This window comes from Pseudomonas fluorescens (assembly GCF_001648775.1).
In the GTDB taxonomy this organism is placed as follows: domain Bacteria; phylum Pseudomonadota; class Gammaproteobacteria; order Pseudomonadales; family Pseudomonadaceae; genus Aquipseudomonas; species Aquipseudomonas fluorescens_M.
Map to the genome: position 1 here is coordinate 115,343 of NZ_LVEJ01000019.1, position 88,268 is coordinate 203,610.

The 88,268-nt window shown below is 59.4% G+C and carries 76 protein-coding genes and 1 tRNA gene (1 of these 77 cut by a window edge); 37 read left to right on the plus strand and 40 right to left on the minus strand.

Annotated features, from left to right (window positions below; all coding sequences use genetic code 11):
- The 10 genes from bioF to A8O26_RS18420 form a co-directional block, all read left to right on the plus strand.
- On the plus strand, window positions 1-267 hold the final stretch of the coding sequence (bioF, locus tag A8O26_RS18375) for an 8-amino-7-oxononanoate synthase (protein WP_064119299.1). The gene continues 912 nt to the left of window position 1, outside the view; 267 of the gene's 1,179 nt are visible here — the last part of the coding sequence; its start codon lies off the left edge, out of view; it ends in the stop codon at window positions 265-267.
- Complete coding sequence (locus tag A8O26_RS18380; protein WP_064119239.1) at window positions 260-991, plus strand: alpha/beta fold hydrolase; 732 nt, start codon at window positions 260-262, stop codon at window positions 989-991. The genes bioF and A8O26_RS18380 overlap by 8 nt, the downstream gene beginning before the upstream one ends.
- Complete coding sequence (bioC, locus tag A8O26_RS18385; protein ID WP_064119240.1) at window positions 984-1,796, plus strand: malonyl-ACP O-methyltransferase BioC; 813 nt, start codon at window positions 984-986, stop codon at window positions 1,794-1,796. Before A8O26_RS18380 ends, bioC begins: the two co-directional genes overlap by 8 nt.
- A complete protein-coding gene (gene bioD / locus A8O26_RS18390; RefSeq protein WP_064119241.1) occupies window positions 1,793-2,473 on the plus strand; it encodes a dethiobiotin synthase in 681 nt (226 codons plus the stop codon). Before bioC ends, bioD begins: the two co-directional genes overlap by 4 nt.
- Window positions 2,474-2,580: 107 nt before the next feature.
- Entirely contained in the window at window positions 2,581-2,877 is a 297-nt protein-coding gene (locus tag A8O26_RS18395; protein WP_064119242.1) for a hypothetical protein, read from the plus strand.
- A gap of 275 nt (window positions 2,878-3,152) precedes the next feature.
- Window positions 3,153-4,958 (plus strand): phenylacyl-CoA dehydrogenase, encoded by a 1,806-nt coding sequence (locus A8O26_RS18400; RefSeq protein WP_064119243.1) that lies wholly within the window; start codon window positions 3,153-3,155, stop codon window positions 4,956-4,958.
- Window positions 4,959-5,231: 273 nt separating this feature from the next.
- Window positions 5,232-7,334: a cytochrome-c peroxidase gene (locus A8O26_RS18405; protein WP_064119244.1), complete on the plus strand. Its 2,103-nt coding sequence runs from the start codon at window positions 5,232-5,234 to the stop codon at window positions 7,332-7,334.
- A gap of 198 nt (window positions 7,335-7,532) precedes the next feature.
- Entirely contained in the window at window positions 7,533-8,822 is a 1,290-nt protein-coding gene (locus A8O26_RS18410; protein ID WP_064119245.1) for a GGDEF domain-containing protein, read from the plus strand.
- Window positions 8,823-8,912: 90 nt separating this feature from the next.
- Complete coding sequence (locus A8O26_RS18415; RefSeq protein ID WP_064119246.1) at window positions 8,913-10,709, plus strand: acyl-CoA dehydrogenase C-terminal domain-containing protein; 1,797 nt, start codon at window positions 8,913-8,915, stop codon at window positions 10,707-10,709.
- Window positions 10,710-10,970: 261 nt separating this feature from the next.
- Window positions 10,971-12,749 (plus strand): acyl-CoA dehydrogenase C-terminal domain-containing protein, encoded by a 1,779-nt coding sequence (locus A8O26_RS18420; RefSeq protein WP_064119247.1) that lies wholly within the window; start codon window positions 10,971-10,973, stop codon window positions 12,747-12,749.
- A gap of 227 nt (window positions 12,750-12,976) precedes the next feature.
- On the opposite strand, the gene A8O26_RS18425 is transcribed toward A8O26_RS18420, so the two are convergent.
- The gene (locus A8O26_RS18425) at window positions 12,977-13,891 is read right to left on the minus strand and encodes a LysR family transcriptional regulator (protein ID WP_064119248.1); all 915 of its coding nucleotides are present in this window, start codon (window positions 13,889-13,891) and stop codon (window positions 12,977-12,979) included.
- Between the two features lie 169 nt (window positions 13,892-14,060).
- Between A8O26_RS18425 and A8O26_RS18430 the strand changes: the two genes are divergently transcribed.
- Together A8O26_RS18430 and A8O26_RS29200 are read left to right on the plus strand one after the other, a co-directional pair.
- Complete coding sequence (locus A8O26_RS18430) at window positions 14,061-15,344, plus strand: aspartate aminotransferase family protein (protein WP_064119249.1); 1,284 nt, start codon at window positions 14,061-14,063, stop codon at window positions 15,342-15,344.
- A 194-nt stretch (window positions 15,345-15,538) separates the two neighbouring features.
- A complete protein-coding gene (locus tag A8O26_RS29200) occupies window positions 15,539-15,697 on the plus strand; it encodes a YqaE/Pmp3 family membrane protein (protein WP_003228885.1) in 159 nt (52 codons plus the stop codon).
- A gap of 118 nt (window positions 15,698-15,815) precedes the next feature.
- On the opposite strand, the gene A8O26_RS18435 is transcribed toward A8O26_RS29200, so the two are convergent.
- From A8O26_RS18435 to rpsU, 16 genes are all read right to left on the minus strand, one after another.
- Window positions 15,816-17,627 carry a S9 family peptidase gene (locus tag A8O26_RS18435; protein ID WP_064119250.1) on the minus strand — a complete coding sequence of 604 codons (1,812 nt, stop codon included), beginning with the start codon at window positions 17,625-17,627 and terminating at the stop codon, window positions 15,816-15,818.
- Window positions 17,593-18,732, minus strand: coding sequence for a pyrroloquinoline quinone biosynthesis protein PqqE (gene pqqE / locus A8O26_RS18440; RefSeq protein ID WP_172828180.1), 1,140 nt, complete (start codon window positions 18,730-18,732; stop codon window positions 17,593-17,595). Before pqqE ends, A8O26_RS18435 begins: the two co-directional genes overlap by 35 nt.
- Window positions 18,725-19,000, minus strand: a complete 276-nt coding sequence (gene pqqD / locus A8O26_RS18445) for a pyrroloquinoline quinone biosynthesis peptide chaperone PqqD (protein WP_064119252.1) — start codon at window positions 18,998-19,000, stop codon at window positions 18,725-18,727. Before pqqD ends, pqqE begins: the two co-directional genes overlap by 8 nt.
- Window positions 18,997-19,749: a pyrroloquinoline-quinone synthase PqqC gene (pqqC, locus tag A8O26_RS18450; RefSeq protein WP_064119253.1), complete on the minus strand. Its 753-nt coding sequence runs from the start codon at window positions 19,747-19,749 to the stop codon at window positions 18,997-18,999. The genes pqqD and pqqC overlap by 4 nt, the downstream gene beginning before the upstream one ends.
- A 136-nt stretch (window positions 19,750-19,885) precedes the next feature.
- Window positions 19,886-20,797: a pyrroloquinoline quinone biosynthesis protein PqqB gene (gene pqqB, locus A8O26_RS18455; RefSeq protein WP_064119254.1), complete on the minus strand. Its 912-nt coding sequence runs from the start codon at window positions 20,795-20,797 to the stop codon at window positions 19,886-19,888.
- Between the two features lie 81 nt (window positions 20,798-20,878).
- A complete protein-coding gene (gene pqqA / locus A8O26_RS29465; RefSeq protein ID WP_003422658.1) occupies window positions 20,879-20,953 on the minus strand; it encodes a pyrroloquinoline quinone precursor peptide PqqA in 75 nt (24 codons plus the stop codon).
- Between the two features lie 156 nt (window positions 20,954-21,109).
- The gene (gene pqqF / locus A8O26_RS18460; RefSeq protein WP_064119255.1) at window positions 21,110-23,524 is read right to left on the minus strand and encodes a pyrroloquinoline quinone biosynthesis protein PqqF; all 2,415 of its coding nucleotides are present in this window, start codon (window positions 23,522-23,524) and stop codon (window positions 21,110-21,112) included.
- Window positions 23,525-23,562: 38 nt separating this feature from the next.
- Window positions 23,563-24,357: a carbon-nitrogen hydrolase family protein gene (locus A8O26_RS18465; RefSeq protein ID WP_064119256.1), complete on the minus strand. Its 795-nt coding sequence runs from the start codon at window positions 24,355-24,357 to the stop codon at window positions 23,563-23,565.
- A 12-nt stretch (window positions 24,358-24,369) separates the two neighbouring features.
- Window positions 24,370-26,052, minus strand: coding sequence for a flavin monoamine oxidase family protein (locus A8O26_RS18470; protein WP_008085177.1), 1,683 nt, complete (start codon window positions 26,050-26,052; stop codon window positions 24,370-24,372).
- Window positions 26,053-26,275: 223 nt separating this feature from the next.
- Window positions 26,276-26,737, minus strand: coding sequence for an Lrp/AsnC family transcriptional regulator (locus tag A8O26_RS18475; protein WP_064119257.1), 462 nt, complete (start codon window positions 26,735-26,737; stop codon window positions 26,276-26,278).
- 282 nt (window positions 26,738-27,019) lie between these two features.
- Window positions 27,020-27,559, minus strand: a complete 540-nt coding sequence (locus A8O26_RS18480) for a PBECR2 nuclease fold domain-containing protein (RefSeq protein ID WP_064119258.1) — start codon at window positions 27,557-27,559, stop codon at window positions 27,020-27,022.
- 204 nt (window positions 27,560-27,763) lie between these two features.
- Window positions 27,764-27,840: transfer RNA gene (locus A8O26_RS18485), tRNA-Ile, on the minus strand.
- Between the two features lie 15 nt (window positions 27,841-27,855).
- Entirely contained in the window at window positions 27,856-31,602 is a 3,747-nt protein-coding gene (locus A8O26_RS18490) for a bifunctional diguanylate cyclase/phosphodiesterase (protein WP_064119259.1), read from the minus strand.
- A 126-nt stretch (window positions 31,603-31,728) separates the two neighbouring features.
- Window positions 31,729-33,573 (minus strand): RNA polymerase sigma factor RpoD, encoded by a 1,845-nt coding sequence (gene rpoD, locus A8O26_RS18495; RefSeq protein ID WP_064119260.1) that lies wholly within the window; start codon window positions 33,571-33,573, stop codon window positions 31,729-31,731.
- Window positions 33,574-33,640: 67 nt separating this feature from the next.
- Window positions 33,641-35,605, minus strand: a complete 1,965-nt coding sequence (dnaG, locus tag A8O26_RS18500) for a DNA primase (protein WP_064119261.1) — start codon at window positions 35,603-35,605, stop codon at window positions 33,641-33,643.
- Window positions 35,606-36,089: 484 nt separating this feature from the next.
- Window positions 36,090-36,305 (minus strand): 30S ribosomal protein S21, encoded by a 216-nt coding sequence (gene rpsU / locus A8O26_RS18505; protein WP_002551877.1) that lies wholly within the window; start codon window positions 36,303-36,305, stop codon window positions 36,090-36,092.
- Window positions 36,306-36,504: 199 nt separating this feature from the next.
- On the opposite strand from rpsU, the gene tsaD reads away from it, so the two are divergent.
- Window positions 36,505-37,530: a tRNA (adenosine(37)-N6)-threonylcarbamoyltransferase complex transferase subunit TsaD gene (gene tsaD / locus A8O26_RS18510; RefSeq protein ID WP_034155077.1), complete on the plus strand. Its 1,026-nt coding sequence runs from the start codon at window positions 36,505-36,507 to the stop codon at window positions 37,528-37,530.
- A 23-nt stretch (window positions 37,531-37,553) separates the two neighbouring features.
- On the opposite strand, the gene plsY is transcribed toward tsaD, so the two are convergent.
- A complete protein-coding gene (plsY, locus tag A8O26_RS18515; RefSeq protein ID WP_064119262.1) occupies window positions 37,554-38,123 on the minus strand; it encodes a glycerol-3-phosphate 1-O-acyltransferase PlsY in 570 nt (189 codons plus the stop codon).
- Window positions 38,124-38,197: 74 nt separating this feature from the next.
- Between plsY and folB the strand changes: the two genes are divergently transcribed.
- Together folB and folK are read left to right on the plus strand one after the other, a co-directional pair.
- Window positions 38,198-38,554: a dihydroneopterin aldolase gene (folB, locus tag A8O26_RS18520; protein ID WP_064119263.1), complete on the plus strand. Its 357-nt coding sequence runs from the start codon at window positions 38,198-38,200 to the stop codon at window positions 38,552-38,554.
- The gene (folK, locus tag A8O26_RS18525) at window positions 38,545-39,063 is read left to right on the plus strand and encodes a 2-amino-4-hydroxy-6-hydroxymethyldihydropteridine diphosphokinase (RefSeq protein WP_064119264.1); all 519 of its coding nucleotides are present in this window, start codon (window positions 38,545-38,547) and stop codon (window positions 39,061-39,063) included. The genes folB and folK overlap by 10 nt, the downstream gene beginning before the upstream one ends.
- Before the next feature lie 82 nt (window positions 39,064-39,145).
- On the opposite strand, the gene A8O26_RS18530 is transcribed toward folK, so the two are convergent.
- The 11 genes from A8O26_RS18530 to A8O26_RS18580 form a co-directional block, all read right to left on the minus strand.
- Window positions 39,146-40,375: a multifunctional CCA addition/repair protein gene (locus tag A8O26_RS18530; protein ID WP_064119265.1), complete on the minus strand. Its 1,230-nt coding sequence runs from the start codon at window positions 40,373-40,375 to the stop codon at window positions 39,146-39,148.
- Between the two features lie 63 nt (window positions 40,376-40,438).
- The gene (locus A8O26_RS18535; RefSeq protein WP_064119266.1) at window positions 40,439-42,001 is read right to left on the minus strand and encodes a SpoVR family protein; all 1,563 of its coding nucleotides are present in this window, start codon (window positions 41,999-42,001) and stop codon (window positions 40,439-40,441) included.
- The gene (locus A8O26_RS18540) at window positions 41,998-43,269 is read right to left on the minus strand and encodes a YeaH/YhbH family protein (RefSeq protein WP_034155083.1); all 1,272 of its coding nucleotides are present in this window, start codon (window positions 43,267-43,269) and stop codon (window positions 41,998-42,000) included. The genes A8O26_RS18535 and A8O26_RS18540 overlap by 4 nt, the downstream gene beginning before the upstream one ends.
- A 117-nt stretch (window positions 43,270-43,386) precedes the next feature.
- The gene (locus tag A8O26_RS18545; protein WP_007910115.1) at window positions 43,387-45,309 is read right to left on the minus strand and encodes a PrkA family serine protein kinase; all 1,923 of its coding nucleotides are present in this window, start codon (window positions 45,307-45,309) and stop codon (window positions 43,387-43,389) included.
- 297 nt (window positions 45,310-45,606) lie between these two features.
- A complete protein-coding gene (glpE, locus tag A8O26_RS18550) occupies window positions 45,607-45,936 on the minus strand; it encodes a thiosulfate sulfurtransferase GlpE (RefSeq protein ID WP_016983139.1) in 330 nt (109 codons plus the stop codon).
- A 33-nt stretch (window positions 45,937-45,969) separates the two neighbouring features.
- The gene (locus tag A8O26_RS18555; RefSeq protein WP_064119267.1) at window positions 45,970-46,851 is read right to left on the minus strand and encodes a symmetrical bis(5'-nucleosyl)-tetraphosphatase; all 882 of its coding nucleotides are present in this window, start codon (window positions 46,849-46,851) and stop codon (window positions 45,970-45,972) included.
- A complete protein-coding gene (gene apaG / locus A8O26_RS18560) occupies window positions 46,851-47,231 on the minus strand; it encodes a Co2+/Mg2+ efflux protein ApaG (protein ID WP_064119268.1) in 381 nt (126 codons plus the stop codon). Before apaG ends, A8O26_RS18555 begins: the two co-directional genes overlap by 1 nt.
- Window positions 47,232-47,344: 113 nt before the next feature.
- A complete protein-coding gene (gene rsmA, locus A8O26_RS18565; protein WP_064119269.1) occupies window positions 47,345-48,163 on the minus strand; it encodes a 16S rRNA (adenine(1518)-N(6)/adenine(1519)-N(6))-dimethyltransferase RsmA in 819 nt (272 codons plus the stop codon).
- Window positions 48,160-49,149 (minus strand): 4-hydroxythreonine-4-phosphate dehydrogenase PdxA, encoded by a 990-nt coding sequence (gene pdxA, locus A8O26_RS18570; RefSeq protein WP_064119270.1) that lies wholly within the window; start codon window positions 49,147-49,149, stop codon window positions 48,160-48,162. Before pdxA ends, rsmA begins: the two co-directional genes overlap by 4 nt.
- Window positions 49,146-50,468 carry a peptidylprolyl isomerase SurA gene (gene surA / locus A8O26_RS18575; protein WP_172828181.1) on the minus strand — a complete coding sequence of 441 codons (1,323 nt, stop codon included), beginning with the start codon at window positions 50,466-50,468 and terminating at the stop codon, window positions 49,146-49,148. The genes pdxA and surA overlap by 4 nt, the downstream gene beginning before the upstream one ends.
- Window positions 50,443-53,244 (minus strand): LPS-assembly protein LptD, encoded by a 2,802-nt coding sequence (locus A8O26_RS18580; RefSeq protein WP_064119271.1) that lies wholly within the window; start codon window positions 53,242-53,244, stop codon window positions 50,443-50,445. The genes surA and A8O26_RS18580 overlap by 26 nt, the downstream gene beginning before the upstream one ends.
- A gap of 130 nt (window positions 53,245-53,374) precedes the next feature.
- Here A8O26_RS18580 and A8O26_RS18585 point away from each other — a divergent pair, with 130 nt between their 5' ends.
- Genes A8O26_RS18585 through A8O26_RS18595 form a run of 3 tightly spaced genes read left to right on the plus strand, consistent with a single transcriptional unit; the run spans window position 53,375 to window position 55,831 of the window.
- Window positions 53,375-54,394, plus strand: coding sequence for an aminoglycoside phosphotransferase family protein (locus A8O26_RS18585; RefSeq protein ID WP_064119272.1), 1,020 nt, complete (start codon window positions 53,375-53,377; stop codon window positions 54,392-54,394).
- Window positions 54,391-55,062 carry an N-acetylmuramate alpha-1-phosphate uridylyltransferase MurU gene (gene murU, locus A8O26_RS18590; RefSeq protein ID WP_064119273.1) on the plus strand — a complete coding sequence of 224 codons (672 nt, stop codon included), beginning with the start codon at window positions 54,391-54,393 and terminating at the stop codon, window positions 55,060-55,062. The genes A8O26_RS18585 and murU overlap by 4 nt, the downstream gene beginning before the upstream one ends.
- Before the next feature lies 1 nt (window position 55,063).
- Complete coding sequence (locus tag A8O26_RS18595) at window positions 55,064-55,831, plus strand: TerB family tellurite resistance protein (protein WP_064119274.1); 768 nt, start codon at window positions 55,064-55,066, stop codon at window positions 55,829-55,831.
- Window positions 55,832-55,957: 126 nt separating this feature from the next.
- Here A8O26_RS18595 and A8O26_RS18600 read toward each other — a convergent pair whose 3' ends face one another.
- The gene (locus A8O26_RS18600) at window positions 55,958-56,941 is read right to left on the minus strand and encodes an alpha/beta hydrolase family protein (RefSeq protein WP_064119275.1); all 984 of its coding nucleotides are present in this window, start codon (window positions 56,939-56,941) and stop codon (window positions 55,958-55,960) included.
- Window positions 56,942-57,014: 73 nt separating this feature from the next.
- On the opposite strand from A8O26_RS18600, the gene A8O26_RS18605 reads away from it, so the two are divergent.
- The 10 genes from A8O26_RS18605 (at window position 57,015) to trpE (ending at window position 69,695) form a co-directional block, all read left to right on the plus strand.
- Window positions 57,015-59,411, plus strand: coding sequence for a PAS domain-containing sensor histidine kinase (locus A8O26_RS18605; RefSeq protein WP_064119276.1), 2,397 nt, complete (start codon window positions 57,015-57,017; stop codon window positions 59,409-59,411).
- A 115-nt stretch (window positions 59,412-59,526) separates the two neighbouring features.
- Window positions 59,527-60,168: a response regulator gene (locus tag A8O26_RS18610; RefSeq protein ID WP_172828182.1), complete on the plus strand. Its 642-nt coding sequence runs from the start codon at window positions 59,527-59,529 to the stop codon at window positions 60,166-60,168.
- A gap of 352 nt (window positions 60,169-60,520) precedes the next feature.
- A complete protein-coding gene (locus A8O26_RS18615) occupies window positions 60,521-61,645 on the plus strand; it encodes an ABC transporter ATP-binding protein (protein WP_064119277.1) in 1,125 nt (374 codons plus the stop codon).
- Between the two features lie 48 nt (window positions 61,646-61,693).
- Window positions 61,694-62,737: an ABC transporter substrate-binding protein gene (locus A8O26_RS18620; RefSeq protein ID WP_016983607.1), complete on the plus strand. Its 1,044-nt coding sequence runs from the start codon at window positions 61,694-61,696 to the stop codon at window positions 62,735-62,737.
- 181 nt (window positions 62,738-62,918) lie between these two features.
- Window positions 62,919-64,166: an ABC transporter permease gene (locus A8O26_RS18625; RefSeq protein ID WP_064119278.1), complete on the plus strand. Its 1,248-nt coding sequence runs from the start codon at window positions 62,919-62,921 to the stop codon at window positions 64,164-64,166.
- Window positions 64,167-64,178: 12 nt separating this feature from the next.
- A complete protein-coding gene (locus tag A8O26_RS18630; RefSeq protein ID WP_064119279.1) occupies window positions 64,179-65,003 on the plus strand; it encodes an ABC transporter permease in 825 nt (274 codons plus the stop codon).
- 389 nt (window positions 65,004-65,392) lie between these two features.
- Window positions 65,393-66,541, plus strand: a complete 1,149-nt coding sequence (locus A8O26_RS18635) for an iron-containing alcohol dehydrogenase (protein ID WP_064119280.1) — start codon at window positions 65,393-65,395, stop codon at window positions 66,539-66,541.
- 114 nt (window positions 66,542-66,655) lie between these two features.
- Window positions 66,656-67,330 (plus strand): ribulose-phosphate 3-epimerase, encoded by a 675-nt coding sequence (gene rpe, locus A8O26_RS18640; RefSeq protein ID WP_007918813.1) that lies wholly within the window; start codon window positions 66,656-66,658, stop codon window positions 67,328-67,330.
- Complete coding sequence (locus tag A8O26_RS18645) at window positions 67,327-68,145, plus strand: phosphoglycolate phosphatase (RefSeq protein ID WP_064119281.1); 819 nt, start codon at window positions 67,327-67,329, stop codon at window positions 68,143-68,145. The genes rpe and A8O26_RS18645 overlap by 4 nt, the downstream gene beginning before the upstream one ends.
- Window positions 68,146-68,216: 71 nt before the next feature.
- On the plus strand, window positions 68,217-69,695 hold the full coding sequence (gene trpE, locus A8O26_RS18650; protein ID WP_064119282.1) for an anthranilate synthase component I: 1,479 nt from the start codon (window positions 68,217-68,219) through the stop codon (window positions 69,693-69,695).
- Between the two features lie 170 nt (window positions 69,696-69,865).
- Here trpE and estP read toward each other — a convergent pair whose 3' ends face one another.
- Window positions 69,866-71,773 carry an esterase EstP gene (gene estP / locus A8O26_RS18655; RefSeq protein WP_064119283.1) on the minus strand — a complete coding sequence of 636 codons (1,908 nt, stop codon included), beginning with the start codon at window positions 71,771-71,773 and terminating at the stop codon, window positions 69,866-69,868.
- 408 nt (window positions 71,774-72,181) lie between these two features.
- Here estP and A8O26_RS18660 point away from each other — a divergent pair, with 408 nt between their 5' ends.
- From A8O26_RS18660 to A8O26_RS18675, 4 genes are all read left to right on the plus strand, one after another.
- Window positions 72,182-72,775 carry an aminodeoxychorismate/anthranilate synthase component II gene (locus A8O26_RS18660; RefSeq protein ID WP_064119284.1) on the plus strand — a complete coding sequence of 198 codons (594 nt, stop codon included), beginning with the start codon at window positions 72,182-72,184 and terminating at the stop codon, window positions 72,773-72,775.
- A 9-nt stretch (window positions 72,776-72,784) separates the two neighbouring features.
- Window positions 72,785-73,834, plus strand: a complete 1,050-nt coding sequence (gene trpD, locus A8O26_RS18665) for an anthranilate phosphoribosyltransferase (protein WP_064119285.1) — start codon at window positions 72,785-72,787, stop codon at window positions 73,832-73,834.
- Window positions 73,831-74,667 carry an indole-3-glycerol phosphate synthase TrpC gene (gene trpC / locus A8O26_RS18670; RefSeq protein WP_064119286.1) on the plus strand — a complete coding sequence of 279 codons (837 nt, stop codon included), beginning with the start codon at window positions 73,831-73,833 and terminating at the stop codon, window positions 74,665-74,667. Before trpD ends, trpC begins: the two co-directional genes overlap by 4 nt.
- A gap of 137 nt (window positions 74,668-74,804) precedes the next feature.
- Window positions 74,805-75,503 (plus strand): lipoate--protein ligase family protein, encoded by a 699-nt coding sequence (locus tag A8O26_RS18675; RefSeq protein WP_064119287.1) that lies wholly within the window; start codon window positions 74,805-74,807, stop codon window positions 75,501-75,503.
- Here A8O26_RS18675 and crp read toward each other — a convergent pair.
- Window positions 75,500-76,144, minus strand: coding sequence for a cAMP-activated global transcriptional regulator CRP (crp, locus tag A8O26_RS18680; protein ID WP_008088598.1), 645 nt, complete (start codon window positions 76,142-76,144; stop codon window positions 75,500-75,502). The two genes, A8O26_RS18675 and crp, sit on opposite strands and share 4 nt — an antisense overlap.
- Before the next feature lie 237 nt (window positions 76,145-76,381).
- On the opposite strand from crp, the gene A8O26_RS18685 reads away from it, so the two are divergent.
- On the plus strand, window positions 76,382-76,804 hold the full coding sequence (locus A8O26_RS18685) for an OsmC family protein (protein WP_064119288.1): 423 nt from the start codon (window positions 76,382-76,384) through the stop codon (window positions 76,802-76,804).
- A gap of 237 nt (window positions 76,805-77,041) precedes the next feature.
- Window positions 77,042-77,836: an adenosylmethionine decarboxylase gene (gene speD / locus A8O26_RS18690; protein ID WP_016983471.1), complete on the plus strand. Its 795-nt coding sequence runs from the start codon at window positions 77,042-77,044 to the stop codon at window positions 77,834-77,836.
- Window positions 77,837-77,946: 110 nt separating this feature from the next.
- Here the strand turns inward: speD and coq7 are convergent, their stop codons facing one another.
- The 6 genes from coq7 to hemJ all read right to left on the minus strand — a co-directional run bounded on the left by coq7 (window position 77,947) and on the right by hemJ (window position 82,517).
- Window positions 77,947-78,594, minus strand: a complete 648-nt coding sequence (gene coq7 / locus A8O26_RS18695) for a 2-polyprenyl-3-methyl-6-methoxy-1,4-benzoquinone monooxygenase (RefSeq protein ID WP_064119289.1) — start codon at window positions 78,592-78,594, stop codon at window positions 77,947-77,949.
- Between the two features lie 192 nt (window positions 78,595-78,786).
- Entirely contained in the window at window positions 78,787-79,125 is a 339-nt protein-coding gene (locus A8O26_RS18700) for a histidine triad nucleotide-binding protein (protein ID WP_003228789.1), read from the minus strand.
- Window positions 79,126-79,206: 81 nt separating this feature from the next.
- Window positions 79,207-79,995 (minus strand): SDR family NAD(P)-dependent oxidoreductase, encoded by a 789-nt coding sequence (locus A8O26_RS18705; RefSeq protein WP_064119290.1) that lies wholly within the window; start codon window positions 79,993-79,995, stop codon window positions 79,207-79,209.
- A gap of 61 nt (window positions 79,996-80,056) precedes the next feature.
- Window positions 80,057-81,007: a DUF805 domain-containing protein gene (locus A8O26_RS18710; protein WP_064119291.1), complete on the minus strand. Its 951-nt coding sequence runs from the start codon at window positions 81,005-81,007 to the stop codon at window positions 80,057-80,059.
- Between the two features lie 77 nt (window positions 81,008-81,084).
- Window positions 81,085-82,056, minus strand: coding sequence for an NAD(P)H-dependent flavin oxidoreductase (locus A8O26_RS18715; RefSeq protein ID WP_064119292.1), 972 nt, complete (start codon window positions 82,054-82,056; stop codon window positions 81,085-81,087).
- A gap of 32 nt (window positions 82,057-82,088) precedes the next feature.
- A complete protein-coding gene (gene hemJ, locus A8O26_RS18720) occupies window positions 82,089-82,517 on the minus strand; it encodes a protoporphyrinogen oxidase HemJ (protein WP_064119293.1) in 429 nt (142 codons plus the stop codon).
- Between the two features lie 134 nt (window positions 82,518-82,651).
- Here hemJ and argC point away from each other — a divergent pair, with 134 nt between their 5' ends.
- On the plus strand, window positions 82,652-83,686 hold the full coding sequence (gene argC / locus A8O26_RS18725; RefSeq protein WP_034155112.1) for an N-acetyl-gamma-glutamyl-phosphate reductase: 1,035 nt from the start codon (window positions 82,652-82,654) through the stop codon (window positions 83,684-83,686).
- A 168-nt stretch (window positions 83,687-83,854) separates the two neighbouring features.
- A complete protein-coding gene (gene erpA / locus A8O26_RS18730) occupies window positions 83,855-84,205 on the plus strand; it encodes an iron-sulfur cluster insertion protein ErpA (RefSeq protein WP_003176443.1) in 351 nt (116 codons plus the stop codon).
- Between the two features lie 75 nt (window positions 84,206-84,280).
- On the opposite strand, the gene A8O26_RS18735 is transcribed toward erpA, so the two are convergent.
- Window positions 84,281-85,372 (minus strand): anhydro-N-acetylmuramic acid kinase, encoded by a 1,092-nt coding sequence (locus tag A8O26_RS18735; RefSeq protein WP_064119294.1) that lies wholly within the window; start codon window positions 85,370-85,372, stop codon window positions 84,281-84,283.
- A gap of 3 nt (window positions 85,373-85,375) precedes the next feature.
- Complete coding sequence (locus tag A8O26_RS18740; protein ID WP_064119295.1) at window positions 85,376-86,800, minus strand: peptidoglycan DD-metalloendopeptidase family protein; 1,425 nt, start codon at window positions 86,798-86,800, stop codon at window positions 85,376-85,378.
- A gap of 212 nt (window positions 86,801-87,012) precedes the next feature.
- Between A8O26_RS18740 and tyrS the strand changes: the two genes are divergently transcribed.
- The gene (gene tyrS, locus A8O26_RS18745; RefSeq protein WP_064119296.1) at window positions 87,013-88,212 is read left to right on the plus strand and encodes a tyrosine--tRNA ligase; all 1,200 of its coding nucleotides are present in this window, start codon (window positions 87,013-87,015) and stop codon (window positions 88,210-88,212) included.
- The last annotated feature ends 56 nt before the right edge of the window (window positions 88,213-88,268 follow it).

Sequence of the window (88,268 nt, forward strand, 5' to 3'; positions counted from 1 at the left end):
GAGCAGATCGGCCTGGAGTTGATGGACAGCTTCACGCCGATCCAGCCGATCCTGATTGGCGACGCCGGCCGTGCGGTGCGTCTGTCGCAGATGTTGCGCGAGCGCGGGCTGATGGTCACCGCGATCCGCCCGCCGACCGTGCCCGCTGGCAGCGCACGACTGCGCGTGACCCTGACCGCCGCGCACAGCGAAGCTCAGGTGCAGCTATTGTTAGAAGGACTGGCCGATTGCTTTGCCCAACTGACGTCGGAGCCAAGCCATGCGTAATCGCCTGATTCTGCTGCCCGGCTGGGGCCTCGGCGTGTCGCCGATGGAGCCTCTGGCCGCCGCATTGCAGGGACTCGACGAACACCTGAAGGTCGAAATCGAGCCGTTGCCGGAGCTGGACTCCAGCGATCTGCAAACGTGGCTCGACGAACTCGATGAAAACATTCCCCAGGATGTCTGGCTCGGTGGCTGGTCGTTGGGCGGCATGCTCGCCTCCGAGCTGGCGGCACGTCGCGGCGAGCGCTGCTGCGGTTTGCTGACGCTGGCGAGCAACCCGTGCTTTGTCGCCGATGAGCAGTGGCCGAGTGCGATGCCGGGTGAGACCTTCGACGCGTTTCTCGCCGGTTGCCAAAGCAATCCGCGGATGACCCTCAAGCGTTTCTCTTTGCTGTGTGCCCAAGGCGCGCAAGACGCGCGCGGTTTGTCGCGGTTGATGCAGGGCGGCGCACCGAATGGCACGCCGACAGCGTTGATGGCCGGGCTGGAACTGCTCGCGCAACTGGATACTCGCCAAGCGCTGCAAGCGTTTCGTGGCCCGCAGTTTCATCTGTTCGCCGGACAGGACGCGCTGGTGCCGGCGGAAGCGGCAGGGGCGTTGTTCACCCTGTTGCCGGATATTGAAATGGGTCTGATCGAACAGGCCAGCCATGCGTTTCTTCTGGAGGATCCCCACGGAGTGGCCGGTGCGATCCAGGCTTTCTTACATGAGTGCGCTGATGACTGATTTGTCTCTTGTTGCGCTGCCTGGCGGCTTGCCTGACAAGCGTCAGGTCGCGGCTTCTTTTTCTCGCGCGGCGGCCAGTTACGACAGCGTCGCCGAGTTGCAACGTGATGTCGGTACACAGTTGCTGCAGCGCTTGCCGGTGGCTTTCACACCCGCGCGTTGGCTGGATCTGGGGTGCGGCACCGGTTATTTCACCCGAGCACTGGGCTCGCGTTTTACTCCGGGCCACGGTTTGGCGCTGGACATTGCCGAGGGCATGCTCAATCACGCGCGGCCATTGGGCGGTGCCGAGCATTTCATTGCAGGCGATGCAGAACGGCTGCCATTGCAGGATTCGACCTGCGATCTGATCTTCTCCAGCCTCGCGGTGCAGTGGTGTGCGGATTTCGACGCGGTGCTCAGCGAAGCCTTTCGCGTGCTGAAACCAGGTGGGATTTTCGCGTTTGCTAGTCTTTGTGTAGGGACGCTGTTTGAGTTGCGTGATAGCTGGCGACAGGTCGATGGGCTGGTGCACGTCAATCGCTTCCGTGAGTTCGCCCGCTATGAGCAGCTGTGTGCGTCCAGCGGTTTGCGGGCGTTGAGTCTGGAACAACAACCGCACGTGTTGCATTACCCGGATGTGCGCAGCCTGACCCATGAATTGAAAGCTTTAGGGGCGCACAATCTGAATCCGGGACGGCCGGGCGGTTTGACTGGGCGGGCGCGGATTCTCGGGCTGGTCGAAGCTTACGAGCAGTTCCGTGAGGCGTCGGGATTGCCGGCGACTTATCAGGTGGTCTACGCCGTGTTGGAGAAACCCGTATGAGCGCAGCCTATTTCATTACCGGAACGGACACTGACGTAGGCAAGACCACCGTCGCCGCCGGATTGCTGCATGCGGCGCGGTCCGCCGGGTTGAGTACGGCGGCGGGCAAGCCGGTCGCTTCCGGGTGCGAAGTGACGTCGAAGGGGTTGCGTAACTCCGACGCGCTGGCATTGCTGGCCGAGTGTTCGTTGCCGCTGAGTTATCAACAGGTCAATCCGGTGGCATTCGAGCCGGCGATTGCTCCACATCTGGCGGCGCGCGAGGCTGGGGTGGCGCTGACGGTGCAATCGCTGCTGGCACCGATGCGCGAGATTCTGGCGATGAACGCCGATTTCACCCTGATCGAAGGCGCGGGTGGCTGGCGCGTGCCGTTGGCCGACCAGGACAATCTGTCGGATTTGGCGATCGCGCTGAAGCTGCCGGTGATTCTGGTGGTAGGCGTGCGCCTGGGCTGCATCAGTCATGCGCTGCTGACGGCTGAGGCGATTGCCCGGGATGGTCTGCAACTGGCCGGATGGGTGGCGAATATCATCGATCCGAAGACTTCGCGGCTGGAGGAAAACCTCGCCACATTGGCCGAGCGCATTCCGGCGCCGTGTCTGGGCCGGGTGCCGAAACTGAAGGTGTTGAGTGCAGAGGCGGTAGCAGATCATTTGCAACTGGATCTGCTCGACTAAGCTTTTCTCTATGGACAGGCACTGTGCCATTAGTGTTTTTGACGGGTGTTTTTCTGACGCCTCTGTTTCAATGGCGCCATTGATCCTTCCCAAGGATGAGAACCGTTATGGAAATCTCCGGTAACACAGCTTTTTACGCAGGTCTGAGCTCGATTCAGAGCGGGCAGAACCGCGTCGATCAGGCGGCCAGTCAGATCGCCAACAACACCATCGAGCGTTCGGTCACCAGCCAGTCTTCGGAGGCGCAGATTGATCGTCTGCGTGGTGTGGATCGTAGCCAGCAGATGGATCCTGGCAGCGACATGGTTCAGATGGCCCAGGGCAAATTCCAAGTGGAACTGGGAGCGAAAGTCGCCAAGGCATCCGACGAAGTGCTCGGTACGATCATCGATACGTTCGCATGATTTTTCCGCCGTCTGCCTGCTGAACGCCGCGCCTTGTCGCGGCGTTTTTCGTTGTAAGTCCTTCTCTCTCAACTAATCTTTTTGCAGCGCCCATGACTCGCTCGAGCCCATGGCGGTTTTCTGTGTCCGGCGTTTGAAAAATCTGATGACGAACGGCAAAAGATCGATGCTTGACAAGATTTCGGCGTAAACGTATGTTTCAAACAACTGTTTGACCGTCACAACAAATCAACACGGTCGTTCATTCCCGGTTACATCAGCAGAGGTTTATCGCTATGCCTGACTACAAGGCCCCCTTGCGTGATATTCGCTTCGTTCGTGACGAGCTGCTCGGCTACGAAGCGCACTATCAGAGCCTTCCGGCTTGCGCAGACGCGACTCCGGACATGGTTGACGCCATTCTCGAAGAAGGCGCCAAGTTTTGTGAGCAGGTACTGGCACCGCTGAACCGCGTGGGCGACCTCGAAGGTTGCACCTGGAGCGAATCCGGCGTGAAAACCCCGACGGGTTTCAAAGAGGCTTACAAGCAATTTGTTGAAGGCGGCTGGCCAAGCCTCGCTCACGACGTTGAGCACGGCGGCCAAGGCCTGCCGGAGTCGCTGGGTCTGGCTGTGAGCGAAATGGTTGGCGAAGCCAACTGGTCGTGGGGCATGTACCCAGGCCTGTCGCACGGCGCGATGAACACCATCTCCGAGCACGGCACCCCTGAGCAGCAAGAAGCCTATCTGACCAAGCTGGTTTCCGGCGAATGGACCGGCACCATGTGCCTGACCGAACCGCACTGCGGCACCGACCTGGGCATGCTGCGCACCAAGGCCGAACCTCAGGCCGACGGTTCTTACAAAGTCTCCGGCACCAAGATCTTCATCTCGGCCGGTGAACACGACATGGCCGACAACATCGTCCACATCGTGCTGGCCCGCCTGCCGGACGCACCGGCTGGCACCAAAGGCATCTCGTTGTTCATCGTTCCAAAGTTCATGCCCAATGCTGATGGCACCGTCGGTGAGCGCAACGCAGTGACCTGCGGTTCGCTGGAACACAAGATGGGCATCCACGGCAACGCCACTTGCGTGATGAACTTCGACGGCGCCACCGGTTTCCTGATCGGCCCGGCGAACAAAGGCCTGAACTGCATGTTCACCTTTATGAACACCGCACGTCTGGGTACCGCACTGCAAGGTCTGGCCCACGCCGAGATCGGTTTCCAGGGCGGCCTGAAGTACGCTCGCGATCGTCTGCAAATGCGCTCGCTGACTGGCCCGAAAGCGCCGGAAAAAGCCGCTGACCCGATCATCGTGCACCCGGATGTACGCCGCATGCTGTTGACCATGAAGGCGTTCGCCGAAGGCAACCGTGCGATGGTGTACTTCACCGCCAAACAGGTCGACATCGTCAAATACGGCGTCGATGAAGAAGAGAAAAAGAAAGCCGACGCACTGCTGGCCTTCATGACTCCGATCGCTAAAGCGTTCATGACCGAAGTCGGTTTCGAATCCGCTAACCACGGCGTTCAGATCTACGGCGGCCACGGCTTCATCGCCGAGTGGGGCATGGAGCAGAACGTTCGCGACAGCCGCATTTCGATGCTGTACGAAGGCACCACCGGTATTCAGGCACTCGACCTGCTGGGCCGTAAAGTGCTGATGACGCAAGGCGAGGCTCTGAAAGGCTTCACCAAGATCGTTCACAAGTTCTGCCAGAACAACGAAGGCAACGAAGCCGTTGCAGAATTCGTTGCACCGCTGGCCGCGATCAACAAGGAATGGGGTGAGCTGACCATGAAGGTCGGTATGGCTGCCATGAAAGATCGCGAAGAAGTGGGCGCGGCCTCCGTGGACTACCTGATGTACTCCGGTTATGCCTGCCTGGCTTATTTCTGGGCCGACATGGCGCGTCTGGCCGCTGAAAAGCTGGCAGAAGGCACCGGCGACGCAGCGTTCTACACCGCCAAGCTGCAAACTGCGCGCTTCTACTTCCAGCGCATCCTGCCGCGTACCCGTACGCACGTGGCCACCATGCTGTCGGGCGCCAACAACCTGATGGACATGAAAGAAGAAGACTTCGCACTGGGCTACTAAGCCTTAACGCGGTCTTTTGAAAAACCGCTGCTCCTACGGGGGCAGCGGTTTTTTTTTGCGCTGGATTTGCCCCAACACTGGGGACGTTTCCCCAGCAGAAACGGTGAGCTGACCGCGCGCAGCCCCAGCGTTTATTGATTCAAAATGTTTCTCGTAAGGATGGCCAATTAATTGCACTGCGCAGATTAACCGGCGCTCACGAGAAATCCTGTGCTGTTCCACGACGCCTCTCGCCCGGCAAAACGCATAACAACAACCGTCAGGGTGAAGCACATGAACATCTGCCGACTTGTCTGGTTAGCCTTTGCACTTGCTGCCTCCAGTGCCATGGCGGCTGATCCCGCCGAAGTGGATCCGCCCGTTCCGGAAGTGCCAAGCCTGCAATCCTTGCGTGGCATGGTCCCGCCCGATCCCTCCGGAACCGAGGGTGGGCGCAAGGTCGACCTGATGACCGACTACGTGCTCAATCGCTCCGCCGCGATCCTGCTCGGCAAGGCGTTGTTCTGGGACATGGAAGTCGGCAGCGATGGCGCGACCGCTTGTGCGTCCTGCCACTATCACGCCGGCGTCGATCACCGCATTACCAACCAGCTCAACCCCGGCCAGGCGCACACCAACGCCAACGTTGCCTCGATCTTCAACAAACCCTTTGTAGCGTCGGACATTCCCGGCGACGTGGCGTCCTACACGACGCTGTCCGGCGGTAAGGGCGGGCCGAACTACACGCTGAAGAAAACCGATTTCCCGACCCATGTGCTGAGCAACCCGCTGGAGCGCAACTCGCCGATTGTTTACTCGACGGACGACGTGGTCGGTTCTCAAGGCGTGTTCGACGCCAACTTCGTCAAACCCAACCAGCCACGTTTCGACAAATGCACCCAGCAGCCCGATGGCATTTTCCAGGTCGGCGGTATCAACGTGCGCCGCAGCACCGGGCGCAACGCGCCCTCGGTGATCAACGCCGCGTTCAACGTGCGCAACTTCTGGGATGGCCGCGCGAACAACGTGTTCAACGGTTTCTCACCGTTCGGCAATCGTGATCCCGATGCGGGGATTTACGTGACCAGCGAGCGCAGCACCGTGGCAAGCAAAGTCCGGCTGGCGCTCAACGACGCTTCTGCCGCGTCGCAAGCGGTAGGCCCGCCCGGTAGCGGGGTGGAAATGTCCTGCGGTGGCCGCACCTTTGCCGACATTGGCCGGCGCATGCTTGATCAACTGATGCTCAAACAACAGCGGATTTCTTCCAACGACTCCGTGCTCGCTTCGGTATCCGGCGCGCGGCGTCCGACTTATCGCGAATTGATCAAAAACGCCTTCCAGCCACGTCTGTGGAACGCCACGCAAAATGTGCTGGTGGGCGGTGCGCCGTATACGCAGATGGAAGCCAACTTCCCGCTGTTCTTCGGGCTGGCGATTCAGATGTACGAATCGACCTTGATCTCCGACCAGGCGCCGATTGATGCCTATCTGCAAGGCGATTCAACCGCCATGAACGCGCAGCAAGTTCAGGGCATGAACCTGTTCCTCGGCAAGGGCAAATGCGTCAATTGCCACGGCGGCGCGGAGCTGACCAACGCCGCCAGCCGTTTGCTGATGCACCCGCGTGAACGCATCGAACGCATGGTTATGGCCGACAATCTGACCACGCTCTATGACAACGGCTTCTACAACACCGGCGTGCGTCCGACCTCGGAAGACCTCGCGCTTGGCGGGTCAGATGCCTGGGGCAATCCGTGGTCATTCAGCCGTCAGTACAACAAGCTGTTGCAGGGCGGCAGCATTCCCGATCCGCTGGACGTCGATGTCTGCACCTTCGAAGCACCCCTGAGCGCAGCGATCCCGTGCGACGCCACGCTCAAACCCAACGTCAACTTCCGCGATTCGGTCGACGGCGCTTTCAAGACGCCGACCCTGCGCAACATCGCGCTGACCGGGCCGTACTTTCACAACGGCAGCCGCGCGACGCTCAAGCAAGTGATGGAGTTCTACAACCGTGGCGGTGATCGCCGTGGCGAGGACGCCAACAACACCAGCGGTTTCGAGCATCCTTCGGCGAATCAGCACAACACCTCGAACCTTGATCCGGACATGACCAATCTCAACCTGACGCCGGAAGAAATCGACGCGCTGGTGAAATTCATGGAAATCGGCCTGACCGATCCGCGCGTGGCCTGGGAGCGGGCGCCGTTCGATCATCCGTCGCTGGTCATCCCGCAGGGCCATATCGGTGATGAAAACGCCGTGACCCAGCGCCCCGCCAGTCCGAAAGTCACCACCCGGCAAGCGGCGGATGCTTCGCTCAATCTCAAGCCCTACGGTGCCGAAGGACGCAGTCCGGCAGAGGGCCCGCTGCTGCCGTTTTACAACGATCTTTGAGGGGAATTTCCCAGCCTGGCCATCATTCATGATGGCCATCGCCTCGCTGGAGGCAAAAAACTTGGCAAATCGCTCAGATAGTCAGGTTTTCTGCCGTTAAAGAGACTGCGTGTGATCTGGATCACATTGTGTGTGCTTAACTGGCCACATTGCAGGCACAATGCCATCTCTTTGATATGACGGGTCGGAGCTTTACCCTTGCCGCGTTCTTCCGCTGTACGTTTCAGTCATTTCCTGCCTTCACTGCTGTTGTTACTCGCGGGGTTGGCGGCTGCGTACGTCAAAGACCTCAACGTGTTCTTCACGTCGCTGTTCAACGTGCTGCCAACGTTGGTGCTGTTGCTGGGCGGCGCTTATTGCGCGGTTTATCGACGTCAGCGTGAACTGTTTCTGATGCTCACGGTGTATATCGCCTACTTTTTGCTCGACACCCAGACCGACTATTACCGCGACAACGGCAAGGTGCGCGAAGACGCTGCCGTGGTCTTTCACCTTGTGTGTTTGTTGTTGCCGTTGTTGTTCGGCCTGTTTGCGGCGTGGCAGGAACGTACGCATCTGTTCCAGGACATGGTCGCGCGCTTCGCCGTGTTGCTGGCCTTCGGCAGCGTGGCGCTGGGGCTTGAGCAAAGTTATCCCCAGGCGTTGCTGATGTGGCTCTCGGAAATCCGTTGGCCGGCGCTGCACGGCGCGTGGATGAGTCTGATCCAGCTCTCGTATCCGGTGTTCATCTCGGCGTTCCTGCTGCTCGCCTGGCAGTATTGGCGCAACCCGCGGCCGCTGCATGCGGCGCAACTGGTGGGTTTGCTCGGGGTGTTCTGGATGCTGCCGAAAACCTTCATCCTGCCGTTTACCCTGAACATCATGTGCAGCCAGGTGATGTTGATGATCGCCGCCGCCGTTGCGCATGAGGCTTATCAAATGGCCTTCCGTGACGAGCTCACCGGTCTGCCGGGGCGTCGCGCGCTCAACGAACGCATGCAGCGCCTCGGGCGCAATTACGTACTGGCGATGAGCGACGTCGACCACTTCAAGAAATTCAACGACACCCACGGCCACGATGTCGGTGATCAGGTGCTGCGTCTGGTCGCCAGCAAACTGTCGAAAATCAGCGGTGGCGGTAGGGCATATCGCTATGGCGGTGAGGAATTCGCCCTGGTATTCGCAGGCAAAACCCTCGAAGAGTGCATGCCGCACCTTGAGGTGATCCGCGAGTCGATTGCCTCCTACAGCATTCAACTGCGCAATCAGGAAAACCGCCCGCAGGATGACCAGCAAGGTCGGCAGCGCCGCGCCGGCTCCGGGGCCTCCAGCGTTTCGGTCACGGTGAGCATTGGCGTTGCTGAACGAGTGGAGCAGCGCAACCCGGAACAAGTGCTGAAATCCGCTGACGAGGCGCTCTACGCCGCCAAAGGCGCGGGGCGTAACTGCGTGATGGCGTACGGGCAGAATCGTCGCGGCGCGGTGCGCATGGACGCTGCCGCAGGTTGAGTGATGACGGCGCATTCAGCGTCTGCACAGTGATTGTGGGGCGTGGTGGCCGGCAGTAGGTTGAGGCAATCTGCTGACGGAGAAGCCACCATGCCTGAGTACAAAGCTCCCCTGCGCGACATGCGCTTTCTGATCGACCACGTCTTCGACTTCCACACCAACTACGCCGCCCTCGGCGCGCACGACGCCAGCCCGGACATGATCAGCGCGATCCTCGAAGAGGGCGCGAAATTCTGCGAAAACGTCCTCGCACCGCTCAATCGCAGTGGTGATGAAGAGGGCTGCCATTTCGACAATGGCGTGGTGACAACGCCTACAGGCTTCAAGCAGGCTTTCGCACAATATGTCGAAGGTGGCTGGCACGGTCTGGCGGCAGATCCGACCTACGGCGGCCAGGGTCTGCCGAGTTCGCTGGGGCTGGTCATCAGTGAGATGGTCGGCTCCAGCAACACCTCGTGGGGCATGTACCCGGGCCTGACCCACGGTGCGATGTCGGCAATCCACGCCCACGGCAGTGCCGAGCAGAAAGAAACCTACCTGAGCAAACTCACCGCCGGGCAATGGACCGGCACCATGTGCCTGACCGAAGCGCATTGCGGCACCGATCTGGGCATCATCAAAACCCGCGCCGTGCCTCAGGCTGACGGCAGTTACGCGGTCACCGGCAGCAAGATATTCATCTCCGCCGGCGAGCACGACATGAGCGACAACATCATCCACCTGGTGTTGGCCAAACTTCCGGATGCGCCGGCGGGCACCAAAGGCATTTCGTTGTTCATCGTGCCGAAATTCCTCGCCGATACGGCAGGCGAGGCGGGCGAGCGCAATGGTGTGTCCTGCGGCTCGATCGAACACAAAATGGGCATCAAGGCCTCGGCCACCTGCGTGCTCAACTTCGACGGCGCCAAGGGCTACCTGATCGGCGAGCCGAACAAGGGCCTCAACTGCATGTTCACCATGATGAATCACGCGCGCCTCGGCACCGGCATGCAGGGCTTGTGTCTGGGCGAGGCAAGCTTTCAGGGCGCAATCAAATACGCCAACGACCGCTTGCAGATGCGCTCGTTGACCGGGGCCAAAGCCCCGGACAAAGCCGCCGACCCGATCATCGTCCACCCGGATGTGCGGCGCATGCTGCTGACCATGAAAGCCTTCAACGAAGGCAACCGCGCGCTGACCTACTTCACCGCGCAACTGCTCGATGTCGCGCACCTGAGCAGCGATGCCGAGGCACGTCAGGACGCCGAAGACTTGTTGGCGTTCCTTACGCCAATCTGCAAAGCGTTCATGACCGACACCGGGCTGGAAGTGACCAATCACGGCATGCAAGTGTTTGGCGGCCATGGCTTCATTCGTGAATGGGGCATGGAGCAACTGGTGCGCGATTGCCGGATTGCGCCGATTTACGAAGGCACTAATGGCATTCAGGCGCTGGATCTGCTCGGGCGCAAGGTGTTGGGCAGTCAGGGCAAATTGCTGCGCGGCTTTACCAAAATCGTCCACAAGTTCTGCGCGGCCAACGCCGAGCATCCGCAGTTGGGCAGTTTTGTTGCGCAGCTCAACGAGCTGAATCAGCAGTGGGGCGACCTGACCATGAAGGTCGGCATGGCGGCCATGAAGAACCCTGATGAAGTGGGCGCGGCGTCGGTGGATTATCTGATGTACAGCGGTTACATCATTCTCGGTTATCTGTGGTTGCGCATGGCGTGGGTGGCGCAGGCGCAATTGGAGGCGGGCGAGGGCGAAGCGGATTACCTGCGGGGCAAATTGGCGACGTGCGAGTTTTACTTCAAGCGCCTGTTGCCGCGTACGGCGGCGCATCGGGCGGCGATTGAAGCGGGGAGTGATTGTTTGATGAACCTGCCTGCAGAATTGTTCGCACTCTGACCTGCTGTTCGTGGCGAGGGAGCTTGCTCCCGCTTGAGTGCGCAGTGCACACCGATTGGCGGCTGCTACGCACCCGAGCGGGAGCAAGTTCTCTCGCCACAGGTTTTTCTGTATCCCTTGGCTATCATTTCAAGCTTGTGACTAAAAATAACAAATCGGTCACCGGTTGACCCTATGTGTCGCAAAAGTTGTTGAGGTACACTCAGGCTCAACGAAAACACCATTCCACGAATCACCTGTTTAGATCTTGCGAGGTTTGCCATGGCTGACTACAAAGCGCCGCTGCGCGATATGCGCTTCGTCCTCAATGAAGTGTTCGAGGTCGCCAAACTCTGGGCCGAATTGCCAGCACTGGCCGAGACCGTCGACGCCGAAACGGTTGAAGCCATTCTCGAAGAGGCCGGCAAGGTCACCAGCAAAAGCATCGCGCCGCTGAGCCGCGCCGCTGACGAAGAAGGCTGCCACTGGGCTGACGGCGCCGTCACCACTCCAGCCGGTTTTCCACAGGCTTATCAGACCTACGCTGAAGGCGGCTGGGTCGGCGTTGGCGGTGATCCCGAATACGGCGGCATGGGCATGCCCAAAGCTGTGTCGGCGCAGGTTGAAGAAATGGTCAACTCCGCCAGCCTGTCATTCGGTCTGTACCCGATGCTGACCGCCGGTGCTTGCCTGTCGATCAATGCCCACGCCAGCGAAGAGTTGAAAGCCGCGTACCTGCCGAACATGTACGCCGGCGTCTGGGCCGGTTCCATGTGCCTGACCGAGCCGCACGCCGGCACCGACCTGGGGATCATCCGCACCAAGGCCGAGCCTCAAGCCGACGGTTCCTACAAGGTCAGCGGCACCAAGATCTTCATCACCGGTGGCGAACACGACCTCACTGAAAACATCATTCACCTGGTGCTGGCCAAGCTGCCGGACGCTCCGGCGGGCCCGAAAGGCATCTCGCTGTTCCTCGTGCCGAAGTTCATGGTCAATGCCGACGGTAGCCTTGGCGCGCGCAACCCGGCGAACTGCGGTTCGATCGAACACAAGATGGGCATCCAGGCCTCCGCGACGTGCGTGATGAACTTCGACGAAGCCGTGGGTTATCTGGTCGGTGAGCCGAACAAAGGCCTGAACGCGATGTTCACCATGATGAACTACGAACGTCTGGGCGTCGGTATTCAAGGCCTGGCCACCGGCGAGCGCTCCTACCAGAACGCCGTGGAATATGCGCGCGACCGTCTGCAAAGCCGTTCGCCGACTGGTGCGCAGAACAAAGACAAGGTCGCTGACCCGATCATCGTCCACCCGGACGTGCGTCGCATGCTGCTGACCATGAAAGCCTCGAACGAAGGCGGCCGGGCGTTCTCCACCTACGTGGCGATGCAACTCGATACCGCCAAGTTCAGCGAAGACGCCACCACGCGCAAGCGTGCGGAAGATCTGGTCGCGTTGCTGACCCCGGTGGCCAAGGCGTTCCTCACCGATCTGGGTCTGGAAACCACTGTGCACGGCCAGCAGATTTTCGGCGGCCATGGCTACATCCGTGAGTGGGGCCAGGAGCAACTGGTGCGTGACGTGCGCATCACTCAGATCTACGAAGGCACCAACGGCATTCAGGCGCTGGACCTGGTCGGTCGCAAGATCGTCGGCAGCGGCGGCGCGTTCTACAAGCTGTTCGCTGATGAGATCCGCCACTTCACTGCGACCGCCAGCGCCGATCTGGGCGAGTTCACCAAGCCGCTGAACGATGCCGTCGACACTCTCGACGAGCTGACTTCGTGGTTGTTGGACCGGGCGAAAAACAATCCGAACGAAATCGGCGCGGCTTCTGTCGAATATTTGCAAGCGTTCGGCTACACCGCCTACGCCTACATGTGGGCATTGATGGCCAAAGCGTCGCTGGGCAAAGAGGCGCAAGACGATTTCTACGCCAGCAAGCTCGGCACCGCGCGCTTCTATTTCGCCCGTCTGTTGCCGCGTATTCACTCGTTGAGCGCGTCGGTCAAGGCCGGTAGCGAGTCGCTGTTCCTGCTGGATGCAGCGCAATTCTGACGATGTAACGTCATGTAAGCATTCTCTTACATGACGTGCTGCTGTTCTCCCATAGGCGTAGATTGGATCCACAGCTAATCTACAACTCATGGACGTCGCGCAGGAAGCGCAAAGCAACAACACGGACACGTAGGATTCTGCCAGGGTGGCGGAGTGAAATGGATGTCAGGGAAACAGTCTGCAAAGCCCCGCTTCGGCGGGGTTTTCTTTTGCCTGCAGAAAAATGCTCAGGCCAAGGGATCCAGCGGCGGTTTCACTTCACGTTCCATCACTTCTTCCAGCAATGTCCGCAACAACGCCAAAGAGGCTTGCTGGCGTTGCACATCGCGACAGACCAGGCCAACTTTCAGCGGCACCCGAGGTTCGCTCAGCGGCTTCCACAGCAAATCCTGATCGTCGTACTCCTTCTGCGAGCGCCCCGGCAGCACCGTCGCCAGTTTGGTGTGCGGCAGACTGTCGAGAATCCCCACCATATTGTTCAGCTCGGCTTGCACCTGCGGGCGGCGTCCGAGGGCGGTCAGTTGCGCCTGCCAGATCTGGCGGATCTGAAACTCTTCGCCCAACAGCAACATCGGCAATTCGGCGGCCTGGCGCATTGAGACTTTCTTGAATTCACGCAATGGATGATCCGCCGGGATCACCAGCGTCAGTTCATCTTCGTACAACATCACGCCATGCAGGCCCGGTTGGCGCGGCGGTAGATAACTGATGCCAATGTCCAGCGAGCCGTTGAGCAGTCGCCGCTCGATCTCAAGTCCAGTCAATTCATAGATCTGCACGACCAGATGCGGCTGCGCCTTGCGCACACGCTCAAGCATTTGCGGCACCAAGCTGGTGTGAACCGTTTGCAGTACGCCGATCGCCAGCGTGCGCAAGGCCTGGCCCTTGAAGTTGCCCAGCGCTTCGCGCGCCCGTTGCAGTCCGTCGAGTAACGGAACCGCGTGGTTGTACAAGGTGTGCGCGGCGAGTGTCGGCAGCAGGCGTTTGCTGCTGCGCTCGAACAGCGTGACGTCGAGGTTCTGTTCGAGCTGGCGGACCTGCTGCGACAGCGCCGGTTGCGAGATCGACAGGCGTTCTGCCGCCCGGCCAACGTGGCCTTCTTCGTAGACCGCGACGAAATAACGCAGTTGTTTGAAATCCATAAGTAACGCTTATCGAAAATGCTGGGAAATCGAAATGGCCCGAAGCCGTCAGTGCGCCTAGTCTAACCGCATTCACAAGGCTTACAGGGCCAGAAAGCGCGATGAATAGCGTTCGCTTCGAGAGTGTTTACATAGGCAGTTCAAAACACCTCAAACGAGGTTTTTTGCAATGAATCTGTTCAGTTTGCGGCGCCAGACGCCGAGTCTTGATGACCTCGCTTTCGAGGCCAATCTATCTGACCATAACGAAAATCTCAGCGCCGAGCGCCTGATGCCCAGCGTCGAGCGGCCGCAACAGGTATTCGTCCGTGGTCAGGGTTCGTGGCTATGGGACAGTAACGACCGCGCGTACCTGGACTTTTCCCAGGCCGGTGGCGCCAACAGCCTTGGCCACAGCCCTTCGGCGCTGGTGAAAGCCATCAGCAGTCAAGCGCAGGCGCTGATCAATCCCGGTTTCAACCTGCACAATCGCGGCATGCTTAGCCTCGCCGAGCGTCTCTGCGCCGCCACTTCCAGCGATCAGGCGTACTTGCTCAACAGCGGCAGCGAAGCGTGTGAAGCGGCAATCAAGCTGGCGCGCAAGTGGGGACAACTGCATCGCGGCGGCGCCTCGCGGATCATTGTTGCGAAGCAGGGATGTCATGGCCGTAGTCTGGCGACGATTTCCGCCTCGGACAGTTGCAACCTGCACAACCGCTTCGCACCGTTACTTCCTGGTTTTGATCTGATGCCGTTCAACGACTTGTCGGCCCTGCACGCGGCGGTCGATGCGCAGACCGTGGCAATCATGCTCGAGCCCATCCAGAGCGATGCCGGCGTCGTTCCGGCCACCGAGCACTACCTCAAAGGTGTCGAACGGCTGTGCCGTGAGTTAGGCATTCTACTGATCCTCGACGAAGTGCAAACCGGCATTGGCCGCTGCGGCACCTTGCTCGCCGAACAATCCTACGGCGTGCGCGCCGATATCGTCGTGCTCGGCAAAGGGCTTGGCGGCGGTGTGCCGCTGGCAGCGCTATTGGCGCGAGGCAAGGCCTGCTGTTTCGACGCCGGCGAACTCGGCGGCACGCATCACGGCAACGCACTGATGACCGCGGCCGGTCTGGTGATGCTCGACAGCGTGCACGACCGCAGCTTTCTCGAACAGGTCAACGACAGCGGCCAGCATCTGCGCGAAGGCCTGGCCCGCTTGGCGCACCGCTACGACCACGGCGAACTGCGCGGCCAAGGCTTGTTCTACGGACTGACCCTGTCGGACGGTTGCGCCGATGCCGTGGTCCACGCTGCCCTGCACGAAGGCCTGCTGCTCAATGCCCCGCAAGCCAACTGCTTGCGCTTCACCCCAGCGCTCACCGTGAGCAAAACCAACATCGACGAAATGCTCCTGCGCCTGGCCCGCGCCTTCTCGCGAGTACGCACCGCGCAACTGCAATGCCGCAAAGGGATTGCCGTCTGAGCTGACTCGTCCTACCCGAATTAAAGAACCGTCTCGCGGTATAACGCACGCCCCACGCCTGATTCTTTTGGCGTGGGGCGTTTTTTTGTGGGGTGGTGGCGATCAAATGGCAGTTGCACTGAACCCTGACGAACGGCGCAGGTCGATTAGCTTGTATGGCTCAGGTGAGCCAACCCCCATTCAGGAGCTGCCCCATGGATTTCATTCGCATCATCATCGCTATTCTGTTGCCGCCACTGGGCGTGTTTCTGCAGGTCGGGTTTGGCGGGGCGTTCTGGTTGAACATTCTGCTGACGTTGTGCGGGTATATTCCGGGGATCGTGCATGCGGTGTACATCATCGCCAAGCGCTGAGTGTGGCGGTGCTCTATAGATAGCCTTCGCGAGCAAGCTCGCTCCCACATTTGATTGTGTTATCAACACAAAACCCTGTGGGAGCGAGCTTGCTCGCGAATGGGGCAAACTCGGTATTTCAGTCCGAGAGCTCCATCACCCGCCGATAAAACTTCCACTCCTGCTCCAGCGCATGTGCCTGATTGGCCGCGCGGCGGAAGCCGTGACGTTCGTCGGGGTAGTAATGTGCTTCGACCGGGATGCCGTTCTGTTCCAGCGCTGTAACCATGTCGCGGGTCTGTTTTGGGACGACGACGGCGTCCAGTTCACCCTGAAAGAAAATCACCGGCACGCGGATGTTGCTCGCGTGCAGTAACGGCGTGCGGGCGGCGTAGCGTTGGGCGTCTTGCTCGGGATCACCGATCAACCAGTCCAGATAATCCCCTTCAAATTTGTGCGTCGCCCGAGCCAGCGCCACCGGGTCGCTGACCCCGTAAAGGCTGGCGCCAGCGCGGAAGACCTGCTTGAACGCCAATGCGCACAACGTGGTGTAACCGCCTGCGCTGCCGCCTCGAATGAACGCGCGATTACCGTCGATCAAGCCTTGTTCGGCAAGATACGCAACGACGGCACAAGCATCCTCGACATCCACCTCACCCCAGCTCAAGTGCAGCGCCTGACGATATTCGCGGCCATAACCGCTGCTGCCGCGATAATTGAGATCGGCGACGGCAAAGCCGCGTTGCGTCCAATACTGAATGCGCGGGTCGAGCATCGGGTAGCAGGCCGACGTCGGACCACCGTGGATGAACACCACCAACGGCGGTTTTACCTCGCCGCTCATGGCTGGATAAAAGAATCCGTGCGCCTCGCCCGAGCCGCTCGGATAGCGCAGGGTTTGCGGACGGCTGATGCGTTCGGCGGGCAGGGGCGCTACGCCACCGGCCAGCACTTTCACTTCACGCGTTGCACGATCAATGGTGATGACCGCCGCAGGGCTGATCGGCGAGGCGGCGATGCAGTAGATGTTTTTTTCATCCAGTGCCAAATGACGAAAGCGGCTGTAATCCCCCGTGAAATCTTCACCGCCCAGCGTCAGACGGCCAAAGCCACTTTCGTTCCAGCCGGCTAAAAACGAATCCTTAACAGGCAACCAGGTGCAGCCGCCCAGTTGCCACGGCGCCGGAGCGTGATCAGCCTGCGCCGCGGACAAAGGTTTCAAACCGTCGGCAGTCTCGACCCATGGCTGCCAGAAACCACCGCGATCAGTCAGGCAATACAGCTGACCTTCATCATCAAATCGCGGTTGTTGAATGGACTCTTCAATCTCGGTGCCAGCCACGCATAGCGGCGAACTGTATGCGCCGTCGGTCAAACGCTCAGCCACCATCAACCGGGTCGACGTCCATGGCTGATGCGGCCGACTCCATTCAATCCACGCCAAGCGTTCGCCGTCCGCGCTGAGGATCGGCGCTGCATAAAAATCCGCGCCCTCGGCCAGCAAGTGTCGACTGCCGTCCGCCAGATCAATCGCCACGAGTCGATGCTGATCATGTCGTTCCTCAACCGCCAGAACCTGGCCGAAAGCAAAATGCAGATCACCATAACGGCACTCGCCCGATGTCAGCGCCTCTGGCTCGCCATCCAAAGTCTGCCGATACAACTGCTGATCGGCCTCTGCGACGAAAACCACCCCGTCCGGCGTCAGACAAAACGCGCCACCGCCATATTCGTACACGCGACTGCGTACGCTGAAGCCATCCGGCGTCAGACATTTCGCCACGCCATCGCGCCAATGCCAGATCCGGCACGCGGCATCTTCCGGGCGATATTCATTCCAGAACAAACCGTTGGCACCGAGCTGCAACTCGGCGAAGTCCATGCCGGCGGCCACAGCTTGCGAAGCGCTGAAAGGCTCAGCCTTTAGCGATGAGGCGTGAGTTTCGTTCATTGCGGAAGGCCAGTTGTTCGATGGTTTGGGTGGCGGTCTCGGCTTCATCGCGGGCCTTGAGGATCACGCCGTGATGTTCGGACTTGCTGCACACCGGGTCGGCATTGCTTGCATCGCCGGTGAGCATGAACGCCTGGCAGCGGCAGCCGCCGAAGTCTTTTTCTTTCTCGTCGCAGGAGCGGCACGGCTCGGGCATCCAGTCGTAACCGCGGAAGCGGTTGAAGCCGAACGAGTCGTACCAGATGTGCTGCATGCTGTGGTCGCGCACATTGGGAAATTGCACCGGCATCTGCCGGGCGCCGTGGCAGGGCAGGGCGGTGCCGTCCGGTGTGACCGTCAGAAAGATACTGCCCCAGCCGTTCATGCAGGCTTTCGGGCGTTCTTCGTAGTAATCCGGGGTGACGAAAATCAGCTTGCATGGATGCCCTTCGGCTTCCAGTTTTGCGCGGTATTCGTTGGTGATGCGTTCTGCACGCACCAGTTGTTCCTTGGTCGGCAACAGGCCGACACGATTGAGCTGCGCCCAACCGTAAAACTGGCAAGTGGCGAGCTCGACGAAGTCGGCCTCAAGCGCGATGCACAGCTCGATGATGCGGTCGATCTTGTCGATGTTGTGCCGATGGGTGACGAAGTTCAGCACCATCGGATAGCCGTGGGCCTTCACCGCACGGGCCATTTCCAGTTTCTGCGCAAACGCCTTTTTCGAGCCGGCGAGCAGGTTGTTCACTTGCTCGTCGCTGGCCTGGAAACTGATCTGGATGTGATCGAGGCCGGCCTTCTTGAAATCGCTGATTTTCTGCTCGGTCAGGCCGATGCCCGAGGTGATCAGGTTGGTGTAGAAACCCAATTGCCGCGCTTCATGAATCAGCTCGGCCAGATCCTGACGCACCAGCGGCTCGCCACCGGAAAAGCCCAGTTGCGCCGCGCCCATCTCCCGCGCTTCGCGGAACACTTTGATCCACTGCTCGGTGCTCAGCTCTTTGCCCTGCTCGGCGAAATCCAGTGGATTGGAGCAGTACGGGCATTGCAGTGGGCAGCGGTAGGTCAGCTCGGCGAGCAGCCACAGCGGCAGGCCGATCTCAGGTTTCGCCGGTAGATCAGCCAAGGGTGATCCAGTGCTGTGCACGGGCAACCTCCATGAATTGCTCGATGTCGTCACCGAGCTCAGGCACGCCGGGGAACTGCTCATCGAGTTTGGCAATGATCGCCGCAACATCACGTTCGCCGTCGATCAAACCGCCGATCAGCGCGGCGCTGTCGTTGAGCTTGATCATGCCTTCGGGGTAAAGCAGCACGTGGCCTTTCTGCGCCGGTTCGTACTGGAAGCGGTAACCTGGGCGCCAGCTCGGGACTTTGCTGCGGTCGAAACTCATAAGGTGATTCCTTTATGCCAGACGCGTTGTTCGGTGACGCTGTGGTACGGCGGGCGGTGCAGTTCGTAGGCCATGCTCATGGCATCGAGCATGCTCCAAAGAATATCCAGTTTGAACTGGAGAATTTCCAGCATGCGCTCCTGGCCTTCGCGGGTCTTGTAGTGCTCGAGCGTGATCGCCAGACCATGCTCGACATCGCGGCGCGCCTGACCGAGGCGGGTGCGGAAGTATTCGTAACCGGCCGGGTCGATCCACGGGTAATGCTGCGGCCAACTGTCGAGGCGCGATTGGTGGATCTGCGGTGCGAACAGTTCGGTCAGCGAACTGCTGGCGGCTTCTTGCCAACTGGCGCGACGGGCGAAGTTGACGTAGGCGTCGACGGCAAAACGCACGCCGGGCAATACCAGTTCCTGAGAGCGCAGTTGATCCGGGTCGAGACCGACCGCTTGACCGAGGCGCAGCCAGGCTTCGATGCCGCCGTCTTCACCGGGGGCGCCGTCGTGATCGAGCAGGCGCTGAATCCACTCGCGGCGGATTTCGCGGTCGGGGCAATTGGCGAGGATCGCCGCGTCTTTCAGGGGAATGTTCACCTGATAGTAGAAGCGATTGGCGACCCAGCCCTGAATCTGCTCGCGCGTGGCGCGGCCTTGGTACATCGCCACGTGATACGGGTGGTGGATGTGGTAGTAGGCGCCTTTGGCGCGCAGGGCCGCTTCGAATTCGGCGGGGGACAGCGGGGTGTCGGTCATTGCGGTTCTCCGGGGAACAACCGTTGGAATCCTGGGTGTCTATTCGGACGCCTTCGCGAGCAAGCTCGCTCCCACAGGGTTTGTGAACGCCACAGATCCAATGTGGGAGCGAGCTTGCTCGCGAAGAGGCCGGTCGCTACAACACAATACTCATGCCATCGAACGCCACTTCAACATTACGCCGCGCCAATTCCGCACGCTCCGGCGAATCTTCATCGAGAATCGGATTGGTGTTGTTGATGTGGATAAGCACCTTGCGCTGCTCAGGCAATTGCTCAAGCACTTCGAGCATGCCGCCAGGGCCGTTCTGTGCCAGATGACCCATCTCACGGCCAGTACGGGTGCCGACGCCACGGCGCTGCATCTCATCGTCATCCCACATCGTGCCGTCGACTAACAGGCAATCGCTGCCCGCCATGATCTCCAGCAGCGGTGCGTCGACCTTGCCCAGACCCGGCGCGTAGAACAATTTCCCGCCAGTCTTCAGGTCTTCGACGATCAAGCCAATGTTGTCGCCTGGATGCGGATCAAAACGGTGCGGCGAATACGGCGGCGCGGCGCTGCGCAACGGCAGCGGGGTGAAACGCAGGTTTGGACAGGCGGCCACGGTGAAACTCTGGTCGAGTTCGATGCGGTTCCAGGCCAGCCCGCCGTTCCAGTGCGTGAGCATCTTGAACAGCGGAAAACCGGTGCTGAGGTCTTCGTGAACCATGTCCGTGCACCAGACCTGATGCGGGCAGCCTTCGCGCAGGCTGAGCAGGCCGGTGGTGTGGTCGATCTGGCTGTCCATCAGGATGATGGCGCTGATGCCGGTGTCACGCAGGGCGCGGCCCGGTTGCATCGGGGCGAAGCTTTGCAACTGCGCGCGGATGTCCGGCGAGGCGTTGCACAGCACCCAGTTCACGCCGTCGTCGGAAATCGCGATGGACGATTGGGTACGGGCCTTGGCATTCAGGCTGCCGTCGCGAAAGCCTGCGCAATTGACGCAGTTGCAGTTCCACTGCGGAAAACCGCCGCCAGCGGCCGAACCCAGAATCTGGACGAACATGAACACTCCATCATTTCAACGCGGAAAATAAAACGCCCCGGCGAGCCGAGGCGTTGCACTGCAATTCTACGTAAGCAGAACTCAGCGGCTGGCGAAGTACATGGTGACTTCGAAGCCGATACGCAGGTCGGTGTAAGCCGGTTTTGTCCAGGACATGGTGTGTCTCCTCAGGGTGGGTGGGATAGCGCTGTCCATAGTTATAGTCCACGGCAGCGCAGAGATGTTCCAAATAGTTAGGCTGCTATGTTACTCAAAATTTCACCGCGATTGCCCGTGAATCTTTGAGAAAGCTCCTTGCAGCCTCGGTAATGATCAATTTGCCGCTTGCCATAGGGTTTCGGGTGCCGGATCGCTGGCGAGGCAGAGCCAGCCGCCTTCGGCACTGATCAAACGCTGCGCAGCGCGGAGCAGTGTCTGACGATTCAGCTGGCCGATGTCGAGCCTCAGTTGTTCAAGATAATCCGACGAGTGGCCAGCAAGCTTGGCCTGCCAGAGCAGTTCGGCAGCGTCTTTGCTGGACAGATTGGCCTCGTCGAATTGATCGGCGAGGTTTTGTCGATGTTGGCTGAGGCTATCGTCATCCAGCTGTTCAAACAGCGCAGGAATCCTGTTGAGGAACTGTTGAATGTGCTCGAGCAATTCCGCAGGTTTGGCACTTGGGGACTGCACGCCGAACAGGATGACGGTTTGGCCCTGCATCTGACGAAGCGCACTGAACACCGCGTAACCCAATTGCAATTCGACTCGCAGGCGCTGATAGAACGGCGTCTGGCAAAGCTGCGCGAGCAGTCGCCAGGCAGCTTCGCCGGCAATGCCGTGGCCGGCGGTCGGGCAGCACAGCAGCAAGGCGTGTTCACTGGACGCGGTAGCGATATGGCGCCAGTGTTTTTGCGCGGTGATCGTAGCTGGCGCTGGCAACTGAGTGTCCGGGATCCCGGGAATACGGCTCAGGGCCAGGCCCATGGCGGATTGCGTCTGTTGATTCAGACCCAAAGCGAGGCCGTCCCAACGCGAAGTTGTCCACAGGCGTTGGGTGTCGTCGCCGGTTTCGGCGGATTGCAGAGCATGTTCCGGCAGCGCTTCAAGCAATTGGCGGATAGGGATCAGCGGCGTTTCAGGCGCAGTAAGCGGCGAATCTGCATCAACTTGCGTCAGACATTTCAGCGCGTGCTCGAGGACGCCGGGCATTGGCTCCTGCAGGCCGGTGAGCTTCAGCAGCCATTGATTGCCAGTGGCGCCGAAAGACAGCTCGACTCCAGCCTCGCGCGCGTCCTGCTGAGTCTGGCGGAGACTGCGTTGCAATCTCGAGTGCAGCTCAGTGCTGGCTGCAGCCTCAACCTGCCAACGCAGATAAATCGCGCCTTCATCACCGCTGTCCGGCAATGCCTGGCTGAACTGCATCGGCGAGCGTTCGCGACGGCCGCGCGAGCGATCCTGAGCGAAGGTGCGCAGGCCACGGTGGGCGCTGGTCTGGCCGCGAATCAGTCCGGCGTTGGCCAGTGGTTCATTGGCACGCAGGAAAGGATTGGCGGTGGGCAGGTGCCAGTGCCTGCTGAAGTTATCCACAGTGCCGATTTCAGCAAGGATCTGTTCGAGGGGTGTCGCAGCGTTTTCGGACACGCCCGTTTCGCGTTGCTCGCTGTCGAGCCGCGCCAGTTGCAACGCGCCGCTGACTTGCTGCTGGCGTTGCAGCAGGGCGGCGTATTCCTTGCGCAATGGCGTCCAATCCTGCTGAGCAAAAAAGCTCAGCCAATCGAGCAGTTGTTCGCGAATGGCGTCTAACGATTCGGTGGGAGCGGTGAATTCAAGATGCAGCAACGCTTGTCCGGCAAACCGATACACCGGTGCCGCTTTCAAGCCATCCGCCAGTTGTTGCTGTTGCAAATGCGCCAACAGGCCGCCGGGCTTGGCGCTGTTCAGCCAATGGCAGAGAAACGCCAGAGCCTCCTCGGACGATTCTGGCAGGGCATCAAAGGCAAATATCAGGTTGCCGCGCTGCTCACCGACCTGTTGATAACTTTTCACCGCCAGTGGCACGGTTGCCGCCTGGGCCACTTTATCCCCAACCGGCAAAGCCGCCGCAAACTGCTCAGCCAGTGCTTTCAACTCATCGAGACCTTGCGGCCCGACCAGACTCAAGGTCACCTGCCCGGTTTGATAAAACTGCTGGTGGAAATCTTTCAACGCCTGTTGAAACTCAACGCTTTCAACTTGCAGGCTGTCTCGATTCCCCGCGTGGAAGCCGCGCAGCGGATGCTCTGCCGGTAAACCTTCAAATAAGGAAAACTGCTGCTGCGCTGCAGGATCCTGTGACCAAGCGACGAATTCCGCTTGCAACACCTCTCGTTCCCGCAGTTGATCGTCCAGATTCATACGCGGCTTGGCGAGCATGTCTGACAGACGCTCCAGCCCGTCGCTGAACGCTCGGGTCGGTAACTCAAAAAAGAACTCGGTTGTGCGTTCGCGCGTGCTGGCATTCACTTGCCCACCGTGACCTTGCACGTAGGCCATCAGCCCTTCGCCCGTGGGAAACCGCTCGGTACCGAGAAACAGCAAATGCTCAAGAAAATGCGCCAGCCCCGGCCACGCCAGCGGCACGTCATGGCTACCGGCTGCCACGCGCAAGACAGCGGCGCTGCGCTTCAGGTCGGGCACATGACGCAGGGTCACGCGCAAGCCGTTGGCCAGGGTTTCGGTGTGGGGGCGGGGGTGAGTCGGCGCAGGCATGGGCACTTCCAGAACAGTGAAGTGCCAATGCTAGCGGATTAGCGCTGGTTCAGCGCGCCGTAAAGCTCCGGGCGGCGGTCGCTGAGGTAGCGATTGGCCGCGCGGGAGTCGAGCATCAACTGCCGATCCAGTTCGCCGATGATCAGCGCTTCGTCGAGTCCGGCCTGGGCGATACGGCTGCCATCCGGCGCGGCGAGGCTGCTTTGCCCGCAATAATGGATCTCGCCTTCGCTGCCGCAATAGTTGGCGTAGGCCACGTAGCACTGGTTTTCGAAGGCGCGCGAACGCACGGTGACGTCGGCGACGAAATCGAACGGAATCATGTTCGCCGTCGGTACCAGAATCAGCTCGGCGCCGGCGAGTGCCAGACGCCGGGTGTTTTCCGGAAACTCCAGGTCGTAGCAGATCAGGAAACCGAGCTTCCAGCCGTTGAGCTCGACGATGGGGAAATCGTCATCGCCGGGGCTGAACATCGAGCGGTCCAGATCGCCGAACAGATGCGTCTTGCGGTAATTGCAAAGGCGCTCACCGTTTGAATCGATCAACTGCACGGCGTTGTAAATCTGCCCGTCGGCGGTGCGCTCGGGATAACCATACGCAATAGCCAAACCGGCAGCCTTGGCGATCCGGCCGATCTGCTGCGCCCATTCGCCGTTGTAGACCTCGGCCAGTGTACTCACCGCTTCGGCGCCAATGTTGTAGCCGGTCATGAACATCTCCGGCAACACCAGCAGGTCGGCGCCCTTGGCCTCCATCGCCAGCTGATGCAGGCGTTGCAGGTTGACGGCGGGTTCCAGTGGCAGTGGCGGACATTGGTAAAGGGCTACACGCATCAGGGATTCCTCTTACTCGGGCAGGGCGATAGGGCCGATGTCTTTGAACACATCACCCGGGCCCGGGTTCGCTTTATGTGTCGAACCACCGAAATGTTTCATGATCCCCCACACCGCGTTGAGCGAGGTCTGCACCGCGCCTTCCACCCATGCCGGTGTCCACGACACGTCGTCGCCAGCGATGAAAATCCCGCGCTGTTCGGCCGGCATCTCGTCCTGCATGAAGTGCGCGTACATGCGTTGGTTGTAGCGATAGTGGCCGGGCAGGGCACCTTTGAAGGCGCCGAGGAAGTACGGATCGGCTTCCCAGGACACGGTGATCGGATCGCCAATGATCCGCGCGGCAATGTCGACTTTCGGGTAGATCTTTTTCAACGCGTTCAAGGCCAGTTCAACGCGTTTTTCCACAGGGTGCGGCAGCATCTTCAACGCATCGCTCATCCACGAGTACGACAGGCAGATCACCCCCGGTTTGTCGTCGCCGTTGTCGAACAGATAGGTGCCACGGGTCAGGCGATCGGTGAGGGTCATGCTCATCAGGTCGCGGCCGGTTTCCGGGTCCTTGTCCTTCCAGAACGGCCGGTCGACCATCACGAACGTCTTCGACGACTGCATGTAGCGAGTGCGGTCGAGGGCCATCCACATCTTCTGCGAGAACAGGGTTTCGTCGCATTCGATCTGCGTGGTCAGCAGCCAGCTCTGGCAAGTGGTCAGCACGGCGGCGTATTCGCGGGTGTCGCCGTTATTGTCGGTAACCGCGAAACGACCATCCGGGGCGTGGGCAATTTTCTTCACGCCGGAACGCGGCGCGCCACGGTGCAGGGATTTCAGGCTGGTGCCTTCAGGCCAGTGCACGCAACGCTCCGGCACATGCCGCCAAATACCTTGCGGCACTTGTTCGACGCCGCCGACCACGAGGTGCTGGTGATCGTCGCAGTTGGTCATTACCACGCGGAAGATTTCCAGCATCGAGTTGGGGAAGTCCGAGTCCCAGCCGCCAGTGCCGAAACCGACCTGACCAAACACTTCGCGGTGATGAAACGACAGTTTGGCGAAGGCTTCCGAGGTGGCGACGAAGTCATAGAAGGTGCGGTCGTCCCACAGTGGCACCAAGGTATTCCACAGCTCTTTCAGACGTGGCACATCGCGGTCGCGGATGGCTTGCTGGATATCGGCAAACTGCGAGCCGGCCTCCAGCGCATCCGCCCAGGCGTCAGCCACTTCCTGGAACAGTGCAGGAAGATCCGCCAGTTTCTGTGCGTAATGGGTTTTACCTTCGAGGTCGATCACGGTGCTGCCAGAGGCCGGCGTCAGTGGGTTCGGGAAGGGTTTGGTCTCGAGACCGAGCTTGTCGACGTAGTGATAGAACGCGGTGGACGACACCGGGAAACGCATGCCGCCGAGTTCAGCGACGATACCGTCCGTGCCGTTGAAGGCTTGTGAACGTAGACGGCCACCCAGTTTCGACGCCTCGTAAACCACTGGCTTCAGGCCAAGTTTCATCAACTCGTAAGCGGCGACCAGACCGGCAATACCTGCGCCAACGATTGCCACTTCGGCGCCGTGATTGTGTTCAGGAATAGTGCCGAGGCCGGCCGGGTGTTCGATCCAGTCGTCAAAGGCGAACGGAAAGTCCGGACCGAAAATGGTGACTGGTTTCTTACCGTCTGCAGGATGGCGATTGTTCTTGTTCATGGCTGACCTTGCTGGCGACCCGACGCGGGATGCGCGTCTGAGTATAGGAAAAGATGCCAGCCATTCTAGAGAGCGTGGAACACGTTAATAAGACGCAAAGTGTCGTCGTTTTGCCAGATTATCGATCAATATGACGAGCGGTGACTACACGCCGACCAAAATGTGGGAGCGAGCCTGCTCGCGAAGAGGCTCTGAAATTCACTCGAGAAGCTCGATCAAAACCTTAAACCGGCTGCCCGCGATCAATCTTGCTACTCAAGATAATCGATGTTGTCGTCTTCTCCACCCCGTCCACCCCGCCAATCTGATCCAGCAACTGATCCAGCTGCTCCGGCGAGTCGGTGCGCAACCACGCCACATAATCAAACTCGCCACTCACCGCACACAACTGCTGCACCTGCGCCATCGCACTCAACCGGCGAACCACCTCTTTGCCGGAACGCGGCTGCACCTTGATCCCGACATACGCCTGCAAGCCGCCATCGACCACCCGCTGACCCAAACGCACACCATAACCGGTGATCACCTTGGCTTTTTCCAGCCGCGCCAGTCGCGACGTCACGGTGGTGCGCGCAATGCCTAGTTGCCGGGCAAGCATGGCCACGCTTTCGCGGGCATTGATTTGCAGGGCGGCGATTAGCTGACGGTCGATTTCATCAAGCACGGGGGGGCGGGTGTCGGGCAAGGGGCGGCTCCATGGCTGGGGGAAGTTGTGCATGTTACAGGCGCTATCAGCGACACGCTTGCAGGCGATGTTTGAACGCTTCACCCAGGCTTCGAGTTATCGTTGCGTTGAAACAATACATCGGATTTTTGATTTGACTTGCCTGGCCTCTTTATCAAGAATGCCAGCAAGAGCGCGAAATCTGCTGCCTTGCAGGGTATTAGCGGACGTAGGTACCTCAGCGATGCTGCAACGTCGGTGTAAGGTGAGACCTCTTCATCCCATTTCCTGAGGATGTAAATATCAGGATTCAAACATCAAGGGCAGCCAATGGCTGCCCTTTCTTTGACATTCAAGAATGTACCGCTTGTACAAAAGATCGCCTCGGCGGTGTTTGTTCATCGCTCCTGCCGGAGCGTGCATGAAATTCCAGAGGACGTGTCCGTTTCGCACATCGACTACGACAAGCATGTCATTTTTTGCTTCATAGGCATTGATGAATACCATCCGGTGTCCGCCGTTATCGTAGAGGACTTTCCATACTTCGAAAGGCCCCGTTAGCGTATCGATGGCGTGTTGAACATAACGTTCTCGGGAGTCTGGGCGTTTCTCGACGATGTGGGCCAGTTTGTCGCGCATGACTGCAACGTTTCCAATGGGCGTGAGAATAGTAACGGCCAATACGGACTCGTGGGCGCCCTCTGTGTCTTCAGCCCTTTTTACCTCTTCGATTGCGGCTGATCGAAGTTCTCTCGATAACGTTCTCAGATCGGGTAACGCGAGATCGATCCAGGTTTGTTGGTCGGCCGCTTCCTTTATCAATGGCGCTGTATTCACCAGCATGAAAACAATCCTGAACGAGCGGTGGCGTCCGGAGATTACTCGTCTGGAGAAAAGGTCAACAAGACACAGGAGGCAGAGAAAACATAGCTTCGGAACATTCCTACAGACCTTGCGGTTGTATTCCTAATAATGTGCTCGCCAAGGCTGGAACCCCGATCACTCACCCATGAAAAAGCCGCGCATTTAGCGCGGCTTCTTCATGTTTGGTGGGCCCACACGGACTTGAACCGTGGACCAAAGGATTATGAGTCCTCTGCTCTAACCAACTGAGCTATAGGCCCTCAGTAGGCCGCGGATTATAGCGACGGTTTCTCGGCTGTGCTATCCGAATAATCCGATACGGTTACACGAAGAAACGTTGCGGCGAACTCTTCCGGTGGCAGCGGCAAGCTGACGATGTAGCCCTGGATCTGTTCGCAGCCTTCGGCGGCGAGGAATTGTTGTTGTGCCTGGGTTTCCACGCCTTCGGCAATGACAGTGAATTGCATGCTTCGGCCGAGGGCGATGATGGCGCGGACAATCGCCGCATCGTGGGGGTCATCGGGCAGTCCGCGGACGAATGACTGGTCGATTTTGAGGATGTCCAGCGGCAGGCGCTTGAGGTAGCTGAGTGAGGAATAGCCGGTGCCGAAGTCGTCGATCGCCAGTTGTACGCCGAGGTGTTTGAGTTGGTGCAGCACCGCCAGCGCCTCTTCGGCCTGACTCATGATGAAATTCTCGGTAATTTCCAGTTGCAGTAAATCCGGCATCAGGCCGTTGTCGTTGAGCAGTTGTTCGATGCGTCCGAGCAGATTCGGCTGGCGCAGTTGCGCGCCGGCGAGGTTCACCGAGAGCGGACCGAGGCTGTCGTAGACCTGACTCCACTCGAACATCTGCCGGCAGGCGGTTTCCAGCACCCAATCGCCGATTTGCAGGATCATGCCGTTCTCTTCGGCCAGCGGAATGAAATGCTCCGGCGGCACATCGCCAAACGTTGGGTGGCGCCAGCGAATCAGTGCTTCGGCACCGACCAGGCTGTGGTCCTCCAGGCTGATTTTCGGCTGGTAGTAGAGGAACAGTTCATCGCGCTCGATCGCCCGACGCAGTTCGTGCTCCAGGGCCACGCGTTCGCTGGCTTGGGCGGTGAGGTCGCGGGTATAGCTTTCGACGCGGTTGCGACCCTTGGCCTTGGAGCGATACATCGCGGCGTCGGCGTTTTTTACCAGTGTGGCGACGTCGCAACCGTCGCGCGGATAGAGGCTGGTGCCGATGCTGGCGCTGATAAAAAACTCATGCTCGCCGGCCTGGAAGGGCGCGCCAAAGCAATTGAGCAGCTTGGTGGCAATATTGTCGGCGTCGCTGGCTTGCTGCAGACCGGGCAGGAGGATGATGAATTCATCACCGCCCAGGCGCGCGACGGTATCGATGTCACGCAATTGTTCTTTCAAACGCACCGCGATGCCCTTGAGCAGCAGGTCACCGACCGGGTGGCCGAGGCTGTCGTTGATGTGTTTGAAGCGGTCGAGATCGAGGAACAACACCGCGCCCTGGCTGCCATTTTCTTGCTGGCTGTTCAATGCCATCAGCAAGCGACTTTCGAACAGCGTACGGTTGGGCAGGCCGGTGAGCGGGTCGTGGTGCGCCTGATAATCGAGTTTCGCCTGCGCATGTTTGAGGCTGGAGATGTCGGCAAACACCGCGACAAAGTGCGTGATGAATTTGTCGCGATTGCGCACGGCGCTGATGGTCAGCCAGCTCGGGTACAGCTCGCCGTTTTTGCGCCGGTTGGAGATCTCGCCTTGCCAGTGACCTTCGTCGGTCAACTGGTGCCACATCGCCGCATAAAAGGCGCTGTCGTGCAGGCCGGAAGCGAGCAGGCGCGGCGTATGGCCGAGGGCTTCGCTTTCGCTGTAGCCAGTGATCTCGGTGAACGCGCGGTTGACCGCACTGATGTGCTGTTGCGTGTCGGTGATCAATACGCCTTCCGCGGTACTTTCGAATACGGTCGCGGCTTGTTGCAGTTTTTCCTGCATCAGATGGCGTTCGGTGATATCGCGGGCGATGGTCAGCATGCAGTCTTCATCGCCGATCGGCAGTGGTCGGCTGGACACTTCGCAAAGGCGAATCTGTCCGTCGCTGCGGCGGATGTGGCAGGTGAAGTCACGAACGAAACCATCACGGTGCAACAAATCGAGCATCTGTTTGCGTTCGTTGAGGTTGACCCAGATACCCAGATCCAGCGCCGAGCGATCCACCGACATGGCGCTGTTGAAGCCGGTGATGCGGCTGAAGCCTTCGTTGACTTCCAGCAGCAAGCCATCGCTCTGACGCGACAGCAACAAACCATCCGGGGACGCGTGAAATGCCTTGGCGAATTTTTCTTCGGAGGTTTGCAGTTGTTGCTGGGTTTCCTTGAGCTGGGTGATGTCACGTACCACAACCACCAGCGCCGGCGTGGTGTCGAGGTCGAATGGCTCAGCGGAAATCAGCCCAGTGAACAGCTGACCATTGTTGCGCCGAAAGGGCATTTCCAGGTTGCGGATACTGCCGGCCTGCAAACGCTGCAACAGCCCGGGGCCGACGCCGGGAATGCCCCAGATATTCAGGTTGGTGGCGGTTTGGCCGACGACTTCTTCGGCTTTCAAACCGATCTGTTCTTCAAAGGCTTCATTGACCTCCAGCAGGCAACCATCGGACAGTCGCGCGATCACCAGAATGTCCGGGCATTGCTGGAATACCGAGGCAAATTTCTGCTCGGACAGGCGCAATGCTTCCTCGGTGCGCTTGGTTTCGCTGATATCGATCATCAGTCCGCGCATCACCGGTTCATGGCCGTGTTCGATCAGGCTGACGATGTCGCGTACCCACAGGCAGCGGCCATCGGCGGTGATCACCCGGTAATCAAGGCTGTGATCGCGCCCGGCCAGCACTTCGTGGTCGCAGAAGCTTTGCGCGCGGGTCAGATCCGCCGGGTGGATGATGTTGCGCCAGAACCCGGGGATCAACCAATGCGAGAGCGGATAGCCGAGCAAGTCTTCAGCGTGCGGTGACACATAGCTGTAGGTGAAGTCGCTCATCCGCGCTTCCCAGGCAATCGCCGACAAGCTCTCCACCAGCCCGCGGTAGTGGTATTCGCTGCTGCGCAATTCCTGTTCAAGATCAATACGCCGGGCGATTTCCGAGCTCAGGCGGCGGTTGATGCGGATGACCACGGCCAGCACGATCACCAACAGCGTCAGCCCGGGTAATCCATACACCAAAAGATCTGACCAGAATGTCCGATGATCGAGGACGTTGCCGACCCAATGTTCCTGAATACTGCTGATTTCATCCGGGCTCATGTCAGCGAGAACTTTATCGAGGATGCCCACCAGCATCTTGTTGTCGCGCGGCACGCCCATCGCCAATTGATAGCGGTACGGGGTTTCGCCACTGACATACAAGCCGTCGAGTTTGAGCTGGCGCAGGCTCCAGACGCTGGAGGCGAGATCGCCGACGACGGCGTCCACTTCGTCGGTCGCCAGCGCTTGCAGTGCCGAGCTGACATTGGGCATGGCGACCAGATTCAGGTCCGGATGGTGGGTGCGCAAGAGCTCATGCGGCGCGTAGTTTTCCACTACGGCAATCTTCAGACCGTACAGATCGTCGAGCTTGCGCGGTTGTGCGCCACCGACGTGGGCAAGGATGACGATCGGAAAGTCGAGATAAGGCCGGGTAAATGCCAGATAGTTCTGACGCTCCGGGGTCGACATGATGCCTGGCAGCAGGTCGATTTTGCCCTGTTTGACTTGTTCCAGGACCACCGTCCAGCTTACCGGCTCGATCGGTGTGAGTTTGATCGCCAGACGCTGGCGAATCACATCGATATAGTCCGCCGCCAGGCCCTGATAACGGGCCTGATCGTCACGAAACTCAAAGGGCGGCCACGACGCGTCAACACCCAGGCGCAAGTCCGGGTGAGCCGCCAGCCAGCTACGTTCTTCATCGGTCAGAGTCAGCGCGTCAGCCGTTGCGGTCCAGATCATCAGTGACAGCAAAAAAAGCACGGACGCCAATCTGGGCATAACGCTCTCGTTATGGCTCGGGGATGATTGTTTCGAGTGTAGACGGGGTAAGCAGCGGGGAGGGTGACGCGAGGAATTTAATCTGCCATAAAACAAAACCCCCGGCCTGGGCCGGGGGTTCTGGTATCACTCGTCGAGGAAGGAGCGTAGATGCTCGCTTCGCGTCGGGTGGCGCAGCTTGCGCAACGCCTTGGCTTCGATCTGACGGATCCGCTCACGCGTTACGTCAAACTGTTTGCCCACTTCTTCGAGCGTATGGTCGGTGTTCATGTCGATACCGAAACGCATGCGCAGTACTTTGGCTTCACGGGCAGTGAGGCCGGACAGTACTTCGCGAGTCGCTTCTTTGAGGCTCTCAACAGTGGCGACATCGATTGGCGACTGCATGGTCGAGTCTTCGATGAAGTCACCCAGATGGGAGTCTTCGTCATCACCGATCGGCGTTTCCATGGAGATCGGCTCTTTAGCGATCTTCAATACCTTGCGGATCTTGTCCTCAGGCATTTCCATGCGTTCGCCCAGCTCTTCCGGGGTCGGTTCGCGACCCATTTCCTGCAACATCTGCCGGGAAATACGGTTGAGCTTGTTGATCGTCTCGATCATGTGCACCGGAATACGGATGGTGCGGGCCTGGTCGGCGATCGAGCGAGTGATCGCCTGACGGATCCACCAGGTGGCATAAGTCGAGAACTTGTAACCACGACGGTATTCGAACTTGTCCACCGCTTTCATCAGGCCGATGTTGCCTTCCTGGATCAGATCGAGGAATTGCAGGCCGCGGTTGGTGTACTTCTTGGCGATCGAGATCACCAGACGCAAGTTGGCTTCAACCATCTCTTTCTTCGCGCGGCGGGCCTTGGCCTCACCGATCGACATGCGACGGTTGATGTCCTTGATTTCTGCGATGGTCAGACCGGTTTCGGTTTCCAGAGCAGTCAGTTTCTGCTGGCAACGAATGATGTCCGGCTGCACGCGACCGATGGCTTCGGCGTACTTGCTCTTGCCTTTGGCCAGGGCGTCGGACCAGCTTTCGTCGACTTCGTTGCCCGGGAACTGACGCAGGAAATCGGCGCGTGGCATACGTGCATCACGTACGCACAATTGCATGATCGCGCGCTCTTGCTGACGCAGACGATCCAGGGCACTGCGAACACGCTCGACCAGGCCTTCGAATTGCTTCGGCACCAGTTTGATCGGCATGAACAGCTCGGCCAGTGCGAGCAACTCGGCAATCGCTGCCTTGTTGTTGCGACCGTGCTTTTTCAGGGCCTTGCGGGTGATTTCCATCTGATCAGCCACGGCGCCGAAGCGCTGCGCAGCGATGACCGGATCCGGACCGCTTTCGGCTTCTTCTTCGTCATCGGAAGATTCGGCTTCATCGTCGTCCGTTTCGTCGTCGGCTTTCGCCACTTTCGCTTCGACAGGCGGCGGCACTTCGGCAGGCGGCGCAATACCGTCGTCCGGGTCGATATAACCGCTCAGGACGTCGGACAGGCGACCACCTTCGGTGGTGACGCGGGTGTACTCGGAGAGAATGTGGTCAACCGTGCCAGGGAAGTGCGCGATGGCGCTCATCACTTCACGAATGCCTTCTTCGATCCGCTTGGCGATTTCGATTTCGCCTTCACGAGTCAGAAGCTCGACCGTACCCATTTCACGCATGTACATGCGCACCGGGTCAGTGGTGCGACCGATATCGGTCTCCACCGCTGCCAACGCAGCGGCTGCTTCTTCCGCAGCGGCCTCGTCGGTATCGGCGTCGGCCAACATAAGGGCGTCCGCATCCGGAGCACTCTCGTGTACGGGGATCCCCATGTCGTTAATCATGCGGATGATGTCTTCCACCTGCTCAGGATCTGAAATATCCTCGGGCAGGTGGTCGTTGACCTCGGCGTAAGTCAGATACTTCTGCTCACGACCCAGTTTGATCAACTCAATAATACGAGACTGCTGTTGCGCTTTTCCGGACATAACACCCTATCCACTGAAGGTCTTGGCGGGCAAAAAACAAGCCGAGGATTATACCTGAGCTATGACCTCACGCGCCAGTTGAGGTCGGGTTTGATGCGGAAACATTGCGACTTAAAAGGTCGCGCAGTTGATTTTTCTCTTCTGTACTCAGTTCGCTTTGACGCGCTTTCCTGAGTAACTGTTCCAGATTTCGCTCGCGTTGGCGGGCTGACAAGCTAGTAATGGTGTCGAAAAACTGTTGTTCAAGGTTATCTCCGTCAATCAGCCATTCCTTTTCCGCCAGTGCCTTGAGCAGGCGACCCTGTTCAGTGCCGTGCCATCGCGCGATCAACTGAAATGAGTTTAGCTTGGGATTCTTCTGTACGGCTTCGAGCAGCGCCACAAGCAGTTGGGCGTTGGTCTGATTTTCGTCCGCAATGTGCCCGGCATCCTCGACGCGCTCGGCCAATTGCGGGTGATGAAGCAGTGTGCGCAGGGCGGTCAGGGTCGGCGACTCGACGCCGATTGGCGTGCGTGGGCGTTGCTGATCGCGATCGCCGCCACGCTTGCCATTCTTGTCCCAGGGCTTTTTGTCCCACTTCTTGCCGCCGGCACCGGGTTTCTTCGGCGTCCACTCCTGCTGCGGCACATACATGTCCTGTGCCTGCGGCTGATGATAGTCGCTGTAGTCCGGCATTGCGTCGTAATCGATGCCCGGATCGTAGGCGGGCGGCGCTTCCTGTGGCGCGCTTTGCGCCAGCTGGCTGACGGTTTCGCTGCTCAGGCCGGTGATTTCGGTCAGGCGCTGACGCATCAGAATACGCAGGTTGGCGCCCGGTACTTTGTCGATCAGCGGCGCGGCGAGGGTGGCCATGTGGGCCTTGCCTTCGAGCGAACGCGGGTCGGCTTCTTCGGTCAGTTGCTGGAAGAAATAATCTGCCAGCGGCTGCGCGTGCTGATTGATCCGGGCCTTGAAGGCATCGGTGCCTTCGGCGCGAACCAGCGTGTCCGGATCTTCACCTTCAGGCAAAAACAGGAATCGTGCGCGGCGCCCGTCCTGCAGGCTGGAAAGTGTTGCTTCCAGTGCGCGCCAGGCAGCGTTGCGGCCGGCCTGGTCACCGTCAAAACAGAACAAAACGTTAGGCACGACGCGGAACAGGCGCTTCAAGTGTTCTTCGCTGGTGGCGGTACCCAGCGTCGCGACGGCATTTTTCAGGCCCTGCTGGGCGAGGGCGATGACGTCCATGTAACCCTCGACGACAATGATCTCGTCGAGGTTGCGGTTGTTCTTGCGTGCCTCATAGAGGCCGTAAAGTTCCTGGCCTTTATGAAATACCGGGGTTTCCGGTGAGTTCAGGTATTTGGGCTTGTCGTCGCCCAGCACGCGGCCACCGAAAGCGATGATGCGCCCGCGGGTGTCGCGGATCGGGAACATCACGCGATCGCGGAAGCGGTCATAGCGTTTGCCGGTTTCGGCGTTCTCGATGAGCAGGCCTGCATCGATCATGGCTTTTTGCTGAAGCGTGTCGCTGCTCAAATGCTTGAACAGGTTGTCCCAGCCCGGCGGTGCGAAGCCAAGACCGAAGTCCCGGGCGATCTCGCCAGTCAAACCGCGGCCCTTGAGGTAATCCACCGCAGCTTTGCGTGATGGATGGCTCTTGAGGGCTTGCCGGTAAAAGTCGGCGGCAGCGGTGAGTAGCGGATACAGCGGCGAATCGGTCGGCTGGCGCGGTTTGTGCGGGCGACCACTTTCTTCGCGGGGGATTTCCATGCCGGCAGCTTTCGCCAGATCTTCGACAGCCTGGGGGAAATCCAGGTTGTCGTGATCCATCAGGAAGCCGAGGGCGTTGCCGCCGGCGCCACAGCCGAAGCAGTAATAGAACTGCTTGTCGGGGCTGACGCTGAAGGATGGAGTTTTCTCTTTGTGAAACGGGCAACAGGCGGTGTAGTTCTTGCCGGCCTTCTTCAATTGCACGCGCGAGCTCACCACGTCGACGATGTCGGTGCGGTTCAGCAGGTCGTCAATGAAGCTCTGGGGAATCAGCCCGGCCATGGCGTTCTCGTCGTCTGCGCTGTAAATAGTCCGATACGAAGGGCATCCGGACGCGGGTCGTTACTGTAGGCGCGCAAAAAAGGCGGCTCGACCGGTGTCGTCTGCGTAATCGCTGTCGGGAAGTGTATCTGCCGAAAATCCACTGACGTTAGTGCTCATCAGTTTTCGACTATTTGAAAGTGTTGCGCTGAATCCGCTGACGGCCGGTTGAGGCCTCGGATAGCTCAATAAAGCGGGCACGCATGCAGGTGCCTTGGGCTGATCGTCGTGAGAGGAATCAGTGGGTGTGCTCGTCAGTAGCCTTGAAAGGCTCGTCAGAAAAGACGTGCACCGCTGGCAAAAGAGCCAGGTCTGACGCGTGAAGCAGATTTGTCTCGGTCGCGTGTGCGGCTTCGACGGTGAAGCATCAAGCGTTTTACGCAAATGCCATTAGCCCGGCTGAGGGCCGGGCTTAGGCAAGAAGCTTGCTACGAACGTCTGTGTATTAGTACAGACGAACGGCGCGGCGCTGTTCGCGCTGAACTTTCTTGGCGTGACGCTTAACAGCGGCTGCTGCTTTGCGCTTACGCTCAGAAGTTGGCTTCTCGTAAAATTCGCGGCTACGAACTTCAGCCAGTACACCGGCTTTTTCGCAGGAGCGCTTGAAACGACGCAGAGCTACGTCGAAGGGTTCGTTCTCTTTAACTTTGACGGCTGGCATCCAGAGCTACCTTCATTCATTACCGGGGTCAACATCCTCGCGGCAAAAGAGCACTTGAAGACGTCGGTTTTTAAGGGTTGCGGATGTTAACCCCTCATCGCTCGGAATGCAAAGCCTCTGATCGAAAACCGCTGGTCGGGGCATCACGCGGCGACTATTATGCGCGCCTTCGAAGTCAGCCTAAACAAGGCGCAAACCCATGCTAGTACTGGGATTAGAAACCTCCTGCGACGAAACCGGCGTCGCATTATACGACAGCGAACGCGGCCTGCTGGCCGACGCGCTGTTCAGCCAGATCGACCTGCATCGCGCTTATGGCGGCGTAGTGCCGGAGCTGGCCTCGCGGGACCACGTCAAACGCATGCTGCCCTTGATACGTCAGGTGTTGGCCGAAGCCGACTGCGTGCCGACCGAGATCGATGCGATCGCCTACACCGCGGGTCCTGGCCTGGTTGGCGCGTTGCTGGTGGGTGCTTCCTGCGCTCAGGCGCTGGCGTTTGCCTGGGGCATTCCGGCCCTTGGCGTGCACCACATGGAAGGTCACCTGCTGGCGCCGATGCTGGAGCCGAAACCGCCAGAATTCCCGTTCGTCGCTTTGTTGGTCTCCGGCGGTCATACGCAGCTGGTTCAGGTCGATGGCATCGGCCAATACAGCCTGCTCGGCGAGACGCTCGACGACGCGGCCGGTGAGGCGTTCGACAAGACCGCGAAAATGATGGGCCTCAATTATCCGGGCGGACCGGAAATCGCCAAGTTGGCAGAGAAGGGCGTCGCCGGACGTTTTACCTTCCCGCGTCCGATGTGCGATCGCCCGGGCCTGCAATTCAGCTTCAGTGGTCTGAAAACCTCTGCGCTCAACGCCTGGCAGCAGTGCGTCAGCGCCGGAGACGACAACGAGCAAGCCCGTTGCGACATCGCGCTGGCGTTCCAACAGGCCGTGGTGGAGACTTTGACCATCAAGTGCAAGCGTGCCCTGAAGCAGGCCGGCATGAAGCGTCTGGTCATCGCTGGCGGCGTCAGCGCGAACAAGGCGTTGCGTGTTTCGCTGGAGAAGATGCTCGGCGACATGAAGGGCGATGTGTTTTACGCGCGTCCCGAATTCTGCACCGACAATGGCGCAATGATCGCGTTTGCCGGTTGCCAGCGTTTGCAGGCCGGTCAGCAGGAAAGTCTGGCGATCAGCGTGCAGGCGCGCTGGCCAATGGAGCAGTTGTCGGCGTTGTGATCAGTGGCGCTCATGGACGGTATTTAAAAATGCCGTTCGCGCCCGGCAAACAGGTCGCGTAGATTGCCGCGATGACGCCAGACGATCAGCAAGGTCAGCGCGCTCATCGGTAACAGCGCCTCCGGTTCCTGCCAGGCCAGTAGCGGCAGGGTCAGCGGCGTGGCGATCAACGCTGCGAGGGAGCTGGTGCGTGTCAGGTAGAACGTCAGCAGCCAGGCGCACACGGCCAGCAGCGCGGCGGGGGGATACAGACCCAGCAGCATGCCGGCGGCGGTGGCGACACCTTTGCCGCCACGGAAGCGAAAATACAGCGGGAACAGGTGACCGATCACGGCGCACACGCCGATCCACGCCTGATCCTGCAGCGAAAGGCCGACAGCCGAGGCGATCAGCACCGGCACCAGGCCTTTGCACAAATCACCGAGCAGGGTCAGGATCGCCAGTTTGCGACCGACCAGGCGCAGCATGTTGGTGGCGCCGGCATTGCCCGAACCACTCATTCGCGGATCCGGGTTTCCGGTCAGGCGGCTGAGCAAAATGGCGAAGGACAGCGAGCCGAGCAGGTAGGCGAGAGTCGCCAGTAACCAAAACATGCTAACTATTCCGGGCGAGGAAGCCCTGATTCTAACGGCGCATCGCGCCCTTGTCGTGCAGTGGAGAGAAGTGCTTGGACAGAGTGTTTATCGAGGGCCTGGAAGTCGACACCGTCATTGGTGCCTACGACTGGGAGCGCGGCATCCGACAGTGCCTGCGTCTTGATCTGAGCTTCGCTTGGGACAATCGCCCGGCTGCTGCCGGTGACGACCTGACCCTGGCGCTCGACTACGCCAGCGTTTCCACGCGGATTCAGGCTTTTGCCGAACAAGCGCAGTTTCAACTGGTCGAGACCTTCGCCGAGCGTCTGGTCGAGGTGCTGATGGATGAATTCAAGATCAGTTGGGTGCGTCTGAAGCTGACCAAGCCTGGCGCGGTTCCCGCTGCCAAGGGTGGCGTGGGTGTGGAGATCGAGCGCGGATGTCGCTGACTCAGGTCTACCTCGGGCTCGGTAGCAATATCGAGCGCGAAACCCATTTGCGTGCAGGTCTCGACGCGTTGGCGACGTTTCTGGTGGATATCCGCTGTTCGGCGGTGTTCGAGAGTCAGCCGGTGGGCATCAAGAGCGGGCCGTTCTTCAATTTCGTGGTGTCGGCGTATACCGACCTGCCGTTGATGGAGCTGGACCGTCGCTTGAAATTCATTGAGGCGGATAACGGCCGCTATGCCCCGGATCGCAAGGGCTTGCCGCTGGATATCGACGTGCTGCTGTATGGCGATCTGGCGGGTAACTTCGACGGTCTGGTTTTGCCGCGTGCGGAAATCCTGAAAAACGCTTTTGTGCTGTGGCCGCTGTCGCTGATTGCGCCGGATCGCGTGCATCCGGGCGTGGGAAAAAGCTTTGCGACGTTGTGGGCTGACGCGCAGATTGATCAGGTGCTGGCGCCGGTGGCGTTCGAGTGGCGTGGCGAGGAGCTCACGCCTTCGGATTTGCGCTGATCTGACGGACGCTTTCGTGAGCAGGCTCGCTCCCACATTTGGCAAGCATTCCCTGTGGGAGCGAGGTCGCTTGCGAAGGTTTTCAGACTGACGCCGCGTCTTTGTAGGCCTTCAAAACCTTTAGACGCTCACGCTTGAGCGCTTCGCCCAGCTCCGGCCCCTTGAATCCTTTCTCCAGCAACGGCTGAACCGCCACTTCCCGCGCAGCCTTCGCCGCGCCACGCAAATATTCCGCCTGTGGATAACTTCTCTGCTCCAGCCCCTTGCGGCCTCGAGCATCCATTTCGCACGCAGCGATAAACTCTTCGAACCGCTGTGGCCGGCGATACACGTCAAAACTCTGCAACAACTCCAGCAAGGTCGAAGCCTTGAGCTCCAGCGCCCGGTGCCCGTGGGTATGGTACTGGCCTACCAGCAAAGCCAATTCCTGACAGTCCTTCGGTGCCTTGAAACGTTCGTTGACCGCTTTGATCAGCTTCAGCCCTTTGTGCTCATGGGCGATGTGCCGTGGCCACTCTGCTTCGGGTGTCAGGCCTTTGCCGAGGTCGTGCAGCAGACATGCCCAGCGTACGGTCAGCGGTTGTTTGTGCAGTGCCGATTGCTCGAGCACGCTGAGCGTGTGCAGGCCAGTGTCGATTTCCGGGTGATGCGCTTCCGGTTGTGGCACACCAAAAAGTGCGTCGACTTCCGGCATCAGCACCTTCAGCGCGCCGCAGTCGCGAAGCACCTGAATGAACACCTGCGGTTGATCTTCCATCAGTGCACGGGAAATTTCTTTCCAGCTGCGTTCGGCGGTCAACGCCTCCAGTTCACCGGACTCGCTGAGCTGACGCATCAGCTCTAGCGTCTCCGGCGCAACGCTAAAACCGAGCCCTGCATAACGCGCCGCGAAGCGGGCTACACGCAGGACACGCAGGGGATCTTCGGCGAACGCCGGGGATACGTGACGCAGGATTCTCGCTTCAAGATCGCGCTGACCGTGGTATGGATCGGTCAGATTCTGCTGATCGTCTTCAGCGATGGCGTTGATGGTCAGGTCGCGGCGGATCAGGTCTTCTTCAAGCGTCACTTCAGGACTGGCGTGAAAGGTGAAGCCGCCATAACCGCGTCCGCTTTTGCGTTCGGTGCGGGCGAGGGCGTACTCCTCACCGCTTTTTGGGTGAAGGAACACCGGAAAATCAGCACCGACCGGGCGATAACCCTTGGCGAGCATTTCTTCCGTGGTAGCGCCGACCACGACCCAATCGATATCCGTGACCGGTTTGCCGAGCAGGCGATCACGAACCGCGCCGCCAACCTTGAAAATCTGCATAAAAAACCTCCGTTAGCCCGACAGGATAACCCTTGCGTCGAACTTTCGGAGGCCGGAAGCGGATCAAAGATGAATGACGGCGAGGTCAAGTCGACCGTAATCCCCTTCGCTGTGTTCGCTGCGTGGTGGCACGTGATGGGTTTTCATGATCTGGTCGCCTTGCAGGGTTTCCAGATGAATGTCGAAGCCCCACAGGCGATGCAGGTGTTTGAGCACCTCTTCGGTGGAATCGCCCAATGGTTTGCGGTCGTGCTGTTGGTGACGCAAGGTCAGTGAGCGATCGCCGCGCCGGTCAATGCTGTAGATCTGCACGTTCGGCTCACGATTACCGAGGTTGTACTGCGCCGCGAGGGTTTCACGGATGATCCGGTAACCGGGTTCGTCATGGATTGCCGGCACCAGCAAGTCGTCCTTCTGGTCGTCATCCATGATGCTGAACAGCTTCAGATCGCGGATCACCTTCGGTGACAAATATTGCAGGATGAAACTCTCGTCCTTGAAGCTGCTCATGGCGAACTTGATAGTCGATAGCCAGTCGGTCCCGGCGATTTCCGGGAACCAGTGGCGATCTTCCTCGGTGGGTTCTTCACACATGCGCCGAATGTCGCGGTACATGGCGAAACCCAGTGCGTACGGATTGATACCGCTGTAGTACGGGCTGTCGAAGCCTGGCTGGAACACCACGCTGGTGTGCGAGGTGAGGAATTCCATCATGAAGCCGTCTGTGACCAGCCCTTCGTCGTAGAGGTCGTTCATCAGCGTGTAGTGCCAGAACGTCGCCCAGCCTTCGTTCATCACTTGGGTCTGGCGCTGTGGATAAAAATACTGGGCGATCTTGCGCACAATCCGCACGATCTCGCGCTGCCACGGCTCAAGCAGCGGTGCATGCTTCTCGATGAAGTAGAGGATGTTTTCCTGTGGCTCGGCGGGGAATCGCGCGTTGTCCTTGTCGCTGTACTTGTCCGCGCCTTTGGGAATGGTGCGCCACAGATCGTTGATCTGCTTCTGCAGGTGTTCTTCACGATCCTTTTGCCGACGTCGTTCTTCCTCGGCGGAAATCGGATAAGGACGTTTGTAACGGTCGACGCCGTAGTTCATCAGCGCATGGCAGGAGTCGAGCAGGTCTTCCACTGCATCGATGCCATGGCGCTCCTCGCACTGCATGATGTACTGCTTGGCGAACACCAGGTAATCGATGATCGAGCTGGCGTCAGTCCAGGTGCGGAACAGGTAATTGCCCTTGAAGAAGCTGTTATGGCCGTAGCACGCGTGCGCCACTACCAGCGCCTGCATGCAGATGGTGTTTTCCTCCATCAGGTAGGCAATGCACGGATCGGAGTTGATCACGATCTCGTAGGCAAGGCCCATCTGCCCGCGGCTGTAGGATTTCTCGGTGCTGAGGAAGTGTTTGCCGTAGGACCAGTGGTGGTAACCCAGCGGCATGCCCACCGAGGCATAGGCATCCATCATCTGCTCGGCGGTGATCACTTCGATCTGATTGGGATAGGTATCCAGCGCATAGCCGGCCGCGATACGGGCGATCTCGCGGTCGTAAGTCTGGATCAGCTCGAATGTCCATTCGGAGCCGGTGGAAATGGGTTGGCGCTTCTGCTCTTTGGCGGTCATGTTACTAACCTGCGCTGGAAGAGTTCACGGAAGACCGGATAGATATCCCCGGCCGAGACCAGTTGCTGCTGGGCAAAAGTGTCAGAGAAGGCGTCGGCGATGCGTTCGTATTCGTACCACAAGGCCTGATGTTCGCGCGGGGTGATCTCCACGTAAGTGTAGTACTGCACAAACGGCATGATCTGGTTGATCAGGATGTCGCGGCAGATCGGTGAGTCATCGTTCCAGTTGTCGCCGTCGGAAGCCTGAGCCGCGTAGATGTTCCACTCGTTGCTCGGATAACGCTCGGCCATGATCTCCTGCATCAGTTTCAGGGCGCTGGAGACGATGGTGCCGCCGGTTTCCCGCGAATAGAAAAACTCCTCTTCGTCGACTTCCCGGGCGCTGGTGTGGTGGCGGATGAACACCACGTCGATCTTGTCGTAGTTCCGTTTCAAAAACAGATACAACAGGATGAAAAAGCGCTTGGCGATGTCCTTGGTCGCCTGGGTCATCGAGCCGGAAACGTCCATCAGGCAGAACATGACGGCTTTCGAGCTTGGGTTCGGTTGCTTGATCAGCAGGTTGTATTTCAAGTCGAAGGTGTCGAGGAACGGTACGCGATGGATGCGCGCGCTGAGTTTTTCGATTTCCGCTTCGAGTTCCTGAATATCGCCGAAGTTATCCGGTTCTTCGCGTCTCAGGCGCTCAAGTTCTTCTTTGACCTCACGCAGTTTGGCTCGGCTGCTGCCAGACAGTGCGATGCGCCGTGCGTGGGCTGAACGCAGGGTGCGGATGATATTGATGCGCGACGGGTTGCCTTCGTTGCTGATCCCGGCGCGCACGGTTTTAAAGGTGTCGGTGCCGCTTAGGTTGCGTTTGACCAGATTGGGCAGTTCGAGGTCTTCGAACATGAACTCGAGGAATTCCTCCTGGGTGATCTGGAAGACAAACTCGTCCATGCCCTCGCCGGAATTGCCGGCCTTGCCCGGACCGCGTCCGCCGCCACCTCCCGGTGGGCGGGCAATATGCTCGCCGGCGGTAAACTCCTTGTTACCGGGATGAACCACGGTCTGCTTGCCACCGCGGCCGTGATGAAGCACCGGTTCGTCGATGTCGCGACCGGGGATGCTGATCTGTTCGCCGTGTTCCATATCGGTAATGGAACGCCGACTGACCGCCTCTTCGACAGCCTTCTTGATGTGGTCACGGTAACGCCGCAGGAAACGCTGGCGGTTCACCGTGCTCTTGTTCTTGCCATTCAGACGTCGGTCGATCACATAGCTCATAGACCCCTCCGGGGAGCTTCAAGTCATAAGCTTCAAGCTGCAAGTGAAAGCTCTCCCGTCCTCGAGATCGGTTTTTGCTGTTCTCTTGCAGCTTGTCGCTAGAAGCTTGCAGCTGCTTTATTGCGATTTGCGGACCCGTAGGTACCATTCGGAAAGAAGCCGTACCTGTTTGTCGGTGTAGCCGCGTTCGACCATTCGAGTGACGAAGTCGTTGTGCTTTTGCTGATCCTCTTTGCTGGCCTTGGCATTGAAGCTGATGACTGGCAGCAGATCCTCGGTGTTCGAGAACATTTTCTTCTCGATGACCACCCGCAGTTTTTCGTAACTGAGCCAGGTCGGGTTTTTGCCGTTGTTGTTGGCCCGTGCGCGCAGGACGAAGTTGACGATTTCGTTGCGGAAATCCTTCGGATTGCTGATGCCGGCCGGTTTCTCGATTTTCTCCAGTTCTTCGTTCAGGGCGACGCGGTTGAGAATCTCGCCGGTTTCCGGATCGCGGTATTCCTGATCCTGAATCCAGAAGTCTGCGTACAGCACGTAACGGTCGAAGATGTTCTGGCCGTACTCGCTGTAGGACTCGAGATAAGCGGTCTGGATCTCCTTGCCGATAAACTCGATATAACGCGGCGCCAGGTATTCCTTCAGGTAGCGCAGATAACGCTCGCGGGTTTCGGCCTGGAATTGTTCCTGTTCGATCTGCTGTTCCAGCACATAGAGCAGGTGCACCGGGTTGGCGGCGATTTCATGCGGGTCGAAGTTGAAGACCTTGGACAGGATCTTGAAGGCGAAGCGGGTCGACAGACCGTTCATGCCTTCGTCGACGCCTGCCGAGTCGCGGTATTCCTGAATCGACTTGGCCTTTGGATCGGTGTCCTTGAGGTTTTCGCCGTCGTAGACGCGCATCTTCGAATAGATGTTGGAGTTTTCCGGCTCCTTGAGACGCGACAGCACAGTGAACTGCGCGAGCATCTTCAGGGTGTCTGGTGCGCAATGCGCTTTGGCCAGAGAACTGTTGAACAGCAGTTTGTCGTAGATCTTCACTTCGTCGCTGACGCGCAGGCAGTACGGTACTTTGACGATGTAGATCCGGTCGATGAACGCTTCGTTGTTCTTGTTGTTGCGGAAGGTGTGCCATTCCGATTCGTTGGAGTGGGCGAGCAGGATCCCGGTGAACGGAATCGCGCCGAGGCCTTCGGTACTGTTGTAGTTACCTTCCTGAGTCGCGGTCAGCAATGGGTGCAGCACCTTGATCGGTGCCTTGAACATTTCGACGAATTCCATCAGGCCCTGGTTGGCCCGGCACAGCGCACCGGAGTAGCTGTAAGCGTCGGCGTCGTTCTGTGGATATTCTTCGAGTTTGCGGATGTCGACCTTACCGACCAGAGCGGAAATGTCCTGGTTGTTCTCGTCGCCCGGTTCGGTCTTGGCCACGGCGATCTGGTTGAGGATCGACGGGTACAGCTTGACCACGCGGAACTGGCTGATGTCGCCGCCGAATTCGGCCAGGCGTTTGGTCGCCCACGGCGACATGATGGTGTTCAGGTAGCGCCGCGGGATGCCGAAATCTTCTTCGAGGATCGCGCCATCTTCGGTGGCGTTGAACAGACCCAGTGGCGATTCGAATACCGGCGAGCCCTTGATCGCATAGAAGGGCACTTTTTCGATCAGTTGTTTCAGCTTCTCGGCCAGGGACGATTTACCGCCACCGACAGGGCCGAGCAGATAGAGGATCTGTTTCTTCTCTTCCAGGCCTTGGGCGGCATGGCGGAAATACGAGACGATCTGGTCGATGCATTCTTCCATCCCGTGGAAGTCTTCAAAGGCCGGATAGCGACGGATCACCTTGTTGGAGAAGATGCGCGACAGCCTCGAGTTGGTCGAGGTGTCGAGCAGTTCCGGTTCGCCGATGGCCAGCAATAGACGCTCGGCGGCGGAAACGTAGGCGCTACGGTCTTTCTTGCACAGCTCCAGGTACTCTTGCAGCGAGAGTTCTTCCTGGCGTGTGGACTCGAAGCGTTGTTGGAAGTGGCTAAAGATACTCATGACGTCACCTCGCTCGATACGTGGAGCCGACGCCGGATCACTCAGTCGATGCTGGCAAACAACCGTTGTGGCAGCTGTTTGTTTACCCCCCAGAACACTTCCACGATCGACAATCGTGAAAGTCACTCCCGATGACCCGTGCGCCGGTGTACCGGCTCTCCCCTGTTTTGGATGGCCTGGGCTTAAGGATAGTTGGGAATTCGGGAGGTAAAGGCGAGATACGTAATTAGTTGTGGCAAGACCGTTCGTCTGCCCGCGCAGGCCCACGGCAGCCGGGGCCTGCGCGTTGCAAAAAAATTATTCGGCGGTGCCTTGCGCAGTTTCCGCAGGATAAGTCGTACGCCACAGCTCAAAGCCGCCGTCCATGCTGTAGACGTCGGAGAAGCCCTGGCTGATCAGGTACGCCGCTGCGCCCTGGCTGGAATTGCCGTGGTAGCAGACGACCACGGTCGGTGCATCGAGGTCAGCGCCTTGAATGAAAGCGTGCAGGGAATGGTTGTCCAGATGCTTCGAGCCGCTGATGTGCAGCGCGGCAAAAGTCGCCGGGTCGCGCACGTCGACGACGACAGCGCCTTGTTCACGCAGGGCCTGGGCCTGTTCCGGGGGGATTCGTTTGAATTCGCTCATGGCGGGTTCCTGTTGCTCGGCTGAAAGCGCAGTCTAACGCGGCGCGCTGACTGGCGAAGTTTGCGGGATAAGTGGTGCGACGGTCGGGGCGAGGCCGCCGTGCTCATCGCATTTGCACGACAGGCGTTCGCCGCTGTCGACGTTCATCAGGGTCAGGCTGCCGCCCCAGACACAACCGGTGTCCAGCGCCGAGATACCCGGCTCATGGATATTGCCTTCGAGTGCCGCCCAGTGGCCGAAGATGATGCGCAAGCCTTTGGTCTTGCGCTCTCTGTGCTGGAACCACGGTTTGTAGCCGGGCGGGGCGGTGTCGAGGCCTTCCTTGCTCTTGAGGTCGAGCTTGCCTTCGGCGGTGCAGAAACGCATCCGTGTGAAATAGTTGGTGATGACGCGCAGGCGGGCAACGCCCTTGAGGTCGTTATCCCACTTCGCCGGTTCGTTGCCGTACATGCCGTCGAGATAGGCCGGAAACAGATTTTCGTCACGCAGGGCGGTTTCGACTTCGTCAGCGCACTTCAAGGCGCGACGCAGTGACCATTGCGGTGGAATGCCGGCGTGGACCATGGCGACATCACGCTGCTCGTCGTAGTGCATGAGCTTTTGTTGGCGCACCCACTCCAGCAGCTCAGCGCTGTCCGGCGCGTCTAAAATCTCGCGCAGAGTATCGGATTTCTTCAACCGCTCGATATTCTTTGCGGCAGCGAGCAGGTGCAAGTCGTGGTTGCCCAGCACACAGACCAGCGATTCACGCATGCCATACAAAAAGCGCAGGGTTTCCAGTGATTGCGGGCCACGGTTGACCAGGTCACCGACCAGCCACAGTCGATCAAGCTTTGGGTCGAACGCCACTTGCTTGAGCAGGCATTTCAGCGGTTCAAGGCAGCCCTGCAGGTCGCCGACGGCATATGTCGCCATCAGTGCAAAGATCCGGGCACGGCGAGACGGAACGGCTTGATGATGGCGTCGAAATGTTTGCCATCGTCGGCGACCATTTCGTAGGTGCCCTGCATGGTGCCGACTTTGGTGGTCATTACCGTGCCGCTGCTGTAGGTGTGGCTTTGGCCGGCATCGATCAACGGTTGCTGACCCACCACGCCGGCGCCACGCACTTCTTCGACATGGCCATCGCCATCGGTGATCACCCAGTGCCGCGACAGCAGCTTGGCCGGGATCGCGCCATTGTTCTGCACAGTGATGGTGTAGGCGAAGGCGAAGCGGTCGTGCTCGGGTTGCGATTGGTCTGCCAGATAGCGGGTGACGACGCTGACATCGACCTGGTAACGGGAATCGGACATGCAAGAGGCCTTAAACGAAGCGGAACGCGGGGCGTAGCTGATGGGGAATCAGTCTAGGCAAGTATCGGGCAGTAAACCAGAGTGGCGTCCTGCCCGATAGCGTTCATCGTTTATCAGTCGGCGGCGGGGGAGGCCGGGACTTGTACCGCCAACTGGTCGGCCAGGCGTACGAATGCGGCCAGGTCCAGTTGCTCGGGGCGCAGGCTGCCATCAACGCCGGCTGCTTCGATCTCGGCATTGCTGAGCAATTGCTTGAGGGTGTTGCGCAAAGTCTTGCGGCGTTGGTTGAAGGCTTCGCGCACAACGCGCTCCAGCAGCTTGTGATCCTTGGCCGGGTGCGGCAGCACGGCGTGCGGCACCAGACGAACGATCGCCGAATCGACCTTCGGCGGCGGGTTGAACGCGCCCGGGCCGACGTTGAACAGGTGCTCTACGCGGCAGTGGTACTGAACCATGATCGACAGACGACCCCAGTCACCGCCGCCAGGGCCTGCGGCCAGACGCTCGACCACTTCTTTCTGCAGCATGAAGTGCATGTCGCGAATGATGCTGGCGTTGTTCAGCAGATGAAAAATCAGCGGTGTCGAAATGTTGTACGGCAGGTTGCCGACCACACGCAGACTATTCGGCGCGGCGTTCAGGCTGTTGAAGTCGAACTTCAGTGCATCGCCCTGATGCAGGTTGAAATTGCTCTTGCCGGCAAACTGCTGGTTGAGGATCGGGATCAGATCCTTGTCCAACTCCACCACGTCCAGTTGTGCGCCGGATGACAGCAGGCCGGCGGTCAGTGCACCCTGGCCCGGGCCGATTTCCAGCAGGCGGTCTTCAGACTTGGCGCTGATGGAGCGCAGGATGCGGTCGATAACCCCGGCATCGTGCAGGAAGTTCTGGCCAAAGCGTTTGCGCGCCTTGTGTTGGTATTGCTCGGTCATAAACGGGTCTCGGCCATCTGGTAGGCGGTTTCCAGGGCGACTTGCAGGCTGCCGGTGTCGATCTTGCCGCTGCCGGCCAGATCCAGGGCGGTGCCATGATCGACCGATGTGCGGATGATCGGCAAACCCAGGGTCACGTTGACGGCAGCGCCGAAGCCTTTGTACTTGAGCACAGGCAAGCCCTGGTCGTGGTACATCGCCAGCACTGCGTCGCAGTGCTCCAGATATTTGGGGGTAAACAGAGTGTCGGCAGGCAGCGGGCCACGAAGGTCCATGCCCTCGCCGCGCAGGCGCTCTAATGTCGGTTCAATGATGTCGATTTCTTCATGGCCCAAATGGCCGCCTTCACCGGCGTGCGGGTTGAGTCCGCAGACCAGGATGCGTGGCTGGGCAATGCCGAATTTGTTTTGCAGGTCGCTGTGCAGAATCCGCGTCACTCGCTCCAGCCGCTCCGGTGTGATCGCGTCGGCAATCTCGCGCAGAGGCAGGTGAGTGGTGACCAGCGCCACGCGCAAACCGCGGGTGGCGAGCATCATCACCACTTGGGCGGTGTGGGTCAGGTCAGCGAGGAATTCCGTGTGCCCGGAAAAGGCGATACCTGACTCGTTGATCACGCCCTTGTGCACAGGGGCGGTGATCATCCCGGCGAAGTCGCCGTTGAGGCAGCCATTGCCGGCGCGGGTCAGGGTTTCGAGTACGAACGCGGCGTTGGCCTTGTCCAGTTGCCCGGCTACCACTGGGGCGCTGAGCGGTGTGTCCCAAACGTAAAGGCTGTTGGCGGGCGCCGGAGCATCCGGCCAACGGCCAGGAGCAACATCCAGCAAAGTGACGGCCAGCCCCAACTGCGCGGCCCGCTCGGAGAGCAGGTCGCGGCTGGTAATGGCAATCAGGGGATGTGGCTGGGCTTGCGAGGCGAGCAGCAGGCACAGGTCGGGACCGATGCCGGCTGGTTCGCCGGGTGTCAGCGCGAAACGCTGGGGTTTCACTGCGCTGCCTGGTCTGCACCAGGGAGTTTGATCTCTACATACGCTTCGTCACGGATCTGACGCAGCCAGGTTTGCAGCTCTTCGTCGTATTTGCGGTTACGCAGTACGGTCATGGCTTGCTGCTCGCGGGCCTGTTCGGTGCTGTCGGTGGCGCGACGGCCAAGGACTTCCAGAACGTGCCAGCCGTATTGGGTCTGGAATGGCTTGGACAGCTGACCTTGTGGGGTCTTGGCCATCACTTCGCGGAACTCCGGTACCAGTGCGTTCGGGTCGATCCAGTTCAGGTCGCCGCCGTTGAGCGCCGAGCCCGGGTCTTCGGAGTAGCTTTTCGCCAGGGTGGCGAAATCTTCACCGGCGATGATGCGCTCATAAAGCGATTGCACCAGGGCCTTGGTCTTGGCTTCGTCGCGAATCGGGCTTGGCTTGACCAGAATGTGGCGAACATGCACTTCGTCGCGCATCTGGGCTTCGCCGCCGCGTTTGGCCAGCAGCTTGAGGATGATGAAGCCACCCGGTGTGCGTGCAGGCTGCGTGATGTCGCCGACGGCCATGCTGCTCAACTCGCGGTCGAACGGCGGTGGCAGTTGCGCGGCTTTACGCCAGCCCATGTCGCCGCCTTCCAGCGCGTTGTCGCTGCCGGACTTGGCAACGGCCATCTGGCCGAAGTCAGCACCTTGCTTGAGTTGCTGGTAAACCTCCATGGCCTGACGGGCAGCGCTCTGAATCGCATCAGAGTTGGCGCTTTCCGGGGTCGGAATCAGGATGTTGGCCAGGTGCAGTTCTTCGGACAGTTGCATTTTGCCCAGATCGGAGGCGAGGAAGTTTTTCACTTCCTGCTCGGAAACCTGAATGCGCTCTGCCACACGGCGCTGACGCACACGGCTGATGACCATTTCACGTTTGATCTGGTCACGAGCGTCGTCATAGGACAAGCCGTCGTGAGCCAGAGCAGCGCGGAACTGATCAACCGTCATGTTGTTGCGCTGGGCAATGGTGCCGACCGCCTGGTTCAGTTCTTCATCGGTAATGCGGATGCCGGAACGCTCGCCGATCTGCAGTTGCAGGTTTTCGACGATCAGGCGCTCAAGCACCTGTTGATCCAGGACGCCAGGAGGCGGCAAGCCGCCACCACGTTTGGCGATGGTCTGCTGCACTTCGTGGACGCGCTGGTCCAGTTGGCTCTGCATGACCACGTCGTTGTCGACGATCGCTACCACTTTGTCGATGGATTGAACTGCGGCGTTAGCCGCAGTACCCAGGAACAACGCGCCCAGCATCAGCGGGCGCAGACAATCAGAAAGCTTGGTCTTCACGTTCACGATAACCTTGAATGCCTTTGTCGAGGAAGCTCTCTACCTTGGCGCCAGTGAGGCCGCCGAGTCCCTTCAGAACAATTTGGAGGAAGACGCCATGGTCGCCTTTTTCGTTTTGCGGAGCTTCCTGGCTGAACTCGTCATAGGAAACCCAGTAACGGTTGATCAGGCGCAGTTTCCAGCAGCAGTTGTCGTACTCGAAGCCACCAAAGGCTTCCAGGGTACGGTTACGGTTGTAGTCGTACTGCCAGCGGCTGATCGCGTTCCACTGTGGAACGATCGGCCAGATGACCGAGAAGTCATGCTGCTGGATCTTGTAGTAGTCCTTCACGTAGCCAGGCTGGCCAGGAGTGCCGTAGTCACCACCACCGACCGACCATTTACCGGTGTTCTGGTCGTAACGAACCTGGTCATTGCGATAGCGATAGCCGGCGTTGATAACCTTGTTCGGGTTGTCTTCAGGCTGGTAGTGGAACATCGCGCTGCCGGAACGTGGGCTGCGGCTGTCCGGATCCCAGTTGTAGTCGGCCGTGGTGCGCCAATCGCGGTTCCAGCGGTATTCGTATTCCAGCGCGTATGGCGATACGTCGGATTGGGCATCTTTGCGATCCTTGAACGCGATGCCTGGCAGTTGTACTTCACGATCCTTGAAGTAGTAAGCCTGACCGACGCTGATGCGTTGACGCTCGAAACCGTTGTCTTCAATCCAGCGGCTGGTCACGCCCAGCGACAGCTTATTCTCGTCGCCAACGCGGTCGGAGCCAGAGAAGCGGTTGTCGCGGAACAATGACGCGTAGTTGAAGGTGTATTCGCTGGTGTCGAATACCGGAATGTCTTCCTGATCGACCTTGGGTACATAAAGGTAGAACAGACGTGGTTCCAGGGTCTGGCGGTAATTCTTGCCGAAGTACGACGTGTTGCGGTCGAAGTACAGGCCGCTGTCGATGCTGGCAATCGGCACACCACGGTTTTGATTGCTGTCGAATTCACCGTTGAGCTTCTTCTGCTCTGCAGTCATTAAATCGATCTGCGATTTACCGGTGTTGTCCAGATCCAGTTGGTACTGGGTGTACTGATACTTCAGCGATGGCTTCAGGAAGCCATAAGTCCAGTTCATTGGCAGACTGACACCCGGCTTGAGGTTCAAGCGGTCGCCATTGGCACGTGCCAGACCAGTGATGTTGTTGTCCAGGCGCGGCTCGGTTGTTACACCGTCTTCCTGCACAAAAGTGCCACTTCTCAGATCACGGTCGAAACGGACCAGTTCGGTTTCGTAATCGAAATTCAAGCCTTCCGGATGATACGGCAGCTGACCATTGAAGGTGATCTGCGGCAGGCGGTCGTAAGGCGTGATGTTCGAAACGGTCGCGAGCTGATAGGCCTGAGCATTCAGGCGCGCGGTATAGCTGTCACCACGATAGGTAACCGAACCCTGCTGATTGACGAAATCTTCGGATTTCACACCAATCTGATCGGTCTGCAGATCCTGGAAGTAATAAGGATCGCTGATCTTGGTGTAGTCAACCTGGGTGAGCACGCGGGAGTCGAGACCGCCCTTGTGCTGCCAGTTGTACATGTAGCGAGTCTCGCTGTAGTCGGACTGACGCTTGCGATCATCGTCTTCGTCATTGAGGTACGCCGCACCGAACTGACCTTCACTCGACTTGGTCAGGTAACGGAATTCACCTTCCACCAACATGCCACGCTTGCTCATGTAACGTGGATACAACGTGGCGTCGTAGTTCGGCGCCAGGTTGAAGTAGTACGGTGTGACCAGCATGAAGCCGGTATCGCTGCCGCTGCCGATGGTCGGCGGCAGGAAGCCCGACTGACGACGGTCGTCGATCGGGAAATAGATGTACGGCGTGTACAGAATCGGAATGTCTTTTACGCGCAGCGTCACGTTGGTCGCGGTACCGAAACCGGTGGCCGGGTTCAAGGTGATGTTGTTGCCCTTGAGCTGCCAGGCATTGCTGTTCGGTTCGCACGTGGTGTACGTGCCGTCCTTCAAGCGAATGATGGCGTTTTCCGCACGTTTGGCGTACAGCGCGTTACCGCGGATTCGCGATTTGTGCATCACGTATTCGGCGTTGTCGACCTTGGCTTCACCGGTGTCGAGCTGCACATCGGCGTGGTCGCCGACGATCAGCGCGCCGTTGTCGCGGATACGTACATCGCCATTGAGTTCGGCGCGGCTCTCGGCCTGATACAGGCTGGCCTCATCGGACTCGACCTGCATGCTGCCCTGACGCAGGACGACATCGCCGGCCAGCGTACCGACTTGATCATCGGTGTTATAGCGCGATGCTTTTGCGCCGATAAAGGTCGGAGCATCGCTTTTATTCGTCTTGTCATTCATGCCAGGACGAATCGGTTCGATATAGGCACCAGAGCAATAAGGCCCGGTCTCGGCCAATTGAGCGGCGGTGAGCTTCTCGCGCGGAACCCAGTCGAGGTGACTGAAGTCTTCGCTACGGGATTTCAAGCCGCGGCCCTTGGCTTCGGTGACCAGCGCCGTTTTAGGGGCTGTGTCGGCAACCGAACCGCTCTCGGCCGCAGCTTCGCCGGTAGCGCTGACGGCACTGCCGTCATGCACCGGACGCGGCGGCAACGCAGCAGCGGTTGATTTGGGCGCACAGGCCCAACCACCCGCAGCCGAGACGGAGCAGTCATACTGCTCGGCGGCTACAACGAATTGACTGGCCAGAGGTTGCATAGCCAGCAGACTGCCGGTTACCAACAACGGAAATTTTTTACGAAACGCGGGGGATTTCAATGCCATCTTATTAGTCCGGGCTTCCTGCGTGCCATCTGCCCGCGGTGTGGGCCGCACGCCTCTCGATGGTCTGAAAAAGATGCTGGATAATAAAGCATGACCCGCTTGACGGCTAGCGCCGTCGGAGACCCTTGCAATGCCTGACCAAGATGTACGCTTGCAACACCTGAAAGTTTGGCTCGATGAGCAGTTGGCAATCCTGTTTGCAGATCAGGGTTGGGGCGTCGTGCCCCCGGCCACGTTGACCGCGGCCAGCAGCGACGCGAGTTTCCGCCGTTACTTCCGCTGGGAAGGTGAGGGGCGCAGCTTCGTCGTGATGGACGCACCGCCACCGCAGGAAAACTGCAAACCGTTCGTGGATATCGCTTTTTTGCTGGCGAAATCCGGAATAAATGTGCCGAAAATTTATGCCGAAGACCTCGAACGCGGATTTCTTTTGCTCAATGACCTGGGCAACAAGACCTACCTCGACGTGATTGATGGCGAAAATGCCGATGCTTTGTTCGACGATGCCCTGCAAGCACTGTTGGCTTTTCAGCAGTTGCCGATGGTCGCGCCGCTGCCGAGTTACGACGTCGCTTTGCTGCGCCGTGAACTGGAACTGTTCCCTGAGTGGTACGTGAAGCGTGAACTCGGCGTCGAGTTCAACGCGGCTCAGCAACAACAGTGGCAGCAGATCAGTGATCTGTTGATCGACAGCGCCCTGGCCCAACCCAAAGTGCTGGTGCACCGCGACTACATGCCACGCAACCTGATGCTCAGCGAACCAAACCCTGGCGTGCTGGATTTTCAGGATGCGGTCTACGGTCCGGTGACCTACGACGTGACCTGCCTGTTCAAGGACGCCTTCCTCAGTTGGCCTGAAGAGCGCGTGCGCGGCTGGCTGGAAAATTACTGGCAACAAGCCTCGGCGCTGAACATTCCGGTGCAGCCGGACTTTGAAGACTTCCTGCGCGCCAGCGATTTGATGGGCGTGCAGCGTCACCTGAAAGTCATCGGCATCTTTGCGCGCATCTGCCATCGCGATGGTAAGCCGCGTTATCTGGCCGACGTGCCGCGTTTCTTCTCTTATATAGAAGCAGTGATCGCGCGTCGTCCTGAACTGGCGGAACTGCAAGCGCTGTTCACCAGCCTGCGGGTTGGAGCAACAGCATGAAGGCAATGATTCTGGCGGCAGGCAAAGGCGAGCGCATGCGCCCGCTGACCCTGACCACGCCGAAACCGCTGGTACGTGCCGGTGGCGTGCCATTGATCGAGTATCACCTGCGCGCTTTGGCGGCCGCAGGTTTCAACGAGATCGTGATCAACCACGCCTGGCTCGGTCAGCAGATCGAAGATTACCTGGGTGATGGTTCGCAGTTTGGCGTGAGCATTGAGTATTCGCCTGAAGGTGAACCGCTGGAAACCGGTGGTGGCATTTTCCGTGCGCTGCCACTGCTCGGCGACGATGCTTTCCTGGTGGTCAACGGTGATATCTGGACCGACTACGACTTCAGCGTGTTGCACCAGCCGATCAACGGGCTCGCGCATCTGGTACTGGCCGACAATCCGGCGCACCACCCGAGCGGTGATTTCACACTGATCGACGGTAGAGTGCACGACGGCCAACCTGACGCGCAGACCCTGACCTACAGCGGCATCGCCGTGCTTCATCCGCAACTGTTCGATGGCTGCAGCGACGGTGCTTTCAAACTGGCACCGCTGCTGCGCAAGGCCATGGCGGCTGGTGAAGTCACGGGCGAGCGTCTGAAAGGTCACTGGGTCGATGTCGGTACGCACGAGCGTCTGGCCGAAGCTGAAACCTTGATAAAAGCGAGTCGCTGATATGTTGTGGCCAGGGACTCTGATTGGAGCCGGAGCGGGTTTTGCGATCGCCAGCATTCCGGGGGCCATGCTTGGGGCATTGTTGGGACAGGCGCTGGATCGGCGTCTGCATTTGCAGAGCTGGGGGCACTTGCGCGAAAAACTCGGCGGTCAGCCGATGCTGCGCAATGATGAATTGCTGTTCGTGTTGCTCGGGCGTCTGGCCAAGAGCGACGGGCGCGTCACCGATGGGCATATCCAGCAGGCACGCAACGAGATGCGTGCGCTGGAGATGAGCGAGCCGGCGACGCGTCGGGCGATTGCCGCGTTCAACCGTGGCAAGTCCGGCAACGACAATCTGCGCGGTTATCTGCGGCGCCTGAGTGCGCAGCCTCATGCCGCCGAAGGCGTATTGCGTGCCTGTTGGCGGATGGTCTGGGCCGATGGCCGCGCGGGTGTCAGCGAGCGTGAACTGCTGGCGCAGTGGGGCAAGTGGCTGGGCTGGACAACGCATCAGGTGCAAGCATTGGCCAGCGATTACGAGCCGGGCAAGCGGCCAATCGTCAGTGCGGCGGTGAGCTATCAAGAGGCGATGCGTTTGCTGGGCGTGTCGGCGTCCAGCGAACCGGCGCAAATCAAACGTGCCTATCGGCGCCTGCTCAGTCGTCATCATCCGGACAAGATCGCCGGTACGGGGGCGACGCCATTGCAGGTGCGTGAAGCCACCGAAAAAACCCGTGAGCTGCACAATGCCTACACATTGATTCGTGAGCGGCGGGATTTTCGCTAAACGTTAGAGCTGTGTTGCCAGTGATGGCCCCTTCGCGAGCAAGCTCGCTCCCACATTGGATCTGCGTACACAATCCATTGTGGGAGCGAGCTTGCTCGCGAATGAAGGCGCCTCGGTCTTATTCGGTCAGTCCGTGTTCTGCGGATTCAACCAGCCACGCACCCGGCGGAACAATTGTTCCTGCTCAGCCTTGTTATCCGGCAAAGCCTTGAGCGCCACCTGGCTGAACGCCGAGGTCTTCAAGCGCTTGCTCGCCTGCATGCGCTCCAGCGCCGCATTGCGATCCAGCGGCTTGTCCATGTAGAAAATATCCGCAGTCGGCAATTTCAATGTCGGCGTCAACTCCGCCAGTTGCGGCTTGGCCTTGGCGGGTGTCTGCGCGTCGACCATGACGAATTTCTCTATTTGCGCGGTTTGTTTTTCGCTCAGGTATCGCGCGGCCCAATAGGCGCCGGTGCCGTGACCGAGGACGACAATGCTGCGCGCACTCTGTTGTTCGGCGTAGGCAATCGCCGCGTCAATACGGGCGAAAATTCGCTCGGCATCGGCCTTGGATTGCTCTTCGCTGGTTTCAGCGACCACTTGATCGGCGACTTCGGCTTCACCGCCAGCGGCTTGCTCGATCGGCTGCGCGGTGGTGGCGTCCTTGCTGCCCGTCTCGGCGGCTTTCGGTGCCGCAGCGGCGGCAACCACGCGCGGGGCGATGACGTCGCTTTGCAGGTCGGGCAAGGTGATACTCAGGCTGCTCCACTTGGCGTCCGGCAGTTTCTGCCGTAATGGACCGATTGCCTGCGGCCAGTCAGCGGTTTCGCCGGCACCGGGGATGAGAATCACCGCGCCTTTGGGCTCGGCCGTATTGGCCGGTTTCCACAGGGCCAGAAAGGTGTCGCTGCCGGCCTGCAGTTGTTGCTGTTCTTGCGCCGGGACTTTACGTTCCAGTGCCGCGGCTTCTTCCTGACTACGCTCAAGCAGTGGCTGGCGTTCGGCCGGTTTTTCTTCAGCCGGTTTTTCTGCCGCAGGGGCGGGATCAGCGGCGCTGACGGAAAACGCACAAGGCAGGATCAGCGACAGGCACAATGCTGGCATTGCCAGGCGATAAACAGAGGGCATCGGTTATTCCAGGCCAGAAAGTATCCCGGCAGCCTAATGGGTTGGTCAGAATTTGTCAGTGTATGAGACTTCAATGAAGCGATTTTGCTGCCTGTGGGTTATCGGCTGGGTGTGGCTTCCCTTGATGGGGTGGGCGGCACCTGCGCCACCGTCGCATGTCGCGCAATTGTCGGAGGGCCAGCAACAGTGGCTCGCGCAACACGATGAATTGCGCGTGGGCCTGGTCTTGCAGGCGCCGTACGCGCAATACGACCGGCGTTTACAGAAGTTGTCCGGGGCCAACGTCGAGTTGATGAAGCTGCTGGCCAAGGCCCTCAACGTCGAATTGAGCTGGCGTAATTTTCCAGACCTTGAGCAGCTGGAAACCGCTGCGCGCGAGGGCGAGATCGACATCGCTCCCGGCCTCAGCCAAACCCCGAGTGCGCTGCGCCTGTGGCAGTTCTCGGATCCTTACATGCGTGTGCCGCAACTGGTGGTCAGCGATCAGAAGGCCAGCGGCGTGGTCGATCTGGAGAAAATCGACAGCCAGACCCGCGTCGCCGTGCGCATGCCCAGCAGCACCGCCGACTATTTGCGCGGCAACTATCCGCATCTGAATCTGCAAGGTGTGCCGCTGGAGCGTCAGGCGCTGCAGTTGCTGTTGAGTCAACAGGCCACTTACGCCGTGGTCGATGAAGCGCAGCTCGGGCGGCTGTCGGCAGAGCCGGAGTTCGCCGAGCTGGTGGTGGTTGGCGATATCGGTTTGCCGCAATTGTTACGAGTGGGTTCGCGCCGCGACTGGCCGGAACTGGCTGGCATCATCCAGAGCGCCCTGCGTGCGATCCCGGCCAAGGATCTCGAGCAATTGCACAATCAGTGGCTGCAACCCAAGTACCCACGGTTGTCGGAGTCGCCGGGGTTCTGGCAGAACCTCAGCCTGTTGTTTGCGGTGATGTTGCTCAGCTGCGTGGCCATTGTGTTCTGGCAGCGCCGTCAGCAGCACAGCCTCGAACAACGCCTGTTGGCGGCGCGCGAGGACATTGCCTTGCGCGCGGCCAGCGAGGAAGCCCTGCGCCTGACCCAATTCTCCATCGACCAAAGCACCGTCGGCATCCTCTGGGTCAATTGGGACAGCCATGTGCGTTACGCCAATCGCGCGGCGGAAATCATGCTCGGGTATCCCTCGGGCGGGTTGATCGAAAGGCCGCTGATCGACTTCGAACCCGGCCTGCACATGGATCGCTGGCTCAACCTGTGGAAGCGTGCGCGGGCCAGCGAAGAAGGGCCGCTGAGTTTTGAAACCAGTTGCGTGCGCGCTGACGGCAGTATTCTGCCCGCGGACGTGTCGCTGAGTTTCCTGCGCTTTCGCGACAGCGAATACCTGGTGGTTTACCTCAACGACGTGACCGAGCGCCGTCGCGCCTTGGCGGCGTTGCAGGAAAGCGAGGCGCGTCTGCAGGGCATCGCCGCCAACGTGCCGGGGCTGGTGTTCCGTCTCGAGCGGGCGCCGGTGACCGGGCAGATCGACTTCGCCTACATCAGTGAAGGCAGCGAAAGTCTGGTTGGCTATGCGCCGGCCGCTATCGCCCATCGCGACATGGGTTTGCGCAGCCTGGTGCATCCGGACGACAAGGCCAGTTATCACCGCACTCAAGATCAGGCGCTGGACACTGACAGCGACTGGTCGTGGCAGGGCCGAATTCTCACGCGTCAGGGCGAGCAGCGCTGGGCCGAGATCAAGGCGATCACCCGGCAGTTGGAGGATGGCGCCTACGTGTGGGACGGCATCGTCTGGGACATTACCGAGAGCAAGCGTATCGAACTGGAACTGGCGGCCTCGCGCGCGCAATTGCGCGAACTGTCGGCGCACCTTGAGAGTGTGCGTGAGGAAGAGAAGGCGCGGATCGCCCGCGAGGTGCACGATGAGCTGGGGCAGATGTTGACGGTGCTGAAACTGGAAACGTCGATGTGCGAACTGGCCTATGCGCAACTCGATCCGGGGCTGAACGAACGGCTCAACAGCATGAAACGCCTGATCGCCCAATTGTTCCAGTTGGTGCGTGATGTGGCGACCGCGCTGCGACCGCCGATTCTCGATGCGGGGATCGCTTCGGCAATCGAATGGCAGGCGCGACGGTTCGAGGCGCGTACGCAGATTCCATGTCTGGTGCAGGTGCCGGACAATCTTCCGGCGCTCAGCGATGCCAAGGCGATTGGCTTGTTTCGGATTTTGCAGGAGGCGCTGACCAACGTGATGCGCCATGCTCAGGCGCATACTGTCGAGCTGACGCTGGCGCTGGAAGGCGACGAGTTATGTCTGACAGTCAGTGATGATGGCGTAGGATTTGTCGCCGCTGCCGGTCGGCCGACTTCGTTTGGGTTGGTCGGCATGCGTGAGCGGGTGCTGATCATGGGTGGGCGATTGGTGCTGGAAAGTGAGCCGGGGGAGGGCACCAGTCTGGTGGTGCGCGTGCCGGTGAGTGAGGTTTGAGTTTTTTGCGGTGTCGACGCCGGCCTCTTCGCGAGCAAGCTCGCTCCCACAGGGAAATGCATTTCAATGTGGGAGCGAGCTTGCTCGCGAATGATGCTGACGTTGAATTCGAACAATGGAGAAAAACGTGATCCGTGTACTGGTAGCTGAAGACCACACCATCGTCCGCGAGGGCATCAAGCAATTGATCGGCCTGGCCAAGGATCTGCAAGTAGTGGGCGAGGCGAGCAATGGTGAACAACTGCTCGAAATCCTGCGCAGCCTGCCGTGCGAAGTGGTGCTGCTCGACATCTCCATGCCCGGCGTCAATGGTCTGGAGGCGATCCCGCGGATCCGTGCATTGAACAATCCGCCGGCGATTCTGGTGCTGTCGATGCACGATGAAGCGCAGATGGCTGCGCGGGCGTTGAAGGTCGGCGCGGCCGGTTATGCGACCAAGGACAGCGATCCGGCGCTGCTGCTCACTGCCATTCGCAAAGTCGCGGCAGGAGGGCGTTACATCGATCCCGATCTGGCCGATCGCATGGTCTTTGAAGTCGGCCTGACCGATGCACGGCCGTTGCACTCGTTGCTGTCCGAGCGCGAATTCTCGGTGTTTGAACGCCTGGCCCAAGGCGCCAACGTCAATGACATCGCCCAGCAACTGGCCCTCAGCAGCAAAACCATCAGCACCCACAAGGCGCGGCTGATGCAGAAGCTCAACATCACCTCGCTGGCCGAACTGGTCAAATACGCGATGGAACACAAGCTCCTCTAAAGATCCCCGCGATCAAACCTGTGGGAGCGAGCTTGCTCGCGAATGCGATGTATCAGTCACAGAATGAGTTGAATGACCCACCGCTTTCGCGAGCAAGCTCGCTCCCACAAGGGATCTGCTTTGGATCCGGATTGTGCGCATATCCCTAAGCGACACGCGTTTTTGCCATTGCTTGTGGCTCGCAGCTTGTCGCTTGTCACTGCTTTATCCATTAGCGCCATCCTTGTAGGGCAATCCCTACCCCCAACCTTCCATCCGGCTGAGGCGATTCTCTCCTGCGCCCCGATTTGCGCGCCTGTCAGCAGCCACTAGGCTTAACCCACAAGCAGTCATCAACAACAAAGGTGTGGGTATGAGCCAGGTCGATACAAACGCAGGGGCCAGTGATGTGCTGGTCAGCTTTCGTGGAGTGCAGAAGAGCTACGACGGCGAGAACCTGATCGTCAAAGACCTCAACCTGGACATCCGCAAAGGCGAATTCCTCACCCTGCTCGGGCCGTCCGGTTCTGGCAAGACCACCAGCCTGATGATGCTCGCCGGATTCGAAACGCCGACTGCCGGCGAAATTCTGCTGGCCGGGCGTTCGATCAACAACGTGCCGCCACACAAGCGCGACATCGGCATGGTCTTTCAGAACTACGCACTGTTCCCGCACATGACCGTGGCGGAAAACCTCGCGTTCCCGCTGACCGTGCGAGGTCTGAACAAAAGCGACGTCAGCGACCGCGTGAAGAAAGTCCTCAGCATGGTTCAGCTCGACGCGTTCGCCTCGCGCTATCCGGCGCAGTTGTCCGGTGGCCAGCAGCAACGGGTGGCGCTGGCTCGCGCGCTGGTGTTCGAACCGCAACTGGTGCTGATGGACGAACCTCTCGGCGCCCTCGACAAACAATTGCGTGAACACATGCAGATGGAAATCAAACACCTGCACCAGCGCCTCGGCGTGACCGTGGTCTACGTGACCCACGATCAGGGTGAAGCGCTGACCATGTCCGACCGCGTCGCGGTATTCCATCAGGGCGAAATCCAGCAGATCGCCCCGCCGCGCAGCCTCTACGAAGAACCGAAAAACACTTTTGTCGCCAACTTCATCGGTGAGAACAACCGCCTCAACGGCCGTCTGCTCAGCCAGAGCGGCGAGCGTTGCGTGGTCGAGTTGGGCCGTGGCGAAAAAGTCGAGGCACTGGCGGTCAACGTCGGCAAGACCGGCGAACCGGTGACCCTGTCGATCCGTCCGGAGCGCGTCAGCCTCAACGGTTCGAGCGATCAATGCGTCAACCGCTTCTCAGGGAGGGTGGCGGAATTCATCTATCTGGGCGACCACGTCCGGGTGCGCCTGGAGGTCTGTGGCAAAACCGACTTCTTCGTAAAACAACCGATTGCCGAGCTCGATCCCGCGCTCGCCGTCGGTGACGTGGTTCCGCTTGGCTGGCAGGTCGAGCACGTTCGCGCGCTTGATCCGCTTTTAGAGGCGAACTGATCGCCCCGGCAATACCAACACCAACCCTGCACGTGGAGAGAACAATAAATGTTGAGATCCCTGAAGTTCACCGCCCTGACCCTGGGCCTGATGGGTGCGGCCAGCGCAATGGCCGCAGGCCCTGATTTGACCGTGGTGTCGTTTGGCGGGGCGAACAAGGCGGCGCAAGTCAAAGCCTTCTATGCACCGTGGGAAGCGGCGGGCAACGGCAAGATCGTCGCCGGCGAATACAACGGCGAAATGGCCAAAGTCAAAGCCATGGTCGACACCAAGAGCGTGTCGTGGGACTTGGTGGAAGTTGAATCGCCAGAACTGTCCCGTGGTTGCGACGAAGACATGTTCGAGCAACTCGACCCGGCGCTGTTCGGCAAGACTGAAGACTACGTAAAAGGCGCGATTCAGCCATGCGGCGTGGGTTTCTTCGTTTGGTCGACCGTACTCGCATACAACGCCGACAAACTGAAAACCGCACCAACCAGCTGGGCGGATTTCTGGGACACGAAGAAATTCCCGGGCAAGCGTGGCTTGCGCAAAGGCGCCAAGTACACCCTCGAATTCGCGCTGATGGCCGATGGTGTGGCGCCGAAAGACGTCTACAAAGAGCTGGCGAGCAAGGGTGGCCAGGATCGCGCGTTCAAGAAACTTGATGAGCTGAAGCCGAATATCCAGTGGTGGGAAGCCGGCGCACAACCGCCGCAATACCTCGCTTCCGGTGACGTGGTGATGAGCTCGGCTTACAACGGTCGCATCGCTGCCGTGCAGAAAGAATCCAACCTGAAAGTGGTGTGGAACGGCGGCATCTACGACTTCGACGCCTGGGCCATCCCGAAAGGTCTCGACGCCAAGCGCGCCGAAGCGGCGAAGAAGTTCATCGCCTACTCGGTACAACCGCAGCAGCAGAAGACCTACTCGGAAAACATCGCCTACGGCCCGGCCAACACCCAGGCTGTGCCGTTGCTGGCCAAGGATGTCCTGAAAGACATGCCGACCACCCCGGAAAACATCGCCAACCAGGTGCAGATCGACGTCAGCTTCTGGGCTGACAACGGCGAGCAACTGGAGCAGCGCTTCAACTCCTGGGCGGCGAAATAACCGAGGGCTCGTTCTCTTGTGGGAGCGAGCTTGCTCGCGAAAGCGCCAGTCCATTCAACATTGATGTCGACTGATGCGCCGCCTTCGCGAGCAAGCTCGCTCCCACATTTGGATCTGTGTGCATCAATCGATCGAGTTGGTTCGCCACCTCTGTAACGATCAAAGATTTGCGGAGTACGTCATGGCCATCGCCGTTCCCCTGAACGAGGGCAACAGCCCCACCTTGAAGCAGAAGCTCAAGCGCGCCGAGCGGGTCAACCGCTGGAAGGCTCAAGCGCTGATTGCGCCGCTGGTGCTGTTTCTGCTGCTGGTGTTTCTGGTGCCGATCGTGGCGCTGCTCTACAAAAGCGTCGGCAACCCCGAAGTGGTTGGCGGCATGCCGCGCACCGTAGCGGCCATCGCCAGTTGGGACGGCCGCGGCCTGCCCGCTGAACCGGTCTACAAAGCCGCCGGCGAAGACCTCGCCGAAGCGCGTAAAAACCAGACGCTGGGCGATTTGTCCAAGCGCTTGAACATGGAGTTGGCCGGCTACCGCAGCCTGCTGACCAAAACTGCCCGGGCGCTGCCGTTTGCCAGCGAACCGGCCTCTTATAAAGAAGCCCTGGAAGGTCTCGACGAACGTTGGGGCGATCCGGCCTACTGGCAAGCGGTCAAACGCAACACCAGCAGCATCACCCCGTATTACCTGCTGGCGGCAGTCGATCACCGCATCGACGACCTCGGCGAAATCGCCCCGGCCACCCCCGATCAGGCGATCTACCTCGACATCTTCGCTCGCACCTTCTGGATGGGCCTGATCATCACCGTGATCTGCCTGCTGCTGGCTTATCCACTGGCGTACCTGCTGGCGAACCTGCCATCGCGCCAGAGCAATTTGCTGATGATTCTGGTGCTGCTGCCGTTCTGGACCTCGATTCTGGTGCGCGTCGCCGCGTGGATCGTACTGCTGCAATCGGGCGGTCTGATCAACAGTGGCTTGATGGCCATGGGCATCATCGATAAGCCGCTGGAGCTGGTGTTCAACCGCACTGGCGTGTACATCTCGATGGTGCACATCCTGCTACCGTTCATGATCCTGCCGATCTACAGCGTGATGAAAGGCATCTCGCCGACCTACATGCGTGCCGCCATTTCCCTCGGCTGCCACCCGTTCGCCAGTTTCTGGCGGGTGTACTTCCCGCAGACTTATGCCGGTGTTGGCGCCGGTTGCCTGTTGGTGTTCATCCTCGCCATCGGCTACTACATCACCCCGGCGCTGCTCGGCAGCCCGAACGATCAAATGGTCAGTTACTTCGTCGCCTTCTACACCAACACCAGCATCAATTGGGGCATGGCCACCGCGCTGGGCGGGCTGTTGCTGCTGGCGACCGTGGTGCTTTATCTGATTTACAGCTGGCTGGTGGGCGCCAGTCGCCTGCGCCTGAGCTAAGGGGAATTCGAGATGCTGAGTCCTTACATGTCGCCCATCGAACGGGTGTGGTTCTACAGCCTGCGGATCCTCTGCGGCCTGATTTTGTTGTTCCTGATTCTGCCGGTGCTGGTGATCATTCCGCTGTCGTTCAATTCGGGGAGCTTTCTGGTGTATCCGCTGCAGGGCTTCTCGCTGCACTGGTATCAGGATTTCTTCGCCTCGGCGGAATGGATGCGCGCACTGAAGAACAGCATCATCGTCGCCCCGGCGGCCACGGTGCTGGCGATGATCTTCGGCACGCTGGCGGCGATTGGCCTGACCCGTGGCGACTTCCCCGGCAAAGCGCTGGTGATGGCGTTGGTGATCTCGCCGATGGTGGTGCCGGTGGTGATCATTGGGGTGGCGAGTTATCTGTTCTTCGCGCCGTTGGGGCTGGGCAACAGCTTCTTCTCGCTGATTGTGGTGCATGCGGTGTTGGGTGTGCCGTTTGTAATCATCACCGTGTCGGCGACGTTGCAGGGGTTTAACCATAATCTGGTGCGGGCTGCTGCCAGTCTCGGTGCCTCGCCGTTGACCGCTTTTCGTCGGGTGACATTGCCGTTGATTGCGCCGGGGGTGATTTCCGGGGCGCTGTTTGCCTTTGCGACTTCGTTTGATGAGGTGGTGGTGACGTTGTTTCTTGCAGGGCCTGAACAGGCGACGTTGCCTCGGCAGATGTTCAGCGGGATTCGCGAAAACCTCAGCCCGACGATTGCGGCGGCGGCTACTTTGCTGATTGCGTTCTCGGTCATCCTGTTGCTGACCCTTGAGTGGTTACGAGGCCGCAGCGAGAAGCTGCGTACTGCTCAGGTTTAAGGGGCAGATCAAAAGCTTACCCCCTCACCCCAGCCCTCTCCCCCAAGGGGGCGAGGGGAAAGGGAGCAGATATTCGTGCTGTTCAGAGTCTGAGTTCGACTCGGTATCGCAAGTTTGCGTACCTCTCCCATCCACCTCGGTCAGTTTTTTTACCTTTGGGGGAAAGGGAGCCGATCTTCATGGTTTTCAAACCTGAGTTCGACTCGGTAATTCAGGTCGATGTACTTCGAGAGTACGACCCGGTCAGTCCCCTCTCCCTCCGGGAGAGGGCTAGGGTGAGGGGCTCTTGCTCTTGCCCTCGATGGTCATTCACCACCTGAATAGCAGACAACCCCAAATCCCCAGCTAATCTTGTGCCCAGCTCCCACATCTATAAGAGGCTGCGCACGATGAGTCTGTCCCAGTTCAAAATCGCTCACAAACTGATCACCGGCGCCGCCGCCATCGAACAACTCGCCGCCGAACTCACGCGCCTCGACATCGACAACCCGCTGATTGTCACCGACGCCGCGCTGGTCAAATCCGGCACGGTCGAGCTGGCGCTGGTGCAACTCGGTGGGCGCGACTACGAGATTTTCGACCGCGTACTACCCGACCCGGAAATCGCCATCGTCGAAGACTGCATGCGCGTTTACCGCGAGGGCGGGCATGACGGTTTGATCGGCCTCGGTGGCGGCAGCGCCATCGACATCGCCAAAAGTGTTGCCGCCTATGCCGGTTACCACGGCGCGCTGGAAGACCTGTTCGGCGTCGATCAAGTGCCGCGCAAAGGCCCGCCGCTGATCGCCATCCCGACCACCGCCGGCACCGGTTCAGAAGTCACTAACGTCGCAATCCTTTCGGACAAAGTCGCGCAGCTGAAGAAAGGCATCGTCAGCGACTATCTATTGCCCGACGTCGCGCTGGTCAGCCCGCAGATGACCCTGACTTGCCCGCGCAGCGTCACCGCCGCCAGTGGCGTCGACGCGTTGGTGCACGCCATCGAATCCTACTTGTCGGTGAATGCCTCGCCGATCACCGACGCGCTGGCCATCGGCGCCATCAAGCTGATCGCCAAAGCCCTGCCCAAGGCCTACGCCAACGGCGCCAACCTGCAAGCCCGCGAAGACATGGCCACCGCCAGCCTGATGGCCGGCATGGCGTTCGGCAATGCCGGGGTCGGCGCGGTGCATGCGCTGGCGTATCCGCTGGGCGGTCGCTTCAACATTGCTCATGGCGTCAGCAATGCCTTGCTGCTGCCGTATGTCATGACCTGGAACAAGATGGCCTGCGTCGAACGCATGCAGGATATTGCCGAAGCCATGGGCGTGAACACCGCTCATCTGAGTGCCGCCGAAGCGGCGGACAAAGCCGTGCAGGCGATGACCGATCTGTGCGCAGCGGTGGAAATTCCTGCCGGCCTGCGCAGTTTCGGTGTGCCGGAAGAGGCGATCCCGGCGATGGCCGTGGAAGCGGCGGGGATCGAGCGGCTGATGCGCAACAACCCGCGCAAACTCAGCGCTGCCGACATCGAGAAGATCTACCGCGCGGCGTACTGAGTCAGCGCCGGTCATCGGTCATGGCATAACCCAATCATCGCGGTCACGGTGCGCGCTGGGAAACTTGAGGTATACAATGCGCGCCATCGTGATTTAGCTCAGAAAAGGTGCGTCATGCAGCCCTTCGTAATTGCTCCGTCGATTCTCTCCGCCGACTTCGCCCGCCTCGGCGAGGAAGTGGACAATGTTCTGGCCGCCGGCGCCGACTTCGTCCACTTCGACGTCATGGACAACCACTACGTACCGAACCTGACCATCGGCCCGATGGTTTGCGCGGCGTTGCGCAAGTACGGCGTCACCGCGCCGATCGACGCACACCTGATGGTCAGCCCGGTGGATCGCATCGTTGGCGACTTCATCGAAGCCGGCGCGACCTACATCACCTTCCACCCGGAAGCCACGCTGCACGTTGATCGCTCGCTGCAACTGATCCGTGAAGGCGGCTGCAAATCCGGTCTGGTGTTCAACCCGGCGACCCCGCTGGACGTGCTCAAGTACGTGATCGACAAGGTCGACATGGTCTTGCTGATGAGCGTCAACCCGGGTTTCGGCGGGCAGAAGTTCATTCCCGGCACCCTCGACAAACTGCGCGAAGCGCGGGCGATCATCGATGCCTCGGGCCGTGACATCCGTCTGGAAATCGACGGCGGCGTCAACGTCAACAACATCCGCGAGATCGCGGCGGCTGGCGCGGACACCTTTGTCGCCGGCTCGGCAATCTTCAATGCGCCGAACTATCAGGAAGTCATCGACAAGATGCGCTCCGAACTGGCGCTGGCGCGCCCATGAGTGGGTTTGAGCAGCTGTTCCCGGGAAAACTGCCTCGGCTGGTGATGTTCGATCTGGATGGCACGCTGATCGACTCGGTTCCAGACCTGGCAGCGGCGGTGGACACCATGCTGCTCTCCCTCGGCCGCCAGCCCGCCGGCATCGAGTCGGTGCGCGAGTGGGTTGGCAACGGCGCGCCGGTTCTGGTGCGCCGTGCTTTGGCCGGTGGCATCGATCATTCGGCGGTGGATGACGTCGAGGCCGAGCACGCGCTGGAAGTGTTCATGGAGGCTTACGGCGCCAGCCATGAGCTGACCGTGGTTTATCCCGGTGTGCGCGACACCCTCAAGTGGCTGCACAAACAAGGCGTGGCCATGGCGCTGATCACCAACAAACCGGAGCGCTTCGTCGCGCCGCTGCTGGATCAGATGAAAATCGGCCGCTACTTCAAGTGGATCATCGGCGGCGATACCTTGCCGCAGAAAAAGCCTGATCCGGCGGCGCTGTTCTTCGTGATGAAAATGGCCAACATCCCGGCCTCGCAATCGTTGTTCGTCGGCGACTCGCGCAGCGATGTGCTGGCGGCGAAAGCAGCAGGGGTCAAATGCGTGGCGCTGAGTTATGGCTACAACCACGGCAGGCCGATTGCCGAGGAATCGCCGGCATTGGTGATCGACGATCTGCGCAAGCTAATTCCCGGTTGCCTCGGTTCGGCCGCTGAGATAACGTTGCCCGACGCTTCTCAATCCCATTCTGGAAACGCCATCGTGGTGGTCACTCGCAAACTCTGGATGAAAGTCATCAAGGCCCTGGCCCGCTGGCGTTGGCGCGCCTGACTTGTTCCTGGCCGGCCTGCCGGCGCGTTTGCATACCTGACTGATTTGCCCCTCACACCACGAGGCACCTTATGATCCGCGAAGAATTCCTGCGCTTGGCCGCTGACGGCTACAACCGCATTCCGTTGGCCTGCGAAACCCTGGCCGACTTCGACACACCGCTGTCGATCTACCTGAAACTGGCCGACCAGCCCAACTCCTACCTGCTCGAATCGGTGCAGGGCGGCGAGAAATGGGGCCGTTACTCGATTATCGGTCTGCCATGCCGCACGGTTATGCGCGTTCACGATCATCACGTCAGCATCACCGTCGATGGCGTTGAGACTGAAAGCCATGATGTTGAAGACCCGCTGGCCTTCGTCGAAACCTTCAAGGCGCGCTACAACGTGCCGACCATCGCCGGTCTGCCGCGCTTCAACGGTGGTCTGGTCGGTTATTTCGGTTACGACTGCGTGCGCTATGTCGAAAAACGCCTGGGCAAGTGCCCGAACCCTGATCCGCTGGGCGTGCCGGACATTCTGCTGATGGTTTCCGATGCCGTCGTGGTGTTCGACAACCTCGCCGGCAAGATGCACGCGATCGTGTTGGCCGACCCTGCGCAGGCCGATGCCTTCGAACAAGGTCAGGCGCAATTGCAGGCGTTGCTGGAGAAACTGCGCCAGCCGATCACTCCGCGCCGTGGTCTGGATTTCAGCAAGCAGCAAGCGGCTGACCCGGTGTTCCGTTCCAGTTTCACTCAGGACGATTACGAAAAAGCCGTCGACACCATCAAGGAGTACATCCTTGCCGGTGACTGCATGCAGGTCGTGCCGTCGCAGCGCATGTCGATCGACTTCAAGGCTGCACCCATCGATCTGTATCGCGCTCTGCGTTGCTTCAACCCGACGCCGTACATGTACTTCTTCAACTTCGGCGACTTCCACGTCGTCGGCAGTTCGCCGGAAGTGTTGGTACGGGTTGAAGACAACCTGATCACCGTGCGCCCGATTGCCGGTACTCGCCCACGTGGCGCCACCGAAGAAGCGGACGTGGCGCTGGAAGAAGATCTGCTGTCGGACGACAAGGAGATCGCCGAGCACTTGATGCTGATCGATCTGGGCCGTAACGACACTGGTCGCGTCTCGGAAATCGGCTCGGTGAAGCTCACCGAGAAGATGGTTATCGAGCGTTATTCCAACGTGATGCACATCGTTTCCAACGTTACCGGCCAATTGAAGGCCGGGCTGACGGCGATGGACGCACTGCGGGCGATTCTGCCGGCGGGCACCTTGTCCGGTGCACCGAAGATTCGCGCGATGGAAATCATCGACGAGCTGGAACCGGTCAAGCGCGGTGTATATGGCGGTGCGGTCGGCTACTTCGCCTGGAACGGCAACATGGACACCGCGATTGCGATCCGTACTGCCGTGATCAAGAACGGCGAACTGCACGTGCAGGCCGGTGGCGGCATCGTCGCCGACTCGGTGCCGGCGCTGGAGTGGGAAGAGACCCTGAACAAGCGCCGCGCGATGTTCCGCGCCGTGGCCCTGGCCGAGCAAACCCCGGACTGATCACTGATCTTCCCTGTGGGAGCGAGCTTGCTCGCGAAGGGGCCCTGTCAGTCAGTATTTATGCTGGCTGACCCACCGCTTTCGCGAGCAAGCTCGCTCCCACATTCGATTTGTGTGTAGCCATAAAAAAGCGGCGCCTGTAAGGGCGCCGCTTTTTTTGTGCTGGTGACTTAGAAGTCGAGCACAACGCCGACGTTAACCCCCTGCTGGGTAAAATCATCATCCTTGCGCAACGAATAGCCGCCGCGCAGCGCCAGATCCGCCGTCAGCTTATGGCTCACACCCAGGCTCAAACGGTTCAAATGACTTTGCGGGGTATAGCCCTCAAGCTTGAAGTCATTGGCCGGCAAGGTATTGAGCGCGATGCGGACCTTCTGCACGTCATCTTCGTACTCACGCTCGTGAGCGTACTCGCCGAACACCTGAGTTTGCGGGGTAATGTTGTACTTGCCCTGCAAGCCCAGACCCAGGCGTTTCGAGTCGCGGGTCTGATCATCGAAGGTCAACGCTGTGGCACGGTTGCTCTTCTCAGAATAACCGTCGACATCAACGCTGGCGTAATCGGCGCTGACGAACGGCGACAGGTGCCATTCGCTGCCCGGTTGGGCAATGTCGTAACCGACGCGGGTGCTGAAGGCCCACAGATGGCCGTCGGTATCACCTTTCTCCGCACCCTCGCTGGCGCCGAGATCGAACTTGCGCTTGAGGTTGTCGTAGTCGAGTTTACCGCCGGTCAACGCCATGTCAGCCCACCAGCGATTCTGCTGGAACTGGGCGAATGCGGTGGCCAGATAGCTGTTGAGTTTGTAGTCCGAATCGTTATGACCGGCTTCCAGCGTCTGTCGATAGAAACCGCCAGCGACACCGACGCGCCAAGCGTCATTCAGACGATAGCTACCGCCGACGTTGAGGTTGTAACCACTGCCGTCGGCACTGACGCCGCTGCTCTGGCTGTCGACATCCAGATGCTGGCCGCCAGCCGAAACAATGGCGCGCCATTGGCCGACCGCTTGCCAGTTTTCCCAATCCGCCTGCCATTGGTTGCGCAGTTCATCCTGATGCGCGCGCAAGGTGGCGTGGGCCATTTCCGGTAACAGCGTCAGTTCCCACGGTGCGGCGAGTAGAGAGTAGGCGTAGTCGGAGATCAGTTTTTGCCCGGCTTCGGTCGGGTGTACGCCGTCGTTGTAGATCAGCTTGGTCGGGTCGGGTGTTGCACTGTTGATCCCGTAACGCGCGTTCTCGGTGCAGCCGCTGCCACTGAAGCAGGTCGCGGTCAGGTTCTGATCAGTCGCCAGGCCAAAGCGTCCCGGGTCGGCAAACACTTCCGAGAGCAGGACCGGAATGTTCAACGGAATGACTTCGGCGTTGATGCCTTGCAGGCGCGTGACCAACTGGTTGTTGAACTGGCCGGCGAGTTGACTGCTGAAGGCTTGCAGCGGGGTGCCGTTGATGGCCGGCGTAAGGCCAACGTCAGGCAGCAGCCAGACCATCACGTATTTGGCACCGGCAGTTTGCAACGTCTGCACGCTGTCAGCGAGGCGATCGGCGGCGGCGTTGGCTTGCGGCAGACTGAGAATGCGACCTTGCAGAAAGTCGTTACCGCCGCCGGAAATGTAGTACAGCGCGTTAGGATCGGCGCGAAAGCCGTTCGACGGCAGGTAACCGGCGCGGGTGCGTTCGCCCGTGGCCGATTGCGTGGTGATCGAGTCGAGAATCTGGTCGGTGCGATAACCGCCGACCGCCCAGTTGTTGCCGTCCGGCAGGCCTTCGTTGGCGCGTACGGCGGAACTTGAGGAGGCGGTCTGGTCGGGGCTGAAACCCAGGCGTCCGCCCAGCAGTTGTGTGGAGTTCAGCGAGCGCAGTTCACCGCTGCCGTCCAGATACACCGGCCCCGTCCGGTTGGTGTAACGCTGAGTGGCGCCGGCCGGGCCACCCGTGTCGGTAAAGGTCCCGGCATCGTTCAGGCTGTCGCCGAAAACAATGAAATTCGAATAGGGATTGGGTGCGGCATTGGCCTGGGCGCAGGCCAGTGCGAGCAAGCATCCGGCCAGCGGTACAAACAACGTCTGTTTGATCATGAGCAAGTCCGTTTATTTATTGTTGTAGGTGAACGAAACGACAGTACCAAAAACTCCCGGCGTTTTGCCATCGGTCGCGAATCCTCCCCTGGATTTATCCCCCAAAGGCCCGGCCATATTGCACGCTCCGCCCAGCTAAGTTACTGTGCCGGAACGTATGAACGAGACCTTCCCCGTGTTGATCACCAGCAAACTTCTGGATCAAGTCATCAAGGCACACGCCCGCTGGCGTTGGCGCGCCTGAATCTTTTCTGCCGGCTCCGCCGGATCTGTATCGCTTTGCCTTCCTTGCCCGTTTGAAATGCCGCTGTGCCGACGCACCTGCCTGCGTCCGACATCGTGCAGCGCCCTGCGGGCAAGTCATCTGAAGGCTGTCTCCAAGTCAGAATTCAAGAGGTTCGAAACGCCATGTTGCTGATGATCGACAACTACGACTCCTTTACTTACAACGTTGTGCAATACCTCGGCGAACTGGGTGCCGAAGTCAAAGTCGTGCGCAACGACGAACTGAGCATCGCCGAAATCGAAGCCCTCAAACCTGAGCGCATCGTGATTTCCCCAGGTCCGTGCACGCCAACCGAAGCCGGCATCTCCATCGAAGCGATCAAGCACTTTGCCGGCAAACTGCCGATCCTCGGCGTCTGCCTGGGTCACCAGTCCATCGGCCAGGCTTTTGGCGGCGATGTAGTGCGCGCCCGGCAAGTGATGCACGGTAAGACTAGTCCGGTATTCCATGAGGACAAGGGCGTTTTCGCTGGTCTGAATCATCCGCTGACGGTTACCCGCTACCACTCGCTGATCGTCAAGCACGCGACGTTGCCCGATTGCCTGGAGCTGACCGCGTGGACTCAGCACGATGACGGTTCGGTCGACGAAATCATGGGCCTGCGTCACAAGTCCCTGAACATTGAGGGCGTACAGTTCCACCCCGAGTCGATCCTGACCGAGCAGGGTCATGAGCTGTTTGCCAACTTCCTCAAACAAACCGGCGGCACGCGCTAAGGACTTCCCATGAATATCAAGACAGCCCTGAGCCGTATCGTCGATCACCTCGACCTCAGTACCGATGAAATGCGCGACGTGATGCGCGAAATCATGACCGGCCAATGCAGCGACGCGCAGATCGGCGCGTTCATGATGGCCATGCGCATGAAGAGCGAGAGCATCGACGAAATCGTCGGCGCCGTGTCGGTGATGCGTGAGCTGGCTGATCAGGTTGAGCTGAAGACCCTCGACGGCGTGGTCGATGTGGTCGGTACCGGCGGTGACGGTGCCAATATTTTCAACGTATCGACCGCTTCTTCGTTTGTTGTTGCTGCTGCCGGTTGCACAGTGGCCAAGCACGGCAACCGTGCGGTATCGGGCAAGAGCGGCAGCGCCGACTTGCTGGAAGCTGCCGGCATTTATCTGAACCTGACGCCGGTTCAGGTCGCGCGTTGCATCGATAACGTCGGCATCGGTTTCATGTTCGCCCAGACCCACCACAAAGCCATGAAGTACGCCGCCGGCCCGCGCCGCGATCTCGGCCTGCGTACGCTGTTCAACATGCTCGGCCCGCTTACGAATCCGGCCGGTGTGAAACATCAGGTGGTGGGCGTGTTCACGCCGGCACTGTGCCGGCCGTTGGCCGAAGTCTTGCAGCGCTTGGGCAGCAAGCACGTGCTGGTGGTGCATTCGAAGGACGGTCTGGACGAGTTCAGCCTCGCCGCTCCGACTTTTGTCGCCGAGCTGAAAAACGACGAGATCAGCGAATATTGGGTCGAGCCGGAAGATCTCGGCATGAAGAGCCAGAGCCTGCACGGCCTGTCGGTCGACGGCCCGGAAGCGTCGCTGGCGCTGATCCGCGATGCCCTCGGCAAGCGCAAAACCGAAAACGGCCAGAAAGCCGCCGAAATGATTGTGCTCAACGCCGGTGCTGCGCTGTACGCCGCCGACGTGGCGAGCAGTTTGAAACAGGGTGTCGAGCTTGCGCACGACGCGCTGCACACCGGTCTCGCTCGGGAAAAACTCGAGGAGTTGGGTGCCTTTACCGCGGTATTCAGAGTGGAGAATGAAGGATGAGTGTACCGACGGTTCTGGAAAACATTCTGGCGCGCAAAGTTCAGGAAGTCGCCGAGCGTAGTGCTCGCGTCAGCTTGAGCGAGCTGGAAAGTCTGGCCAAGGCGGCCGATGCACCCCGTGGTTTTGCCCAGGCATTGCTGGCGCAAGCGAAGAAGAAGCAGCCAGCGGTGATTGCCGAAATCAAAAAGGCCTCGCCGAGCAAAGGCGTGATCCGCGAGCACTTCGTTCCGGCCGAGATCGCCAAAAGTTACGAGAAGGGCGGCGCAACCTGTCTGTCCGTGCTGACCGACATCGATTACTTCCAGGGCGCCGACGCTTATCTGCAACAGGCCCGCGCCGCGTGCAGCCTGCCGGTGATCCGCAAGGACTTCATGATCGATCCGTATCAGATCGTCGAAGCGCGTGCGCTGGGCGCCGACTGCGTGCTGTTGATCGTCTCCGCACTGGATGACGTGAAAATGGCCGAGCTGGCCGCCGTCGCCAAAAGCGTCGGCCTCGATGTGCTGGTCGAAGTGCACGATGGCGATGAGCTGGAGCGTGCACTGAAAACCCTCGACACGCCGCTGGTGGGGGTCAACAACCGTAACCTGCACACCTTTGATGTCAGCCTGGAAACCACCCTCGACCTGCTGCCGCGCATTCCGCGCGATCGTCTGGTCATTACCGAGAGCGGCATCCTTAATCGTGCCGATGTCGAACTGATGGAAATCAGCGACGTGTATTCGTTCCTGGTCGGCGAAGCGTTCATGCGCGCGGAAAGTCCGGGCACTGAGCTGCAGCGCCTGTTCTTCCCGGAGCGTGGAGTGTCGATCAGCGGTTCGACCCTCGACTGATATTCTTTCAGACCGAGTCGACACTTTCGCGAGCAAGCTCGCTCCCACATTTGGAATGCATTTCCCCTGTGGGAGCGAGCTTGCTCGCGAAGACGTCCTCATAACCTCTAAAAATTCCAGATCTTCCGGAGTTCTTGATGTCGCTGCCAACCCGCCTGACCATCGAAGCCGGCCTGCAAGCCGAACAGGATTTGCTGGCCTCGGTCTGCGCCGGCGACGCAGAATTCGGCCTTCTATTCTGGCAACCCAGCGATCGCGCACTGGTCATGCCACGCCGCCTCAATCGCCTGCCCGCATTCGACCACGCCTGCGAGGTCTCCGCTGCCGCCGGCTGGCCAGTCCTGCTGCGTGAAACCGGCGGCGAGCCCGTCCCGCAATCCGCCGCCACCATCAACATCGCTTTGGTCTACGCACCACCGCGCAGCGAGGGCGACCTGAACCGCATCGAAACCGGCTATCACCGTCTCTGCGATCCAATCTGTCAGTTGCTCGATGAGTTGGGTGGCACGTCTTCCTTGGGCGAAATTGACGGTGCGTTCTGCGACGGTCGTTTCAACGTCAATCTCGACGGCCGCAAAATGGTCGGCACTGCCCAGCGCTGGCGCCAAAGTCAGGGCGGACAGCGTCCGGTCGGTCTGGTGCACGGGGCGATGCTGATGGATGACGAGCGCGAATCGATGGTCGCGGCGGTCAATCGCTTCAACGAAGCGTGTGGCCTGGAGCAGCGGGTGAGGGCGCAAAGCCACATTGCCCTGCATGAAAAATTCAACGCGCCACAGGCCTTGGCGCGTCTCGATGAGTTGTTTCGTCTGATGCTGGCGCAGATGTACGCTTAGCGGGTACCGAAGACCACCATGGTCTTGCCTTTGACGTCGACCAGGTTGCGTTCTTCAAGATCCTTGAGCACGCGACCGACCATCTCCCGCGAACAGCCGACAATCCGCCCGATCTCCTGACGTGTCACCTTGATCTGCATGCCGTCCGGGTGGGTCATGGCGTCTGGCTGCTTGCACAGTTCCAGCAAGCAACGCGCCACGCGACCGGTGACATCGAAGAACGCCAGGTCGCCGACCTTGCGCGTGGTGTTGCGCAGGCGTTGTGCGATTTGTCCGCTGAGCACGTAAAGAATGTCTGGATCTTGCTGCGACAGTTCGCGGAACTTGGCGTAGCTGATTTCCGCGGTTTCACATTCGACCTTGGCCCGCACCCAGGCACTGCGCTCCTGTTCCTGGCCGGCTTGTTCGAACAGGCCCAGTTCACCGAAGAAATCCCCGGCGTTGAGGTAGGCGATGATCATTTCGCGACCATCGTCGTCCTCGATCAGGATCGTCACCGAACCCTTGATGATGAAATACAGCGTGTCCGAGCGATCGCCCGCACAGATGATGTTGCTCTTGGCCGCATGGCGACGGCGCTGGCAATGCATCAACAGCTTGTCGAGGTTCTTGATTTTGGGTGTGGGGGTAATAGCAACCATGGTTGTATCCCGAAAAGACTGCACGGTGATGTTTGGTTTTTTTATGAGGCGCTGAAGGCGGTTGCTGCACAGCTGACATGGGCGCCAGCGAATTGGCGCCAGCTTAACAGACACTTCGTCGAAAATTCGAGAAATTACCTACGTCGTAGAGGCATCCGTCCTAGGATCAGCGCTCGCTGTCAGGCCGGGGCGCTGTGCTAAGCTGGCGACCCTTTTTTCTACAGTGGAGTCTTGGCGATGAAGGCACGCATCCAATGGGCTGGCGAAGCCATGTTCCTCGGCGAATCCGGCAGCGGTCATGTCGTGGTGATGGACGGTCCGCCGGACGCCGGTGGGCGTAATCTGGGTGTTCGCCCGATGGAAATGCTCCTGCTCGGTGTCGGCGGTTGCAGCAACTTCGACGTGGTCAGCATTCTGAAGAAGTCCCGTCAGGCCGTTGAAAGCTGCGAAGCCTTCCTTGAAGCCGAGCGCGCGACCGAAGATCCGAAGGTGTTCACCAAGATCCACATGCACTTTGTGGTCAAGGGCCGGGGCCTGAAAGAAGCCCAGGTCAAACGCGCGATCGAGTTGTCCGCCGAGAAGTATTGCTCGGCTTCGATCATGCTCGGCGCCGCTGGCGTGGTCATCACTCACGATTACGAAATCGTCGAACTCGGTTGAAGCGACATTCAACTATCATAAAAGCAGTGCAGACTCTGGCGATCCCCCGCTGACGTCTGCATAATGCGCCACTTTTTTCAGGGCAGTGATCGGTCAGCCGACAGGTCATCCGCCTGAACAGATAACCAAAATCGCCATCGCGAAGAGGTGTTAACCGTCCTACGCAGGTGCGTTGTTCGCACTTGACGGGCATGCTTGATCACGCGGCTGCGCCGCATACATAGAGAGTTTTTAACGGTGAAAAGCAAACTCAAGCTCCACGGGTTCAATAACCTGACAAAGACCTTGAGCTTCAACATCTATGACATCTGCTACGCGGAGACCCCGCAAGACCAGCAGGCTTACGTCGAGTACATCAATCAAGAGTACAACGCGAAACGCCTGACGCAGATTCTCACAGAAGTTGTCGAGATCATTGGTGCCAACATCCTGAACATTGCCAGTCAGGACTATGAACCTCAGGGCGCCAGCGTCACGATTCTGATTTCTGAAGAGCCGGTAACCCCGACTGAAAGCCAGATCGAAGAATCGCCGGGCCCGTTGCCCGAAATTATCCTGGCCCACCTCGACAAGAGTCACATTACGGTGCACACCTACCCGGAAATCCATCCGGACGACGGTATTGCAACCTTCCGTGTGGACATCGACGTGTCGACTTGTGGTGTCATCTCACCGCTGAAAGCGCTCAATTTCCTCATTCACCAGTTCGATTCGGACATCGTGACTGTGGACTATCGTGTGCGCGGCTTCACCCGTGACGTTGAAGGCAACAAGCACTTCATCGACCACGAGATCAATTCGATCCAGAACTACCTCTCCGAAGACACTCGCGACGCGTACCAGATGACCGACGTGAACGTGTACCAGGAAAACCTGTTCCACACCAAAATGCTGCTGAAGAACTTTGAACTGGATAACTACCTGTTCGGCGACGCCACCAGCAACCTGTCTCCCGAGCAACGTGCTCAGGTGACCGACCGGGTGAAACACGAAATGCTCGAAATCTTCTACGCGCGCAACATGCCGACCTAAGATCCCCGGGCACAAAAAAGGCGACCTTTCGGTCGCCTTTTTCATTTCTGCCACGAACCCCTGTGGGAGCGAGCCTGCTCGCGAAGGGGCACTCTGCAGCAATACAAATCTCAAATCCGATAAGTACTCTTGGTCATCACCTTGGCCAGAATACTCATCCCGAACTTCACCGGTGCCGGAAAACGGAACCCCCCAGCCTCCAGCGCACTCTCCGCATGATGTTCTTCATCAATGCGCATCTGCTCCAGAATGGCCCGGGACTTCTCGTCCTCGGCCGGCAACTGTTCCAGATGTTCATTCAAGTGTTTGCACACCTGATGTTCGGTCGCTGCGACAAACCCGAGGCTGACCTTGTCGCTGATCAACCCGGCCACCGCGCCAATCCCGAACGACATGCCATAAAACAGCGGATTGAGAATGCTGGTATGGCTGCCCAGCTGATGGATGCGCTGTTCGCACCAGACCAGATGATCAATCTCTTCTTCGGCCGCGTGCTCCATGGCTTCGCGAACCTGTGGCAGCTTGGCGGTCAGCGCCTGCCCTTGATACAACGCCTGGGCGCAGACTTCACCGGTGTGGTTGATACGCATCAGACCGGCGACGTGGCGGGTGTCTTCGTCGCTCATTTGCATTTCCGGTTGCAGAATCGCGGGAGACGGACGGTACGGCTGGCCGCTGAAGGGCAGCAAGGTACGCATCGCGGCATCGGCTTGCAGCAGAAGACGGTCAATGGGCGAGTAGTGACGTTGGGTAGTCATGCTGACCTCCGGGAAGAATCTCGGCGGCCAGTTTAACCGAATCGGCCGGAGAAGGTTTGCGCTGGGTCATTTGCTGCGTGGTCATGCTTTTTTGTGGGGGCGAGCCTGCTGGCGAAAGCGTGGTGTCAGGCACTGAAATGTTGAGCGTGCCGACGTCTTCGCGAGCAGGCTCGCTCCCACAGGGGGCTTGGCTCAACCCGGTGGCCAGTTCATCTGGCGCTGGCCGAGGACGTGCATATGAATGTGGTAGACGGTCTGCCCACCCTTTTCATTGCAGTTCATCACCACGCGGAAACCTTCTTCGCAGCCCAGTTCCAGCGCCAGACGCTGCGCAGTGAACAGGATATGCCCGGCCAGTGCCTTGTCGTCTTCGGTCAGGTCGTTGAGCGTGCGCACCGGTTTTTTCGGGATCACCAGGAAATGCACCGGTGCCTGAGGGGCGATGTCGTGGAAGGCCAGAACCTGGTCGTCCTCGTAAATGATCTTGGCCGGGATTTCCCGGTTGATGATCTTGGTGAACAGAGTATCCACTGCTGTTTTCTCCGTTGTTTGGGCTGGTCTGAGTGTACTCAGGGCGGCTTATCCCGCCCAGTGTTTTACCTGTAGGGCATTTCAGCGCGGGCAGTAAGCCTTGTTGACCATGCCGACAATGGTGCGATTGAGCCAGCGCGAACCCAGTCGTGGCAGGAACGCGAACCAGCGATTGCGTCGCCCCGGAATGATGATTGCGCGGTTTTTGTCGAGGGCGCGCACGGTATACAGCGCGACTTCCTCGGGGCTCATGAGCATTTTGCTGTCTTTGAGTTTGTCGCTGTTGAGCTGTGCGTTACGGAAAAATGCCGTGCGGGTCGGGCCAGGACACAGCACCGAAACCTTCACCGCACTCTGTTTGAGTTCAACCCGCAATGCTTCGGAGAAGTGCAGGACATACGCCTTGCTGGCGTAATAGGTACTCATCCACGGGCCCGGGTTGAACGCGGCGACCGAGGCAACGTTCAGAATCTGTCCGCCACCCTGTAGCGCCATGCTATTGCCGATGGCGTGGCACAAGCGGGTGAGGGCGAGGATATTCACCTCGATCAGATCCTGCTCGGTCATCCAGTCCTGCGCGAGAAACGGGCCACAGGTGCCGATGCCGGCGCAGTTCACCAACAGATCGATCTGGCGGTCACCTTCTTCCAGCTCCAGTAAAAAGCCGGACAGGCGTAACGGTTCGCCCAAATCACAGGCGCGGAACAATACCTCGACGCCAAAACGCTGGGTCAGTTCGATCGCAATGCTTTCCAGCTGATCACGCTGTCGGGCCACCAGAATCAGGCTGCGGCCACGCCGGGCCAACGCTTCGGCCATGGCCAGGCCGATGCCGCTGGAAGCGCCGGTGATCAGTGCGTAACGGGTCATGCAATTCTCCATCGCAACAGCTCCGCGCCGGCGACGCGGGTGTCACGGCGGGGAGCGCTGTTCATTCTTTCGCAGAGTCTACAGGGGCCTGCGCCGCTTCGGCGGCCTCGTCGGCGGAATCCGCTGGCGCTTCGACCTCTACTTCGACTTCATCAGTGGTCACCGAGCCACTTTCGTAGCTGCTTTCCAGATTGCTTTCGTATTCCTGCTGGATGGCGGAAATTCCGCCGAGCATGCCGCCGGCAAACACCAGCGCAAAAAACACGATCCACAAGGAGCACAACACTTTCACCGCAGTGCTGTTCGGCGGAGGGGGAGGGCCGTAGCGATTGGCACCGGTATTGCCCGGTACGACCATGATCACCAGCGGAAAAAAACTGCCCACGAACGGTACAAGGTTGAGCAGCCAAAGCCAGCCCGACCAGCCGATATCGTGCAAGCGCTGGACGCTGAACAGAATGCTGACAATCAGGAAGCCGATAAACAGGAAGAAGGCGAAGATCCCGCCAATGATCAGGCCGGTGGTGGAGTCGCCGCTGACCAGGCCAAGCGCCAACAGGGCGAATACCCCGATAATGGGCAGCGTGACCAGGCTCAGCACCATTGTCCAGGCGAGAAAGCGCAGGCGACCGATGCGGCCTTCGACGCTGAATGGCTTGAGTGTGGCGAACGCCGGCAGGTGCTCCCCGACACTGGCGCGAGGCGGCGCATACGGTGAGTCCGGTTCTGCCACGACCGTGGCATGTTCCTGGACGTCCGCCAGATTCAGTTCGATTGCCGTCTCGGCTTCAATGCGCGCGTCAATCCCGGTTTTGCTCAGCGCTTGCAGATAAGCCTGCGCATCGCTGTGGGACAGGTCACGTTTGAGTGCCACGGCGCGGCCATTGAACAGGCGTTCGATGGCGGCCACGTCGCTTTTGAACAGGTCAGCCAGATTGAGCTTGGCCGTGGTGATATCGACACCGGGCTGCAGAGTACCGTCGAATACGATCTTGTAACGGGGTTCGCTCATTACCGAGGCATCCTTGTCGCGAATGGGTTGAAAGGTCGTCAGTGTAAGGCCAGCCTTGGGTTGACTGGCCTGATTTTTTATCCGCGCGGCCAGCGTTTGGGCAATTGTGCTGCGCGCTCCTGGGCTTGCCGGTATTCAGCGTCAAGGCGCGCGATCAGTTGATCCACGCTCGGCAGATCCGTGATATCGCCAACTCCCTGGCCGGCCGACCACACGGTTTTCCAGGCCTTGGCTTCGTCATTGATCGGTTTGAGCTTGTCGCCGAAATTCACCTCGCCTTTGCCTTGCAGGGCCGCCAGATCGAAGCCGGCCGCTTCCAGACTCTGGCGCATGAAACTGGCCGGTACGCCCGACACTGCAGGAGTATGGATGATGTCGGCCGCTTTGGCTGTCAGCAGCATCTCCTTATAGGCGTCAGGCGCATGACTTTCAGTCGTACCGATAAATCGCGTGCCGAAGTAGGCCAAATCCGCACCCAGCAGCTGAGCGGCCAAAATCTCATGGCCATGGTTCAGACATCCTGCCAGCAACAACGTTTTGTCGAAGAACTGACGGATCTCGGCGATCAGTGAAAACGGGCTCCAGGTGCCGGCATGACCGCCGGCTCCGGCGGCGACCGCAATCAAACCATCGACGCCAGCCTCGGCGGCTTTCTCGGCATGACGACGGGTCGTCACGTCGTGGAACACCAGACCGCCGTAGCTGTGTACGGCATCGACCAGTTCTTTCACCGCACCAAGGCTGGTGATGACGATGGGTACCTTGTGTTCGACGCAGATGCTCAGGTCCGCCTGCAAGCGCGGGTTGCTGTTGTGAACGATCAGGTTCACTGCGTAAGGCGCCGGATTGTCCAGTGTCGCCAGGCCTGCCTCGATCTGCTCCAGCCAGGCCTTGAAGCCGCTACTTTCGCGCTGGTTCAGTGCCGGGAAGCTGCCGACCACGCCATTGCGGCAGCAGGCCAGAACCAGTTCCGGATTGGAAATCAGAAACATCGGCGCCGCCACCACGGGCAGGCGCAGACGTTGTTCGAGCAGAGCGGGCAGCGACATTGGAATACCCCGAAGTAGTGTGCTTGTTGAAGTTAGAACGGCCGAACCACGACCAGAATTACGATAGCCAGCAATACCAGAACCGGCACTTCATTGAACCAGCGATAAAAGACATGGCTGCGGGTGTTCTCGCCACGGGCAAAACGTTTTACTTGCGCGCCGCACATATGGTGGTAACCGATCAGTAAGACGACCAGCGTCAATTTGGCGTGGATCCAGCCACCCTGACTGAAGATGCTTGGGTTGAGGTAGATCAGCCAGCCGCCAAAGATCAGCGTGGCGATCATCGCCGGCCCCATGATGCCGCGATACAGCTTGCGCTCCATGACGCTGAAGCGTTCTTTGCTGATAGTGTCCTCGCTTTGCGCGTGATAAACGAACAGGCGCGGCAAATAGAACAGGCCGGCAAACCAGCAAACGACGCTGACAATGTGAAAAGCTTTGATCCATAGATAGAGCATTTTTAGTTATTCCAGGTTCACGGTAGCCCGGATAGTAGAGGCTTGAGCGTCCGCACGTCACCTTGACGGTTGTCGCAGGGGCGCGCGGCCCCTATTATCGACGGCTTTCCAGTGGGTTCGTTGAGGGCAGGTTTATGGTCAAGGTCGGTATCGTCGGCGGCACGGGTTACACCGGTGTCGAACTGCTGCGTCTGTTGGCACAGCATCCGCAGGCAGAAGTGGTGGTGATCACTTCCCGATCCGAGGCCGGTCTGGCCGTGGCTGATATGTACCCCAACCTGCGCGGTCACTACGACGGCTTGGCTTTCAGCGTGCCTGACATCAAAACCCTCGGCGCCTGCGACGTGGTGTTCTTCGCTACGCCGCATGGTGTCGCGCACGCCTTGGCGGGCGAGTTGCTGGCGGCGGGCACCAAAGTCATCGACCTGTCGGCGGACTTCCGTCTGCAAGACGCTGAAGAGTGGGCCAAATGGTACGGCCAGCCGCACGGCGCGCCAGAGTTGCTCGATGAAGCGGTTTACGGTCTGCCGGAAGTCAATCGCGAGCAGATCAAGAAAGCTCGCCTGATCGCGGTGCCGGGTTGCTATCCAACCGCTACACAGCTGGGTTTCCTGCCTTTGCTGGAAGCAGGTCTGGCCGACACTTCGCGTCTGATCGCTGACTGCAAATCCGGTGTCAGCGGCGCCGGCCGTGGTGCTGCGGTAGGTTCGCTGTACTCCGAGACATCGGAAAGCATGAAGGCCTACGCGGTGAAAGGTCACCGTCACCTGCCGGAAATTCGCCAGGGTCTGCGTCGTGCAGCGGGCAAGGATGTGGGATTGACCTTCGTTCCACACCTGACGCCGATGATTCGCGGCATTCACTCCACGCTGTATGCGACCGTGGTTGATCGCTCGGTGGATCTGCAGGCGCTGTTTGAAAAGCGTTACGCCAATGAGCCGTTCGTCGATGTAATGCCGGCCGGCAGCCATCCTGAGACTCGTAGCGTACGGGGCGCCAACGTCTGCCGTATCGCCGTGCACCGTCCACAGGATGGCGATCTGGTGGTGGTGCTGTCGGTGATCGACAACCTGGTCAAAGGTGCGTCGGGGCAGGCGGTGCAGAACATGAACATCCTGTTCGGGCTGGACGAGCGCTTCGGCCTGTCGCATGCCGGTATGCTGCCGTAACACTTTAAGCCGCGCAGCAAAAAGGCCCGTCAAACGGGCCTTTTTGCATTCTGAACAGCTCGTCGGCTTTATTGATATACCGTAACAATAGTTGACCGATTTTCTAGGACAAGCGGATAATGCGCGTCATCACGCATTATGGCGGCGTAACGCCGGGAGATAGTCAGCATGAGCGTCGAATCCTTCACCCCCACGGCTTTGCAATTCACTCATGGTGCTGCGCACAAGGTGAAGAGCCTGGTCGATGAAGAGGGGAATGATCGCTTGAAGCTGCGCGTATTCGTTACGGGCGGCGGTTGTTCAGGGTTTCAGTACGGTTTCACCTTCGATGAAGACGTGGCCGATGACGACACCATCGTCGAGCGCGAAGGCGTGAGTCTGGTGGTTGATCCGATGAGCTTCCAGTACCTGGCCGGTGCTGAAGTGGATTACCAGGAAGGGCTGGAAGGTTCGCGCTTCGTGATCAAAAACCCTAACGCCACCACGACGTGTGGTTGCGGGTCTTCGTTCTCGATCTGATCGTCCTTCGCTTCAGACAACAAAACGCCGCAAAACCTTACGGTTCTGCGGCGTTTTTTGTTGCCCGTGTTTTGGTCAGTTGGGGTAAATCGCGCCGAGTACGCGCAGGCCTTTGGCGCCGGTGACGCTCGGGCGGTTGGCGGCGATGCCTTCGAGGCAGCAATGGGCGAGCCAGGCGAAGGCCATGGCCTCAACCCAGTCCGGATCAACACCGTGGGTCGCAGTGGTGGCGACCGTGGTGGTCGGCAGCAACTCGGCCATACGCTTCATCAGCGTGGCGTTGTGCGCGCCACCGCCGCAGACCAACAATTCTTGAGTCGCAGATTGAGCGCTTTGCAGCGACTCGACGATGGTCAGTGCGGTAAGTTCGAGCAGCGTAGCCTGCACGTTTTCAGGCGCGAAGCTCGGTAGTCGCGCCAGGTGCTGTTCCAGCCATGCAAGGTTGAACACTTCGCGGCCGGTGCTTTTCGGGCCTTTAGTCATGAAGAACGGATCGCTGAGCAGGGCCTTCAGCAAGGCTGGCTCGATTGCGCCGCTGGCAGCCCATTGTCCGTTGCGATCGTAGTTTTCACCGCGCCGCTGGTGAATCCAGGCGTCCATCAGAACATTCCCCGGGCCGCAGTCGAAACCGGCTACAGGCTTGGTCGGCTCAATCAGACTGAGGTTGCTGAAACCGCCGACATTCAAGACGGCCTGGTTACCGGTACGCTCTTCGAATAAAGCTTCATGGAAGGCTGGAACCAGTGGCGCGCCTTGCCCACCCGCTGCGACGTCGCGACTGCGGAAATCGCTGACGACAGTAATGCCCGTCAATTCGGTCAGCAGGGCAGGGTTACCGATCTGCACGGTAAAGCCGCGTGCCGGCTCATGGCGAATCGTTTGACCGTGGCTGCCGATCGCACGAATCGCCGCAGGTTTCAGCTGCTGCTGATTAAGGAGGGTGTGGATGCCCTGCGCAGCGAGCCTCACCCAGTTCTGCTGAGCAATCGCCGAGCGGGCGATCTCGTCAGGGCCGCTGGCGCACAAGCCAAGCAGCTCGGCACGCAGGGATTCAGGCATGGGAATGTAATGCGTGGCGACCAGTTTGATCGCCGAGGTCTGCTCAATCAGGGCAATGTCCAGACCGTCGAGGCTGGTGCCGGACATCACGCCGATATACAGGGACATGGCTTAGCGCTTGCTCGAAGCCAGCATGGTGGCCTTCTCTTGATCCATGCGCGCCATCAGCGGTTGGCTCTGTGCAAGGAAGCGAGCGCGTTCGGCCTTGGCAATCGGATCAGCCATTGGCAGCTTCTGGCCCAGCGGGTCGACGTGGACACCGTTGACCTGGAACTCATAGTGCAAGTGCGGCCCGGTGGACAGCCCAGTGGTGCCGATGTAGCCAATCACTTGGCCTTGTTTCACGGTACCGCCAGTCTTCACGCCTTTGGCAAAGCCTTGCATGTGGCCATACAGCGTACGGTAGGTGTTGCCGTGCTGGATGATCACGGTGTTGCCGTAGCCACCGCGACGCCCGGCCAGCAGTACTTTACCGTCACCGGCAGCCTTGATTGGCGTACCGCGTGGCGCTGCGTAATCGACGCCTTTGTGGGCGCGGATCTTGTTGAGGATCGGGTGTTTACGGCCCATGGAGAATTTCGAGCTGATGCGGGCGAAGTCCACCGGTGTGCGGATGAACGCCTTGCGCATGCTGTTGCCGTCAGCGGTGTAGTAGCTGCTGTTGCCTTGTTTATTGGTGTAACGCACAGCGGTGTAGGTCTTGCCGCGGTTGGTGAAGCGGGCGGAGAGGATAGGGCCAGTGCCGACGGCTTTACCGTTGACGACCTTCTGCTCGTAGATCACGTCGAATTCGTCGCCTTGGCGGATGTCCTGGGCGAAGTCGACGTCGTAGCCGAAGACGCTGGCCATGTCCATGGTCAGGCTGTGAGATAGGCCTGCACGGGCCGCGGATTGCGACAGCGAACTGTTGATTACGCCGTGTACATAAGCCGTGCGCACCGTAGGTTTGGCCGTTACCCGGTTGAACGCATAACCCTTGTCGTTCTTGGTCAGGGTGATGGTTTCGACGTCGCTGACCTTGCTGTGCAGGCTGGTCAACTGGCCTTCAGGGTTGAGTTCGAATTCGAGTTTCTGACCATGCTTCAGCTGGCTGAACTGCTTGGCTTGTTTGTCGCTGGCCAATACTTCATGCACGGCAGCGGCCGGAAGACCGACCTTTTCGAACAGGGTGGACAGCGTATCGCCCTTCGAGACGATGACTTCGCGATGACCGGGAGCTTTTGGTTTCTCGGCAATCGGAGCGGGCGCCGGCACGGCCTCAGCGGTTTCGGAGGTGTTTTCGTCCGCGTTTTCGATCTGGGCAAACGGTGAAGCTACTGGCTCATTTGTGGCTTGAACGGCGTCAGCAGCGTCTTGATCTTGTGTCAGTTGTTCAGCAGGACTTTCCAGTTCAAGGCTCAGGGTCGTCTTTTTGGCTTCAACATCACTGGAAGGGAATACCAGTAGCGCCAGGCTGAGAAGGGCGGCGATTCCACTTGCGGCGAGCAGGTGGGTCTTCGGGTAAAGCGGGGGCGCTTTAGACGGTTCTGTGGTCATAAGTAATTTTGACTTTGAAAAATGATGAATTGGAAAAGATGAATGACATGATGAAGATGAAATAACTGTATAAAATATAACCAAATCATCTCTGAAGCAAGTCTACAGACAGCGCGTTTGTGGATTGGTGTCCGTGCGCCGGGCAAAACTTGTAATTGGTGCGCGATCTTGTATGGTTGGTTCCCTTTGAATCTGAGCCTTGCGGGTCTGTTATGAAGTCGGTTGAAGAGCAGCTAGCGCTGATTAAACGTGGTGCGGAAGAACTATTGGTCGAGTCCGAGCTGATCGAGAAGCTCAAGCGCGGCCAGCCGCTGCGTATCAAGGCTGGTTTTGATCCAACCGCTCCGGATCTGCACTTGGGTCACACGGTGCTTATTAATAAGCTGCGCCAGTTCCAGGAGCTGGGGCATCAAGTGATCTTCCTTATAGGTGATTTCACCGGGATGATCGGTGATCCGAGCGGCAAGAGCGCCACGCGCCCGCCGCTGACTCGCGAACAAGTTCTGGAGAACGCCGAGACCTACAAGACTCAGGTGTTCAAGATTCTCGATCCGGCGAAAACCGAAGTAGCGTTCAACTCCACCTGGATGGATCAGATGGGGCCGGCGGACTTCATTCGCCTGACTTCGCAATACACCGTCGCGCGCATGCTTGAGCGCGATGACTTCGACAAGCGCTACACCACCAATCAGCCGATCGCTATCCACGAGTTCCTCTATCCGCTGGTTCAGGGTTACGACTCGGTGGCACTGCGTGCGGACGTCGAGCTGGGCGGCACCGATCAGAAGTTCAACTTGCTGATGGGGCGTGAGCTGCAGCGTGGTTATGGTCAAGAAGCGCAATGCATTCTGACCATGCCGTTGCTTGAAGGTCTGGATGGCGTGAAGAAGATGTCCAAGTCGTTGGGCAACTATGTCGGCATCCAAGAAGCGCCGGGCGTCATGTACAGCAAGCTGGTTTCGATTCCGGATGCATTGATGTGGCGTTACTTCGAGCTGCTCAGCTTCCGTTCGATGGATGAGATCAATGCATTGCGTGCCGATGTAGAGGCGGGTGCCAATCCGCGGGACGTTAAAATCAAACTGGCGGAAGAGATCGTTGCGCGTTTCCATGGTGAGGAGGCTGCGGCCAATGCTCATCGCGCGGCGGGTAACCGCATGAAGGATGGCGAACTGCCGGATGATCTGCCGGAGATCGAACTGGCCTCCACTGAAGACATGCCGATTGCGGCTGTCCTTAATAAGGCAGGCCTGGTGAAGAACTCTGCAGCGGCGCGCGACCTGTTGGCGTCCGGCGGTGTACGTGTTGATGGTGAGGTGGTTGATCGCTCCTTTATATATGTACTGGGCGCAACCCATGTCTGCCAGGCGGGCAAGAAGGCATTTGCACGTATTACGCTCAAATCCGAGTAAAGCTGAAAATAAGGGTTGACGGCGAATTTCAGATGTCTATAATTCGCCCCACTTCC

What these genes read in the sequence shown, in the direction of transcription:
- A8O26_RS18380 (WP_064119239.1), top strand. Translation starts at nt 260, where the DNA reads ATGCGTAATCGCCTGATTCTGCTGCCCGGCTGGGGCCTCGGCGTGTCG.
- bioC (WP_064119240.1), top strand. Translation starts at nt 984, where the DNA reads ATGACTGATTTGTCTCTTGTTGCGCTGCCTGGCGGCTTGCCTGACAAG.
- bioD (WP_064119241.1), top strand. Translation starts at nt 1,793, where the DNA reads ATGAGCGCAGCCTATTTCATTACCGGAACGGACACTGACGTAGGCAAG.
- A8O26_RS18395 (WP_064119242.1), top strand. Translation starts at nt 2,581, where the DNA reads ATGGAAATCTCCGGTAACACAGCTTTTTACGCAGGTCTGAGCTCGATT.
- A8O26_RS18400 (WP_064119243.1), top strand. Translation starts at nt 3,153, where the DNA reads ATGCCTGACTACAAGGCCCCCTTGCGTGATATTCGCTTCGTTCGTGAC.
- A8O26_RS18405 (WP_064119244.1), top strand. Translation starts at nt 5,232, where the DNA reads ATGAACATCTGCCGACTTGTCTGGTTAGCCTTTGCACTTGCTGCCTCC.
- A8O26_RS18415 (WP_064119246.1), top strand. Translation starts at nt 8,913, where the DNA reads ATGCCTGAGTACAAAGCTCCCCTGCGCGACATGCGCTTTCTGATCGAC.
- A8O26_RS18420 (WP_064119247.1), top strand. Translation starts at nt 10,971, where the DNA reads ATGGCTGACTACAAAGCGCCGCTGCGCGATATGCGCTTCGTCCTCAAT.
- A8O26_RS18425 (WP_064119248.1), bottom strand. Translation starts at nt 13,891, where the DNA reads ATGGATTTCAAACAACTGCGTTATTTCGTCGCGGTCTACGAAGAAGGC.
- A8O26_RS18430 (WP_064119249.1), top strand. Translation starts at nt 14,061, where the DNA reads ATGAATCTGTTCAGTTTGCGGCGCCAGACGCCGAGTCTTGATGACCTC.
- A8O26_RS29200 (WP_003228885.1), top strand. Translation starts at nt 15,539, where the DNA reads ATGGATTTCATTCGCATCATCATCGCTATTCTGTTGCCGCCACTGGGC.
- A8O26_RS18435 (WP_064119250.1), bottom strand. Translation starts at nt 17,627, where the DNA reads ATGAACGAAACTCACGCCTCATCGCTAAAGGCTGAGCCTTTCAGCGCT.
- pqqD (WP_064119252.1), bottom strand. Translation starts at nt 19,000, where the DNA reads ATGAGTTTCGACCGCAGCAAAGTCCCGAGCTGGCGCCCAGGTTACCGC.
- pqqC (WP_064119253.1), bottom strand. Translation starts at nt 19,749, where the DNA reads ATGACCGACACCCCGCTGTCCCCCGCCGAATTCGAAGCGGCCCTGCGC.
- pqqB (WP_064119254.1), bottom strand. Translation starts at nt 20,797, where the DNA reads ATGTTCGTCCAGATTCTGGGTTCGGCCGCTGGCGGCGGTTTTCCGCAG.
- pqqF (WP_064119255.1), bottom strand. Translation starts at nt 23,524, where the DNA reads ATGCCTGCGCCGACTCACCCCCGCCCCCACACCGAAACCCTGGCCAAC.
- A8O26_RS18465 (WP_064119256.1), bottom strand. Translation starts at nt 24,357, where the DNA reads ATGCGTGTAGCCCTTTACCAATGTCCGCCACTGCCACTGGAACCCGCC.
- A8O26_RS18470 (WP_008085177.1), bottom strand. Translation starts at nt 26,052, where the DNA reads ATGAACAAGAACAATCGCCATCCTGCAGACGGTAAGAAACCAGTCACC.
- A8O26_RS18480 (WP_064119258.1), bottom strand. Translation starts at nt 27,559, where the DNA reads ATGCTGGTGAATACAGCGCCATTGATAAAGGAAGCGGCCGACCAACAA.
- A8O26_RS18490 (WP_064119259.1), bottom strand. Translation starts at nt 31,602, where the DNA reads ATGCCCAGATTGGCGTCCGTGCTTTTTTTGCTGTCACTGATGATCTGG.
- rpoD (WP_064119260.1), bottom strand. Translation starts at nt 33,573, where the DNA reads ATGTCCGGAAAAGCGCAACAGCAGTCTCGTATTATTGAGTTGATCAAA.
- dnaG (WP_064119261.1), bottom strand. Translation starts at nt 35,605, where the DNA reads ATGGCCGGGCTGATTCCCCAGAGCTTCATTGACGACCTGCTGAACCGC.
- rpsU (WP_002551877.1), bottom strand. Translation starts at nt 36,305, where the DNA reads ATGCCAGCCGTCAAAGTTAAAGAGAACGAACCCTTCGACGTAGCTCTG.
- tsaD (WP_034155077.1), top strand. Translation starts at nt 36,505, where the DNA reads ATGCTAGTACTGGGATTAGAAACCTCCTGCGACGAAACCGGCGTCGCA.
- plsY (WP_064119262.1), bottom strand. Translation starts at nt 38,123, where the DNA reads ATGTTTTGGTTACTGGCGACTCTCGCCTACCTGCTCGGCTCGCTGTCC.
- folK (WP_064119264.1), top strand. Translation starts at nt 38,545, where the DNA reads ATGTCGCTGACTCAGGTCTACCTCGGGCTCGGTAGCAATATCGAGCGC.
- A8O26_RS18530 (WP_064119265.1), bottom strand. Translation starts at nt 40,375, where the DNA reads ATGCAGATTTTCAAGGTTGGCGGCGCGGTTCGTGATCGCCTGCTCGGC.
- A8O26_RS18535 (WP_064119266.1), bottom strand. Translation starts at nt 42,001, where the DNA reads ATGACCGCCAAAGAGCAGAAGCGCCAACCCATTTCCACCGGCTCCGAA.
- A8O26_RS18540 (WP_034155083.1), bottom strand. Translation starts at nt 43,269, where the DNA reads ATGAGCTATGTGATCGACCGACGTCTGAATGGCAAGAACAAGAGCACG.
- A8O26_RS18545 (WP_007910115.1), bottom strand. Translation starts at nt 45,309, where the DNA reads ATGAGTATCTTTAGCCACTTCCAACAACGCTTCGAGTCCACACGCCAG.
- glpE (WP_016983139.1), bottom strand. Translation starts at nt 45,936, where the DNA reads ATGAGCGAATTCAAACGAATCCCCCCGGAACAGGCCCAGGCCCTGCGT.
- A8O26_RS18555 (WP_064119267.1), bottom strand. Translation starts at nt 46,851, where the DNA reads ATGGCGACATATGCCGTCGGCGACCTGCAGGGCTGCCTTGAACCGCTG.
- apaG (WP_064119268.1), bottom strand. Translation starts at nt 47,231, where the DNA reads ATGTCCGATTCCCGTTACCAGGTCGATGTCAGCGTCGTCACCCGCTAT.
- rsmA (WP_064119269.1), bottom strand. Translation starts at nt 48,163, where the DNA reads ATGACCGAGCAATACCAACACAAGGCGCGCAAACGCTTTGGCCAGAAC.
- A8O26_RS18580 (WP_064119271.1), bottom strand. Translation starts at nt 53,244, where the DNA reads ATGGCATTGAAATCCCCCGCGTTTCGTAAAAAATTTCCGTTGTTGGTA.
- A8O26_RS18585 (WP_064119272.1), top strand. Translation starts at nt 53,375, where the DNA reads ATGCCTGACCAAGATGTACGCTTGCAACACCTGAAAGTTTGGCTCGAT.
- murU (WP_064119273.1), top strand. Translation starts at nt 54,391, where the DNA reads ATGAAGGCAATGATTCTGGCGGCAGGCAAAGGCGAGCGCATGCGCCCG.
- A8O26_RS18595 (WP_064119274.1), top strand. Translation starts at nt 55,064, where the DNA reads ATGTTGTGGCCAGGGACTCTGATTGGAGCCGGAGCGGGTTTTGCGATC.
- A8O26_RS18600 (WP_064119275.1), bottom strand. Translation starts at nt 56,941, where the DNA reads ATGCCCTCTGTTTATCGCCTGGCAATGCCAGCATTGTGCCTGTCGCTG.
- A8O26_RS18605 (WP_064119276.1), top strand. Translation starts at nt 57,015, where the DNA reads ATGAAGCGATTTTGCTGCCTGTGGGTTATCGGCTGGGTGTGGCTTCCC.
- A8O26_RS18610 (WP_172828182.1), top strand. Translation starts at nt 59,527, where the DNA reads ATGGAGAAAAACGTGATCCGTGTACTGGTAGCTGAAGACCACACCATC.
- A8O26_RS18615 (WP_064119277.1), top strand. Translation starts at nt 60,521, where the DNA reads ATGAGCCAGGTCGATACAAACGCAGGGGCCAGTGATGTGCTGGTCAGC.
- A8O26_RS18620 (WP_016983607.1), top strand. Translation starts at nt 61,694, where the DNA reads ATGTTGAGATCCCTGAAGTTCACCGCCCTGACCCTGGGCCTGATGGGT.
- A8O26_RS18625 (WP_064119278.1), top strand. Translation starts at nt 62,919, where the DNA reads ATGGCCATCGCCGTTCCCCTGAACGAGGGCAACAGCCCCACCTTGAAG.
- A8O26_RS18630 (WP_064119279.1), top strand. Translation starts at nt 64,179, where the DNA reads ATGCTGAGTCCTTACATGTCGCCCATCGAACGGGTGTGGTTCTACAGC.
- A8O26_RS18635 (WP_064119280.1), top strand. Translation starts at nt 65,393, where the DNA reads ATGAGTCTGTCCCAGTTCAAAATCGCTCACAAACTGATCACCGGCGCC.
- rpe (WP_007918813.1), top strand. Translation starts at nt 66,656, where the DNA reads ATGCAGCCCTTCGTAATTGCTCCGTCGATTCTCTCCGCCGACTTCGCC.
- A8O26_RS18645 (WP_064119281.1), top strand. Translation starts at nt 67,327, where the DNA reads ATGAGTGGGTTTGAGCAGCTGTTCCCGGGAAAACTGCCTCGGCTGGTG.
- trpE (WP_064119282.1), top strand. Translation starts at nt 68,217, where the DNA reads ATGATCCGCGAAGAATTCCTGCGCTTGGCCGCTGACGGCTACAACCGC.
- estP (WP_064119283.1), bottom strand. Translation starts at nt 71,773, where the DNA reads ATGATCAAACAGACGTTGTTTGTACCGCTGGCCGGATGCTTGCTCGCA.
- A8O26_RS18660 (WP_064119284.1), top strand. Translation starts at nt 72,182, where the DNA reads ATGTTGCTGATGATCGACAACTACGACTCCTTTACTTACAACGTTGTG.
- trpD (WP_064119285.1), top strand. Translation starts at nt 72,785, where the DNA reads ATGAATATCAAGACAGCCCTGAGCCGTATCGTCGATCACCTCGACCTC.
- trpC (WP_064119286.1), top strand. Translation starts at nt 73,831, where the DNA reads ATGAGTGTACCGACGGTTCTGGAAAACATTCTGGCGCGCAAAGTTCAG.
- A8O26_RS18675 (WP_064119287.1), top strand. Translation starts at nt 74,805, where the DNA reads ATGTCGCTGCCAACCCGCCTGACCATCGAAGCCGGCCTGCAAGCCGAA.
- crp (WP_008088598.1), bottom strand. Translation starts at nt 76,144, where the DNA reads ATGGTTGCTATTACCCCCACACCCAAAATCAAGAACCTCGACAAGCTG.
- A8O26_RS18685 (WP_064119288.1), top strand. Translation starts at nt 76,382, where the DNA reads ATGAAGGCACGCATCCAATGGGCTGGCGAAGCCATGTTCCTCGGCGAA.
- coq7 (WP_064119289.1), bottom strand. Translation starts at nt 78,594, where the DNA reads ATGACTACCCAACGTCACTACTCGCCCATTGACCGTCTTCTGCTGCAA.
- A8O26_RS18705 (WP_064119290.1), bottom strand. Translation starts at nt 79,995, where the DNA reads ATGACCCGTTACGCACTGATCACCGGCGCTTCCAGCGGCATCGGCCTG.
- A8O26_RS18710 (WP_064119291.1), bottom strand. Translation starts at nt 81,007, where the DNA reads ATGAGCGAACCCCGTTACAAGATCGTATTCGACGGTACTCTGCAGCCC.
- A8O26_RS18715 (WP_064119292.1), bottom strand. Translation starts at nt 82,056, where the DNA reads ATGTCGCTGCCCGCTCTGCTCGAACAACGTCTGCGCCTGCCCGTGGTG.
- hemJ (WP_064119293.1), bottom strand. Translation starts at nt 82,517, where the DNA reads ATGCTCTATCTATGGATCAAAGCTTTTCACATTGTCAGCGTCGTTTGC.
- argC (WP_034155112.1), top strand. Translation starts at nt 82,652, where the DNA reads ATGGTCAAGGTCGGTATCGTCGGCGGCACGGGTTACACCGGTGTCGAA.
- erpA (WP_003176443.1), top strand. Translation starts at nt 83,855, where the DNA reads ATGAGCGTCGAATCCTTCACCCCCACGGCTTTGCAATTCACTCATGGT.
- A8O26_RS18735 (WP_064119294.1), bottom strand. Translation starts at nt 85,372, where the DNA reads ATGTCCCTGTATATCGGCGTGATGTCCGGCACCAGCCTCGACGGTCTG.
- A8O26_RS18740 (WP_064119295.1), bottom strand. Translation starts at nt 86,800, where the DNA reads ATGACCACAGAACCGTCTAAAGCGCCCCCGCTTTACCCGAAGACCCAC.
- tyrS (WP_064119296.1), top strand. Translation starts at nt 87,013, where the DNA reads ATGAAGTCGGTTGAAGAGCAGCTAGCGCTGATTAAACGTGGTGCGGAA.